This is a genomic window from Kushneria konosiri (assembly GCF_002155145.1).
Classification (GTDB): domain Bacteria; phylum Pseudomonadota; class Gammaproteobacteria; order Pseudomonadales; family Halomonadaceae; genus Kushneria; species Kushneria konosiri.
On the sequence record NZ_CP021323.1, the window covers coordinates 2,300,319 to 2,415,661 of the forward strand.

92 protein-coding genes, 3 tRNA genes and 1 pseudogene (2 of these 96 cut by a window edge) are annotated in these 115,343 nt (G+C 59.4%); 60 read left to right on the forward strand and 36 right to left on the reverse strand.

Annotation, left to right across the window (positions count from 1 at the left end; genetic code table 11):
* The 5 genes from B9G99_RS10710 to dcd all read left to right on the forward strand — a co-directional run.
* On the forward strand, positions 1–594 hold the 3' portion of the coding sequence (locus B9G99_RS10710; RefSeq protein ID WP_086623431.1) for a spermine/spermidine synthase domain-containing protein. The gene continues 81 nt to the left of window position 1, outside the view; only the last 594 of its 675 coding nucleotides appear in the window; its start codon lies off the left edge, out of view; it ends in the stop codon at positions 592–594.
* Positions 595–954: 360 nt separating this feature from the next.
* Positions 955–1,416: a tellurite resistance TerB family protein gene (locus B9G99_RS10715; RefSeq protein ID WP_086622147.1), complete on the forward strand. Its 462-nt coding sequence runs from the start codon at positions 955–957 to the stop codon at positions 1,414–1,416.
* Positions 1,417–1,568: 152 nt separating this feature from the next.
* Entirely contained in the window at positions 1,569–1,979 is a 411-nt protein-coding gene (arfB, locus tag B9G99_RS10720) for an alternative ribosome rescue aminoacyl-tRNA hydrolase ArfB (protein ID WP_086622148.1), read from the forward strand.
* Positions 1,980–2,146: 167 nt separating this feature from the next.
* The gene (gene apbC, locus B9G99_RS10725; RefSeq protein WP_086622149.1) at positions 2,147–2,953 is read left to right on the forward strand and encodes an iron-sulfur cluster carrier protein ApbC; all 807 of its coding nucleotides are present in this window, start codon (positions 2,147–2,149) and stop codon (positions 2,951–2,953) included.
* Positions 2,954–3,137: 184 nt separating this feature from the next.
* Positions 3,138–3,704: a dCTP deaminase gene (gene dcd / locus B9G99_RS10730; RefSeq protein WP_086622150.1), complete on the forward strand. Its 567-nt coding sequence runs from the start codon at positions 3,138–3,140 to the stop codon at positions 3,702–3,704.
* A 19-nt stretch (positions 3,705–3,723) separates the two neighbouring features.
* Here dcd and cadR read toward each other — a convergent pair whose 3' ends face one another.
* Positions 3,724–4,155 carry a Cd(II)/Pb(II)-responsive transcriptional regulator gene (gene cadR / locus B9G99_RS10735; RefSeq protein WP_086622151.1) on the reverse strand — a complete coding sequence of 144 codons (432 nt, stop codon included), beginning with the start codon at positions 4,153–4,155 and terminating at the stop codon, positions 3,724–3,726.
* Positions 4,156–4,313: 158 nt separating this feature from the next.
* Here cadR and B9G99_RS10740 point away from each other — a divergent pair, with 158 nt between their 5' ends.
* Positions 4,314–6,701, forward strand: coding sequence for a heavy metal translocating P-type ATPase (locus tag B9G99_RS10740; protein WP_086622152.1), 2,388 nt, complete (start codon positions 4,314–4,316; stop codon positions 6,699–6,701).
* Positions 6,702–6,788: 87 nt separating this feature from the next.
* Entirely contained in the window at positions 6,789–8,123 is a 1,335-nt protein-coding gene (gene glpT, locus B9G99_RS10745; protein ID WP_086623432.1) for a glycerol-3-phosphate transporter, read from the forward strand.
* A 45-nt stretch (positions 8,124–8,168) separates the two neighbouring features.
* Here the strand turns inward: glpT and B9G99_RS10750 are convergent, their stop codons facing one another.
* Both B9G99_RS10750 and B9G99_RS10755 read right to left on the reverse strand, forming a co-directional pair.
* Positions 8,169–9,146: an alpha/beta hydrolase gene (locus B9G99_RS10750; protein WP_086622153.1), complete on the reverse strand. Its 978-nt coding sequence runs from the start codon at positions 9,144–9,146 to the stop codon at positions 8,169–8,171.
* A 95-nt stretch (positions 9,147–9,241) separates the two neighbouring features.
* Positions 9,242–11,533, reverse strand: a complete 2,292-nt coding sequence (locus B9G99_RS10755; RefSeq protein ID WP_269466778.1) for a FepA family TonB-dependent siderophore receptor — start codon at positions 11,531–11,533, stop codon at positions 9,242–9,244.
* Positions 11,534–11,963: 430 nt separating this feature from the next.
* Here B9G99_RS10755 and B9G99_RS10760 point away from each other — a divergent pair, with 430 nt between their 5' ends.
* Positions 11,964–13,097 (forward strand): YncE family protein, encoded by a 1,134-nt coding sequence (locus tag B9G99_RS10760; RefSeq protein WP_086622154.1) that lies wholly within the window; start codon positions 11,964–11,966, stop codon positions 13,095–13,097.
* 92 nt (positions 13,098–13,189) lie between these two features.
* Here B9G99_RS10760 and B9G99_RS10765 read toward each other — a convergent pair whose 3' ends face one another.
* Entirely contained in the window at positions 13,190–13,507 is a 318-nt protein-coding gene (locus tag B9G99_RS10765; RefSeq protein WP_086622155.1) for a hypothetical protein, read from the reverse strand.
* A 195-nt stretch (positions 13,508–13,702) separates the two neighbouring features.
* On the reverse strand, positions 13,703–13,990 hold the full coding sequence (locus B9G99_RS10770; protein ID WP_086622156.1) for a hypothetical protein: 288 nt from the start codon (positions 13,988–13,990) through the stop codon (positions 13,703–13,705).
* 247 nt (positions 13,991–14,237) lie between these two features.
* Between B9G99_RS10770 and B9G99_RS10775 the strand changes: the two genes are divergently transcribed.
* The 5 genes from B9G99_RS10775 (at position 14,238) to speB (ending at position 18,429) form a co-directional block, all read left to right on the forward strand.
* On the forward strand, positions 14,238–14,612 hold the full coding sequence (locus B9G99_RS10775; protein WP_086622157.1) for a winged helix-turn-helix domain-containing protein: 375 nt from the start codon (positions 14,238–14,240) through the stop codon (positions 14,610–14,612).
* A gap of 163 nt (positions 14,613–14,775) precedes the next feature.
* A complete protein-coding gene (gene modA, locus B9G99_RS10780; RefSeq protein ID WP_086623434.1) occupies positions 14,776–15,555 on the forward strand; it encodes a molybdate ABC transporter substrate-binding protein in 780 nt (259 codons plus the stop codon).
* A 36-nt stretch (positions 15,556–15,591) separates the two neighbouring features.
* Complete coding sequence (modB, locus tag B9G99_RS10785) at positions 15,592–16,296, forward strand: molybdate ABC transporter permease subunit (RefSeq protein WP_086622158.1); 705 nt, start codon at positions 15,592–15,594, stop codon at positions 16,294–16,296.
* 24 nt (positions 16,297–16,320) lie between these two features.
* On the forward strand, positions 16,321–17,385 hold the full coding sequence (modC, locus tag B9G99_RS10790) for a molybdenum ABC transporter ATP-binding protein (RefSeq protein ID WP_086623435.1): 1,065 nt from the start codon (positions 16,321–16,323) through the stop codon (positions 17,383–17,385).
* Positions 17,386–17,532: 147 nt separating this feature from the next.
* Positions 17,533–18,429 carry an agmatinase gene (gene speB, locus B9G99_RS10795; protein ID WP_086622159.1) on the forward strand — a complete coding sequence of 299 codons (897 nt, stop codon included), beginning with the start codon at positions 17,533–17,535 and terminating at the stop codon, positions 18,427–18,429.
* 1 nt (position 18,430) lies between these two features.
* Here speB and B9G99_RS10800 read toward each other — a convergent pair whose 3' ends face one another.
* Positions 18,431–20,005, reverse strand: a complete 1,575-nt coding sequence (locus B9G99_RS10800; protein ID WP_086622160.1) for a sensor domain-containing diguanylate cyclase — start codon at positions 20,003–20,005, stop codon at positions 18,431–18,433.
* A gap of 326 nt (positions 20,006–20,331) precedes the next feature.
* On the opposite strand from B9G99_RS10800, the gene B9G99_RS10805 reads away from it, so the two are divergent.
* Positions 20,332–21,648, forward strand: a complete 1,317-nt coding sequence (locus tag B9G99_RS10805; protein WP_227875787.1) for a purine-nucleoside phosphorylase — start codon at positions 20,332–20,334, stop codon at positions 21,646–21,648.
* A gap of 86 nt (positions 21,649–21,734) precedes the next feature.
* Here B9G99_RS10805 and B9G99_RS10810 read toward each other — a convergent pair whose 3' ends face one another.
* Complete coding sequence (locus B9G99_RS10810) at positions 21,735–23,666, reverse strand: alkaline phosphatase D family protein (RefSeq protein ID WP_086622161.1); 1,932 nt, start codon at positions 23,664–23,666, stop codon at positions 21,735–21,737.
* Between the two features lie 173 nt (positions 23,667–23,839).
* On the opposite strand from B9G99_RS10810, the gene B9G99_RS10815 reads away from it, so the two are divergent.
* Entirely contained in the window at positions 23,840–24,418 is a 579-nt protein-coding gene (locus tag B9G99_RS10815) for a histidine phosphatase family protein (protein WP_086622162.1), read from the forward strand.
* A 41-nt stretch (positions 24,419–24,459) separates the two neighbouring features.
* Here B9G99_RS10815 and cra read toward each other — a convergent pair whose 3' ends face one another.
* Positions 24,460–25,461 (reverse strand): catabolite repressor/activator, encoded by a 1,002-nt coding sequence (gene cra / locus B9G99_RS10820; protein ID WP_086622163.1) that lies wholly within the window; start codon positions 25,459–25,461, stop codon positions 24,460–24,462.
* Positions 25,462–25,683: 222 nt separating this feature from the next.
* Between cra and ptsP the strand changes: the two genes are divergently transcribed.
* The 4 genes from ptsP to B9G99_RS10840 all read left to right on the forward strand — a co-directional run bounded on the left by ptsP (position 25,684) and on the right by B9G99_RS10840 (position 32,960).
* Positions 25,684–28,536, forward strand: a complete 2,853-nt coding sequence (gene ptsP, locus B9G99_RS10825) for a phosphoenolpyruvate--protein phosphotransferase (RefSeq protein ID WP_086622164.1) — start codon at positions 25,684–25,686, stop codon at positions 28,534–28,536.
* A complete protein-coding gene (gene pfkB, locus B9G99_RS10830; RefSeq protein WP_086622165.1) occupies positions 28,533–29,471 on the forward strand; it encodes a 1-phosphofructokinase in 939 nt (312 codons plus the stop codon). The genes ptsP and pfkB overlap by 4 nt, the downstream gene beginning before the upstream one ends.
* 91 nt (positions 29,472–29,562) lie before the next feature.
* Positions 29,563–31,329 carry a PTS fructose-like transporter subunit IIB gene (locus B9G99_RS10835; protein WP_086622166.1) on the forward strand — a complete coding sequence of 589 codons (1,767 nt, stop codon included), beginning with the start codon at positions 29,563–29,565 and terminating at the stop codon, positions 31,327–31,329.
* 167 nt (positions 31,330–31,496) lie between these two features.
* Positions 31,497–32,960, forward strand: a complete 1,464-nt coding sequence (locus B9G99_RS10840; RefSeq protein ID WP_086622167.1) for a sodium-dependent transporter — start codon at positions 31,497–31,499, stop codon at positions 32,958–32,960.
* Between the two features lie 79 nt (positions 32,961–33,039).
* On the opposite strand, the gene B9G99_RS10845 is transcribed toward B9G99_RS10840, so the two are convergent.
* Both B9G99_RS10845 and B9G99_RS10850 read right to left on the reverse strand, forming a co-directional pair.
* A complete protein-coding gene (locus B9G99_RS10845) occupies positions 33,040–34,899 on the reverse strand; it encodes a methyl-accepting chemotaxis protein (RefSeq protein ID WP_086622168.1) in 1,860 nt (619 codons plus the stop codon).
* Positions 34,900–35,167: 268 nt separating this feature from the next.
* Positions 35,168–37,237 carry a choline transporter gene (locus B9G99_RS10850; RefSeq protein ID WP_086622169.1) on the reverse strand — a complete coding sequence of 690 codons (2,070 nt, stop codon included), beginning with the start codon at positions 37,235–37,237 and terminating at the stop codon, positions 35,168–35,170.
* A 268-nt stretch (positions 37,238–37,505) separates the two neighbouring features.
* Between B9G99_RS10850 and B9G99_RS10855 the strand changes: the two genes are divergently transcribed.
* Positions 37,506–38,066 (forward strand): O-acetyl-ADP-ribose deacetylase, encoded by a 561-nt coding sequence (locus B9G99_RS10855; protein WP_174678765.1) that lies wholly within the window; start codon positions 37,506–37,508, stop codon positions 38,064–38,066.
* Positions 38,067–38,325: 259 nt separating this feature from the next.
* Positions 38,326–38,856, forward strand: a complete 531-nt coding sequence (locus B9G99_RS10860) for a gluconokinase (protein WP_086622170.1) — start codon at positions 38,326–38,328, stop codon at positions 38,854–38,856.
* Between the two features lie 98 nt (positions 38,857–38,954).
* On the opposite strand, the gene B9G99_RS10865 is transcribed toward B9G99_RS10860, so the two are convergent.
* From B9G99_RS10865 to B9G99_RS10905, 9 genes are all read right to left on the reverse strand, one after another.
* Positions 38,955–39,875: a Gfo/Idh/MocA family protein gene (locus B9G99_RS10865; RefSeq protein WP_086622171.1), complete on the reverse strand. Its 921-nt coding sequence runs from the start codon at positions 39,873–39,875 to the stop codon at positions 38,955–38,957.
* Between the two features lie 55 nt (positions 39,876–39,930).
* A complete protein-coding gene (locus B9G99_RS10870; protein ID WP_086622172.1) occupies positions 39,931–40,986 on the reverse strand; it encodes an aldose epimerase family protein in 1,056 nt (351 codons plus the stop codon).
* Positions 40,987–41,348: 362 nt separating this feature from the next.
* Complete coding sequence (locus B9G99_RS10875) at positions 41,349–42,104, reverse strand: FadR/GntR family transcriptional regulator (protein ID WP_086623438.1); 756 nt, start codon at positions 42,102–42,104, stop codon at positions 41,349–41,351.
* Between the two features lie 92 nt (positions 42,105–42,196).
* Positions 42,197–43,069 carry an SMP-30/gluconolactonase/LRE family protein gene (locus B9G99_RS10880; protein WP_086622173.1) on the reverse strand — a complete coding sequence of 291 codons (873 nt, stop codon included), beginning with the start codon at positions 43,067–43,069 and terminating at the stop codon, positions 42,197–42,199.
* Between the two features lie 56 nt (positions 43,070–43,125).
* Positions 43,126–43,782 carry a hypothetical protein gene (locus B9G99_RS10885; RefSeq protein ID WP_086622174.1) on the reverse strand — a complete coding sequence of 219 codons (657 nt, stop codon included), beginning with the start codon at positions 43,780–43,782 and terminating at the stop codon, positions 43,126–43,128.
* Between the two features lie 49 nt (positions 43,783–43,831).
* Positions 43,832–44,761, reverse strand: a complete 930-nt coding sequence (locus B9G99_RS10890; RefSeq protein ID WP_086622175.1) for a 2-hydroxyacid dehydrogenase — start codon at positions 44,759–44,761, stop codon at positions 43,832–43,834.
* Positions 44,762–44,809: 48 nt separating this feature from the next.
* A complete protein-coding gene (corA, locus tag B9G99_RS10895; RefSeq protein ID WP_086622176.1) occupies positions 44,810–45,757 on the reverse strand; it encodes a magnesium/cobalt transporter CorA in 948 nt (315 codons plus the stop codon).
* 113 nt (positions 45,758–45,870) lie between these two features.
* Positions 45,871–47,394 (reverse strand): chemotaxis protein CheW, encoded by a 1,524-nt coding sequence (locus B9G99_RS10900; RefSeq protein WP_158521489.1) that lies wholly within the window; start codon positions 47,392–47,394, stop codon positions 45,871–45,873.
* Between the two features lies 1 nt (position 47,395).
* Complete coding sequence (locus tag B9G99_RS10905) at positions 47,396–49,495, reverse strand: methyl-accepting chemotaxis protein (RefSeq protein WP_148663947.1); 2,100 nt, start codon at positions 49,493–49,495, stop codon at positions 47,396–47,398.
* Positions 49,496–49,850: 355 nt separating this feature from the next.
* Between B9G99_RS10905 and doeA the strand changes: the two genes are divergently transcribed.
* From doeA to eno, 6 genes are all read left to right on the forward strand, one after another.
* Complete coding sequence (gene doeA, locus B9G99_RS10910; RefSeq protein WP_086622179.1) at positions 49,851–51,038, forward strand: ectoine hydrolase DoeA; 1,188 nt, start codon at positions 49,851–49,853, stop codon at positions 51,036–51,038.
* 71 nt (positions 51,039–51,109) lie between these two features.
* On the forward strand, positions 51,110–52,117 hold the full coding sequence (gene doeB / locus B9G99_RS10915) for a N(2)-acetyl-L-2,4-diaminobutanoate deacetylase DoeB (RefSeq protein WP_086622180.1): 1,008 nt from the start codon (positions 51,110–51,112) through the stop codon (positions 52,115–52,117).
* 69 nt (positions 52,118–52,186) lie between these two features.
* On the forward strand, positions 52,187–52,669 hold the full coding sequence (locus B9G99_RS10920; protein ID WP_086622181.1) for an Lrp/AsnC family transcriptional regulator: 483 nt from the start codon (positions 52,187–52,189) through the stop codon (positions 52,667–52,669).
* A gap of 84 nt (positions 52,670–52,753) precedes the next feature.
* A complete protein-coding gene (locus B9G99_RS10925; protein WP_086622182.1) occupies positions 52,754–54,436 on the forward strand; it encodes a CTP synthase in 1,683 nt (560 codons plus the stop codon).
* Positions 54,423–55,283: a 3-deoxy-8-phosphooctulonate synthase gene (kdsA, locus tag B9G99_RS10930; protein WP_086622183.1), complete on the forward strand. Its 861-nt coding sequence runs from the start codon at positions 54,423–54,425 to the stop codon at positions 55,281–55,283. Before B9G99_RS10925 ends, kdsA begins: the two co-directional genes overlap by 14 nt.
* A gap of 203 nt (positions 55,284–55,486) precedes the next feature.
* On the forward strand, positions 55,487–56,782 hold the full coding sequence (gene eno, locus B9G99_RS10935) for a phosphopyruvate hydratase (protein WP_086622184.1): 1,296 nt from the start codon (positions 55,487–55,489) through the stop codon (positions 56,780–56,782).
* Between the two features lie 588 nt (positions 56,783–57,370).
* Here eno and fdxA read toward each other — a convergent pair.
* Both fdxA and mutS read right to left on the reverse strand, forming a co-directional pair.
* A complete protein-coding gene (gene fdxA / locus B9G99_RS10940; RefSeq protein WP_086622185.1) occupies positions 57,371–57,694 on the reverse strand; it encodes a ferredoxin FdxA in 324 nt (107 codons plus the stop codon).
* A 152-nt stretch (positions 57,695–57,846) separates the two neighbouring features.
* Positions 57,847–60,393, reverse strand: coding sequence for a DNA mismatch repair protein MutS (gene mutS / locus B9G99_RS10945; protein WP_086622186.1), 2,547 nt, complete (start codon positions 60,391–60,393; stop codon positions 57,847–57,849).
* Between the two features lie 234 nt (positions 60,394–60,627).
* Between mutS and B9G99_RS10950 the strand changes: the two genes are divergently transcribed.
* The 9 genes from B9G99_RS10950 (at position 60,628) to B9G99_RS10990 (ending at position 67,911) form a co-directional block, all read left to right on the forward strand.
* A complete protein-coding gene (locus B9G99_RS10950; protein ID WP_086622187.1) occupies positions 60,628–61,131 on the forward strand; it encodes a CinA family protein in 504 nt (167 codons plus the stop codon).
* A 144-nt stretch (positions 61,132–61,275) separates the two neighbouring features.
* Positions 61,276–62,346 (forward strand): recombinase RecA, encoded by a 1,071-nt coding sequence (recA, locus tag B9G99_RS10955; protein ID WP_086622188.1) that lies wholly within the window; start codon positions 61,276–61,278, stop codon positions 62,344–62,346.
* Positions 62,347–62,435: 89 nt separating this feature from the next.
* Positions 62,436–62,882, forward strand: coding sequence for a regulatory protein RecX (locus B9G99_RS10960; protein WP_086622189.1), 447 nt, complete (start codon positions 62,436–62,438; stop codon positions 62,880–62,882).
* A 276-nt stretch (positions 62,883–63,158) separates the two neighbouring features.
* Positions 63,159–65,765 (forward strand): alanine--tRNA ligase, encoded by a 2,607-nt coding sequence (gene alaS, locus B9G99_RS10965; protein ID WP_086622190.1) that lies wholly within the window; start codon positions 63,159–63,161, stop codon positions 65,763–65,765.
* A gap of 31 nt (positions 65,766–65,796) precedes the next feature.
* Positions 65,797–67,056, forward strand: coding sequence for an aspartate kinase (locus tag B9G99_RS10970; protein WP_086622191.1), 1,260 nt, complete (start codon positions 65,797–65,799; stop codon positions 67,054–67,056).
* 196 nt (positions 67,057–67,252) lie between these two features.
* A complete protein-coding gene (gene csrA / locus B9G99_RS10975) occupies positions 67,253–67,450 on the forward strand; it encodes a carbon storage regulator CsrA (RefSeq protein ID WP_086622192.1) in 198 nt (65 codons plus the stop codon).
* Between the two features lie 112 nt (positions 67,451–67,562).
* Positions 67,563–67,655: transfer RNA gene (locus tag B9G99_RS10980), tRNA-Ser, on the forward strand.
* Positions 67,656–67,726: 71 nt separating this feature from the next.
* A tRNA-Arg gene (locus tag B9G99_RS10985) sits at positions 67,727–67,803 on the forward strand.
* 31 nt (positions 67,804–67,834) lie between these two features.
* A tRNA-Arg gene (locus B9G99_RS10990) sits at positions 67,835–67,911 on the forward strand.
* Between the two features lie 157 nt (positions 67,912–68,068).
* On the opposite strand, the gene B9G99_RS10995 is transcribed toward B9G99_RS10990, so the two are convergent.
* The 3 genes from B9G99_RS10995 to B9G99_RS11005 form a co-directional block, all read right to left on the reverse strand.
* The gene (locus B9G99_RS10995) at positions 68,069–69,106 is read right to left on the reverse strand and encodes a tRNA dihydrouridine synthase (RefSeq protein WP_227875788.1); all 1,038 of its coding nucleotides are present in this window, start codon (positions 69,104–69,106) and stop codon (positions 68,069–68,071) included.
* 207 nt (positions 69,107–69,313) lie between these two features.
* A complete protein-coding gene (locus B9G99_RS11000) occupies positions 69,314–69,949 on the reverse strand; it encodes an IMPACT family protein (protein ID WP_086622194.1) in 636 nt (211 codons plus the stop codon).
* Between the two features lie 2 nt (positions 69,950–69,951).
* Positions 69,952–70,440, reverse strand: coding sequence for a LexA family protein (locus tag B9G99_RS11005; RefSeq protein ID WP_086622195.1), 489 nt, complete (start codon positions 70,438–70,440; stop codon positions 69,952–69,954).
* A 298-nt stretch (positions 70,441–70,738) separates the two neighbouring features.
* On the opposite strand from B9G99_RS11005, the gene smc reads away from it, so the two are divergent.
* From smc to B9G99_RS11025, 4 genes are all read left to right on the forward strand, one after another.
* Positions 70,739–74,239 carry a chromosome segregation protein SMC gene (smc, locus tag B9G99_RS11010; protein ID WP_086622196.1) on the forward strand — a complete coding sequence of 1,167 codons (3,501 nt, stop codon included), beginning with the start codon at positions 70,739–70,741 and terminating at the stop codon, positions 74,237–74,239.
* A 240-nt stretch (positions 74,240–74,479) separates the two neighbouring features.
* On the forward strand, positions 74,480–75,739 hold the full coding sequence (gene zipA / locus B9G99_RS11015; RefSeq protein ID WP_086622197.1) for a cell division protein ZipA: 1,260 nt from the start codon (positions 74,480–74,482) through the stop codon (positions 75,737–75,739).
* Positions 75,740–75,891: 152 nt separating this feature from the next.
* Positions 75,892–77,952, forward strand: a complete 2,061-nt coding sequence (gene ligA, locus B9G99_RS11020; RefSeq protein ID WP_086622198.1) for an NAD-dependent DNA ligase LigA — start codon at positions 75,892–75,894, stop codon at positions 77,950–77,952.
* Positions 77,949–78,227 carry a YheU family protein gene (locus B9G99_RS11025; protein WP_086622199.1) on the forward strand — a complete coding sequence of 93 codons (279 nt, stop codon included), beginning with the start codon at positions 77,949–77,951 and terminating at the stop codon, positions 78,225–78,227. The genes ligA and B9G99_RS11025 overlap by 4 nt, the downstream gene beginning before the upstream one ends.
* 106 nt (positions 78,228–78,333) lie before the next feature.
* Here B9G99_RS11025 and B9G99_RS11030 read toward each other — a convergent pair whose 3' ends face one another.
* Positions 78,334–79,647 (reverse strand): 2-hydroxycarboxylate transporter family protein, encoded by a 1,314-nt coding sequence (locus tag B9G99_RS11030; RefSeq protein ID WP_086622200.1) that lies wholly within the window; start codon positions 79,645–79,647, stop codon positions 78,334–78,336.
* A 337-nt stretch (positions 79,648–79,984) separates the two neighbouring features.
* On the opposite strand from B9G99_RS11030, the gene B9G99_RS11035 reads away from it, so the two are divergent.
* Together B9G99_RS11035 and B9G99_RS11040 are read left to right on the forward strand one after the other, a co-directional pair.
* Entirely contained in the window at positions 79,985–81,652 is a 1,668-nt protein-coding gene (locus tag B9G99_RS11035) for an ATP-binding protein (RefSeq protein ID WP_086622201.1), read from the forward strand.
* A 52-nt stretch (positions 81,653–81,704) separates the two neighbouring features.
* On the forward strand, positions 81,705–82,412 hold the full coding sequence (locus B9G99_RS11040) for a response regulator (RefSeq protein ID WP_086622202.1): 708 nt from the start codon (positions 81,705–81,707) through the stop codon (positions 82,410–82,412).
* 42 nt (positions 82,413–82,454) lie between these two features.
* Here the strand turns inward: B9G99_RS11040 and mnmC are convergent, their stop codons facing one another.
* The 3 genes from mnmC to B9G99_RS11055 form a co-directional block, all read right to left on the reverse strand.
* Positions 82,455–84,479, reverse strand: coding sequence for a bifunctional tRNA (5-methylaminomethyl-2-thiouridine)(34)-methyltransferase MnmC2/FAD-dependent 5-carboxymethylaminomethyl-2-thiouridine(34) oxidoreductase MnmC1 (gene mnmC, locus B9G99_RS11045; protein ID WP_086622203.1), 2,025 nt, complete (start codon positions 84,477–84,479; stop codon positions 82,455–82,457).
* Positions 84,480–84,673: 194 nt separating this feature from the next.
* The gene (locus B9G99_RS11050) at positions 84,674–84,973 is read right to left on the reverse strand and encodes a YciI family protein (RefSeq protein ID WP_086622204.1); all 300 of its coding nucleotides are present in this window, start codon (positions 84,971–84,973) and stop codon (positions 84,674–84,676) included.
* 2 nt (positions 84,974–84,975) lie between these two features.
* A complete protein-coding gene (locus tag B9G99_RS11055; protein WP_086622205.1) occupies positions 84,976–85,551 on the reverse strand; it encodes a septation protein A in 576 nt (191 codons plus the stop codon).
* 183 nt (positions 85,552–85,734) lie between these two features.
* On the opposite strand from B9G99_RS11055, the gene B9G99_RS11060 reads away from it, so the two are divergent.
* Both B9G99_RS11060 and B9G99_RS11065 read left to right on the forward strand, forming a co-directional pair.
* Positions 85,735–86,670 (forward strand): PHP domain-containing protein, encoded by a 936-nt coding sequence (locus B9G99_RS11060; protein ID WP_335617604.1) that lies wholly within the window; start codon positions 85,735–85,737, stop codon positions 86,668–86,670.
* Positions 86,671–86,703: 33 nt separating this feature from the next.
* Positions 86,704–87,324 (forward strand): L-threonylcarbamoyladenylate synthase, encoded by a 621-nt coding sequence (locus B9G99_RS11065; RefSeq protein WP_086622207.1) that lies wholly within the window; start codon positions 86,704–86,706, stop codon positions 87,322–87,324.
* Positions 87,325–87,407: 83 nt separating this feature from the next.
* Here the strand turns inward: B9G99_RS11065 and B9G99_RS11070 are convergent, their stop codons facing one another.
* Positions 87,408–88,415 carry an ion transporter gene (locus B9G99_RS11070; protein WP_227875789.1) on the reverse strand — a complete coding sequence of 336 codons (1,008 nt, stop codon included), beginning with the start codon at positions 88,413–88,415 and terminating at the stop codon, positions 87,408–87,410.
* A gap of 221 nt (positions 88,416–88,636) precedes the next feature.
* Here B9G99_RS11070 and B9G99_RS11075 point away from each other — a divergent pair, with 221 nt between their 5' ends.
* On the forward strand, positions 88,637–90,484 hold the full coding sequence (locus B9G99_RS11075; RefSeq protein ID WP_086622209.1) for an EAL domain-containing protein: 1,848 nt from the start codon (positions 88,637–88,639) through the stop codon (positions 90,482–90,484).
* Positions 90,485–90,499: 15 nt separating this feature from the next.
* Here the strand turns inward: B9G99_RS11075 and B9G99_RS11080 are convergent, their stop codons facing one another.
* Entirely contained in the window at positions 90,500–91,411 is a 912-nt protein-coding gene (locus B9G99_RS11080; RefSeq protein WP_086622210.1) for a CYTH domain-containing protein, read from the reverse strand.
* A gap of 103 nt (positions 91,412–91,514) precedes the next feature.
* Between B9G99_RS11080 and B9G99_RS11085 the strand changes: the two genes are divergently transcribed.
* The 6 genes from B9G99_RS11085 (at position 91,515) to glrR (ending at position 99,235) form a co-directional block, all read left to right on the forward strand.
* Positions 91,515–92,195 carry a TIGR00153 family protein gene (locus tag B9G99_RS11085; RefSeq protein WP_086622211.1) on the forward strand — a complete coding sequence of 227 codons (681 nt, stop codon included), beginning with the start codon at positions 91,515–91,517 and terminating at the stop codon, positions 92,193–92,195.
* Positions 92,196–92,242: 47 nt separating this feature from the next.
* On the forward strand, positions 92,243–93,508 hold the full coding sequence (locus B9G99_RS11090; protein ID WP_086622212.1) for an inorganic phosphate transporter: 1,266 nt from the start codon (positions 92,243–92,245) through the stop codon (positions 93,506–93,508).
* Between the two features lie 179 nt (positions 93,509–93,687).
* The gene (gene argA / locus B9G99_RS11095; RefSeq protein ID WP_086622213.1) at positions 93,688–95,025 is read left to right on the forward strand and encodes an amino-acid N-acetyltransferase; all 1,338 of its coding nucleotides are present in this window, start codon (positions 93,688–93,690) and stop codon (positions 95,023–95,025) included.
* A gap of 743 nt (positions 95,026–95,768) precedes the next feature.
* The gene (locus B9G99_RS11100) at positions 95,769–97,271 is read left to right on the forward strand and encodes a sensor histidine kinase (protein ID WP_086622214.1); all 1,503 of its coding nucleotides are present in this window, start codon (positions 95,769–95,771) and stop codon (positions 97,269–97,271) included.
* A gap of 2 nt (positions 97,272–97,273) precedes the next feature.
* The gene (locus B9G99_RS11105; RefSeq protein WP_086622215.1) at positions 97,274–97,840 is read left to right on the forward strand and encodes a hypothetical protein; all 567 of its coding nucleotides are present in this window, start codon (positions 97,274–97,276) and stop codon (positions 97,838–97,840) included.
* A gap of 36 nt (positions 97,841–97,876) precedes the next feature.
* The gene (gene glrR / locus B9G99_RS11110) at positions 97,877–99,235 is read left to right on the forward strand and encodes a two-component system response regulator GlrR (RefSeq protein ID WP_115504166.1); all 1,359 of its coding nucleotides are present in this window, start codon (positions 97,877–97,879) and stop codon (positions 99,233–99,235) included.
* On the opposite strand, the gene xseA is transcribed toward glrR, so the two are convergent.
* Positions 99,236–100,567, reverse strand: a complete 1,332-nt coding sequence (xseA, locus tag B9G99_RS11115; RefSeq protein ID WP_086622216.1) for an exodeoxyribonuclease VII large subunit — start codon at positions 100,565–100,567, stop codon at positions 99,236–99,238.
* 240 nt (positions 100,568–100,807) lie between these two features.
* Between xseA and guaB the strand changes: the two genes are divergently transcribed.
* The 6 genes from guaB to B9G99_RS17040 all read left to right on the forward strand — a co-directional run bounded on the left by guaB (position 100,808) and on the right by B9G99_RS17040 (position 107,181).
* On the forward strand, positions 100,808–102,274 hold the full coding sequence (gene guaB, locus B9G99_RS11120) for an IMP dehydrogenase (RefSeq protein WP_086622217.1): 1,467 nt from the start codon (positions 100,808–100,810) through the stop codon (positions 102,272–102,274).
* 159 nt (positions 102,275–102,433) lie between these two features.
* Positions 102,434–104,008, forward strand: a complete 1,575-nt coding sequence (guaA, locus tag B9G99_RS11125) for a glutamine-hydrolyzing GMP synthase (protein WP_086622218.1) — start codon at positions 102,434–102,436, stop codon at positions 104,006–104,008.
* A 273-nt stretch (positions 104,009–104,281) separates the two neighbouring features.
* The gene (locus B9G99_RS16755; RefSeq protein WP_148663948.1) at positions 104,282–104,932 is read left to right on the forward strand and encodes a helix-turn-helix domain-containing protein; all 651 of its coding nucleotides are present in this window, start codon (positions 104,282–104,284) and stop codon (positions 104,930–104,932) included.
* A gap of 4 nt (positions 104,933–104,936) precedes the next feature.
* Positions 104,937–105,614 (forward strand): dTMP kinase, encoded by a 678-nt coding sequence (gene tmk / locus B9G99_RS11130; RefSeq protein WP_086622219.1) that lies wholly within the window; start codon positions 104,937–104,939, stop codon positions 105,612–105,614.
* Positions 105,615–105,617: 3 nt separating this feature from the next.
* Complete coding sequence (locus B9G99_RS16760) at positions 105,618–106,547, forward strand: hypothetical protein (protein ID WP_148663949.1); 930 nt, start codon at positions 105,618–105,620, stop codon at positions 106,545–106,547.
* Positions 106,531–107,181, forward strand: coding sequence for a hypothetical protein (locus B9G99_RS17040; RefSeq protein WP_227876019.1), 651 nt, complete (start codon positions 106,531–106,533; stop codon positions 107,179–107,181). The genes B9G99_RS16760 and B9G99_RS17040 overlap by 17 nt, the downstream gene beginning before the upstream one ends.
* 174 nt (positions 107,182–107,355) lie before the next feature.
* Here B9G99_RS17040 and B9G99_RS17310 read toward each other — a convergent pair.
* A pseudogene (locus B9G99_RS17310) lies at positions 107,356–107,577 on the reverse strand (GNAT family N-acetyltransferase); the annotation flags it as partial.
* Positions 107,540–108,418, reverse strand: coding sequence for a LysR family transcriptional regulator (locus tag B9G99_RS11140; protein ID WP_086622221.1), 879 nt, complete (start codon positions 108,416–108,418; stop codon positions 107,540–107,542). The pseudogene B9G99_RS17310 and the gene B9G99_RS11140, both read right to left, overlap by 38 nt.
* Positions 108,419–108,545: 127 nt before the next feature.
* Here B9G99_RS11140 and gstA point away from each other — a divergent pair, with 127 nt between their 5' ends.
* Positions 108,546–109,154, forward strand: a complete 609-nt coding sequence (gene gstA, locus B9G99_RS11145) for a glutathione transferase GstA (protein ID WP_086622222.1) — start codon at positions 108,546–108,548, stop codon at positions 109,152–109,154.
* 154 nt (positions 109,155–109,308) lie between these two features.
* Here the strand turns inward: gstA and B9G99_RS11150 are convergent, their stop codons facing one another.
* Both B9G99_RS11150 and B9G99_RS11155 read right to left on the reverse strand, forming a co-directional pair.
* Positions 109,309–110,040 carry a TrmH family RNA methyltransferase gene (locus tag B9G99_RS11150; protein ID WP_086622223.1) on the reverse strand — a complete coding sequence of 244 codons (732 nt, stop codon included), beginning with the start codon at positions 110,038–110,040 and terminating at the stop codon, positions 109,309–109,311.
* The gene (locus B9G99_RS11155) at positions 110,040–111,686 is read right to left on the reverse strand and encodes an NAD(P)/FAD-dependent oxidoreductase (protein ID WP_086622224.1); all 1,647 of its coding nucleotides are present in this window, start codon (positions 111,684–111,686) and stop codon (positions 110,040–110,042) included. The genes B9G99_RS11150 and B9G99_RS11155 overlap by 1 nt, the downstream gene beginning before the upstream one ends.
* Before the next feature lie 233 nt (positions 111,687–111,919).
* Here B9G99_RS11155 and rlmE point away from each other — a divergent pair, with 233 nt between their 5' ends.
* Positions 111,920–112,540, forward strand: a complete 621-nt coding sequence (gene rlmE / locus B9G99_RS11160) for a 23S rRNA (uridine(2552)-2'-O)-methyltransferase RlmE (RefSeq protein WP_086622225.1) — start codon at positions 111,920–111,922, stop codon at positions 112,538–112,540.
* A gap of 274 nt (positions 112,541–112,814) precedes the next feature.
* On the opposite strand, the gene B9G99_RS11165 is transcribed toward rlmE, so the two are convergent.
* Positions 112,815–114,002 (reverse strand): MFS transporter, encoded by a 1,188-nt coding sequence (locus tag B9G99_RS11165; protein WP_086622226.1) that lies wholly within the window; start codon positions 114,000–114,002, stop codon positions 112,815–112,817.
* A 440-nt stretch (positions 114,003–114,442) separates the two neighbouring features.
* Between B9G99_RS11165 and B9G99_RS11170 the strand changes: the two genes are divergently transcribed.
* A protein-coding gene (locus B9G99_RS11170) for a hypothetical protein (protein WP_086622227.1) crosses the window boundary here: on the forward strand, positions 114,443–115,343 show its 5' portion. It continues 155 nt past the right edge of the window; only the first 901 of its 1,056 coding nucleotides appear in the window; it begins with the start codon at positions 114,443–114,445; the stop codon falls past the right edge of the window.

The following is a 115,343-nucleotide window of genomic DNA, read 5'->3' on the forward strand; positions in this document are numbered from 1 at the left end:
TTCTCGATTCGTATCGCCGGCAAGCCCGGTGAGTTGATGAATACCCGGTTGCACGGCTCCGAGGACGCCCTGGCAGAGCTTGCCTGTGAGCGGGTGCGCGAAAACCCGAATGTGCGGGTGCTGGTCGGCGGGCTGGGCATGGGCTTTACCCTGGCAGCAGCACTGGCGACGCTCGGCGCTGAGGCGGAGGTCGTGGTGGCAGAGCTGGTGCCCGGCGTGGTCGAGTGGAATCGTGGTCCGCTGGGCGCAGCGGCCGGCTATCCGATTCGTGATTCACGCTGTCAGATTCTCGTTGAGGACGTCGCGGATGTGCTGGCGCGCAGCGAGGGCGGCTTTGACGCCATCATGCTCGATGTCGATAACGGCCCCGAGGGGCTGACCCAGCGTGACAATGACCGACTATATAGCGCCAGAGGGCTTGAAAGCATTCAGCGGGCACTGCGTCCTGACGGTGTGCTGGCGGTCTGGTCGGCAGGGATGGACCCCGGTTTCAGCGAGCGGTTAAAGCGCGCCGGGCTATGTGTCGAGGAACACATGGTGCGCGCCCATCGCCCCGGCAAGGGCGCGCGCCATACCATCTGGCTGGCCTGGTAGGGATCGATAAGGTGTCGTGGCTCGAGTTGGGTATGACGTTATTCATGCCTGAGCGCCTGGCTCACTGTCACGCGGTGAACTAATCTGATGCCAACGCAGGAACGCGTTACCCATCGGCCTTCAGGGCGGCCGCCTTCATGACAACGCAAGGGGCAAGACATGCGCAATATCATCTATCTCATCGGTCTGGTGGTCGTGGTGCTTTTCATCCTGTCCTTTCTGGGGCTGCGTTAAACGTCGATCGCTTTCGTCAATAACGCTGCACAAAAATGCCCCGGGGAGTGACTCCCCGGGGCATTTGTTTGTCTATTGGACTGTGGCATAACGAAAATACGCGGATTCCCGACAGGAGAGAGCAGCATGCTGAGCACCATCAATGAGTTTTTCGAGCGCATGAGCGGACGCTCGCCGAGTGACCAGGATCATGAAATGACGCTGGAGCTGGCGGTGGCAGCGCTGATGTGTGAGGTCATGCGTGCAGATGGCGAGATGAAGGATGTTGAGCAGCAGACACTGCGCGACATGCTCAAGCGTCGATTTGATCTTGAGGAAAGCGCGGTGGAAACCCTGGTCGACATGGCTCGTCAGCAGGTCAGGGCGTCGGTGGATCACTACCAGTTTGTGCGCCTGATCCGGGATGAATATGACTATCCACAGAGGGTGGCGCTGATTGGCCGGCTCTGGCGCATGGCCTATGCCGATGGTGAGCTGGATCCGCAGGAGGAGGGACGGGTGCGCAAGCTGGCCGAGCTCCTTTACGTCGATCATGCCGATTTCATCATGCAAAAGCTTGAAGTACAGCAGGCGCTGGGCCTTGAGTAGTATTCTCTCGCTTTGCAGTCCTTTCATCCGGCTGCACTGGTGGTGATGTCCGATAGCGTCACTGATGCGAGAGCAAAAGCGTAAATCCGGCAGCGCTACGGTTTTTACAGGCATGCCTGCCGGTCGCCAACACCATTCGAGACACACAACGCATGCAGATATCCCGTCACATTGCCATCGACGACAGCGAGTTCGAGATGCACGCCATCCGTTCTCAGGGCGCCGGCGGCCAGAACGTCAATAAGGTGGCCTCGGCCATTCATCTGCGCATGGACATACAAAACAGCAGTCTGGCGCAGGAGTACAAGGATCGGCTGCTGGCGCTCAATGATCATCGCATTACGGCCAGCGGGCTGATCATCATCAAGGCACAGTCCCAGCGCACCCAGGAACTCAATCGTCAGGAAGCTCAGGCGCGCCTTCGCGCGTTGATCAAGTCGGTGATCTACACCGCCAGACCGCGCAAGGCGACAAGGCCGACGCTGGGGTCCAAAAAGCGCCGTCTGGAAGGCAAGAAGCAGCGCGGTCAGAAAAAGGCCCTGCGCGGGCGAGTGGATCATTGAGTGACTGTCTCACTGAGACGAAAGATGAAGACCTGAAGGGGCAGGTAGCGCCCATATCCGAGTGTTTCACCTGGGATTGTCGGTGGGTGAGGGTTTATACTGTCGCTCAATCATGACATCACAGGTATGACCCGGGGTGTCGGCAGGAAACGGACAGGAGACAGGTAGTGCTCGAAACAGTTAAACATGTGGTGGCCGTCGCCTCCGGCAAGGGCGGTGTGGGCAAGTCCACCGTCACCGTCAATCTGGCGCTGGCGATGGCCGCACAGGGCCATCGTGTGGGCCTTCTGGACGCTGATATCTACGGCCCCAGCCAGGCGCAGATGCTGGGTATCAAGCCCGGTACTCGCCCGACCATGGTCGATGACAAGACCATGAAGCCGATCGAGGCGCATGGTCTGAAAATGATGTCGATGGCGGTGCTGGTCGATACCGAAACCGCCATGGTATGGCGCGGGCCAATGGTCGCCGGTGCCTTCCAGCAGCTTTTGACCCAGACCGGCTGGGGAGAGCTCGACTATCTCTTCATCGACATGCCACCGGGCACCGGTGACATTCAGCTGACCCTGTCCCAGCAGGTACCGGTGTCGGGTTCGGTGATCGTGACCACGCCGCAGGACATTGCGCTGCTGGATGCACGCAAGGGCATCGAGATGTTCCGCAAGGTCAACGTGCCGGTACTGGGCGTGGTGGAAAACATGAGTACGCACGTGTGCTCGAACTGTGGTCATGAAGAGGCGGTCTTCGGCGAGGGCGGTGGCGCGCGCATCGCGGCGCAATACGACACCGAAGTGCTGGGCCGTCTGCCCCTGACCATGAGTATCCGCGAGCAGGTCGATGGCGGTCGCCCGACCGTGGTCGCCGACCCGGAAAGCGACGCTACACGCGCCTTCATGGCGATCAGCGCGCGTATTGACGAGCAGCTGGGCGGCAAGACCCGCGAAAGCGGCCCGTCGATCAGCTTCGGCGAATAACGCCGTAGCCGCCTCGTTTCTCGCGGGGCGGTGCATCCCGGGCTTTGGTTCGGCGGGGTGCGCCGGTATCATGGCCGATATCACTCGTCAGGGCGGTGTTCAATGTGATGACCACACACATTGGCGCCGCGCTGACGCTTCAGCGTTATCCCCCTCTTTCAGGCATTGCGACAGGACATCCCTCGTGAGCATCAAGGCAGACAAATGGATTCGCCGCATGGCGCAGGAACACGGCATGATCGAGCCGTTCGAGTACGATCAGGTCCGCCATGCCGGTGATCAACGTGTCATCTCCTACGGTACGTCAAGCTATGGCTATGACGTGCGCTGCTCCGACGAATTCAAGGTTTTCACCAACATTCACTCGGCCACCGTCGATCCCAAGCACTTCGACGAGAAAAGCTTTGTGGACGTCAAGGGCGATGCCTGCGTCATTCCGCCCAACTCCTTTGCACTGGCGCGCACGGTGGAGTACTTCCGTATTCCGCGTAACGTGCTGACCATCTGTCTTGGCAAGTCGACCTATGCGCGCTGTGGCATCATCGTCAACGTCACGCCGCTGGAACCGGAGTGGGAAGGGCATGTGACGCTCGAGTTCTCCAATACCACCAATCTGCCGGCGCGCATTTACGCCAACGAAGGTGTGGCTCAGATGCTCTTTTTCGAGTCCGATGAGGTGTGTGATACCTCCTACAAGGACCGTGGTGGTAAGTACATGGGCCAGCGCGGCGTGACCCTGCCGCGCACCTGAATTGCATGATTGTGCCCGGCTAGCCCAGATGGGTAGTGCTGCCGGGCTCTTCTTCCCGCGCCATCTCCTCCAGACCGTGCACGATGCCACAGTCATTCACGGGGCTGGTGTGTCCGCATTTCTCCCGCAGGTTTCTAAGCTGACCGTGTAGCTGGGAGAGCTCTTCCAGACGTACCTCGACGTGATGAATGTGTTCATCAAGCAGGCCATTGATGGCCTGACAATCTCCCCCCGGATTGTCCATCAGCGCCAGCAGTGCGTGAATCTCGGCATGACTCATGGCCAGTGCCCGACAGTTGCGAATAAAGCTCAGCCGCTTGAGATGCTGCTGTCCGTAATGACGATAGTTGCTCTCGCTGCGATGCGGGGCCGGCAGTAACCCTTCACGCTCGTAAAAGCGGATGGTCTGGCTGCTGCAGCCGGTTTCTCTGGCCAGTTCTCCAATCTTCATGCGGCGCTCCTGTGTGGCAAGGGCTGACGATGCGATGACATTGATGTGAATACTCAAGGGCCGTCGAGCGTCTGTCGGACTTGACCTTATAGTCACTATAGGGTTTCGAATGTGTGCATTCCAGAGTGATCGGCATTTACGTTTTCAAGGGAGCGCGCATGACACATCACCGTGAAACGTCACCGAGTAGTGCCCCTGTCTTTACCCCTGTTTCAAACCGCGAATCGACGTCAGAGCCCTCGTCCTGCTGCACACCTCAATCGCCGTCCTGCTGCGGCGGCTCAAGCGATCATGTCGAGGCTGCGACCGGTTGTTGCGGCAGTGATCAGGGTAAGGTGCCGCATGATGCGGTGCTGGCGGACAGCGTGCTAGAGGGAGATCAACTGCGCACCAGCATGCGTATTGCGCAGATGTGCTGTCCGGTCGAGGAACAGATGATCCGCAAGCAGCTGTCCGCCAGAGACGATGTCGAGCGGCTGGAGTTCAACCTGTTGCAGCGTGTGCTGACTGTGGTGCATGCCCCCGAGGCGCTGGACAATATTCTCGACGCCATCCGCGAGCTGGGGTTCGTACCGGAGCTTGCCGACAATCAGGGCAGGTCTGGTCAGGAGGATGAAACGCCAGCGCCCTGGGGGCCGTTGATCTTCAGCGCTGTCGCTGCCTGTGCCTCCGAAGCAGTCGCGTGGATGTCCGGGCCGATATGGCTGGTGGCCGTGCTGGCGCTGGCGGCCATCGCCGGCTGCGGACTGGAGACCTGGCGCAAGGGCTGGATCGCGGTGCGTCATGGCAACCTCAACATCAACGCGCTGATGAGCATCGCCGTGACCGGGGCGCTTTTGATCGGGCACTGGCCCGAAGCCGCCATGGTCATGGTGCTGTTCAATCTGGCCGAGCGGATCGAGGCCCGCTCGCTGTCCCGGGCGCGACATGCCATCGAGGATCTGATGAAGCTGGCCCCCGAGGTGGCGACCGTACGCCAGGGGGATGGCCGCTGGGCGGAAAAACCGGTAGCGGAGATCGAGGTGGGGTCGCTGATACGCGTGCGTCCCGGGGCGCGCATCGGTCTGGATAGCGACGTGGTGGCGGGGACATCCAGTGTCAACCAGGCGCCGATTACGGGGGAAGGCCTGCCGGTCGATAAATCGCCGGGCGACAGCGTCTTCGCCGGTACCATTGTGGAGGCCGGTGAGCTTGAATGCCGGGTCACCCGCCCGGCCAGCGATTCGACGCTTTCGCGCATTATCAGCGCTGTCGAGCAGGCGCAGAGTGAGCGGGCGCCGACACAGCGCTTCATCGATCGCTTTGCACGCGTCTATACCCCGGCGGTTGTGGCAATGGCAGCACTGCTGGCGGTGGTGCCGCCATTGCTGGCCGGGGGCGGCTGGCTCGACTGGATCTATCGATCACTGGTGCTGCTGGTGATTGCCTGCCCCTGCGCGCTGGTGATCTCCACGCCGGTCACCGTGGTGACCGGACTTGCCAATGCGGCCCGGCGCGGCATTCTGATCAAGGGCGGGGTCTATCTGGAAGAGGGGCGACGGCTTGGCTGGGTGGCGCTCGACAAGACCGGCACGCTGACCCACGGTCGGCCGCAGCAGACGCATGCCGAGGTGCTTGACGCGCAATGCCCTGAACAAGTGGCTTCGCTGGCGCTTGGGCTGGCCCAGCGCTCTGATCATCCGGTGTCCATGGCGCTGGCCCGTGCCGGCGAGTCCGCAGGCGTAACGCCGTCGTCCTTTGAGGCGATCGAGGCGCTGCCGGGACGCGGGATCACCGGCCTCAGTGAGGGCGTACGCTACTGGCTGGGTCATCAGGGACTGGTTCATGAACGGGGCCATCTGGATCAGACGCTCAAGGCGCGCATCGAAACGCTTGAGCGTGAAGGGCGCACGGTGGTGGTACTGATGGATGAGGCGCGGGCGCTCGCCCTGTATGCCGTGGCCGATACGCTCAGGGAGACCAGCCGCGAGGCGGTCGCCGAGCTTCATCGGCTGGGGGTGCGTACCCTGATGCTGACCGGTGACAACCCGCACGCCGCTCAAGCCATCGGGCGCAGCGTCGGGATCGATCGCATCGAAAGTGGCCTGATGCCGCAGGACAAGCTTTCGCATCTCGAAGCGCTCGCCGGTGACGGGCGTGTGGCCATGATCGGTGATGGCATCAATGATGCCCCGGCGCTGGCGCGTGCTGACATCGGTTTTGCCATGGGCGCCATGGGCACCGACAGTGCCATTGAAACGGCCGATGTTGCCCTGATGGACGACGATCTGCGCAAGGTCGGGGCCTTTATTCGCCTGTCGCGGGCCACGCACCGTATCCTGATGCAAAATATTGCGCTGGCGCTGGGCATCAAGGCGGTCTTTCTCGCGCTTACCGTGGCGGGGCTTGGCACGTTGTGGATGGCTGTATTTGCCGATGTGGGGGCCAGTGTTCTGGTCGTTCTCAATGGGTTGCGGTTGCTGCGCCATGAGACAAAAGACGACGTGAAAACCTCTGACAGGACCACCCCGACCAAGGTCGCTGTAGGAGCAGGTGCCTGGATGTGACATTTTTATGACAGCGCCATGACACGGGTCTGCCCCTTTTGGGCAGGACGCCCGGTGGCGCGTCATGTCACAGACATCGAGGCATTCATGTACGGAATCTTCAAGGCCGGGCGACCCGGCAAGCCGCTTCCCGAGGCGGAGATCGACAGCACCTACAAGCGCCTGCGCTGGCAGATCTTTGCCGGTATCTTCATCGGCTATGCCGGTTACTATCTGGTTCGAAAGAACTTTACCCTCGCCATTCCCAGTCTTGTGGAGCAGGGATACTCCCGCGGGGATCTGGGACTGGCGCTGGCCGGTGTCTCGATCGCCTACGGCATTTCCAAGTTTTTGATGGGGGCGGTGTCGGACCGCTCCAATCCGCGCTATTTCCTGCCCGCCGGGCTTTTGTGCTCGGCGCTGATCATGTTTTTGTTCGGCTTTTCCGAGTGGGCGACCTCCAGTATCGCCATCATGTTCGTACTGCTGTTTCTCAATGGCTGGGTACAGGGCATGGGGTGGCCACCGTGCGGGCGGACCATGGTGCACTGGTGGTCAAAGCACGAACGCGGCGGGGTAGTGTCGGTCTGGAATGTTGCGCACAACGTGGGCGGCGGTCTGATCGGACCGTTGTTCATTCTGGGCATGGCCTGGTTCAATGACTGGCGCTCGGCCTTTTATGTGCCGGCGGCCGTCGCCGTGGGTGTGGCCGTCTTTGCGCTGTTGACCATGCGCGATACGCCGCAGACCTGCGGGCTGCCGCCGATCGAAAAGTACAAAAATGACTATCCGGAAGGCTATGACGACAGCCACGAGCGAGAGTTTTCCGCGCGGGAAATCTTTGTCGAGCACATACTGAAAAACCGTCTGCTGTGGTGCATTGCCCTTGCCAACGTCTTTGTCTATCTGCTGCGTTACGGCGTGCTCGACTGGGCGCCGACCTATCTGCAGGAGGTGAAGCACTTTACGGTCGACAAGTCTTCCTGGGCCTACTTTCTCTACGAGTGGGCCGGCATTCCCGGCACGCTTTTGTGCGGCTGGCTCTCCGATAAGCTGTTTCGCGGCAATCGTGGCGCGACCGGTATCTGCTTCATGGCGCTGGTCACGGTCTTCACCGTGCTTTACTGGTTCAATCCGCCGGGTAACCCGACCATCGACATGCTGTGTCTGATTGCCATCGGCTTTTTGATCTATGGACCGGTCATGCTGATCGGGCTGCACGCGCTGGAGCTGGTGCCCAAAAAGGCCGCCGGCACCGCTGCCGGCTTTACCGGGCTTTTCGGCTATCTGGGCGGCTCGGTCGCAGCCAGTGCGATGGTGGGCTATACCGTTGACCATTACGGCTGGGACGGCGGGTTTGCGCTGCTGGTGGGGGCCTGCATTCTGGCCATCCTGCTGCTGGCGCTGACGCTTCGTCAGGCCCCGGCCAGTCGCGCTGGCTGAGGCGAGCATGAGGCCTCCGACTGACCGGCGTGCCAGGCGGGCCGGTCAGTCGGACCCGGTAATCAGCGTCGCGCCACTGATGTCCGAGAGTGCCAGCTTGAGCGAGCGCACCAGCGCGGCGCCGTGGCCCATGCCTTCCAGCACTTCAAAGCGTGCATCAAGGCCTGGCATGTCATCCATTCGCTGTGCCAGCGCTCGTAGCTGGTTGTTGATCTGGCTGTCGCTGCCGCCGTTGGAGTAGGGGCCGCGGCGTTCGAGCTCGGCATCGCCACGCATCAACAGGGCGCTGCCATGGCGATCCTCCGGCCAGCGAAAGCGATCCGCTTCCTGCAGCACCTGATAGCCGTTCCAGTGAAGTGTCGGGCTGGCGGCATACCAGTGATCGAACAGTGAAGGGTGAGTGAAAAGCGCATGTAGAACAAACAGCCCACCAAAGGAGTGCCCCCAGATGGCACGCTCGGAGGTGTTGATGGGCAGGTCGCGTTCGGCCTCCGCCATAATGGTGTCATCGAGCAGCTTGATAAAGTCGTCGGCGCCGCCCCCGCGACGCTCGGGATGACGATCGTCAACGATCGGGTCCTGCTTTGGATGTCTCGGGGTGTAGTCCCACTGACGTGCTTCGACATCAAAGCGGCGGTCCGTGTCGTAACCCAGCGCAATCAGAACCGGCGGTGTGGCAGCATCCATCGCTTTTAGATGCTGCTCATTAAGCGCGGCCAGTGCGGCATTGCCGTCAAGTAGATAGATCGGCGCGTAGCCGGCCTCAGGAGGCGCCTTTTTGGGAATGGCCACGGTAATACGGTAGTGGCGCGCTCCATCGGGACTCGCCAGACGGTGTATTCGAAAATCGTAGACGCTGGAGCCTGTCTCGGCGATGCCCGGCGGCAGTGGCTGGTTGAAGTCATCGCTGGCGCTGGCCGGCAGGGACCAGAACGCACCGGGCAAAAGCGCCAGCAGGGCAGTGGCGCTGGCACCCTTGAGCAGCCGGCGTCTGGTGTCATCAAGGTCAGGGGGCAGTGTCATATGGCCTCTTGTCGAATCATGGTCATCCTTGTGACCGCGCCGTCGCGCGTTTGCTCCGATGGCACGGTAATTGTCTGGCGGTTGAAATGAGGCTATCAGAATGAAGCGGTCAGTGATGAATAAATTGCTCGGCCCGGTTCATTGTAGGTGGCGGCTCCGGCGCTGCTGCTGTTGCCCTCGCGGTAGAGGCGCTTGTCGAACAGATTTCTGACGCCAAAGCTGCCGCGCAGATGGTCGTTGAAGGTGTAGCCCACATTGGCGCCCACGATGCTGTAGGGCGAGACGCTATCATCATTGACCCCGGTACGCTCCTGAACGCGGGAGTTGGGCTGCGAGGGTGCTTCCTGTTTGCCATAGGCCGTCCAGTAGAGCTGGGTGTTGAGCCGCTCGCTGAGGGTCCAGTCCAGCGTCGAGTTGAGCGTAAATTCCGGAATGATGGAGAGCGGGTCACCGGTCGCCTTGTCTTTGGACTCGATCATCCAGGTGACGTTATTGCTCCACAACAGGCTATCGGTCAACGGCACCTGAAGGTTGCCTTCAAGCCCCTGCACGACGGCACGCTCGGCATTGCGCCACTGAAGTACGTTGGTGCCGTTACCGGTCACGGCGACGGGGTCGAGCCCGGAGACGATCTTGTCCCTGTAGTCGTTGCGAAAATAGGTCAGTCCCGCTACCAGCTCATCCTTGCGATACTCGATGCCGATTTCTTTGTTGATGCTGGTCTCGGCGTCGAGATCCTCATTGCCGACCAGATAACAGGCGTTTTGAGAACCGACCGGACAGCCGTTACCGCGGGAATAGAGCAGATAGTTCGGATTGGTCTGATAGAGATTGGGGGCCTTGAAGGCCCGTGCAACGCCGGCCTTGAGGGTGATGTGATGGCCGAGTTCCTGTGACGCATTCAGGCTCGGGCTCCAGTGTCTGCCGGCCTCGCTGTGATGGTCAAACCGCAGCCCGGGCGTAACGATGGTGCCCGGGCGCAGCTCGATGTTGTCCTCGATATAGACGCCGCCAAGTTCGACGCTTGCCCTGTCATCTCCGTTGGGAGCAAACCCGGCCAGATTACCGGCTTCACCGAAGCTCTGGTTGGTATTGCCGGGGTCTTCCAGCGTATCCCGGTTCCACTCGCCGCCGAAGGTGATGACCTGTTCGAACACGCGGCTGGTGAAGTAATCGGCTTCGGCGCCGAGACGATAGGCGTTGAACTCACTGCTGGCATAATTGGCGTCGTCACTGCCACCACCGATGGTGCCTTCAAAGCGTCCGGCCGTTCCCTCGTTGAGGCGGGTATTTCGGGTGCGCTCATACTGTGCTGTCACTCGGGTGTCCATGTCCTCCCATTGACCGGTATGGGTCAACGCCACATTTTGTCGATAGAGGCGATTGGTCTCGGCGCCACCATTGGCAAGAGTTTCGGTCAAATCGTTGCGCTGGTTGTTTTGCGAGTCACCGGTATAGATATTGCCCTGGCGGGAATAGCCCATCTCGAGATCCAGCAGCTGATCGTCGGTTGCCTGCCAGGAAAGCACGGCATTGATGTCCCGGTTGCGAACGCCCTCGCGGCCGGCCGATGTGTTCAACGTGCTGTCACCGGGGGCGTCTGCGTTGATGTCGGGGTCGTCAGCGTCGGTCCTGTTGGCGCTGCCATAAAGCCGGAGGCTCAGGTCGTCTGTCAGTGGACCTGCCAGGTTGAAGTTGGCGCGTTTGGTGGCACCTTCTTCACTGTTGGTGGGCGTGCTGGTAAAGGTGGTCACCGAGCCCATCCACTGTTCGGTCGGGCGTCTGGTGATGATGTTGACCACGCCACCTGCCGCACCGGAGCCATAGCGTGCAGCGGCCGGGCCACGCAATACCTCTATGCGCTCGACCATCTCCGGCGGCACCCAGTTGGTGTCGCCTCTGGAGTCTCGCTCACCGCGCCAGCCGTAGCGGACCGAGTTGCGCGAGCTGACCGGTTTGCCATCGATCAGGATCAGGGTGTTTTCCGGACCCATGCCACGAATGTCGATCTGACGGTTGTTGCCACGCTGCCCCGAGGCACTGTTGCCGGTGAGATTGACCCCCGGCATGCGGCGGATAATGTCGGAGAGGTCATTGGCCGGCGGGCGCTTTTCAATATCTTCACGAGTGATGATTGAAACGCCCGGGGCCTGCTTGAGCGTCTGTTCGGCGGTGCCCAGTACCACCATGTCTTCCAGATCGTCGGCATGGTCGACGGTGATCACCGGCGCAGGCGCATCAGCCGCGGTGGCCCTGCTCTCAAGCTGCTGACGCAGGTCGTCTGTAGATTGAGCCGTAGCCAGTGCCGAGCCTGCATAAAACATGGGCGCTGAAACCGCCAGCGCAATGGCAACTGTCGTCGTATGACCTGACGTTGAACGTGGCATCTCTTGAAGGGTTCCCTGTTATGTCGTGTCGATCGTGAAGGTTCGCTGGGCCGGTCGCGTTTATGGCGCCCTGGGAATTGTTGTTATCAGTGCATCTTTAGGAATCGCAATGTTAATTATTATCATTTGCAAGTAAAGGCTTTTCAGCTTTTCTTGAAAATCATTGGGTTAAGTTTGATAACAGTCGAAGCCGGGTAATTTTTGACAGGGCTGGCTGACGCCAGTGCCCTGGAAGAGAAACAGCATCAGTCGCTAAAAGTCGGTATCGCGCTTTGGATAACATCCATGGTGTTTCCATGACCGGCGGCGTTTCAGGAGGGCGCACCGCTCTGAAAGTCAGGGACATGACGATGATGGTTGAGAATCATTTTCATTCGTGTGCTAGTCTTCCGGGCACATTCAATACTGCATTTCATTGTGAGAGTCGTTCATGCCAAAGACATCTTTTCGTCGCACTCGAATACTGCAGGGTGCGCTGATCGCGCTGGGGGTTGTGACCCTGTCGGCGCCCTGGGCGGTGGCGGGTGAGCCAGGTCAGCAGCAGGCCGGAACGCAGCAGCAAACGGCCGATCGTGTCGTGGCTCAAAAGGACATCGACGTGGGGCTGTATGAGCTGGTCTTCAGCCCCTCGCAGCAGTCGATCTATGTGGCAGCCACCGGCGGCTTCGGCCAGGGCGCCAGCGACAATTATGGTGAAGGTGAGGGGGGTAACATCTATCGCCTCGACCCGCAGACGCTTGAGATCAAGGACACCATCAGGCTGGATCAAAAACCCTTTGGTCTGGCGCTCAACGAGAAAACACATACGCTGTTTGTTGGCCATACGCTCGATAAGAGCGTGAGTGCCATCAATCTGGATGACAACACCACCCGCCATCTGGCGCTTGCTACCGACGCGGAAAAGGCCGAGGCGAAAAAGAACGACGTCTTTGGTCCCAATCCGCGTCAGCTCAGCGTTGATGAGCAGAGCAATACGCTTTATGTGACCGGCGTGGGCGACAAGAGCGTCTTGTGGGTCATCGACGGTGAAGACCTGACCCTTGACGATACCATCGAAGGATTCGGGACCTGGGCGACCGGTCTTGCCGTGGATCATGACGCCGGTCGGATCTATGTTTCCACCATGAAGGACAACGCGGTGCGCGCAGTCGACATGGACAGTCACAGGATCCTTTCAAAGTGGTCCACCGGTGGCGAAGGCCCGCTGAATCTGGCCCTTGATAGCGACAGGCACCAGCTGTATGTCACCAATGCCAACAGCGGCAATGTGACGATTCTGGACACGCAAAACGGCAAGGTTGTCGATACGCTGAAAAGCGGCGAAGGAACACTGGCGTTGATGCTGACAGGTGATCGTCTCTATGTGACCAATCGCAAGGCGCAGACGGTGACGCTCTTTGATCGGGAGAGCCACAAACTGCTCGACACGATCACAACGCCGCTGATGCCCAACAGTCTGACGGCCATCTCGGATGTCTCCGGAGCCTATGTTTCCCTCAAGCAGAAGCTCGATGAGAATCATCAGACCGACAAGCCCGACAGCGTCATCCATATCAAGCCCTGATACTGACGACGTTTAATGTCCGAAGCTTTTGTGAAACGGCCTCCCTGTGGGAGGCCGTTTTTAATGTTCTGACAAAAGCGCAGCCCTGTGGCTCAGCCCTTGCTGCCGGCACTGGCGCTGCTGTCGGTGCCCGATTTGCCATCTTCGCTGGCATCATCAGCGTCTGATGCGTTATCGGAGTCGCTTTCCGGGCTGGAAACGCTGGAAGAGCCGAAATCATCCGTATGCTGCTGATTATCGCCGCCCTGGGTATGGCCGTCAGGCTGTTTGCCCTGGCCGGGATTGATGGCGTTGGGCGATACGCTGCCCTGTGTCTGGGTGGTTTGTTGATCATTGTTGCCGGTATCTGCTGCCAGCGCCGGAGTGGCGGCCAGTGCCAGAAGGAAGGGGGCAATCCATGCTGCTTTCATGCGGGTTCTCCTGTATCAGGATTGTGCTGCCAAGCCTTTAACAGTGGCTGCGACAGAGCCTGAGGGTATCGGTCAAACACACTATAGATCAGGGCCGTGAAAGCAGCCTGATGCCCGAGCGCCTCTTCAGCCCCGGGAAGGGGAGCAGACAGTGGGCGCTAGATGTCCTGTTGCGTCCAATGTCGGCCCATCACATCAGGGGGTCTTGTCATCCTCCAGGCTCATGTCACCGTGACTGGACTCGGCACGCTCCTTTTGATCGATATCCAGACTCATGTCATCGCTCTGTCGTGTCGTTCGCCCATCCTGATCCTTTTTGTCTGTCGTGGGTTCGGCTTCCGTGTTACTGGAAGGGGCACTTTGCTGGTGCTGTTCGTGTGCCTGGTTGCTCTGCATTTGCCCGTCATCGGCATCCATGTCACTGGCAAGTGCTGGAGTGGCCGCCAGTGTCAGTGCCACGGCGGCAAGCCATATCGCTTTCATCGTGTTTTCCTTCCCCGGGTTGAGAGCTGGCAGGTCATTGACCTGCTGATAAAAGCCTGGTCCGTCTGATGGGGTAACACAACTCTCGGAAGACCCCGCGTTCAGGCCCCGGTGATCCTATCGAGATCCATGACAGAAAAGTGAGCCTGTAGCGTGCCTTCTCAGGGGGCATGTCGGCATTGTCTGCAGCCCTTGAGGACGCGTGTTATAACAACTGCCCTGTTATTCCAGAGGAGATGGGATCGTCATGACCATCAAGGTGTCCTGTCCCGAGACCAAGCTGCGTCTTGTATTCGACAACGGTCTGATTCTTGGTCCTGGCAAGGTTGCCCTGCTGGAGGCCGTTCAGGAGACCGGTTCCGTCGCCGCCGCCGCCAGACAAACCAGCATCAGTTATCGCAAGACGCGACACCTGATTGATGCCCTCAACGGCGCCTTCGATCAGCCGCTGGTGCGCTCGAGCAAGGGAGGTGCGGCCCATGGCGGCGCCTGTCTGACACCGCTGGGTCTGGACATCATCGCGCGCTATCGCCGTGTCGAGCGGCAGACCCGCAGTGCGGTGGATGTTCATTTCGCCGATTTGCAGCACACGTCGATGCCTCCTGATGATGACGACATTTGACGCCTTGTGCCCTGTGGCGCCCCGCTGATGCCATTGCTTGCCCGGAGGCGGTACGAAGGAAGAACATTTGAGCTACGCTGTTTCGATGTGCAAGTATAAGCACATCGGGAATCTTGCGGTGTCGCACGGATTTTCATTCCCCACCAAGGAAGATTTACATTTCATGATCAGGCCTTTTATTACCCTCACGATGGTGACGATAGTCTGCTGTCAAACGGCAGGGGCTGCAGAGCGTATCGATGTTCAGGCGGCAGCTTCCCTGACCGATGTCTTGAACACCCTGATCGAGCGCTACGAGCAGCATCATGACGTGGACATCGTGCCGGTCTATGCCTCCTCGTCGACGCTGGCACGACAGATTTCCCAGGGGGCGCCGGCGGATGTCTATCTTTCGGCCAACGAGAAATGGATGGACTGGCTCGAAGCGCAGGGGGAGCCGATTCAGGCACGTCTTGATCTGCTCAACAATCGCCTGGCGCTGATCACCGCTGAAAAGAGTGATATCAAGGACTTTACGCCGGATGCCGAACACCCTCTGGTCGGGTATCTCAAGGACAATGACCGTATCGCGGTGGGGGACCCGGATCATGTGCCGGCCGGCATCTACGCCAGACAGGCCTTCGAGCACCTGGGGCAGTGGCAGGCACTCGAGCCCCGTCTGGCGCGCGCCAGCGACGTTCGTGGTGCACTGGCGCTGGTCGAGCGCGGCGAGACGCCACTGGGCGTGGTCTATGCCACCGATGCCATGGCCGGCGAGCACGTCCATCAGCTGGGCCTGTTCCCGGGCAACAGCCACGACCCCATTACCTATCCGGCCGCTCTGGTGGGCAAACACCCGAGCCCACAGGCTCGCGCCTTTCTGAAATGGCTGGGCAGTGAGGAAGCGGGGAGTACCTTCAGGCAGTACGGCTTTGAGGTGAATGACTCAAATGAGGCGCCCTGATCGCTGCCCGTCAGGTCACAGCGCCGGGATGACACTGTGCTGACACCGCTTGAAATCGAAGCCCTTCGCATCAGCCTGCAGGTCGCCGGCACGGCCCTTTTGATCATCCTGGTGCCGGGGATTGCCATGGCCTGGCTGCTGGCGCGCCACGAGTTTATCGGCAAGTCATTGCTTGATGGCATTGTCCATCTGCCCCTGGTGCTGCCACCAGTGGTGGTGGGGTATCTGCTGCTGGTCATCATGGGTCGTCGGGGCCTCGTGGGGAGCTGGCTCAATGAGCATCTGGGGATTTCGCTACCCTTTACCTGGCAGGGCGCGGCGCTTGCAGGCGGTGTCATGGCCTTTCCGCTGCTGGTGCGCGCCGTCAGGCTCTCGCTGGAAGCAGTAGACCCTCGGCTTGAGGCGGCCGCCCGAACCCTGGGGGCCTCAAGGCTGCGGGTCTTTTTCACCATCACCCTGCCCCTGGCGGTGCCCGGGCTGGTGACCGGCGCTGTACTGGCCTTTGCCCGGGCACTGTCGGAATTTGGCGCCACCATTACCTTTGCCTCCAATATTCCCGGTGAGACTCGAACGCTGCCGCTGGCGCTCTATTCCCTGATCCAGACGCCCGGCATGGAAGATGCCGCAGCGCGTCTGTGTGTCATCTCGATCGTGGTGGCCATGATCTCGCTGGTGGCCTCAGAGTGGCTGGCGCGTCGGACCCGTCGCCGCATGGCCGGGCGGGACCAACGGGCCACATGATCATGACGTCAAAAGGTGATCGGCATGCTTGAACTGTGCATCCAGCACCGGCAGGGCAATTTTGAGGTCGATGTCGACATCACCACGCCCGGGTCGGGCGTGACGGCCCTGTTTGGCCATTCAGGCAGTGGCAAGACCACCCTGTTACGCATGCTGGCGGGCCTTGATCGTCCCGACCAGGGACGCGTCGTGCTCAATGAGCGCACCTTCGTCGATACCGAGCGTGGTGTCTTCGTTTCACCCCATCAGCGCCGCCTGGGCGTGGTCTTTCAGGAGGCGCGACTGTTTCCGCATTATCGCGTGCGCAGCAACCTGATCTACGCACGCCGGATCACTCGTGGCGAGGCGTTTGATCGAGTCGTGTCGCTGCTGGGTATCGAGGCACTGCTGGATCGCATGCCCGGGGCGCTGTCGGGAGGGGAGGCACGGCGGGTCGCGATTGGCCGGGCGCTGCTGGCCGAGCCGGACATGCTACTGATGGATGAGCCCCTGACGGGCCTGGACGGCGCACGCAAGCAGGAGCTTCTGGACTATATCCTGCGCCTGACCCGCGAAATCGACCTGCCCATTTTGTTTGTCAGTCACGACCCGGAAGAGCTGATGGCTGTGGCCGAGCAGCTCGTGGTGATGGATCAGGGCCGTGTCATTGCCAGTGGCCCACTGGAGCGTCTGCTGTCGCGCGGTGATTTGACGCCCTGGCTGGGCGGGTTCGAGGCCAGCTCGCTGTTACAGGCGCAGGTGAACTCGCACGATCAGCACTACCACGCCACACGGCTGACCCTCAGTGACGGTCAGCGCCTGACGCTTCCCCTGCTGACACAGCCCAAAGGCAGCATGCTGAGGGTTCGCGTACGCCGTCGGGATGTGGCCATTGCGTTGTCACCCCAGCACGACAGCAGTTTTCGCAACCAGCTTGATGTGGTGATTTCCTCATTGGCACCGGGCGCCCCGGGCACGCTTGAGGTGACTCTTGAGCTCGCGGGGCAGCAGCTCTGTTCACGCGTGACGCTCGAGGCCGCCGAGGCGCTCGGGCTACAGCCGGGCATGGCCGTGGTCGCGCTGATTCGAAGCGTTAGTCTGGCCGGCTAGCGTGGCCATTTTTGATCATTCCTGACTACCCTGAAAACAGTGCGATAACGTGCCCTTTTAAATCGTTGACCCGGTGCTGGGTCAGCCTCAGGATGCGCTCTTTCGTCATCACCTTTTGTGCGTTGTACGCCGGAACAGGGGAATGTCATGTTTGGTCTGCCGTATCAGGGTATCGCCACCTTCTTGAAAGCGCCGCAGGACAGCTCGCGGCCCTTTGCCTTTCTGGGGCTGCCCTATGACTGCTCGGTCACCTTTCGTCCGGGTGCCCGTATGGCGCCCAATGCGCTGCGCCGGGCCAGCATGATGCTGACTGACGGGCGTCATCCCGAGTTCGAAACCGATCCCTGTGCGCTGGTCAGTGATCTGGGCGATCTCGATATCATGCAGGTGGGCCAGCATGACGCGCTAAAGCGCATCGAGGCCGGCGTCATGGCTGCCTGCGAGCAGGCGCCCGGACAGACGCTTTTGTGCGCCGGGGGCGATCACATGACCACGCTGGGCGTGCTGCGCGCGCAGCGCCGCCTTCAGGGTCAGCCGCTGTCGCTGATCCATTTCGATGCCCACTGTGATACCTGGCCCAGCCATTTCGGCGACGACATTGGCCACGGTACCTTTTTGCGCAACGCCATCGACGAGGGGCTGGTCGCCCCTGAGCGTGTCCTGAGCCTGGGGCTTCGTTCACCGGTCGAGCCGAGTACACGGGACTGGCTGTCCGAGCAGGGCGGGGAGTGGTTGAGCTCACGCGCGCTGATGCGACTCGATGGTGAGACGCTGGCACAAAAGGTACGCGAGCGGATGGGGGGGTCCCCCATCTACATCACCTTTGATATCGATGTGCTGGACCCGGCTCATGCGCCAGGCACCGGCACGCCCGAGATCGGTGGCATTACCACCATGAAGGCGCTGGAGCTTCTGGAAGCCCTGCGAGAATTTAATCTGATCGGCATGGATGTGGTGGAAGTGTCGCCGCCCTACGATCCTCAGGAGATCACCTCGCTGGCGGCGGCTACGCTGTTGTGGACGTTTATCGCCATGCGCGGCTGACTCAGCCGGGGCTGGCACATCCCACCGCGTTACGACTGCTTTTCTTGACCTGATAGAGCGCTTCATCGGCCCGCTTGATCAAGGCCTCGCCCGCCAGCGGATGCTCGGGCGAGGAGATGGCCACGCCGGCGCTGATGGTGACGTACTTGTGGGTGGGTGAGGGCTCATGGGGCAGGCACTGGGCCTCCATGGCGGTACAGACCCCTCGAGCGATATCCATGGCGCGGTCGAGATCGAAATCGGGCAGCACGATCACGAATTCCTCTCCGCCGATGCGGGCCACAAGATCCGATTCACGCTGAAAGATGTCACTGAGCGTTTCGGCAATGGTCTTGAGACACTGATCGCCTTCCGGATGACCGTAAAAGTCGTTGTAGAGCTTGAAGTGATCGACATCGATCATGATCAGCGCCACGGGGCGATCAAGCCGATGGGTCAGGGAGAGAATGCGTGGCAGCTGACGATCCAGCAGACGTCGGTTGCCAAGCCCTGTCAGCGCATCACGATTGGTCAGCGCCTTGAGATGTGCATTGCGGTCGTTGAGCTCTCTGATGAGTGTTTGAAACTCGCGTGCCATGATCCCCAGCTCATCGCCACGCGCCTGTAGCCAGGGGGGTGGTGACTCCAGATGCTCGCCCGGAGATTGGCGCAGGGCCACGGCATAGCGGGAAAGCTCGGCGATCGGGCGCAGTACGATAGCGCGAAAGATCCACAGCATGAGCATCATGAGTCCGAGTAAAAGTCCCATGGCCCCCAGCATGGTCAGGTTGAAGCGTTCGATGCCGTTACGCAGGCCCTGACGGTCCAGACGTGTGGTCATCAGCACCTGATAGCCGGGCGTGGCACTGTCTCTGGCCAGCGTCAGGCGCAGACTGTCGTCGCTGGTAGAGTCAATGTCTACCCTTGTCTCACCATTGACGATGTCCGTGCTTTGGCGAGTGGCGGAAAGTGTCAGGGTCGAGGCGCTATTCTCGGCGTCAAGCTGCCATTGTCCGGGTAGAAAACGTACCAGGGTCAGCTTGCCGGACTGTACCGGGGTGTCCTGACGTGCGATGGGCCAGGTGCTGAGCAGGGCAAACCCCGGAGTGATGCCAATGCGTGGAATGGTGTCGGCCATGGGCAGTTGCCGCTGGATCTGACGCACCTGTTCGATGGTCCACTGGCAGGGGCCCTCCGGTGTGGCACAGGAGGTAAACCGGCCGTTGCTCGGGTTGCGTCCAGCCACCCAGACGACGCCGTCGTTGATGTTGGTGATCACCATCATGTCGGCGTCGTGATCGGAGAATACGGCGGGGGTAATGTGGGTCTGAGGAAAATCCGGCAACCTGCCTTCCATGAACTCCCGGGTACTGATCCAGCTTGCCCATTGATAGGCCATATCACCAAGTGCGCGGGCATTTTGATCGATGCCTTTTTGCAACGCGTTGGCGTACACGTGAGCGCTCTGGCGTTCCTCGCTGATCAGATTGGGAATCATCAACTGATGCAGAATGAAGACCAGAATGCCCATGACCAGCACCAGCATGATGGATAGCGTGATGATGAATCGGCTACGCAACGAGTTCGGATAGGGCATCGACAGTTCCGGCGGATGCAGGCAAAGAGCGCTTTATAAAAAGCCAGGCCTTGAAGTCTTCATTTTTAACGGCGCAGTTATCGCAAACTTTATGCCCCGTCTCGACGGGAGCGGCCGGTTTCGATACTGCGAGATCGCCGAAATGGCAGGGTAGGCCACCTGTCTGGAGAAATGAGAAGGTGCTTAATTATTAATTTTAATTAAATTGAATGGCGTTGTCACTGCGAGGATTCTGGTGGGCATCCGCCTATCCATCAAAGGGCATATTGCCCGGCGAGAGGATGTGAGATGATCCCTGCCATCTCGATGAAACAGCAGGTTATGTCATGATTGATCTCCGTTTGCTGGCAGCCACACTTCTGACCCTGCCGCTGTCCCTTCCTGCCCAGGCCGATGCACAAAAGGCCGATCAGGACAGCAAGGGTGCCGATGTGACGCAGGAGGCCGCGGCGAAGGGTGGAAAGGCGCCGTCGTCTCATCCCGAGCGTGCCGAGGACGCGGCGTCTTCGAACGATAGCGATAACGACAGCGCCGATGAGAAGGCCGAGGATTCAAAGCCTCGCCATGTTCGGGCGATGGTCATTACGACCTTTGGTCCCGAGCGCAAGGTCTGGGCCGAGAAGCTGGCGCCCACACAGGATATCGAAGTGCCCGGTCTGCACGGCTCGTTTGGCAGCGTCAGCTGCAACGATGACGACGTGTGTCTGATGACAACCGGCAAAGGCTATGCCAATGCCGCAACTTCCATTTCCACGCTGGCGTTTTCGCCGAAGTTCGACCTCTCGGACAGCTGGTTTCTGGTGTCGGGGGTCGCCAGCATTGATCCGCACCAGGGGACGCTGGGCACGCCTACCTGGCCGCGCTATCTGGTGGATTTCGGCATTCAGTGGGAGCTGGATGCTCGTGATATCCCCGATGACTGGACGACCGGCTATCTGAGCATCAATACCCATACCCCCACCCAGAACCCGCATCAGGAGTACGGCACCGAGTTCTATCATCTCGATGATGCGCTTGTGGATCGGGCCGTTGAGCTTTCAAAGGGCGTCGAGCTCGCCGACAGCGATGATGCCGCAGCCTACCGCAGGCATTATGACTACGCGCCTGCCAATGAGGCGCCCACCGTTGTGCAGTGCGACAGCGTCTCCAGTGATACCTGGTGGTATGGCAACCGGCTCGCTGATCGCGCCGCCCAGCTGGGCAAGCAGGTGGCCGGTGACAAGGCCAGTATCTGCACCGGTCAGCAGGAGGACAACGCCATTCTGACAGCGCTCAAGCGTGCCGACGAGGCTGGCCGCCTTCAGCGCGAACGCACCGTGGTGGTCCGCGCCGGTGCCAGCTTTAACCGGCCTTATGAAGGGCTTTCCGATGCCGATGGCCTGACCGGCTATGCCAAGCAGGGCGGCTATCCGCCGGCCCTGGCCAACATGGTGCGTGCAGGCTATCCGTTGATTGAAGCCATCGTGAATGACTGGGATGACTGGCAAAAGGGTGTGCCGAAAAAAACCTCAGAGGAGGCCGGGGATCAATCCTCGTCCAGCGATGAGACAGTCTCTTCCGAACAGGGCACGGCGTCTGAAGGTGGCGACAGCCAGGGGAGTGATACGCCGGCTGGTGATGACGCAGGCAGCGCTGCGAGCTGAACCTGCTTTAATGTCAGGTTCTTCGATAACGCCCGGTACTCGCCGGGCGTTATGCTGTCAGGGACATGGGCTGTGGGTGAGAATGTTCAATCATCGCGCTCGAAGCGCACGTCCTGATCATCACCACCCAGCTGAAGAATCTCCCGAGGCCGTCCCTGGTCATCCAGTCGCAAAAGGCCGATACCGGCCTTGTTGACCAGCCGCTCACCAGGCGAGCGATTATCGGGCTGGCGAGGTTTGATCCGCATGTGGCGGCGCTTGGTCAGCCAGTTCACAGGAGAGCGAGCGGCGAACAGCCAGCGGTTGATCCGGTCCAGGGTATCAAGCAGGGTGTCCGGAAACTCGTTGCGGATGCCGCTGCTGGTCACCTGCCAGATGCTGGGACGTTGATGCTGTCCTCGCAGCTGTACGTCATAGGCAAAGCTGTAGTGCACATCCCCTGACAACACGATGAAGTTCTGTGGGGTGTGGCGATGTTGAAAGATATTGAGCATGACGTAGGCCGCGCCGCGGTGGGACATCCAGTTTTCGGCGTCCACCAGCAGCGGGCGATTGAACCAGACAAAAACGCGCTGCACGGTCTCGATCAGCTTGACGCCAAATACCGGCGCGGCCGAGACCATGATGACCGCGTCATGCCCCATGAGCTCCTGCTGCAGTTCGGTCAGTGACTCCCAGTCCATCAGGCCCGAGGGCTTGTGCGGGGATCGCTCGTTCGGCCAGCGTCGGGTTCGTGTATCCAGCACCACCATGGCCGGCCGGGTCGGCAGGGTATAGTGCCAGCGATCAAACGCCAGTAGCGTATCGATCAGGGCGTTGTGTATTTCTTCTTCACGGTGCAGGGCATGGGCCTGAAGCTGTGCCATGAGCTCATCGTCAAAGCGCTCGGGCGCGTTGCCCCAGCCCTGACAGATCAGATAACCGATCATGGCATTGCCCATGATGCGGCGTGAAAAGGGGTGACCCAGCGCCGTCTCCTCCCACTGGGCGGTCAGGTTCCAGTCGTCGGTTACATCGTGATCGTCAAAGATCATCCAGGTGGGCAGATGGGCCAGCACGCGGCGCACCGCAGGCAGCTCCTCGATAAAATGATCCAGTGCCTTGCGCTCCCTTTCAAAGCGCTCGGCCGCCTTGTCATCCAGTTCGGGAGGCTCGATCTCGATGAGCTGCCAGGCGACAGGCGACCAGACCAGTAGATACATCGCCAGAATTTCACTCAGGCTGATCAGGTGATTATCAGCGCCCACCGCGGTAAAGATCGGTTTTTTCTTGCCGCGAAAGAAATAGCGCTGCAGCAGAGTGTTCTCCGGGGTGGCCGGCAGTAGCTGGTTACGCTGATAAAGCCACGGCTCCTGTAACAGGGCGCGACTGTCGCTGATTTCGGCCGACTCAAAGTGCTCGTGATAAAGCCCCAGTCGACTGACCAGCGCGGTAATGGCCAAAAGCATGGGGCCTGCGACATCATCGGCGTAGATCTGGTCACCGCTCATCATCAAAAGCGAGGGCCACTGCTCGGGCGTGGTGCGCTGAGCCTGAAGTTCCCGGTCCAGCCGGGCCAGGCCATCGGGGGCATCGTGATGTGGCCGCCGACATGAGCCGTGTGCAATGGAGGCCAGCGTCATGGCATGGCGCACGGTCGGGCAGGATTCCCCCTCATGACACAGCTGCGGCGCCCAGTCGGCAATGCCGTGATGCTGACCCTCGCTTTCAATGAGCAGGTCGTAGTGAAAGATCTCTCCTTCATCGAGCGCCGGTGAAAGGGCGACATCGATCATGTGAACCACGGCATGGGTGCCGATGGGCAGGCGACGGCAACGCTTCTCATCAAGCGGCAGGCGCGCGGAGCGCCCGTCCTGACGTTCAAGCACCAGTGTCAGTGACAAGGGTTTCGAGGCCACCAGCCAAAGCGTCATCCGCTCGGGCAGCAGGCGGCGCAGCATGGGCCCTGCAATCACAGCGGGCAGGTCGTGAAGGACCGTTTCTTCCGGTGCCACTCTTTCAAGTGCAGCTTTTGACATGCTCACCACGATAACGTTGGAAATTGAAGCGATTGGAATATGACAACGACAGGGGCCGTGGCGGTTCGCAACAAAAGACAACGATTTTGCGCGAGCCTGAATGGGAGTGGTAGCGCCTATACTCTGCCAATTAGAATTAATTTCAATCAAGTTTTGGTGTGGAGCAGCGGGGAATGAAGATCATCCTGATGCGGCACGGGGCGCCGCGGGTGCGTTTTGACGAAAAGATGGCCGCTGCTGATTTCAGACACTGGGTGGCCCGCTATCAACTGGCGGGCCTGGATGAAGTCACGCGCTGCGACCGTGCGCTGTCGGTGGCCCGCGAGTGTGCCGCCGTGGCCTGTAGTGATCTGCCGCGCTCGCTGGAGTCGGCGCTGCGTCTGGAAGCCGGCAATATCGTCTACAGCGATCCCTTGATGCGAGAGATTGAACTGCCCCACGGCAGCGGCCGCTGGCCGACCCCGTCACTGCCGACCACTTTCTGGCTGATCGCCTTTCGTGCGTTGTGGCTCGTGGGTTATCACGGCAATGCAGAAGGGCGTCGAGCCGTCTTTCATCGCGCCGATGCAGCGGCCAGTAAACTGATCGAGCTGGCCCGTGAGCACTGTTCGGTACTGTTTGTCGGCCATGGCATGATCAATCATCTGCTGGCGCGGGAGCTGATCTCCCGGGGCTGGCAGGGACCCAGAAGGCCTGGGCGTGCCCACTGGCAGTACGGTGTATATGAATATCAGGGTCAGGCCATCGCCTGACCCAGCTCCTGTCCACAGGCTCGCTGGCTGTCCTGAGGTGCTCAGTGTCGGCGGATCAGGGTGCGTTCGACCTCAACCGTGCCGGGACAAAGCCGACCGTTGATCCCCTCCAGTACGCTGGACAGTGCCAGTGTGGCGATGCGCTCAAGATTTTGCTGCATTGAATTGACCTTCAGGGGCAGGAAGTCCAGCAGCCGGTCATTGCCGAAGGTCGCCATGCGCAGATCGCGCGCCTGCAGCGTCTCCATCGAATACTTCGTCAGCAGCACATCGAGGGCGCCTTCAAGCAGCGTGTAGGAGGCGGTCACCAGCGACTGGGGCATGTCGTGATGCTCAAGATGTTCACGCATGAGCGCCATGCCGGTTTCCCTGTCATAGCGTGCGCCGCAGCGATGGTAGGCGCGCGGTGTCTGCCCGTCACAGGCGTTGATCGCGGCCATGAAGCCCTCGCGCCGCTCAAGGGTATTGGCAAGCCCGGGCAGGGCATCGAGCCACAACACCTCCTGCACCCGTGACGACAGCACCGATGCCGTCAGCGTCATGGCGGTCTGGCGGTTTTCACTGATGATGCAGGGCATCAACGTGTCGTCGAGCGCCCGGTCCACCGCAACCACCGGCATGCCGGTGTCGATAAGACGCTGATAGCGGCTGTCACCCGGCGGCAGGCTTGATGCCACGATCAGGGCATCACAGCGTCTGGCCTGCAGGGCACTGAGCAGCTCACGTTCCGTGTCAGGGTCATCGTTGGAGCTGACCATCAAAAGCTGGTAGCCCGCGCTGCGCGAGCCCTGCTCCAAAAGCTTGGCCAGTCGGGCGTAGCTGGTGTTTTCCAGGTCAGGCAGAACAAAGCCCAGTGTACGGCTGACCCCACGGCGCAGGGCGGCGGCTTGAGCATCGACTCGGTAGCCGTGCTCCTCGATCACTGCCATGACACGCTTGACCGTTGCCTCGCTGATACGGTGCTGGCGCGATTTACCGTTGATGACGTAGCTTGCCGTGGTTCTTGATACGCCTGCCAGGCGCGCAATCTCTGCAAGCGTCATGATGTGACTTCCCGATATGAAAGGTGGTGCCCTGTCAATACGACGTGGGTCCATGCCATTGGTGCTTGATTCACCGCTTAATCTCTTTCAGCATTACGGCAAGGAAAAGGTGACACGATTCAGCCATGCTGTCATGCCTGTTTCATGCCGTTTTGCGTGTTGGCCTTCACTTGCTGATGTCGCCACCGGCGCAAATTTGCCACTTACAAGGATCAATACGCCATGCTCACGCTGAAAAGTGATGCCGTTTTGCTCAATCAGCACGCCAGCGACTGGCGTGATGCGCTCAATCAGGCCGGTCAGGCGCTCATGGAAGGCGGGCTTGCCCGCGAAGGTTATCGCGATGCCCTGTTCGAACGTGAACAGCAGAGTTCGACCTGGCTTGGCAACGGCATCGCCATTCCGCATGGCACCCAGAAAAGTCGGGAGCACGTGCTGGCCACCGGCGTGCGACTTCTGCAGTTTCCAAAAGGCGTCGAATGGCACGATGGCAACCGTGTTCACCTGATCATTACCATTGCTGCGCAAAGCGATGAGCACCTCGACATCCTGCGCCAGCTCACCCATGTGCTCGACCGGGAAGGCGTGTCGGAAAAGCTGGCCCGCGCGGAAGATGCCGAGGAAGTGGTCAGTCTACTGTCAAAGGCTCCCGTCACGGCACGCATGGATGGCGACACGATCGTTCAGGGGGTGCCGGCCCGCTCGACGCTGGAACTTGCGGCGGCGGCCGCGGCGCGTCTTGAGCAGCTCGGCTGCGTTGAGCGTCGCTTTGTGGCCGATATTCTGGCTCAGCAGGCTGTCTCGCTGGGCCAGCAGCTGTGGCTGGTGCGCAGTGCTACCGGAGTGAAACAGCCAGCGCTGGGACTGGCGCTGCCGCAGGCGCATATCGATGGCGTCGCGGGCATCTTCTGTCTGGCCGAAAGCGGCAACGCCCATGATGTGCTGCTGGATCGACTGGTCAGCGTGCTGGAAGAAGGCAAGGGTGAGGAGCTGGCGAGGCTGGGGCGCGATGCGCTGCTCTCGCGTCTGTCCGGAGAATCCGCCAGTGCCGAAACGGTTCGCGTCCGGGTGCGTAACGCGCATGGCCTGCATGCCCGTCCGGCCAAGCAACTGGTTCAGGTCGCGCGTGCCCAGAGTGTGCCTGTCAGGGTAAGGCTTGCCGAGGGCGGCAATGAGGCCGTCTCGGCCGCCAGTCTGACCAAGGTAATCGGTCTGGGCGCCAGACGCGGCCAGATGCTGATCTTTTCTGCCGAAGGCGAGGGCGCCCGCGAGGCCGTCGAGGCCATGGCCGAGGCGCTGCGTGGCGGACTGGGTGAAGAGGTGACGCCGCTTGGGGATACCAGCGATGCGCGTCCGTCACGTAACCGCCAGACCCCGCGTGAACCGGTCGTTGCGCCGGCCGCCGATACGCCCCTGACCGCCGTGCCCGCCTCGCCCGGCATGGCGATTGCACCGGTGTTCGTGATGCGTCCTCCCGAGTTTCACTATGAGGAGACAGCGTCTGACCGTGAGGCACAAAAGGCGCGACTGAGCGAGGCGATTCGTGAAGCCGAGCAGCAGCTTGAGGAGATGATTCGTGCCGCGGGTGGAGAAGTGGCCGAGATTCTTTCCATGCATGAAGAGATGCTGGGCGACCCGGAGCTTCGCGAAGCCGCCTATGAGGCCATCAACGAAGGCAAGAGCGCCGAGGGCGGCTGGTGGCGCGCCATCGATGTGGCCGCTCGCGCTCAGGAAGCGCTGGCCGACCGGCTGCTGGCCGAGCGTGCTGCGGACCTGCGCGACGTTGGTCGTCGCGTGCTGGGCAATCTCTGCGGTGTGAAGATGCCCGATCCGCCGACCCATCCCTATATTCTGGTCACCGATGATGTTGGACCTTCCGATGTTGCACGACTGGATACCTCGCGGGTGCGTGGCATTCTGACGGCACGTGGCGGTGCGACCTCTCACAGCGCAATTCTGGCACGAGCACTGGGCATTCCGGCGGTCGTGGGCGCTGGCGAGACCATCATGGCGCTCGAGAACGGCATCGACATGATTCTCGATGGCGAGCGCGGCCGCGTGATTCCAGCACCGGACCCGGAGCGTCGTGCGCGCACCGAACTGTCCATCCGCGAGCGTGAGATTCGCGAACGTGAGGCCTTCGAGGTTCGTTTTGACCCGGCCGTTACCCGCGACGGGCATCGGATCGAGGTGGCCGCCAACCTGGGCAACACCGCTCACGCGGCAGACGCCGTGGAACGCGGCGCCGAGGCGGTGGGTCTCCTGCGCACCGAGTTTGTCTTCATGGCTCACCCGCAGGCGCCGGACATGGATACCCAGATCGTCGAGTACCGCCAGGCCTTTGACGCCCTGGGTCAGGAGCGTGCGCTGGTGGCCAGGACACTGGACGTCGGCGGTGACAAGCCGCTGGACTACTGGCCGGTACCGGCAGAGGACAACCCCTTTCTGGGCCTGCGCGGTATCCGTCTGGCGCTGACTCGCCCGGACGTGCTGGAAACCCAGATCCGGGCGCTTCTGACCGCGGCCGGCGATCGACCGCTGCGCATCATGTTCCCGATGGTCAAGGATGTAGAAGAGTTTCACGCCGGCAAGGCGATCTTCGATCGTGTCCAGGCCGAGGTGCAGGCACCTGATGTACAGCTGGGCGTCATGATCGAGGTGCCCTCCTGTGCGCTGCTGGCGCCGAGTCTGGCCGAACACGTCGATTTCTTCTCGATCGGTACCAACGATCTGACCCAGTACACCCTGGCGATCGATCGTGGCCACTCCCGTCTGTCGGCGCAGGCCGATGGCCTGCATCCGGCAGTACTGCGCCTGATCCAGATGACGGTCGACGCGGCCCATGCCAAGGGGCGTTGGGTGGGCGTCTGTGGCGAACTGGGCAGTGATCCGCAGGCCATCGGTGTGCTGGTCGGACTGGGCGTTGATGAACTGTCGGTGTCCAGTCGCCAGATCCCGCTGGTCAAGCAGCGCGTTCGCAGCCTGAATCTGGAAGAGAGCCGGGCGCTGGCACTGCGGGCGCTGGCCTGTCCGACGGCTGCCGAGGTGCGCGCCATGCTGGAGTCACTCACATGAGCCGGGTGCTGACACTGACGCTCAACCCGGCACTGGATCTCTCCATCCGCCTGACGACGCTGTCACCGGGCAGCGTCAATCGCTCCGAGGAGAGCTCGCTGACCGCGGCGGGCAAGGGCAACAATGTGGCCTGTGTGCTGGCACGCCATGACCATCAGGTGCTGGCAAGCGGTTTTCTGGGGCGTGACAACCAGGGGCCATTTGAACGGGCTTTCGTGGAGTGGGGCGTGGAGGATCGTTTCATTCGGGTCGCGGGAGAAACCCGCGTCAACGCCAAGCTCTCCGAAGCAGATGGTCGGGTTACCGACATCAACGGGCCGGGTGCCCGGGTCGATGACGCAGCCATGACGCGTCTTCTGGACGATATCGAAGCCGGTGCGGGCGGCATCGATGCTGTCGTGATCTCCGGCAGCCTGCCGCCGGGTGTGACGCCCGAGTGGCTGGCCGCATTGATCGGCCGGCTGCGTACACAGGGGGTGCCGGTCTGGCTGGACAGCAGTGGTGAGGCACTGGTTCAGGGCGCGCGGGCATATCCCTCGCTGATCAAGCCCAACGAGCATGAGCTTGCCGAATGTGTCGGCCGTCCCCTGCCGGATGAGGCAGCACTGCTGGCCGCGGCTCGCGAGCTTCAGCAGGGAGGGATCGATAATGTCCTGCTGTCGCTGGGCGCCGACGGCGCGGTGTGGCTGTTCGAGGGTGGCGCGCTGCGCGCTCGTCCGCCTCGGGTCGAGATTGTCAGTACCGTGTGCGCGGGCGACACGCTGTTGGCCGGGGCAATGCACGGGGTACTGGAAGGGTGGTCGCAGGACAGGGCGCTGCGCTTTGCCACGGCCCTGTCAGCGGATGCCGTACGCCGGGTCGGCGTGGGGCGCTCGGATGTCGAAGACTTTGCCGCCTTGTGCGATGCAGTCTGCGTGGAGACGTTAACGATATGACAACGTCCCGAATTTCTTTTGACCTGCCTGCTGATGACAGGCGCGGTCAGCACGGCGACCAGTGGTTGGCACTGGCACAGGAGTGGTTTTCATGAATATTGTTATCGTCACGGCCTGCCCCAGCGGTACGGCGACGACCTATCTGGCAGCGCGCCGGCTCGAGCAGGCCGCCCAGCGACTGGGCTGGCAGTCATCGATCGAAATGCAGGGCCAGTTTGACGCGTCAACGCTTGATGAGGCGCAGATTGCCGACGCCGACCTGGTGGTGGTAGCGGCCAGCCGACCGATCGCCCTGTCCCGATTTACCGGCAAGCCGCTGTATCGCGAACGGCTCGAGGCGGCGCTGCCGGACCCGGATGGCTTTTTGAAGCGTGCCCGCGAGCAGGCCAGTCCCTGGCAGGGCGAGGATGATCGCCAGGAAGAAACCGATGCCGCGCCGAAGGCCGCCGAGGCCTCTTCGGCCAAACGCATTGTCGCCGTGACGGCCTGTCCGACCGGTGTGGCGCATACCTTCATGGCCGCCGAGGCGCTGGCCGAAGCCGGACGTGCGCTGGGTCACCAGATCAAGGTTGAAACACAGGGGTCGGTGGGTGCGCAGAATCAGCTCACCGATGATGAGATTGCCAGTGCTGACATCGTGCTGCTGGCCTGTGACATCGAGGTTGATGACGAGCGCTTTGCCGGCAAGCCGGTTTATCGCACCTCGACCGGGACGGCACTGAAGAAATCGCAGCAGACCATCAAGGACGCCCTGGCCAACGCCACGGTCGAGAGTGCGGGCAGTGCGCCGGCCGGTGGGGGCGAGCGCAAGAAGAGCATCAAGGAGCGGGGTGTCTACAAGCATCTGCTGACCGGGGTCTCCTTCATGCTGCCGATGGTGGTGGCCGGTGGCCTGTGTATTGCGCTGTCGTTTGTATTCGGCATCGAGGCGTTCAAGGAAGAAGGGACGCTGGCTGCGGCGCTGATGCAGATCGGCGGTGGTACGGCCTTTGCCCTGATGGTGCCGGTACTGGCGGGCTATATTGCCTACTCGATTGCCGACCGGCCGGGGATTGCACCGGGGATGATCGGCGGGATGCTGGCAAGCACTCTGGGAGCGGGCTTTATCGGCGGCATCATCGCCGGTTTCCTGGCCGGCTATACCGCGAAGCTGATCGCCAAAAAGCTGAAGCTGCCGGCCAGTGTTGAATCGCTCAAGCCGATTCTGGTCATTCCGCTGCTGGCGAGTCTGGTCACCGGTCTGGTCATGATCTATCTGGTGGGAACGCCGGTCGCCGGCATGCTCTCGGCGCTGACCGATTTTCTCAACAACATGGGCTCGACCAACGCCATTTTGCTCGGACTGCTGCTGGGCGCGATGATGTGCGTGGACCTGGGCGGACCGATCAACAAGGCGGCCTATACCTTTGGCGTTGGCCTGTTATCGACCCAGACCTACGCGCCGATGGCGGCGATCATGGCCGCCGGCATGGTACCGGCGATCGGCATGGGGATTGCCAGCTTTCTGGCGCGTTCAAAGTTTGCCGACACCGAGCGTGACGGTGGCAAGGCGGCGTTCGTGCTGGGACTTTGCTTTATCAGTGAAGGCGCCATTCCCTTTGCCGCCAAGGATCCGCTGCGCGTCATCCCGATCTCCATCGTGGGCGGCGCGATCACCGGGGCGCTGTCGATGTATTTCCAGATCAAGCTGATGGCGCCGCACGGTGGGCTGTTCGTGCTGCTGATTCCGGGGGCGGTCAACCAGGCGCTGCTGTATCTGCTCTCGATTGCGGTGGGCTCGCTTTTCATCGGCGTGGCCTATGCACTGCTCAAGCCGTCTCAGCAAAAGCTTGAAGTGCCGGAGGGCGCTTCTGCCTGAGCCGGTGAATCCTGGCATGCATCCTTCAGGGGCCCGACAGGGCCCCTTTTTGATGATTTCTGGTGGAAAATCGAGCCGGATTCGGGCCAAAAGAGGGGCGAGCCCATTACAATGCGCCTCTGATCGACAAGAGGGCCGAGCAAGGCCGACAACCGATAGGGACGCACATGACAACAAATAATGGCACCGGTGGTGTGCTCTGGGCCGGGCGCTGGGGATTCGTGCTGGCCGCAACAGGCTCCGCCGTAGGGCTTGGCAACATCTGGAAATTCCCCTACATGACCGGTGAGTATGGCGGCGGCGCCTTTGTGCTTGTCTATCTGCTGTGCATTGCCGCCATCGGGGTGCCCCTGATGATGACCGAAATCGCCTTTGGTCGACGCGGCCGCGGCAGCCCGGTCGAGGCCGTCAAGCGCGTGGTGGCAGAGTCCGGGGGTGGCGCCGGATGGTCCATCCTGGGCTGGATGTCGATGATCTGCGGTTTCATGATCCTGAGTTTTTACGTGGTAGTGGCCGGCTGGTCGCTCTCCTATCTCTGGAAGGCGCTTACCGGTGGACTGGTCGCCGACAGCGTCGAGGGCATGGCGGCGATCTTTGAAGCCAACAACGCCAATCCGCTCAATCTCGGCTTCTGGAGTACGCTGGTCACGCTGCTCACCATGCTGATCGTGGGCAAGGGCGTGCAGGAAGGGATCGAGCGCAGCGTGCGCTGGATGATGCCAGGCATGGTGGTCATGCTGGCCATCCTGATCGGGTTTGGCGTGTTCTCTGGCGGCTTCGGCCAGGCCGTGCATTTCATGTTTGCCTTCGAGGTCGGTCAGCTCTCCGGTGAAGGACTGCTGGCCGCGATGGGGCATGCCTTTTTCACCCTGTCACTGGCGGCCGGTGCGATCATGGCGTATGGCGCCTATCTACCGGCCGGCAAGTCCATTGCCCGCACGACCTTCATGGTGGCGATCTGTGACACTCTGGTGGCGCTGATGGCGGGGCTTGCCATCTTCCCGGTCATTTTCGCCAACGGCATGGATCCGGCCAGCGGTCCGGGGCTGATCTTCATGAGTCTGCCACTGGCCTTTGCCCAGATGCCCATGGGCACGCTTTTGGAGGTCATCTTTTTCGTGATGCTGACGATGGCCGCACTGACCTCGGCCATTTCAATGATCGAGGCTACCATTGCCTGGCTGGTAGAGAGCCACGGTATGGTGCGCAATCGTGCGGCCTGGGGCACGGGCATCGTGCTGTGGCTGGTCAGCACGCTGGCAATGCTGTCCTTTAATCTTGGCGCGGGCTGGACGCTTGGCGGGCGGACCGTCTTTGACTGGCTGGACTATCTGACATCGCGATTTTTGATGCCACTGGGCGGGCTCGGACTGGCGCTGCTGGCGGGCTTTGTGCTCAAGGACCGTCTACTGCGCGATGAGCTTGGACTTCCCGACATTGGACATGCCCTGTGGCTGTTCATGATTCGCTATGTGTGTCCGCTGGCGATCGTGGTGATCTTTATCGATGCGCTGGGAATCATGAATCTTGACGTGTCCACGCAGTGGCCCTGGGGAGCAGGAGCACTGGTGCTGTTTGTGGTCATTGGTGAGTGGGCAAGCCCGCGACTGCGTCGCCAGCCCGCGCGCTGAAACGCCGGGTGCAGGATCGCTCAATGCATGACCGACAAGGGCCGCCCGGTGGGGCGGCCCTTTTCAGGTCAGGAGTCGGTCAGGCGTGCTGGCCTTCGGCGTACTGACTCAACCGAATGATCTCTTCAAGATGTCGGGCATCTTCCTGCATGCGTTCATGCATCTTCGCAGTGCTGGTCAGCATGCGTGCCAGATCGCTGCTTGAATGCGCTGCCTGTGATCTTGAGGCGTCAATGGTGGTCTGTAGTTGAAGGCCCTGGCTTGAAAAGGCCGAGACCATCTGTGTCATGGCTTCGAGACGCGCGTTGACAGACTCTACCGAGTCCTGAACGCTGGCGATGACCTTGCTGATCTGGTCGAGACTTTCCTGCGTGCGTCCGGCCAGTGAACGAACCTCTGCGGCCACGACCGCAAAGCCGCGTCCCTGGTCACCGGCGCGTGCGGCCTCCACGGCGGCATTAAGCGCCAGCAGATTGGTTTGCTGGGCGATGGCGCCAATGGTGCTCAGAAGGGTTCTGGCCTGAAGGGCGCTATTGTTGAGCTCACCGATTCTTGCACCCAGATCGCTGGTGGTTCGGCTGCTTTCTCCCATGTCGCTGGAAAACTGTGTTACCAGCCCCGTGACGTCCTCGATCATGGTCGTGAAGGTGCCCATGGAGGACTGCAGGCGAGGGAAGTCCGTCATGACCGTTTCGGTAAACCGCCGATAATCATCGAGACTGTCGATCAGCTGCGATTTCATGGTGTTCATCATCTGCAGCCGCTTGATCTCTGCTTCCCTGAAATAGGTCACGAAGCTGGCATAGCGAATCGGGAAGAGGTCGACGTAGTCATCGCGAAACCCTGATGCAGGCCGATAGATCAAAAGCATCGACAGGGTCTGATTGACGTTGACGCCCAAAAGCTCGCCAAAGGTTGAAAAGCCGCCGACCGGCAGTCCCTTAAAGGCATCGACCCGGCCAAGCTCATCGGCATTGTTGAGTCGGCGCAAAATGCAGTCATTGAGAAGACCGGCGACCAGACGCCCCTTGCCCTGATGATGGCGGCTGAAATCTTCGGCCGTACGTGTGCTGAAATGCTGGGATTCCACCAGTTCCAGCACGTCACCGCAGGAAATGTCACAGGCAAAATGCGCCTGACGCTTGCTGAAATCGAATTTGAGAATCGAGCGCACGAAATGCTCGCCATTGATGCGAATGGCAAAGGTATAGCGCTTGAGCTGTTCTTCCAGATGAGATTCATCACAGTCGAAATGACGACACAGCGCGCCGATGAAATCGACAAGCCGGTCACTTTGACCGTCGATGACGCTGTGCAGGGTGCGAAGTTCAGGTCGACATTCGCCGGCAATGAACGAGGTGCCGGTCGCCTTGAAGTTCTGTGTCTTGAAAATGGAGTAGCGATAGGGTTTGCGGATTTTGACAAAGGCAATCAGTGCATGGCTGTCAAAGGTGCCGCTTCTGTCGCCCAGAAGCGTGTGTGAAAAATCCAGCGGGCCACCGGAGGAGCCACCAATGAAGACCAGCGGAAAGCGAGCACTTTCATAGATGGCGCGCATCAGAAAGTTTTCGCTGTTGGAAAGGCCATCTACCAGCGTAATGGCCACCGTATCGCGATGATCCAGTACGAAGGGCAGTGTCATCCGGTCAAGCGACTGACGAATCCTTCGCACGCGCTCTTCCATGTCGATCAGTGGCTGACCGGCGCGCAAGTCTTCGCAATAAAGAGGCACCCGCACCACGTGTACGGCCTCGACCAGCACCCTGCTCCAGCCCTGCAGTACGATGGTATCTCCGCCTGTTGGCAGATACAGCGGCTCTCCGCCAAGGCTGCAAAGCTCGCCGGCGGTCAGGCTCAGGGCCAGCTCTGCCTGTGGCGCGAGGCTTGAGAGCGTGCGTTGTACACGGCCCATGTCGACGGCTGCAGAGACAAATCCCACGATGAAGGCAGCGTTTCGAAGCTGAGCAGCGTCCTGCGCCAGCCTTTCGCTGCTGGTACGTACCAGCCAGGCTTCCTTGCTCGAGCGAATCTTTTAAACATGTTTGCGTACCATAAAATCTGCTTGATGAGAGGCGATAAACACCTGCATTACGGCCGCGTCAGGGGTTACTTGATGCTATGGAAACCATAGGGGTGGGCTATTTCTGAAGGTGCCATCAAAAACGCCGCCCGGAAGGGCGGCGTTTTCAGGCAGGAACAATCAATGTTCAGGGCGCCGGTGGCATGGTCGGATCATCCGGAATGTTGGCGCCATGACCGGGCGCTTCGCGCGTCATGTGCAGAAACTGCAGATGGTGCTCATATTGATCGAGGATGTCATTGATCACCTGCTCACGACTGAAACCGATCAGGTTGTAGCCCTGACTGCCTTCCAGCAGATAAACCTCAAGACGGTAGTAGCGCGAGCGGGGCTCACTGGCTCTTCTGGCAAATGAAGGCATTGAAAAGGCGCGTGGCCAGATCTGATAGGTAAAGTTCTGCTCGTTGCCCAGCGCGACGTTGAGTTCAAGGTGCAGCTCATTACCCTCGGCCTTGATGACCTCTGCCTCAAGCCCCTGCTCGGCAAGCTCCTGTGCCACGGCTTCCATGGCAGGTCTGGCGGTTTCATTGATGAAGGCGCTGGCCTGGCGCTGGCTGGGGAAATGCATGGCGCGATTGAGGCGCTGGCGCCAGTGTCGGGTGCCGCGCTCACCGCCTGCTCCGGTGCGACTCGACAGCCGCCCGGCCAGACTGGCGCGATGGCTGTCTTCCTTGAAGGCCTCGCTTTTAAAGGAGCGGTAAAGCCCGGCCATGACAAAAAAGATCACGAACGAAAAAGGTAGACCCATGATGACGACCATGCCCTGAAGCGCCGAGACGCCACCGGCCATCAACAATGCCAGAGTGAGCAGCCCGATCGTCACCGACCAGAAAACGCGCAGCCAGGCCGGAGCATCGTGGTGCACGCTGGAAAGGCGCGAGGTGAAGTTACCCAGTACCAGCGCGCCGGAGTCGGCCGAAGTGACGTAGAACAGCATGCCCAGAAGCGTTGCCAGCGATGCGGTCCACAGTACGCCCGGATATTGCTCGAGCAGCCCATAGATGGATTGCTCGGGGCTTTGCATCGCAATCTGACCGAACTCGGTGGCGCCATTGAGAATGCTCTCGATCGCACTGTTGCCGAAAATCGAGATCCACATCAGGGTAAAGATAAAGGGAATGGTCAGGGTGCCGACCACAAATTCACGAATGGTGCGCCCTCGGGAAATACGCGCCAGAAAAAGACCCACGAAGGGCGCCCAGGCCACCCACCAGGCCCAGAAAAAGAGCGTCCAGGTATTGAGCCAGTCGGTCGGACGATCAAAGGCGAAGGTGTTGAGCGTCATGCCCATGAAGCGGTTGACGTAGTCACCGACGTTAAGCACCAGAGCATTGAGCAAAAAGACCGTGTCGCCGGCCAGCAGTACATAAAGCAGCAGCACCACGGCCAGAATCACATTGAATTCAGAGATTCGTCGAATGCCCTTGTCGACGCCTGAAACCACCGAAATGGTGGCCAGAATGACCGACAGTGCAATTAGCGCGCCCTGAACAAGCAGGTTCTGAGGCAGGTCAAAAAGATAGGTCAGGCCGTAATTGAGCTGCACCACACCAATGCCAAGACTGGTGGCGATGCCGAACACCGTACCGATGACAGCGGCAATATCGACCGTATGCCCTATCGGGCCTTCCACGCGCCGGCCAAACAGCGGGTAGAGGGCACTGCGAATGGTCAGTGGCAGATTGTAGCGGTAGCTGAAGTAGGCCAGTGCCATGCCCATCAGGGCATACATGCCCCAACCGGTAATGCCGTAATGGAACATGCCCCAGACCGTGGCCTGGCGAGCGGCTTCCAGCGTGCCCCCTTCACCGACCGGTGGTGCCAAAAACTGGGTCACCGGCTCGGCCACACAGAAAAACAGTAGATCGATACCGATACCGGCTGCAAAGAGCATGGCCGCCCAGGAACCCAGGCTGAATTCCGGGCGCGAATGCTCGGGGCCAAGCCGGATGCTGCCAAATCGTGAGGCGGCCACAAAGATCACGAATCCCAGATAAAGGGTCGCGGCCAGAAAGTAGTACCAGCCGAAGGTATTACTGATCCACTCAAGGGCGGCAAAAATAACGGTGTTGGCGGTGTCAGTGAAAAACATTCCCCACAGGGAAAACATCACGATGCCAAATGCGGAGCCGTAAAAGACGATCGGGTTTAGACCATCTCGGGTCTGTTCGGGCGTATCAATGGAACTGACGCTCATCGAAGGATTCTCCCTGGTGGCGATGCGATCATTAATGATTCATGAACGTCGCCCTCGTCACCCGGAGATGACCGGATGACGAGGGCGCTGATCCAATTTTTATTAATTGGTTGTTCAATTAAAATACATGCTTTACGGGAGGGCTTCAACCGAAGGTCCCGGAACCGGTTGCGGCCCTGGACCATGGCTGGGGGCGCAAGGCGCCCGAAAAGGGTGGGCATCGACCATACTGAAGATCGGTTTCATTGAAGACTTCTGGAGAGACGCCATGACCACGGCCATGACCTGGATGAGCGGCAAGTTACGGGTGATTCAGGGTGACATCACCACTCTGGAAATGGACGCCATCGTCAATGCGGCCAATCACTCCCTGATGGGAGGGGGCGGGGTAGATGGCGCCATTCATCGTGCGGCGGGTGCCGAACTCAAGACGGCCTGTCAGGCTCTGCGGCGCGAACAGTGGCCGGACGGACTGCCGGATGGAGAAGTGGCTTTAACGCCCGGGTTCAACCTGCCGGCACGCCATGTTATTCACACCGTGGGGCCGGTGTATGCCAAAACGATCGACAAATCAGAGCTGTTGGCGAACTGCTATCGCAAGTCATTGGCACTGGCCGAACAACAGGGGTTGCATACGATTGCCTTTCCAGCCATTTCCACCGGGGTCTATGGCTATCCCTTTGATCAGGCCTGCGACATTGTGATCAGGGTCATGGCGGAGAAGCTGCCCCATAGTGCGCTGACCGTGACGCTTTGTTTTTTCAGTCAGAAGGATATGGAAGCGTTTCGACACGTGGCCAGCCGGCTCGGATATCAGCGTGATCGTTGATAAAACGCGCCCTTGAATCAATGCCTTGCAGGCATCAGCCGTAAGCGGAAAAGAAAGGGTGGCAGGGCCAGACCATGCCGTTTCTTCGAGGGCCTGCCGAGAAGGCGCCGACTCGATCGAGAAAATAACTTGGACGAAGGTCTCATGTGCGGAAGTCGCCCCGTGACCATGGTTTGGTTGTAACCCCATGATGCCTTTGCAAGAATGCTGCTTCGGTACGCACAATGACGGCCTTACTCCGCAACAAGAGAGCCCCAGCATGGTAAAACAGTTCGATCAGCGTCATCGGCAATCACGACGCATCCTGATCATGGGGGTCTCCGGATCCGGCAAATCGACCATTGGGGAAGCCGTGGCCGAAAGAACGGGGTGTGAGTACATCGACGGCGATCAGTACCACCCGCCGGAAAATATTGAAAAGATGACCAACGGTGAAGCACTGACCGATGAGGATCGTCAGGGCTGGCTGGAAGCGCTCGCCGAGCTTTTTGCGCAACATCGCCGGGCCGATGAAAGCGTCATGATCGGTTGTTCCGGGCTCAAGAGGTCCTACCGCGATATCCTGCGCCAGGGCGATCCTGAACTGGTCATTCTCTTCCTGGACGGGGATTACGACACCATCCTGCAACGCATGGAAGAGCGTCAGCACTTCTTCTCGCCGCAAATGCTGCGCACCCAGTTTGATACGTTGCAGACGCCGGGCCCGGATGAAGCCATCAGCATCGATATTTCCAAATCCTTTGATAACGTGATCGACCAGTGCGTCAGCGAGCTCGAAGCGCTCGACTGATCATTATGCACTGAAAGCCAAAACAGGGGCCCCGGCTGCATCTCTGCAGTCGGGGCCCCTGTCATTTTCAACCGGTCAGGATGATGCGGTGACCGTAATTACTCGATAAAGGCCTCAACGCTCTGACGCCGCCCCAGCAGGAAGGCGTCTGCCACGTGACGAAAGGGCGCCACGTCAACATCACTGCGACCCTCACGGATCAGTTCGGCAAAGCGCTGGTAGAGGCCTGCATACTCGATATCCTCGCCGTCGATGATGCACTCGCCATTGATGCTCAGCTGGCTGCCGCCGCTGTCGAGTATCAGCGTGCCATCGTCGGTTTCGACCGTGATCTGCCAGGTCTGCGGTCCGGTCTGGCGCCAGTCGAAATCGGCATGAATGGGCGTGTCGTGAACGTCGGTGAACTCGAGCGTTGCGCCAATCGGTGACTGACAGTTTTCCGGCACCTCAAGTGTGGCCTTACGCAGGAAAAAGGCCTCGGGCAGAATTCGAGTGACAATCGAAAGGGCATTGATGCCGGGGTCGAACACGCCCAGACCGCCCGGTTCCCACACCCATTGCTGGCCGGGGTGCCACTGACGCACGTCTTCACGCCACTGGATGTCGACACCGGTGACACGGCGCGTTGACAGCCACTCGCGTGCCTTCTCGACGCCGGCGGCCTCACGGGCATGCCAGGTGGCGTAGAGTGTGACGCCCTTTTGTTCGGCGCGCCGTGCCAGATCCTCGACTTCGCTGAGGCTGACGCCCGGCGGCTTTTCCAGCAGCACATGCTTGCCGGCCTCAATGGCTGCCACGGCCTGGCCGTAGCGAACCTGAGGCGGCGTGCACAGTGCCACGGCGTCCAACGCCGGTACGGCTGCCAGCAGCGATTCAAGATCCTGATGATTGTCGACGCCTTCAAGCGTGGCATTGCGACTGGCGATGGCGGTCAGCTCAAACTCGCGGTTATCCCTCAGGGCCGGCAGGTGCTGGTCTTTGGCGATCTTGCCGAAACCGGCAATGGCAATGGTGGTCATGCGGTGTCTCTTTCCAAAAGAGGCCGGGCCGCCTTGATGGCCGCCCGAACCAGGATTAAAACGTCAGGCGATAGCAGGTGTGCTGTCGATAACGCTCGCCCGGATCGAGCCGGGTCGAGGGGAAATGCCCATGGTGCGGCGCATCGGGGAACTGCTGTGCCTCCAGCGCCAGACCACCAAAGGCTTCGATTGGGCGCCCCTCGTGATCGTTCAGGGTGCCATCCAGGCCGATGCCGGTATAGATCTGCAGTGAGGGCTGATCGGTAAAGACCTCCAGGCATCGGCCGCTGTGCGTTTCGGTCACGGTCGCCTGAGGGCTTGCGGAGGGCGTTCGGTCCAGCACCAGCGCAACATCGTGTCCACCGGCACGTTTTAGCTGCTCACCGGGTATCTGCTCGCGCGAGCGCAGGGTCGCAGGTGCTTGAAAGTCGTAAGGGGTATTATCTACCGAGGCGATCGTGCCGGTCGGGATCGACGCTTCATCGAGCACCAGATAGTGGCCTGCGGCACACTCGAGCTGATGGTCTCGCACGTCACCGCTGCCGCGCAGGTTGAAATAGGCATGGTTGGTCAGGCTGATCACGGTCGGTTTTGAACTCTGTGCTTCATAATCGATGGTAAGCCGATCGTCTTCATCCAGGCTGTAATGCACGGTGACTTCCAGATCGCCCGGAAAGCCCATGTCGCCATCGGGTGAGAGGTGGGTCAGACTGACACCGACCCGGTCCGCCTCTTCAAACAAGCTGCCCTTGAAGCGCTGAAAGCTCAAGCCTTTCGGTCCGCCATGCAGGGCGTTTTGGCCCTCGTTGGGCGGAATCTGAAACGTCTGGCCATCGAGCTCAAAGTTCGCCCCTCCGATGCGATTGGCATAGCGACCGACCAGCGCTCCGAAGTAGGGGTGCGGCCCGAGATACTGCGTTGGATCGGCAAACCCGAGAATCAGATTGATCGAGGTTCCGGTCTCCCGATCCGGGATACGCATGGCCTGAAGGGTGGCGCCGTAATCGAGAATATCCACCTGCATGCCAGCGCTGTTGCGCAGCCTGAACTGTTCGAAGGGGGTGCCATCATCGTGCTGACCGATCCGGTTGCTTTCACAGTGCAAGGGCATGAATCACTCCACGGTTTCTGGGCGACAAACGCGGTTTGTCGTCATGGTTGCAGGGCAGTATAGGACCTGGCGCTATTGCAGGTCGGGCCTGGCTGTCTCACTCGGCAGCATGAGTGTGGCATATAGCCTGACACTCCAAGGGATGGCCCTGCGAGCATGCACATGAGAAATTCACTGCCGGGCTTATATGTTGAACATTTATCGAAAATGATCAACATGAACTTTGGACGGGTAAACATTGTTGGCGTCATTCGGTCAACAGGGAAAGCGGCAAATGGCCTCTCATGACGTCATTTCGGAGAACCGCTGGCCGGGATGATGTCCATACGCCGCAGCAAGAACCGCCATGGCGCCGGGAGAGGCTAGCGGTCAGTGGCGATATTGATGGGCATGTGAGCCGGCACTGATGCGGTGTGAATATCGACATTCAGTGCCCTGGCGGTATTTTCCAATACAGAGACGGCGGCGTGATAGGCCTCATCAGACTGGCGCATGCGAATGGCGTCCATGAGTCGACGATGGCTCTGAAGGCTGTGGGCCGGGTCGAGCGTGCGGGTATTGCTGTGGGAGACCAGTAGATGAATCGAGGGGCGCAGTACGTGGGAGAGCTGCGACCAGACAATGTTGTGGGTGGCGTAATAGATGGCGACGTGAAAGGAGACATCGCAATGGTCGTGCTGGGTAGTGTCTTCGTCAAGATGGTGATGGCGCATGCCCTCAAACGCCTCCTCCATGGCCACCAGGTCCCGGGCCGTAGCGCTGCTGGCGGCCATCATGGCCACCCAGGGTTCGACCGTCAGGCGAAAGCTCAGGATTTCACGCTGAATTTCCAGATGCGGGCCGGCAAAGCGGGTGATCCAGTCCGTAACGGCAGGATCGAGAATGTGCCACTGCGAAAATTCGCGCACCCGTGAGCCATAGCCGGAAATACGCTCGATGATGCCGCCATTGACCAGCGCCCCCAGATGACGCCGGACCACGTTGCGGCTCAGGCCGAAATGCCGGCAGATTTCCAGCTCCTTGGGAATGAAATCGCCTGGCTGATAGCGCCCGTCAAGAATGTCCTTGATCAGCTGATCGGCCACATGGTGTGCGTCTGGGGCGGCGGTATCGTTCATGTGATCCTCGGTGACAGCGGCATCATGATGCAACCTGTCACATTGCATGTTCGGGCTCCGAGACGCCGATGGTGTCCCGGAGCCGGTGGGGGTCAGGCCGTGTGACGATAGCGATGGCCGGGCAGGCCGGGAGTATCCACTCGCGTGGAAAAGAGCGAGCCGGCATCAGGATATTGATCCAGTGTGGCCTGCTCCAGTCCCTGGCGTGCGCAGGTAACGTAAAGCGTGCGCAGGTCGCTGTCGCCGAAGGTGACCTTGGTGGGATTGGGGGCCAGCAGCGGCAGGGTTTCTACCACGTTGCCGCGATCGTCAAAGTGCACCACGACTCCGCCGCCATACATGGCAATCCAGTAATGGCCGGCCTCATCAATGGCAGCACCATCCGGTGACCCCGGCAGGGCCAGAGCTCTCGTATCAGCAAAAAGCTCGGGCTCGCCCAGCGTGCCCTGCTCGATGTCCAGCGGGTAGCGATAAATCCTGTGGGTTGGCGTGTCGCTGAAATAGAGCCAGCGATGATCGGGGCTGATGGCGATGCCATTGGCGATGGTCACGCCCTCGAAATGCGTGGTGAGTGCTTCCTGGTAGCTGAACAGGGCACCGGTAGGATGGGTTTCTTCGGCATTTTTGGTGCCAAACCACAGCCGGCCATGAGCATCGCAGTGGCTGTCGTTGCACCAGCTGATCTCCGGATTCTGGGGACCTTCGACCAGGTGATGCTGTTTTTGCCCCTGATGATCCAGCTGCCACAGGCCGGAACGAAAGGCGGCCAGGTACCCGCCCTGATCGTCGGGAACGACGTAGGCCAGCGGCTCATCATAACGCTGAACCTGGTGCTGATTGCTTTCGGGGTCGAGCTGATGACATTCGCCGCTCAGGATATCGACCCAGTAAAGACGCTGCTGGTCGACGTCCCAGTGCGGACCTTCTCCCAGCGCCATGGTCAGTGTCAGGTGCGGTTCCAGCATGTTCCCTCCTGGATCATTCGTGTTGTATGGACATGACCGACAAGCCTGCCCCGGGGCTATGGTGTGTCGAATCCTGTGAGCTGAAGACGTGCGCTCAGTTTGCCATCGCGGAAATAGTCCGTCTGCACGAGAAGCCCCGGATCGCGTGAGGTGAAATAAAAATGCAGCTGCCGATCAGGCTTGTCTTCATCCCAGACCTCCACATGGCGTGTCTTCCAGTGGCCCTGGGGCACGGTCATTTCGGGATCATCAATGACCCGCCAGACCATGTCATGCTCGCGTGCCTTGTGATCGACATAGGCGAAGGTACAGGGCGTTGACTGACGGCCGCGACACGATGGGGCGTCGAACGCCTGACGACTGAGCGCAAACAACGCTGCCTGGCGGTCGGGCAGGTTCGAGAGCTGCTTTTCGTCAAGCCGATAGGTATCACCAAACCCGAATAGGCGATAGCGGCTGTAAAAGCTCCAGGGCGATACCTCGGTGTCATGGCTGACATGAAAGCGGCTGTATTCATAGCCGGTGGCGATCTTGATCGAGGCGTGCATGGTGGCGCGCCAGCCATCACCATCATGTTCGAGCTGATGGGTCATGTCGGCACTGGGCCAGCCATCCATGGTGAGATGGTACTGGGCCGTGAAGGGATGAATCTCCTCGGCCTGCGGCGAGGTGGAGACTATCAGGGCGGTCAGCGCCAGAAAAAGGCGAAGCATGGCGTCTCCTGTTTATGAAGTACAAGGCGCATGACGCCGGGCGGGCGTCTCAATAGCCTGTGGCTCGATCAACAGTATCGATGGGCTCGCCCTGCGTCAGCGCCAGAAGGTCGGCGGCGAATTGTCGGGCGCCCGCGTTCACATCGGTAGGTGCAGCAATATGCGGCGTTATGATGACTCCGGGGGCCTGCCAGAGCGGATGCTGGGGCGACAAAGGCTCTTCCGGGAAAACATCCAGCATCGCACCGCGAAGATGGCCGCTATCGACAAGCGCGAGCAGGGCGTCCGGGTCCAGCGTGGTTCCCCGTCCGACATTGATGACCACGGCGCCTTCGGGCAGCTGGGCCAGGCGCTGTGCGTTGAGCAGCCCGCGCGTCTCGGGCGTGTCCGGCAGCAGGCTGACCATGATCCGGGAAGTGTTCAGGAAAGTGGTCAGGCCATCGTCACCATGATGTGTATCGATCCCTTCAAGATGCTTGGGGGAGCGGCTCCAGCCCTGAACCTCAAACCCCTGGGCACTGATGCGCTGGGCACAGACCTGGCCGAGGGTGCCCAGCCCCAGGATGCCCACGCGCCAGTTGCTGCGATCGGCCAGCGGCTGCTCCTGCCAGTGCTGATCGGTCTGCTGTCGGTGATAGCGATCCATGTCCCGATAAAAGTGCAGCACGCCATAAAGCGCATAGTCGGCCATCAGCATGCCCATGCCGGCGTCACGCAGGCGAACGATGGGGACGTCCGGCAGATCCGGCAGGTTCAGCAGTGCGTCCACGCCGGCGCCGGCGTTGAAGATCGCCTTCAGAGAGTCATCCTGACACGCCAGCAATGAGGCCGTCGGTTTCCAGACGATCAGCAGATCGGCAGGCCCTTCACCGACGTCCTGCGTGGTCACGATGTCGGCCTCGGGCAATATCGGGTGCAGCTCTCGCGTCAGCGCTGCCTGCCAGCGTTTTGCCTCGGGGGCGTGAATCAAAATGCGCATCTCATTTCCCCTTCATTGAACCCGACGAAATTGACCGGCGTGGCACGATCAGAGCCAGCCGCGATGTTTAAAGTACAAAAAGGGCGTCAGGCCTGACAGGAACATGACAAAAATGGCAAAGGGATAGCCCAGCGGCCAGTGCAGTTCGGGCATGACATCAAAGTTCATGCCATAAATGCTGGCGATCATGGTCGGGGGGAGAAACACGACCGAGGCGATCGAGAAGATCTTGATGATCTGGTTTTGCTGGATATTGATAAAGCCCTGGGTCGTATCCATGAGGAAGTTGACCTTGTCGGACAAAAACGTGTTGTGCGACATCAGGGCGTCCACGTCCTGAAGCACCTCACGGGCCTGTTCCTGAAGTTCCGGGTGGCGGCGCAGGTGGCGCAGCAGGAAATGGAGCGAGCGCTGGGTATCCATCAGGCACAGCCGGATCTTGCCGACGCTGTCCTCGACCTTGGCCAGTCGATCAATGGCGTCCTCGAGATCCGAGTCTTCGACCTCGAGAACCTGATGGCTGACCTGCTCGAGATCGCGGTGCATGTCCTCGACGCTGTCAGCAAGGTTTTCCACCTTCTGCTCGAAGATGGTCACCATCAGCTCCTGGGGCGAGCCGGCCTCAATCTGACCGCGCCGTGCCCGCAGACGCAGCAGCCTGAAATCTGCCAGATCCTCTTCGCGCAGGCTCAGGAGCCGCTGTGGCTGAAGGATGAAGGCCACCGTGGTGTTCTGGTGCTTGCCTTCGTTGCGGGTCAGAAACAGCGAGTGAACGTGAAGGCCGTCGGCATCCGAGAAATAGCGTGCCGAGGATTCGATCTCTTCGACATCGGTGCTTCCGGGCAGTTCTTCGGCAAGAAAGGGGGCCAGTGCCTCTCGCTCACTGTCACTGGGTTCCTGCGCATCGATCCAGGTCGCCTGCGACAGGCGCGCTTCAAGCGCGTCGTCTGCCAGTTCGTGAATGGTCTGCTGCTCAAGGCTGTAGGTCCTGATCATGATGGCATTCCGGCACGGTATAAATGGTCCTCATGATCCCAGAGCAGGGGGGGATTGCCAAAGACTTTAGTACCAACCGTGCCATGGCGGGTCTGACGCAGCCTTCTCCGATCTCAGGCGGACGCTACCTGAGAGGCTGCATCGATCATGGTGCAGTGATGTTCAGCATTGATATCCACCAGCAGTGTGGCCAGCGTTTCCAGACACAGCACCGACATGACTTTCTTGTTGGCCCCGGTGCCGACCACGATCAGACGCTTGCACTGTTCGATGGGCGGCGTGTCGGGTTCCTGCTCCCCTCGCCAGCGAATGATTAGGCTGTTGGCCGGGGCGTCGAGATACTCGATATGACGGGCGTTATCGATCATGAAGCCGACCCGGTAGTCGCCGCAGGCCACGATGAGAACATCGGTGGCCGGCGTGTTGTGGGGCGTGTTCAAAAGCCTGCGCAGATCAATCAGCGATACGGCGTGATCACGATGGGGCAGGGTGCCAGCCCAGCCTTCCTGTGCATTGGTGCTGGGCGTGAAACCTTCGGGCATGGCGATGACTTCATCGAGCTGCTCCAGCGGGGTCACATACTGGCCAAAGGCGTCATAGTGCACAAAGGCGAAGCGGCGATAGACCTCGCCTTGCGTATGGCCTTTCTCCTGCTGGCCGGCATACATGGCCGCAATGGTGAGAAAGTCCTGGTCGGTGGCAAAGCGGCTTTCATCGAGCAGCAGCGAATCGCCCAGTTCGGGATGCGTCATTATGCCGGCGACGGTCGCATTGGCATTGTCGTGATTGTCGGCCAGCGGCATGACGCCTGCCGGGTCGTAATCAATCATGCGCAGCACTCGAGTGGCCGCCAGCCCCATCAACTGGCCGCGAACGGTCACCACGACCATCAACCCGGCACTGGCTTTGCACCTTTTCTCGAGGCGGGCCAATATCAGCGGACAGAACACCGCCATCTGGCTTTTACGCAGTGGCGCAGTGCCCATGTACCCATCGATCTCGATCACCGGTGGGGCGAGCTTTTCCAGCGGCTGAATTTCACGCACCATCGCGGCCGGAAGACTGAGATGAACCCCCAGACATTCAATCACGAGGGCTCTGTGGCGTTGACGGGGCGTGCGCGAGTGCTCCAGGTCGTTCACGCCGATATCATTAACGGTGCCGGCCGAGAGTGAGCGCATCACGCCATCAAGAGCAAAGAGCGCCTCGAGCTCCAGCACATAGACCAGTCGATCCTCGCCGTCATTAGAGAAGTTAAAGGCGGCCGGAATCAGGGCGGTGGTGCGCGCATCATGGTGCTCCAGCGTCTGAAGGCGCTCTCTCGCGACAGGCATGATGCCGTGAATGGCATCCACACGCAGGCCGACAACGCCTGACTGCCAGTGCACGATGGCCACCCGATCACCGGCATTTCGCGTGCCGGTGCCGTCATCAAGCTGCAGTAGCCGTGCCAGATCGATCACCGGAATCATTTCATCGCGCAGCATGAAGGCGCCGAGCGACCAGACCGGTGCCAGCGGCGCCGGCGTTAGCGCCTCAGGCAGATCGGCCACTTCCCGCAGTGTGCTGATGGGCAGGGCGACATTGCTGCCGCCGATGCCTAAAACGCCATAGGTGCTGGTGTCGTGATGGCTCATGTCAGACGCTCTTGCGAGAAGCGCTGCGGGTACCGCCGTCGGCGTGAGTCGTGCCGGTGGCGGCATTCAGGGCCAGAATCGAGCGTTCGACATGCTCGGCCGTTTCAAGTTGCGCGCGCGTGGCGTGAGTGATTTCATCAACTGACGTGCTGGTTTTTTCAATGCCCTCCATGATCTTGTCAAAGGAGGCTCTGGCATCGTGTGAGACGATGTTGCCTTCTTCAATGCGTCGGCTGGATTCTCCCAGCAATCTGTTGATCTGGCGTGTGGCGTCGGAGGATTTTTCGGCCAGTTTCCTGACCTCATCGGCGACAACCGAAAAGCCCAGTCCATGTTCGCCGGCACGGGCCGCTTCGATGGCGGCGTTGAAGGCCAGCAGATTGGTCTGATTGGCAATTTCGCCAATGACCTTGACGATGGCATCCACGTCCTCGGAAGCCTTGCGAATGGCGGCCATGACCTCGACCGAATGCTTTAGCGTATCGCTGCCGCGCTGCGCCTCTTCCCGGGTAAAATGGGCCAGTTGTTGCGTGAGCTGCGCATTTTCGGCAATGGCGTTGATTGACGCATTCAGTCCCGTAACGCTTGAGCTCATTGAGGCGGCCTGATCCCTGATGCTCTCCTCGAGCTTCACCTGATCGGTAATGTCGGTAGCAAATTTGATGATCTTGTAGGGGACGCCCATGGCATCAAGAATCGGGTTATAGGTGCCCTGAATCCAGACGCGACGCCCAAACTTGCCCAAACGGCTGAAACGGCCGCTGAACAGTTCGCCCTGACCGAGTTTTTGCCAGAAATCGCGATATTCGGTGCTGACGACGTGGTCATCTTCACAGAAAATTCGATGATGCTGACCCAGCACTTCATCCAGGGTGTAGCCCATGGTGTGAAGAAAGTTCTGGTTGGCCGCAAGAATGTTGCCCTTGAGATCAAACTCGATCACGGCCTGGGCGCGATCGATCGCCTTGAGACGGCCTTCGAGTTCGGCGCTCTCGCGTTTTCTGGTCGTGATGTCGGTGGCAAACTTGACCACCTTGAAAGGGCGACCATCCATGTCGAGGATCGGATTGTAGGTCGCCTGCAGCCAGACTTCGCGACCATTGCGTCCAATACGCCGGAACTCGCCGCTCATGGTCTTGCCACGATTGAGTTCATCCCAGAAGTGGTGATAGTCATCGCTGCTGACGTCGGCCGGGTCACAAAACATTCGGTGGTGCTGGCCGCGAATATCGTCGATCCGGTAACCGATGGCGCTCAGGAAGTTGGCATTGGCATCGAGGATATGGCCTTCAAGATCGAACTCGATCACCGCCTGAGCATGGCTGATGGCGTTGACCTTGCCTTCAAACTCGGCGTTGGTCAGCTTGCGGGTGGTAATGTCGGTGGCGAACTTGACCACTTTATAGGGCCGGCCAACGGCATCCAGAATCGGGTTATAGGTGGCCTGTAGCCAGACTTCGCTACCGTCCTTGCGAAAACGCTTGTATTCGCCCTGGGCAAATTCACCCTGCGCCAGTTCCTTCCAGAAATTGCGATATTCCGCCGTCCTGATGTAGGTCTCGTTACAGAACATGCGGTGGTGTTCACCGATAACTTCGCTGGCCCGGTAGCCCATGGTGGCCAGAAAGTTGTCGTTGGCGGCCAGGATATTGCCCTTCAGGTCGAACTCGATGACGGCCTGAGCGCGGTTGATGGCCTCCACCTTGCCTTCAAACTCGGCGTCGTGCTGCTTTTGAGCGGTGATGTCGGAGGCAAACTTCACAACTCGTACGGGCTTGCCGGTGTCATCGAAAATGGGGTTATAGGTGGCCTGCAGCCAGATTTCGCGACCGTTGTTACCGATACGTCGATATTCGCCGGCATCAAATTCGCCACGCCCCAGCTTTTGCCAGAAAGAACGATATTCGGCAGAGGCCGCTTCTTCCGGGTCGCAGAACATGCGGTGATGCTTGCCCTTGATATCTTCGAGGGTATAGCCCACTGCCTTCAGAAAGTTTTCATTGGCATCGACAATGATGCCTTCGGTGGTGAACTCGATGACGGCCTGAGCGCGATCAATGGCGGCTCGGAAATAATCTTCTCTGCTAGTAATGTCGGTCATGTGACGGCAATCTCTCATGGAGGCGACCTGATCATTCGCAGCTCAGGGCGTCATGACAACGAGCGCAACGATGGTGCGCATTCTGAAGCTCATATCGACCTTTCCCCGAGCGGCCTTTAGCTCAAATCAATAATCGCCCGGGGCCTGTTACGATGATTCATGGCCAGGCGTGTCAGGAAATACTGTCCAAAAAGACATGCGGAAAGCTTTTGACCCCGGCGATCGGACAAGGGCAGACTGACACGGGGCATGGCGGCGGCATGGCAGCCATTGATGCCCATGTCTTATGCTTGTTTTCGGGACGTCGTTGAATACAACAAGTGCCCGGTTTGTGGACCGGGAAAAGCGAGCGCCAATGACCGACATTGCACTTCCCTTTACGCGCGAGGAATATGCTCAGCGCCTGGCCCGGGTAAGAGCGGCGATGGCGCGTGCCGAGCTGGATCTTCTGATCGTTTATGACCCTTCCAACATGGCATGGCTGACCGGCTATGACGGCTGGTCCTTCTATGTTCACCAGTGTGTGCTGATCAGTCTTGATCAGGATCCGGTCTGGTATGGTCGACGCCAGGACAGCAATGGCGCGATACGCACCTGCTACATGAATCCCGAAACGCATGTGACCTGGTATCCGGACTATTACGTCCAGAACCCCGACATGCATCCGATGGAGTATCTGTCCCAGTCAATTCTGCCCCAGTGGCAGTGGCATCGCGGGCGCATCGGCGTCGAGATGGACAACTACTACTTCTCGGCAAAGGCCTATACCAGCCTGCTGGCAAACCTGCCCGAGGCGACGCTGGTTGATGCCAATGGACTGGTCAACTGGTGCCGGGCGATCAAGTCGCCGACCGAGATCGAGTACATGCGGGTGGCCGGTCGCATCGTGGATGAAATGCATGCCCGCATTCTGGACATGGTCGAGCCGGGCCTGCCCAAGAGCCGGCTGGTGGCGGAAATTTACCGGGCCGGTGTTGAAGGCGTGGAAGGCCATGGCGGTGACTACCCGGCCATCGTGCCGCTGTTGCCCACTGGCAAGGACGCGGCCGCGCCGCATTTGACCTGGGATGATGCGCCGTTCAAACAGGACGAAGGCACCTTTTTTGAGATTGCCGGTGTCTACAAGCGCTATCACGCGCCGCTGTCGCGAACGGTATTTCTCGGGCGCCCGACACGAGACTTCCTGCGTGGGGAATCTGCCCTGCTGGAGGGCATCGAAAACGGGCTTGAGGTCGCCAAACCCGGCAACCGCTGCTGCGATCTGGCCATGGCGCTGGGGGCTGCGATGGACAAGTGGGGCTTCGACCGGGGCGGTGCTCGCTGTGGCTATCCCATCGGTCTGAGCTATCCGCCCGACTGGGGCGAGCGCACCATGAGCCTGCGTCCCAGTGACACCACCGTACTCGAACCCGGCATGACCTTTCACTTCATGCCAGGCATGTGGATGGATGACTGGGGGCTCGAGATCACCGAGTCGATCCTGATCACCGAAACCGGGGTGGAAACCCTCAGCAACTTTCCTCGTCAGCTTTTCGTTAAATAGTGCACCTGTCCCTGGTGGCCCGAGTGAATTCGGGCCGTCGGTCGCACTCACCATAGGGAGCAGTACTGCCCATGCGTCCAAGTCCGATCTCTGCCACTGTCGATTTTGATGCCGATGGCGTCCAGCACGGCTTTCTCAAACTACCGGTCTCTCATGATGAATCCGCCTGGGGGGCGGTGATGATTCCGATTACCGTGGTCAAGAACGGAGAGGGGCCCACCGCGCTTCTGACCGGCGGCAATCACGGTGATGAATATGAGGGCATCACGGCGCTTTTGAAACTCGCCAGACGCCTGACGGCGGAAGAGGTTCAGGGGCGTGTGATCATCGTGCCGATGATGAATCAGCCGGCAGCGCAGGCCGGCAGACGCACCTCGCCGATGGATCGCGGTAATCTCAATCGCAGCTTTCCGGGGGACCCGGATGGTGGCCCGACAAGACAGATTGCCGACTACTTTACCCGCTACCTGGTGCCGATGTGCGACTACGCACTGGATCTACATTCAGGCGGGCGCACGCTGGATATCCTGCCGTTTGCTGCCGCTCACCGACTTGATGATCTCGAGCTTGAACGCAAAAGCCTCAAGGGCGCCATCGACTTTGGCGCCTCGACCGCCATCATGATGTATGAGCTTGATGCGGCAGCGCTCTACGACACGGTGGTGGAAAATCAGGGCAAGGTGCTGGTGACCACCGAGCTGGGCGGTGGCGGTACTTCGACGCCGGCCAGTATCGAGATCAGCGAGCGCGGCGTGCGCAATTTCCTGATCTTTGCCGGTATTACCCAGGGGGAAATTCAGCGCCCGGCGCGCCAGCAGCATGTCGAGATGCCGGACGCCTCCTGCTACGTGCAAAGCGAGCACACGGGGCTTCTGGAAATGACCTGCGCACTCGGCGGGCTGGTCAGGGAAGGCGAAGTAGTCGCACGTATCTGGGATATCACGCGTACCGGTGCCGACCCGGTGGAATATCGCGCCAGCCGTGACGGCCTGGTGCTGGCCCGGCGCTTTCCGGCACGCGTTGAAATGGGCGATACCCTGATCGTCATTGGCGAGGTGGTCGAAACGCTTGAGCGCTAAAGTCGTCACGACAAGTGGCAGCGAACGTCTGCCGGTCGGCATTCGGTATCCATGCGACGGGAGATCATGATGAAGCTCGATCAGTACGATTTTCGTATTCTCGAGATCCTGTCGCGTGACGGGCGCATCACCAAGTCGCGACTGGCCGAGGCCATCAACCTGTCGGTGAGCCCCTGCTGGGAGCGGGTCAGACGCCTTGAGCGTGAGGGCATCATCGAGGGCTACAGTGCCCGAATCAGCGACCGGGCTCGGGTAGCGTTGACGTCGGTATGGATTCAGATCGAGCTTGAGAACCACAGCGTCAGCGTCTTCGAGCGCTTTGAGCGAGTCATGCGCGACACGCCGCAGGTCAGTGAATGTGTGGCCGTGGGGGGCGGTGTGGATTATCTGGTACTGATCGAGGCCGAAAGCATCGATCAGTACCAGCGCCTGATCGATCGCTGGCTGATGGAGGATCTCGCCATTCGGCGCTACTTCACCTATATCGTGACCAAGTCCATCAAAAAGGCATCATCGCCGTTGATCCGGCTCAGGGCGGACAATGCAAATTGAGCGCGACGACGCTTTCGCGTAAACTGATCTCCCATCCTGGTCTGCCTTTCTGGCTGACCTTCGCTCAGCATTAACAGGTTCCCCATGACGACGCGATATATTTTCGTGACCGGTGGCGTTGTGTCTTCTCTTGGTAAAGGCATCGCTGCAGCTTCTCTGGCCGCTATTCTGGAAGCCCGTGGCCTGAAGGTCACGATTCTCAAGCTCGACCCCTATATCAACGTCGATCCGGGCACCATGAGCCCCTTTCAGCACGGTGAAGTCTTTGTCACCGAGGATGGCGCCGAGACCGATCTTGACCTCGGACACTACGAGCGTTTCATTCGCTCGCGCATGACCCAGGCCAATAACTTCACCACCGGCCGCGTCTATGAGCACGTGCTGCGCAAGGAGCGTCGTGGTGATTACCTGGGCGGCACCGTTCAGGTCATTCCGCATATTACCGACGAGATCAAGCGGCGTGTGAAGGCCGGCGCTGAAGGCTACGATGTGGCGCTCGTCGAGATTGGCGGCACCGTGGGTGACATCGAATCCCTGCCGTTTCTGGAAGCCATTCGCCAGCTGCGCAGTGAAGTCGGCTCCAGTCACGCACTGTTCATGCACCTGACGCTGGTGCCCTATATCAAGACGGCCGGCGAGACCAAAACCAAGCCGACCCAGCACAGCGTCAAGGAACTGCGCTCCATCGGCATCCAGCCCGATATTCTGCTGTGTCGCAGCGAAGTCGAGCTTGAAGCCAGTGAGCGTCGCAAGATTGCCCTGTTCACCAACGTGGATGAGCGCGCCGTCATTCCGATGCAGGATGCCGATACCATCTATCGCATTCCGCTGATGCTGCACGATCATGAGCTTGACGACATCGTCTGCGACAAGCTGCGTCTTGATCCGCCAGCGGCGGATCTGAGCGAATGGGTTCGAGTGCTTGATGCCAAGCTCAACCCGCTCAAGACCATCAATATTGCGATGGTCGGCAAATATATGGAGCTGCTTGACGCTTACAAGTCGCTCAACGAATCGCTGATGCATGCCGGCATTCAGACCCGCGTGAAGGTCAATATTGACTATATCGACTCCGAAACCATCGAGCGTGAAGGCGTTGAGCGTCTTGAGGGCAAGGATGCGATTCTGGTGCCGGGTGGTTTCGGCTCGCGCGGTGTGGAAGGCAAGATTGCCACTGCGCGCTACGCTCGTGAAAACGGTATTCCCTATCTGGGCATCTGTCTGGGCATGCAGGTAGCGGTCATCGAGTTTGCTCGTCACAAGGCCGGCTGGCGCGATGCCAACTCCACCGAGTTTACTCACGACACCCGCCATCCCGTGGTCGGTCTGATCACCGAGTGGATCACGCCGGAAGGGCGGATCGAGACCCGCGACGAGTCTTCCGATCTGGGCGGCACCATGCGACTGGGCGGGCAGAGCTGTGTGCTGGCGGAAGGGTCAAAGGCGCGCGAGATCTATGGCAGCGACACGATCGTCGAGCGTCATCGCCATCGCTATGAGATCAACGATCAGTTCGTGGCCGATCTGGAAGCCGCCGGCATGGTCTTCTCCGGCCGCAGCGTGGATCAGTCGCTGGTGGAAATGGTCGAGCTGCCGGATCATCCCTGGTATGTCGCCTGCCAGTTCCATCCCGAATTCACCTCGACCCCGCGCGATGGGCATCCGCTCTTCACCGGTTTTGTCAACGCCGCGCTGGCGCATCGCGCCGCACGAGCACACAAGGCCGGCAATCGCGATCAGCAGGAGCGTGACGATGACAGGCACTGATACCTTGCAGAAAACCGTTGCCATCGGTGATATTTCGACCGGCAATCAGCAGCCGCTGACGCTTTTTGGCGGCATGAATGTGCTTGAGTCACGGGACATGGCCATCGAGGTGGCCCATGCCTGGGTCGAGGCGACGAAGGCGCTGGGCATTCCCTATGTGTTCAAGGCCAGTTTCGACAAGGCCAACCGCAGCTCGATCCACTCCTATCGTGGGCCGGGCCTCGATGAAGGGCTGAAAATTCTCGATGAGATCAAAAGCCGCTTCAACGTGCCGGTATTGACGGATGTGCATGAGCCGAACCAGGCGCGCGCCGTGGCCGATGTTTGTGACGTCATTCAGCTGCCGGCCTTTCTGGCCCGCCAGACCGATCTGGTGGTGGCGATGGCGAAAACCGGCGCGGTGGTCAACATCAAGAAGCCGCAGTTCATTGCCCCGCACGAGATGCGCCACATCATCACCAAATTCGAGGAGGCCGGTAACGATCGGCTGATCCTGTGTGAGCGCGGCTCGAGCTTTGGCTATAACAACCTGGTGGTCGACATGCTTGGCTTTGGCGAGATGAAAAAAACCGGCTACCCGGTCTTTTTCGATGTCACCCATTCGCTGCAGCAGCCCGGCGGGCGTGCCGACAGCGCTGGCGGGCGTCGCCAGCAGGTGGTCGAGCTGGCCCGCTCCGGGGTGGCCACCGGCATCGCCGGCCTGTTCGTCGAGGCGCATCCAGACCCCGACAACGCCCGCTGCGATGGCCCCTGTGCGCTGCCGCTGGATCGACTGACGCCTTTTCTTGAGCAGATCAAAATGCTCGATGGGGTGGTCAAGCATTTCGATCCCATCGATATTCGCTAGTCTCAAAACGCCGATCATCATGATCGGCGTTTTTATTGGTGGAGGCGTCGATGATGTCGGCAGGGTTTTGACTTTAGTCTAACAATGGCGGCGAGTGCGCCGGCATGGCAGGCAAATGAGTCGCTTTCTATGCTTTCATGGTGCGTTCATTCGAGTCCGGTCCGAAGAAGGGACCGGAAGTTTAATCAGTGAGGATGCTTTAGATGGCCGAGATTGTTGATATTCATGGACTCGAAGTGCTCGATTCACGCGGTAACCCCACCGTCATGGCGACAGTGACGCTGGCTGGCGGTATCCGCGAGCAGGCCTATGCGCCGTCGGGTGCGTCTACCGGTTCGCGTGAAGCACTGGAGCTGCGCGACGGCGACAAGTCACGCTATCTGGGCAAGGGTGTCAAAAAGGCCGTGGAAGCCGTCAATACGGTAATCCGTGAGCGCCTCAAGGGCATGGACGCCAGCGATCAGCGCGCGCTGGATCAGGCCATGCTGGAGCTTGACGGCACCGACAACAAGGGCAATCTGGGCGCCAATGCCATTCTCGCCGTTTCATTGGCTGCAGCGCGCGCGGCAGCAACCGAGAAGGGCATGCCGCTTTATGAGCACATTGCCGAACTCTATGGCACGCCGGGTCAGTTCAGCATGCCGCTGCCGATGATGAATATCATGAATGGCGGTGAGCACGCCGATAACAATATCGATATTCAGGAGTTCATGGTCCAGCCGGTCGGCGCCAAGAGCTTTGCCGAAGGCCTGCGCATGGGCGCTGAAATTTTCCACGCCCTGAAAAAGGTGCTCTCCGGTCGCGGACAGTCTACCGCGGTAGGTGATGAAGGTGGCTTCGCACCGAATCTGGAATCCAACGCAGACGCTTTGAGTGCCATTAAGCAGGCGGTCAGCGATGCCGGCTATCAGCTGGGCAGCGACGTCACGCTGGCACTCGACTGCGCGGCTTCCGAGTTCTACAAGGATGGTCAGTACACGCTTTCCGGTGAAAACAAGAGCTTCACCAGCGAAAGCTTTGCCGATTATCTGGCCGAGCTGGTCGATCAGTACCCCATTGTTTCCATTGAGGATGGACTGGACGAGTCGGACTGGGACGGCTGGAAAGCGCTGACCGACAAGCTGGGTGATCGTGTACAGCTGGTCGGCGATGATCTGTTCGTGACCAATACGCGTATCTTCCGTGAAGGCATCGAAAAGGGCATTGGTAATTCGATTCTGATCAAGTTCAACCAGATTGGTTCGCTGACCGAGACGCTTGATGCGATCAAGATGGCACGCGATGCCGGCTACACCGCTGTGATCTCTCATCGTAGTGGCGAGACGGAAGACACCACCATCGCGGATCTGGCCGTAGGCACCTGTGCCGGGCAGATCAAGACCGGCTCCCTGTCACGCAGCGACCGTGTTGCCAAATACAACCGTCTGCTGGTGATCGAAGATCAGCTGGCCGGCAAGGCACCCTACAAGGGGCTGTCAGAAGTGAAGGGTCAATCCTGATTCCTGACCCGAATCACTAAAATTAATCCGGCTACCCATGGTAGTCGGATTTTTTATGCCCGCCCTATATATTTGACGAATCCTGGACGATTACCTTGACCCGATGGGGGGGCAGAACCCACCATATGGATATTCGAAGCGGCCCGATAACGGGCCTGAAGTTACCTTCCCTCTTAAAATATTGATTCGCCTGGTTTTTTTGCCAAAAGAAAACAAGGCGGTCGCTACTTCTCTCGATTAGCGCTTTTTTCAAAATCTTTTAATCGATCAGATATTCTGATCGAGACTCAACTGACGGCGGCAAATGGATGGCCCCGCTCAGAACACCAACGACAAACTTGATTGATGGCGCGCTGGGTATCGGATGGATTCGATTTCTCCGCATGGATGCCGCCGATGGATAGAGAGCCAACGAAATGGCTCAAGGACGCAGGATGCAAGGGCGGCCCCTATGGGCCGCCTTTTTTTATGCGTAAAAGACAGCAATGCTGGCGCCAGGATGCCACAAAAGCACGTGCGGCAGCCGCAGCAGGTGACATGAAAATCAGAGGGGGGAGCGGTCGGGGCAGCTTGGCCCCGATCCGAATATCAGCGCACCAGCTTGTCGATCTTGCCGGGAACACCGTTCCACTCGTCGGCATCGGCCGGCGGATCGCTGCGCTCGTTGATGTTGGGCCACTGCTCGGCGAGATCGGCGTTGATCTCGATAAACTTTTCCTGCCCTTCGGGCAGTTCGTCTTCCGAAAAAATGGCCTCGGCCGGACATTCCGGTTCGCACAGGGCACAGTCAATGCATTCGTCTGGATGAATGACCAGAAAATTGGGACCTTCATAGAAGCAGTCAACCGGGCAGACTTCCACGCAGTCCGTGTATTTACATTGAATGCAGTTCTCGGTGACGACAAAGGTCATGTCACGAACTCCAGGGTAGCAGGCGATCACTGCCCATGCAGGGACAGGCAGTGCTGAAAAGGGGTGTGGGGCGGCCCACAAAGGGGCCTTATTCTAGAAGGCCGGCCCGCCCGGCGACAAGCCGCTTCTGATGAAAGGACGGGCCGACCGACTTACGAGTCCTGTTTTATCTTCTCGCGCCACTGATAGAGCCACTCCTGGGCCTGGCGCGGTGACAGGGCGTCCAGATCCAGCTGCGAGAGTGCCTCAACCACCGGGTGCGGCGTGCTGGCAAAAAGATCATTCTGCCTTGGTGCCGGCGCCTGATGCGGGGCGACCGGGTGCTCGCTGTCCTGAGCCTCCAGCATGAGAAGCTTTTCGCGGGCGCGGGCAATCACGGCGCGGGGCACCCCTGCCAGTTGCGCCACCTGCAGGCCGTAGCTCTGACTGGCCGGGCCTGGCTCGACCCGATGCATGAAGACGATGCCGTCGTTATGCTCGGTGGCATTGAGATGCACATTGGCGACACCTTCTGCCTGCTCGGGTAGACCGGTCATCTCGAAGTAGTGCGTGGCAAACAGTGTGAAGGCGCGCGTACCGGTCAGATGCTCGGCGGCCGCCCAGGCCAGCGATAGCCCGTCAAAGGTGCTGGTGCCGCGGCCGATCTCGTCCATCAGCACCAGACTCTGGTCGGTAGCGTTATGCAGGATGCTGGCCGTTTCGGTCATTTCGACCATGAAGGTCGAACGGCCGCCAGCCAGATCGTCCGAGGAGCCGATACGCGTAAAGATACGATCAATCGGGCCGATTTCGGCATGGCTTGCCGGCACGAAACATCCGGTATGCGCCAGCAGGGCGATCAGCGCGTTCTGACGCATGAAGGTCGATTTACCGCCCATGTTGGGTCCGGTAATCACGAGCATGCGGGTAACATCGTCAAAATGCAGATCGTTGGGCACAAAGGGGTGGCTCGAGACATGCTCGACCACTGGATGCCGGCCGTCACGAATGGTCATGCCGGGCGCCTCACGCAGCGTCGGGCAGACCAGCGACAGCGTCTGCGCGCGTTCGGCAAAAGCGTGTAGTACATCCAGCGTGGCCAGTGCCTGGGCAGTCCGGGTCAGCGCAGTCAGCTCGGCATTGAGGGCCTCGAGCAGGCCGTCGTACAGCAGCTTTTCGCGCGCCAGTGCTCGGGTGCGGGCCGAGAGCGCCTTGTCCTCAAAGGTCTTGAGTTCGGGAATGATGAAACGCTCGGCGTTTTTGAGTGTCTGGCGCCGGATGTAGTCTGCAGGGACTTCACGTGCCTGAGCGCGCGGAATCTCGATGTAGTAGCCGTGGACGCGGTTGTAGCCCACCTTGAGTCCTGAAAGGCCGGTGCGCTCACGTTCGCGTGTTTCCAGCTGGACCAGATAGTCGCCGGCGTTCTCCTGCAGTGCCCTGAATTCGTCGAGTTCCTCATCAAAGCCTTCACGAATGACACCGCCGTCGCGAATCACGACCGGTGGGCTGTCGATCAATGCCCGGGTCAGCGTGTCGGCAAGCTCGGGATAGGGAACGATGTGGCGGGAAAGATCATCCAGCGCACTGCCCCGGGCAATGCCTTCCAGCCGCTCTGCCAGCGCCGGCAAGGCATTGAGGGCATCACGCAGTCGGGCAAGATCACGCGGGCGAGCGCTGAGCAGGGCCACGCGTGCCAGAATGCGTTCCACGTCGCCGATACCGCGGAGGATAGCGTTGAAAGCTTCGACATGGTCCTCTTCGCCCAGAAGCCGCACACCCTGCTGTCGGGCGTTGATCTGATCCCGGTCGCGCAGGGGGCGGTTGAGCCACCGCCTTAAAAGGCGCGCGCCCATCGCCGTGGCTGTGGTATCCAGCACCGAGGCCAGAGTGTTGTCCTGACCGCCCGCCATGTTCTGGTCAATTTCCAGATTGCGTCGGCTGGCGGCGTCGATCACCACCGATTCATCGCGGTTTTCAACGCCGATGGCGGTGATGTGGGGCAGGGCGGTGCGCTGAGTATCGCGTACATAATCGATCAGTACACCGCCGGCCGTCAGTGCCCGGGTCAGGTGGTCGCAGCCAAAGCCGGAAAGGTTTTGTACCTGCAGCTGATCGCACAGAAGACGCCGGGAGGTTTCCAGATCAAAGTGCCAGTCGCTCTGGCGCCGCAGACCGGGGCGTTCTTCCAGACGTGCGGGCAGGCGCAGGCTTTCCATGACCAGAAGCTCGGCAGGATCAAGCCGGTGCAGTTCGGCGAGCATGTCGCCTTCGCCTTCGACTTCCAACACACTGAAGCGCCCGCTGGAGAGCTCGAGCCAAGCCAGTCCCCAGTGGTCATTATCGCCATGAAGTGCTGCAACCAGGTTGTCACGGCGCTCGTCAAGCAGCGCTTCATCGTGCAGCGTGCCGGGGGTAACAATCCGTACGACCCGACGCTCGACCGGCCCCTTGGCGGTCGCCGGGTCGCCGATCTGCTCACAGATGGCGACAGATTCGCCCATGCGCACCAGCCGGGCCAGATAGCCTTCTGCGCTGTGATAGGGCACGCCCGCCATGGGAATGGGCGCGCCGTTGGAGGTGCCGCGTGCGGTCAGTGTAATGTCGAGCAGTGAGGCCGCGCGTCTGGCATCGTCATGAAAGAGTTCGTAGAAGTCTCCCATGCGGTAGAACAGCAATACATCGGGATGCTCGCGCTTGATACGAAAATACTGCGCCATCATCGGCGTCGGTTGGGACTCGGTCTTGCCTGCCACGTGAAATTGACCCTGTCCAAGGACATGTGAGGTGAAAGGGCATCAGATTATCATGATCCGCTGCCTCCCCTGTATTGCTATAGTGCAGACAGCAAGCGTTCAACGCGTGTACAGCATGCGATGGTGAGGGCGTACCCATTGTCTGTGGTGATCAAGTACCATGGATGGCCTTGAATTCGATGTGATCGGCGGGGAGTTATCATGGCAACAGCATCAGGCATACAGGAGCTGGCCAGCCGGCTGTGTCTGCTCTGTCAGCAGCAGCGTGTGGTGCTGACTACCGCCGAATCCTGTACCGGTGGCGGGGTGGCGCGCGCCATTACCGACATTGCTGGCAGCTCGTCATGTTTCGAAACCGGCTACGTGACCTATTCCAACGCCGCCAAGCAGCGCCTGCTGGGTGTGTCGTCGGTGTCTCTTGAGCTTTTCGGTGCGGTCAGTGAAACCGTGGTCCATGAGATGGTGCGCGGTGCCTGTCGCGACAGCGGCGCAGATCTTGGCGTGGCCATCAGTGGCGTGGCAGGACCTGGCGGCGGATCACCCGAAAAGCCGGTAGGCACCGTCTGGCTGGCGTGGGGCAACGCCACCCAGAGTCAGGCTCAGTGCTATCGCCTTGACGGAGAGCGCCTCGAGGTGCGTCGTGATGCCGTAGCACTGGCACTCAGGGGACTGATCGAACGTCTGCAGGAAAACCCCTTTGACTAACGTGCGTCTGCACCGCCTTTTTAGCCTTTTGATGAAATAAGTCATCAAAAGGATGTGACAGACCGTATTTTTGGTTTAAAATACTGGATAAGCATACAGCTTAATGGCGTATCAGCGTCAGGCTGACCCGACAGGAGGGCCAACATGGCACAGGATGACAACCGCTCCAAGGCACTTAATGCAGCGCTATCCCAGATCGAGCGACAGTTCGGCAAGGGTGCCGTCATGCGCATGGGCGATACGCCCCGCGTGGCAATTCCCGCCGTGTCTACCGGCTCGCTGGGACTCGATATCGCGCTTGGCGTAGGCGGTCTGCCCTATGGGCGTATTGTTGAGATTTTCGGTCCCGAGGCTTCGGGTAAAACCACCATTACCCTGTCCGTCATTGCTCAGGCGCAAAAGCAGGGCAAGACCTGCGCCTTTATCGATGCCGAACACGCACTCGATCCCAGCTACGCCGAAAAACTGGGCGTCAATCTTGATGACATGCTGGTCTCCCAGCCCGATACCGGTGAGCAGGCCCTCGAGATCTGCGACATGCTGGTGCGCTCCGGCGGCGTAGACGTCATCGTGGTCGACTCTGTTGCCGCTTTGACACCGCGTGCCGAGATTGAAGGCGAGATGGGCGATTCCCACGTTGGCCTTCAGGCGCGTCTGATGTCACAGGCGCTGCGCAAGGTGACCGGACACATCAAGAATGCCAATTGCATGGTGATGTTCGTCAACCAGATCCGCATGAAAATCGGTGTCATGTTTGGTAATCCCGAAACGACTACCGGTGGTAACGCACTCAAGTTCTACTCGAGCGTGCGTCTGGACATTCGCCGGACCGGCTCGGTCAAGCAGGGCGATGAGGCCGTGGGCAATGAAACCCGCGTCAAGGTCGTCAAGAACAAGGTGGCACCGCCGTTTCGTCAGGCCGAGTTCCAGATCCTCTATGGCAAGGGAATCTACCATGCTGGCGAAGTGGTTGATCTCGGTGTCCAGTGCAACCTGGTCAACAAGGCCGGTGCCTGGTACAGCTACAAGGGCAACAAGATCGGGCAGGGCAAGGCCAACGCCGCCCAGTATCTTGAAGATAACCCCGAAGTCATGCAGGAGATCGAAGACGCCATCCGCGGCCAGCTTCTGACGACTCCGAAAACGAAGGAAGAAGAGAAGGCGGCAGAAGAAGCCGAAGCACCGGCTGATGCCGGTGGTGACGAACTTCTGTAATCGTTATCTCGCCATGGTGGTATTGAAAGGGGCACGCTCAATGGAGCGTGCCCCTTTTGCGTTGACGTATAAAAATGGAGAGAACGTTGATGTCACAGAGAACGCCTTATGAAGAGGCCATCACACTGCTGGCCCGGCGTGAATATACTCGTAGCGAACTCGAGGAGCGGTTATTGCGTCACGAGCATGCGCCCGAGGAGGTCAATGCGCTGCTGGATCGTCTTGCCGAGGAAAATCTGCAGTCCGATGCTCGGTTTGTGGAACATTTCGTCCGCTCGCGCATCGCGCGTTTGCAGGGGCCGCGCAAGATCAGCGCAGAACTGTCCGGACGGGGGATCGAACGCGACATGATTGCTCAGGCGCTGGAAGAGAGCAGCGCAGACTGGACATCGCTTGCCGCCGAGGCGCTTCAGCGCCGTTTTGACGGGCCCGGCGACGACATGAAAGCCCGTGCCAAGCGCCAGCGCTTTCTGGCATCACGTGGGTTTGACGGCCAGCAGTGCAGCAGTGCCCTGCGGCTTGCCTGGCCGTCGTGACATCCTGGCTTGGCATGTCACGTCCGGCATGAGGCAAAATGGAGCGCATGCGGACTGTCGCACCCGGATGCGACATACTGATACATTAAGCCGCCAAAATTCGTCTCGTCGTGATCCTGTATTTCATGATGTGCTCACGGGCGAGACATGGAAGACCATGAGGGTCACTCCTCGAGGCGCATGTTGACGACAGGCGACGGTTGCCATGCACCCATCGTTTGATGCATCGCTCGTTGCCTCATTCAAATGACCTGACCCATTGTTTACGGGAAGCCCATGAAAAGCGCCGACATACGACAAGCATTTCTGAATTTTTTTGAACAGCATGGCCATACCCAGGTGCCTTCCAGTTCACTGGTACCTGATAACGACCCCACGCTGCTTTTCACCAATGCCGGTATGGTGCCTTTCAAGGATGTCTTTTTGGGGCGCGATCCCAGGCCCTATGTTCGGGCAACTTCGGCGCAGCGCTGTGTCAGGGCCGGCGGCAAGCACAATGACCTGGACAACGTCGGCTATACCGCGCGCCACCACACCCTGTTTGAAATGCTGGGCAACTTCAGCTTCGGCGACTATTTCAAGCGTGAGGCCATTCAATACGCCTGGCAGTTTCTGACGGTCAACCTGGGGCTGCCTGCCGATAAGCTCTGGGTCACGGTGCATGTCAGCGATGACGAAGCGGCCGATATCTGGTTAAACGAAATCGGGGTCAGCGCCGAGCGCTTCTCGCGTCTGGAAGAAGACAACTTCTGGCAGATGGGCGAAACCGGACCGTGCGGCCCTTCTTCGGAAATCTTTTTCGATCATGGCCCGGACGTGTTTGGTGGTCCTCCGGGAAGCCCGGATGAAGACGGCGATCGCTACATCGAGGTCTGGAATCTGGTTTTCATGCAGTATGACCGCGACGCTCAGGGCAACATGACGCCGCTGCCCAGTCCTTCCATCGATACCGGCATGGGCCTTGAGCGGATTGCCGCCGTCATGCAGGGCGTGCACTCCAACTATGAGATTGATCTTTTCAAGCGTCTGCTGGCTTCTGCTGCCGAGATTACCGGCCAGGACGACATCCATCAGCCCTCATTGCGCGTGATTGCCGATCACATTCGTTCATGCGCCTTTTTGATTGTTGATGGCGTGATGCCCTCCAACGAAGGGCGCGGCTATGTGCTGCGTCGTATCATTCGTCGCGCAGTCCGCCACGGTCACAAGCTGGGCGCGCGTCAGCCTTTCTTCCATCGTCTGGTCGCAGCACTGGATGAGGAAATGGGGGAGGCCTATCCCGAGTTGCGCGCGCGTCGCGAGCAGATCGAAAGAGTGCTGTTGCGTGAAGAGGAGCAGTTCGCCCGCACGCTGGACCACGGCATGCGCCTGCTCGATGAAGCACTGGCCGGGCTCGAGTCCAGTGAGCTGAATGGCGAGACCATCTTCAAGCTGTACGACACCTACGGTTTTCCCTATGACCTGACCGCCGACATTGCCCGCGAACGCAATATCACCCTCGATGAAGCCGGCTTCCTGCGCGAGCTCGAGGCACAGCGCGAGCGCGCTCGTGCAGCCAGTCAGTTCGGGGCTCGTCTGGAGACGAACATCGACCTTGACGGGGCCACCGAGTTTGTCGGGCGTGATCGTCTGGTCGCACAGGCGCAGGTGCTGACGCTGCTCAATGACGACGGGCAGCAGGTCGATCAGCTCGAAGCCGGCCAGAGCGGCGCCGTGGTGCTGGACGAAACGCCGTTTTACGCCGAGTCCGGCGGTCAGATTGGCGATCGCGGTACCCTGACGCTGCCGGGCGTCGTATTCAACGTCCGCGATACCCAGAAACGCGGGCAGCACTTCGTACATCTGGGCGAGGTCAGCGAAGGCGTCCTGAGCGCGCAGGCAAAAGTGGAGGCCAGCGTCGAGGTGCCGGCTCGTCACGCCATCATGCGTAACCATTCGGCTACCCACCTGCTGCATGAATCGCTGCGTCGCGTGCTCGGCACGCACGTACAGCAAAAGGGCTCACAGGTGGGTGATGAACGGCTACGCTTTGACTTCAGCCACAACGAAGCCATGACATCCGAAGAGCTCGAGCGCGTTGAAGCCATGATCAATGAGCAGGTCATGGCGAACACGCCCGTGACCACGCAGCTGATGACCCTGGATGAGGCGCGCAGGCTGGGGGCTCAGGCGCTGTTTGAAGCCAAATATGGCGAAAGCGTGCGCGTATTGACCATGGGCAGCGATGACTTCTCCATCGAGCTGTGTGGCGGCACTCATGTCCTGCGCACCGGTGACATCGGTCCGGTAAGATTGCTTGCCGAGACGGGTGTGGCGGCCGGCGTGCGTCGTATCGAGGCCATCTCCGGTCATGCGACCCTGCGCTGGTTCCGCGATCAGCAGTCGCTGGTGACGCGTCTGGCCGATCAGGTGCGCGCACGCCCCGATCAGCTCGAAACACGGGTAGGCAGTCTTCTGGAGCGTAATCGTGAACTCGAGCGCGAGCTTGAGCGCAATCGCGCCAGGCTGGCCAGTCAGGCCGGCAGTGACCTGCTGGACGCGGCTGAAGAGATTGGCGGTGTCCGTGTCCTTGCCCGTCAGCTGGAGGGTGTGGGCGCGAAGGAACTTCGCGGTGTCATGGATCAGATGAAAAACAAACTGGGTTCCGGGGTAATTGTTCTGGCCGTGGCAGGGGATGACAAGGTCAATCTGATTGCCGGTGTCACGCAGGATCTGGTGGATCGGCTCAGTGCCGGCAGTCTCGTCAGTGCCATTGCCCCCATGGTGGGTGGACGTGGCGGCGGTCGTGCCGACATGGCTCAGGCCGGTGGCAGCGACGTCAGTGGCGTGGACAACGCCCTGCAGGCCGCACGCCGGTGGGTTGCCGAAACACTCGAGGGATGATGGTCCAATACATCAACGAAAGGGAGCATCCATGGCGCTTTACGTACAAAAATTCGGTGGTACTTCGGTAGGCAGCGTTGAGCGAATCAAGGCGGTAGCCGAGAAGGTCAAGGGGTTTCGGGATCAGGGGCATCAGATCGTGGTGGTGGTATCGGCCATGAGTGGTGAAACCAATCGTCTGATTGAAATGGCCTCACAGATCAACGAAGAGCCCACGCCGCGTGAAATGGACATGCTGGTGTCGACCGGCGAACAGGTCACGATTTCACTGCTGGCCATGGCCCTGCATCAGCTGGGCGTCAAGGCGACCTCCTATACCGGTGCCCAGATTGGTATTCGCACCGACAGCGCCCACACCCGTGCCCGCATTCAGCGCATCGAAACCGATGAGCTGCGCGACGACCTTGAAGAAGGGCAGGTTGTGGTTGTGGCCGGTTTTCAGGGCGTCGACAGCGAAGGCAATATCACAACGCTGGGTCGCGGCGGCTCCGATACCACCGGCGTGGCGCTGGCGGCTGCTCTCAAGGCCGACGAGTGCCAGATTTACACCGATGTCGATGGCGTCTATACCACCGACCCGCGTGTCTGCGCCAAGGCGCGTCGTCTGGAAAGCATCACGGTCGAGGAAATGCTGGAGATGGCCAGCCTCGGCTCCAAGGTACTTCAGATTCGTGCCGTTGAATTTGCCGGCAAATACAACGTCCCGCTGCGTGTACTGTCCTCCTTTGAGGATGGCCCGGGAACCCTGATTACTGCTGATGAAGAGATTTCGAATATGGAAGAGCCGCTGATTTCGGGTATCGCCTTCAATAACAACGAAGCCAAGCTGACCGTTTTGAATACGCCCGATGTACCGGGGGTCGCCTCGCGCATTCTGGGGCCGATTTCGGATGCCAATATTGAAGTCGACATGATCGTTCAGAATGTGGCCCCTTCTGGCGGTTATACCGACTTTACCTTCACGGTCGCCAAAAACGACTTTCGCCAGACCCAGCGCATTCTGCAGGAACAGGTCATTCCGTCGCTGGGCGGTGGTGAAGTGCGCGGTGACGACAAGATCGCCAAGGTTTCGCTGGTGGGCGTGGGTATGCGCTCGCACGCAGGCGTTGCCAGCCGGATGTTCCGGGTGCTGGCCGATGAGGGCATCAATATTCGTATGGTCTCGACTTCAGAGATCAAGATTTCCGTCGTTATTGACGAAAAGTTCCTTGAACTTGCCGTACGATCGCTGCATACCGCATTTGGTCTTGATAAGGCCGATGTGAGCGAAGAAGACGAAAAAACACGGTAATACCGGGTAACGGACTGGTGCTTGTGGGGCTTTCTGCCACACTGAATCAGTTCTCGTGCACCGGAAAGAGACGCTGGCAGAATAACACAGGTTGGATCATGGTTCGGCTTGCCGCATAATGCCCCGCTTTATTCCGTCCGGTGCACGATCTATATGACTATATGTATAGGGAAGCAGCAATGAAAAGGAGGTCGCAATGCTCATCCTGACTCGCCGCGTGGGTGAGACACTCATGGTTGGCGATGAAATTACCGTGACCGTGCTCGGCGTCAAGGGCAATCAGGTCCGTCTGGGTGTTAATGCACCCAAAAATGTTTCCGTGCATCGTGAAGAGATTTATCAGCGCATCCAGCAGGAAAAGGATGGCAGTGACAGCGAGAACGATCCCATCTGAAGGTTACCCGTCAGCGCAGACGTCCAGCCAAATATATTGAATCATAAGATTTTTTGACTTTGGGCTGGACAGGGAATGGTAAACCAGGTAATATGCGCGCCGTACCGATCGAGGAGAGATGGCCGAGTGGCTGAAGGCGCTCCCCTGCTAAGGGAGTATAGGGTTTATAGCCCTATCGAGGGTTCGAATCCCTCTCTCTCCGCCATTATCGGTGCTGAATGTCGAAAAGCCTGCCTGAAAAGGCAAACATGACATTCAAACTGCTGTACTTTTGTTGCGCCCGTAGCTCAGCTGGATAGAGTACCTGACTACGAATCAGGTGGTCGGAGGTTCGAATCCTCCCGGGCGCGCCATCAGCATGTAGATGTAAAAACTGTTTTATTTGCGCCCGTAGCTCAGCTGGATAGAGTACCTGACTACGAATCAGGTGGTCGGAGGTTCGAATCCTCCCGGGCGCGCCAGATTTCAAAGCCCCGTCCAAAAGGACGGGGCTTTTCTGTTTTTCACACCTTTATCCTGTATCAGCCGGTTGCCGTAAGCCTGTCATGACGATGTCCTGTCCTGACAACGCGTGGCAATAAGGTGTGAGGAAAAAAATGGTCTTTGGCCGATGGCTCGTCAGGACAGTGTCGGCATATTGTTGTTCGAAGGTATCGTCTCTTCCTGCAGGGCGGCCATGAAATCATCCAGCACCGTAATGCGGCGCAGCCTTTGAAAGTGTTCGCCGGCTTCGCCGTCGTGCTGGCGCATGATGTTGAGCCACTGTTTCAAAAGTGACACCACAACCTTTGAGGGCAGGGCAGGATCGATGCGCCGGACGTAGGCGGCCAGCAGGGCGCTGCGATCCTGCCAGCGGGTGGCCGGCAGTCGCTCTCCGGTCAACTGCCAGTGTCGAATGCGTCTGGCCAGCCACGGGTCGGCAAGCGCCGCTCGGCCCAGCATGACGTCCTGACAGCCACTCGCCTCCCGGGCGCGCCAGTAGTCCTCCAGCGTCCAGATGTCGCCATTGACCACCACCGGCACATTGGCCTGCTCGCGAATTCGGCCCACCCACTCCCAATGCGCTGGCGGGCGATAGCCCTCGCGGCGGGTGCGAGCGTGCACTACCAGGCGCTGGGCGCCGCCGGTTTCGGCGGCATGGGCGCATTCCAGCGCCAGCGTCTTGTCCTCAAAGCCCAGGCGCAGTTTGGCCGTTACCGGCACACCGGTCCCCTTGAGTGCCTCGTGTACGCCCTGGGCGGCCCGATATACGCGCTCCGGCGTGCGCAGCAGTGCGGCGCCCCCGTCGTGACGATTGACCGTTTTGGCCGGGCAGCCAAAGTTCATGTCAATGACCGGTGCACCAAGATTTGCGGCCACCAGGGCATTTTCGCCGAGCTTGTCGGGCTGGGCGCCCAGCAGCTGCAGATAGACCGGTGTACCGCTGGGTGTACGGCTATCGCCTGAAAGCTCGGGACAGATGCGCTGGAAAACGCGCGGGGGGAGTCGGGCGTCGGTCACGCGCACGAATTCGGTCACGCTCCAGTCAAACCCGCCCAACTCGGTCAGCAGCTCGCGCGTAAGCGCATCAATCACGCCTTCCATGGGCGCAAGGCCGATCAGGCCTGCCTGGGGCGTATGATCAACTGTGGAAACAGGGAGGGTCGTGGCTGGCATGTCTGGAGATCCGCAATGGTCGTGACTGGCGCCGCCATCATAGGCATGTTGCCTGCAATGACAAGTGATCCCGCTTTTTTGAAGGTCAGCGCACGGCGATCACTGTAAAAATGTCCTGTCAGATTTCTTCAGTGTCAGCATCAGATCATGTCGGGTGCTGAGGAAATGATGACAAGGACAATAGAGAGTTAATACGCAAGGACGCGATCAGACTGATGGTGCTGGCGTGTCATCATGACAGCTCAGGCGCCCCTTGAGGCGTGAATTGAGTGCTTCAAGGTCGGGTGTCTGATCCATCGGCCAAGCCACGGCGAGGGTGACGCCCGAGGCGTCATGCAGTGTCTGATCGACAGGGGCGTCGTTGAGCTCTGCCCAGCGGCGCAGCTCGTGCTCCAGGGCAAAATCGGTGGTCAGCCATAGTATGCGGCGTGTGACGTAGTCCTGCGTGGGGAGCGTTTCAAGTGCCTGAAGCAGGGATTTTGAGTAGGCACGCACCAGCCCGCCGGTGCCGAGTTTGGTGCCGCCAAAATAGCGAATGATCACGGCACCGACCTGACCAAGCCCGCTGCCTTCAAGCACCTGGTACATGGGGCGACCGGCCGTGCCGCCAGGCTCCCCGTCATCGGAAAAGCCGATGGCGTTCTGCTCGTTCGGGGCGCCGGCAATAAAGGCCGAGCAATGGTGAGAGGCATCCGGATGATCAAATCGGGCCTGGTCAATCAATTGCTGGGCCTGCTCGGGGGTGGTGACATGGCCCACGCGTGCAATAAAACGACTTTTTTGTACTTCGAGGCTTTCTTCATGCCAGCGCCCCTGGTCAACGGCGGGAATCGAGTAACGCATGATCAGGCCGCTGTGACCGGGGTGCTGGCCGGGCGCCGTGCCACACCCATGACCAGCCCCAGCACCTGGATGTCGTCGTTTTTCAGATAGATGGGCGGCATGGTGGTGTTGGCGGGCTGCAGGCGTACGCCCGACTTGTCGATGTAGACCTTTTTGAGCGTGACCTCCTGATTGTTGATCAGCACCACGGCCGTTTCACCGTTTTCAGCGGATTCGAGCTTTTCGATAATGATGATGTCGCCATCATGGATGTTGCAGTCGATCATCGAGTCACCGCGCACCCGCAGGGCGTAGGTGTTGCGTCGCACCATGCGCGAGGGGATGCGCACGGTCTCATTGTCAGCGCAGGCTTCCATCGGCATGCCGGCCGAGACGGTACCGAGCAGGGGAACCTCCACCAGCTCGCTGGCGTCGATCTCCTCCCAGGCATCCTCGACCAGCGGGATGTTGGGCGTGCGGTGCAAAAAGCGTGGCTCGGTATGGGCTGACATAAGGCAACTCCCTGAAGGGGCATCCGATGGGCTGACACATGACCGGCGACACATGATGCGTCGTCGCAAGGGGCGCGTGACACGACCATCACCCGGGTGGGCGCAGGTGCGAAAGTGTCACGGGCAACCGTTCAAAGGTAACCGAAACCATACGGTGGCGGTAGTCATTGACATGGAGAAAGCGTGCCAATCGTAGTAGAGTGGCGCGCTTTGCCGCGGCGCTGTCCGGTGCCTGCGACGCCATTCTGTCGCCGCCCGGCGCCCGCCGATTGACCTGTTCCCGGAGCCCGCCACTGGAATGCGCCTGACATCGATCAAACTGGTCGGCTTCAAATCCTTTGTCGACCCGGTGACAGTCCCCTTTGATACCGACATGACCGCCATCGTCGGACCCAACGGCTGTGGCAAGTCCAACGTTATCGATGCCGTACGCTGGGTGATGGGCGAATCCTCGGCCAAATACCTGCGCGGCGAATCGATGGCCGATGTCATCTTCAACGGCTCGACCGGACGCAAGCCGGTCGGACAGGCCTCGATCGAGCTGACCTTTGACAATCGCGAAGGCAAGCTGGGCGGGGCCTGGGCGCAGTACGCCGAGATCGCCGTGCGCCGACTTGTCACCCGTGATGGTCAGTCCCAGTACTTCTTCAACGGTCAGAAATGCCGCCGTCGCGATATCGCCGATCTCTTTCTGGGTACCGGGCTCGGTCCGCGCTCCTACGCCATCATCGGTCAGGGCATGATCTCCCGGCTGGTCGAGGCGCGCCCGGAAGAGCTGCGCGCCACGCTGGAAGAGGCGGCTGGCATCTCGCGCTACAAGGAGCGTCGTCGCGAAACCGAAAATCGCATGCGGCGTACCACCGAAAATCTCGAACGTCTGGATGATCTGCGCGAAGAGCTCGACAAGCAGCTTGAGCGCCTCAAGCGTCAGGCCGAGGCCGCCAAACGCTACCGCGAGCTGAAAGGCCGTGAGCATCGCCTCAAGGGCGAGCTGGCCCTCATCCGAGCTCGCACGCTTCGTGAAAAGCAGCGCACCCGTGATACCCGGGTGCGCGAGCTTGAAAACAGCGTCGAGCGTAACGTGCTTGGCATGCGCGAAAGCGAAAACCGTCTCGAGCAGTCTCGCAGTCAGCACGACGCCCTGGCCGAAACCCTTGATACGCGTCAGCGTGCCTTTTACGACACCGGTGCGGCCATTGCACGTCTGGAGCAGCAGCTTGAAAGCGCCCGAGCGCGCGAGCAGCAAAGCGAGGCCGATATTGCCGCCATCGATCGGGACCTGACCGATCTGGCGCGTCTGGCCGGTGAAGATGACGTGCGCTATCAGAACATCACCGCGCGCCTTGACGCCCTGTCACCCGAGCTTGAAGCCGCGCGTGAGGCCTTTGAGATGGTTGAGGCCGGGCTTGAGGAAGCCGCCGAGCGCGAGCAGGCCGCGCTGGAAGCCTGGGAGGCTTTCAGCGAACAGCATCAGCAGGCCACCCGTAGCGCCGAGCGTGCTCAGAGCGACGTGCAGCGCCTTGATGGCGTGATCAATGATCTCAATACACGCATCGCTCAGCGTCAGAAACAGCGTGATGAACTGCCCGAGCAGGCCGCGCTTGTCGAAGAGCGCGAGATGGCGGCCGAGCGTCTGGCCGAACTGGACCTTGAGCTTGAGGCAGATGAAACGCGCCGGCTTGAACTCAAGCAAGGGCTGGATGACATCGAGACCCGCCTTCAAACACTTGGCGCCTCGCGCGATGAGCATCATGCCCGACGCAGTGCACTGCAGGGGGAGCGTGCCTCGCTCGACGCCCTGATTCGGGCCGCGCTCGAAAGCGGTGACGAGGCGCTGGATGCCCATCTGGACGCGTTTGATCTGGCTGGCGCGCCGCAACTGGCCGAGCGTCTTCAGGTCGAATCCGGCTGGGAGGCGGCGGTCGATGTGGTGCTCGGCCCCTGGCTGGCGGCTCGCATGACGGATGACGCGCGCGCTCGTACCGCCCTGCAGGCGCTGTCGACAGGCAGGCTGACCCTGTTCGAAGAAGGCCGTTCGTCCCCGGCACCCAAAGCCAACACGCTGGCGGCCAGAGTCACCGGGGCCGAGGCCCTGAGTGAGCTCCTGAGGCGGGTGAACACGGCCGACAGCGATGCCGATGCCTGGCAGGCGCGCGAACATCTGGAGGCCGGCCACAGCGTGATAGCGCCCTCCGGGCTCTGGCTGGGCCGGCACTGGGCGCATCGTCAGGTCAGCGATGAGCAGACCGGCAGCATCGTGGTCAATCGCCAGCGCCGTGACCGCATTGATCTGGAGCTTGGCGAGCTTGATGAACGTGTTGCCGAGGACGAGACCCGGATCGCCGCCCTTCGCGAGCAGCGCCACCGCGATGGCGAGGCGCTTGAGGCGCTTTACGCGCATCAGCGCCAGCAACAGCAGGGCCGACAGACGCTGGCGCTGGAGGTGTCTCAGCTCGCCACGCGTCTGGAGCACCTGCGCAGTCGTGACAGCGAGCTGGAAGAGGAGCTTGCGGGCCTGCGCGAGCAGCTCGAGGAACAGCGGCTTAATCTTGAGCAGGCACGCGAGCAGTGGGGTCAGGCGCTGGCGACCGTTGAGGACAACGATGCCCAGCGTCAGCAGCTCGAGCGCGCGCGCCGCGAAACCCGCGAAGCACGCGAAGCCGTCAACGCCCGTCTGGCGCCGGCGCGCGAGGCCATCAATTCGCTGGAGCTTGAGCGTCAGCGATTGAGCACGGAACGGCAGGGCATTGAAGGGCAGCGTAGTCGTGCCGGTGATCAACGCGCGCGTCTGGAAGAAAAGCGCGAGATGCTGCGAGCGCAGCGCGAAGAAGCGCTCGAGCCGCTTGAAATGCTGCGCGAGTCCCTCGATGAGTCACTGCATCAGCGCACGCGCGAGGAGCAGTTGCTCAACGAATGTCGCGATGAGGCGAGCGCCATTGGCAACACCATGCGGGAACTGGAGCAAAAGCGTCAGGGCCACGAGCGTGAACTGGAGACCCTGCGTGAACAGCTCGAGGCCGAACGCATGGATGTTCAGGCGCTGCGGCTCAAGGCTGAAGCCCAGGAGCAGCAGATCGTTGAGCTCGGGCATGACAGTGCGGCGCTCGAGGAAGGACTGGCCGCAGGCGCCAACGAGCAGGACTGGCAGGAAGCGCTTGAATCGGTCAGCGACAAGATTCGCCGGCTGGGTGCGATCAACCTGGCCGCCATCGAGGAATACGAGCAGCAGCTCGAGCGTCGTGACTATCTTCAGGGACAGCATGCCGAACTGACCGAGGCGCTGGATACCCTGAATCAGGCCATCAGAAAGATCGATCAGGAAACGCGGACACGTTTCAAGCAGGTCTTTGAAGAGGTCAACGAGCGCCTGGGTGAGCTGTTCCCGCGTGTCTTCGGCGGCGGCGCGGCCTGGCTGACGCTGACCGGTGATGATCTGCTGGAAACCGGGGTGGCCATCATGGCAACGCCGCCAGGCAAGAAAAACAGCACCATCCATCTGCTCTCCGGGGGAGAAAAGACGCTGACGGCGCTGTCTCTGGTATTTGCGATCTTCCAGCTCAATCCGGCGCCCTTTTGCATGCTGGACGAAGTGGATGCGCCGCTGGATGACGCCAACGTGGGGCGTTACGCGAAACTGGTTCGCGAGATGTCACAAAACGTGCAATTTATCTACATTACACATAACAAGATTGCCATGGAGGCAGCAGACCGCCTGATGGGCGTCACCATGCAGGAGCCGGGGGTATCCCGTCTGGTCTCGGTGGGCGTTGAAGAGGCCGCCGAACTTGTAGAAGTGTGACGTCATGGGGGAGTGCTGATGGGGCCCTGAATGCCGGGCCCTGGCAGCGGGAAGTTTCGCAGGGATATAATCGAAGGGCGATTGCGCAATGTGTGTCATTGACGTCATATTGCTGTCATCGGACGACAACCTTCATGCGTGAAAGACTTTTTTCACATCGTGAAGGACATTCGTCCATTTATTCGAAGGCGATCGCGCCATGTCCGGGGCTGACATGGTGCCAACAACAGGCATGATTACATGGAATTGAGAGAGTGGCTCATTATCCTGGGGCTGGTTCTCGTCGCCATCATTCTGGTTGACGGTGTACGGCGCCTGCAGCGGCAAAGACGCGGCCTGCGCATGGACCTTTCACGCGATATCGACAGCAGCGCGCCTGCACGCGATCCACAGGATATCGAGCGCGAGGAGCGAATGAACTGGGAGCTGCCCAATGGCGGTGCCCGGGTCGTCTCCCGGGATGAGCACGAGTTTGATGATCGCTTCGATGAGCCCGACGACGCATGGGAGCAGGAGAGCGATCGCGCTCGGCAGCGTGACATCGACCCTGCGCTTGACGAGGACATCGATGATGAGCGTGACATGCCCGCCTATCAGACCCGCGAGCGACATGGCTCGCGCGAACATGATGATCTGCAGGAGCATGAATACGACGACGAAGACATGGAGGTGCCGCCGCGCCGTCGTGACGAATTTGCTCGTCGTCTGAAATCGGCGTTTCCCTTTGGTGAAGGCAAGCGGGCATCGCGCCAGCGCCCGCCAGAGCCGCCTCAAGAAAAAACGCCTGTGATGCCCGAGCGCCCGGACGCCCGTGAGGAAGCGTTTGAGGACGACGATCCATTGTTTGCTCGCAATGATCGCCGCGACCCGCCCCCCGAAGCGTTCGACTTCGAACGTGACGAGGACATGGCATCGCGTTACGAGCCCGAGCCCGAAGAAGAAATGCCCGCTTCTCATTCACGGTTTGACAGCGCGCGCTGGGCATCGCGTCATCCGGTGCTTGAGCGCGCCGCGCGCAGCATGATTGAGGGCGAATCGGCACGCACGGCATTGAAAGACGCCGAAGAGATTGTGGTGATCAGCGTCATGTCTCGTGATGAGGACGGTTTTCACGGCCCGGACCTGCTTCAGCTGGTGCTGGCCTGTGGTCTTCGTCTTGATGACCGCGGGGTCTTTCACCGTTTTGAAACCGAATCCAGCCAGAGCCCGCTGCAGTTTTCGATGGTGAACGTCGTCAAGCCGGGTACCTTCGATCTGGAAGATATGGAGGAAGAGGCCACGCCCGGGGTGACCTTTTTGATGCCGATGCCCAGCGCCGAATCCTCGCGGGAAGCGTTCGAAGCCATGTTTGAAACCGCCATGGTGCTGGTGCGCAACCTGGGGGGCGAGCTCAAGGATGAAAATCACAGCGTCATGACCGGGCAGACCGTCGAGTTTGCCCGTCAACGCGTGCACGAGTTCGAGCGTCGCTGGCGGTTGCATCATCACCAGGCGCACTAGACGTCAATTTGTGCCGTGTGCGTGATGGGGGCCTTCGGGCCCCCTGATCATTTCAGGGCCGCCTGTCGCGTTGGTGTGGTTTTTGAAACAGGTATGACCCATGTTGCGGCCGTCGTCTTCGGCGGTCATGTCAAACGGAATAAATCACTGCCATGTGTGCAAAAAAAAGCGCTGACCCGATTGCCGAGGAGATCAGGACACTTCGTGCGCAGCTCGAAGAGGCCAACTATCGCTATTACGTCGAGGATGCGCCGGCCATTCCCGACGCCGAGTATGATCGCCTGCTGCGCCGCCTTCAGGAGATCGAGGCCGAACATCCGGAGCGGGTCACGGCGGATTCGCCCACCCAGCGCGTGGGCGCACCGCCGGCCGAGGGGTTTCCCGAAGTGCGTCACGCCGTGGCCATGCTGTCACTGGACAACGCCTTCGATGAGCAGGAGGTCCGCGCCTTTGCACGGCGAGTGGCCGAACGGCTTGAAACCGACGAGCCGTCGATTCGTTTTTGCTGCGAGCCCAAGCTGGACGGGCTGGCCGTCTCGCTGGTGTATGAAAATGGCCTGCTGGTGCAGGGGGCGACCCGAGGTGATGGGCGTACCGGTGAAGGCATTACGGCCAACCTGCGCACGCTGAAATCCATCCCGCTTCGGTTGCGGGGTGATGATCTGCCGGCATTGCTGGAAGTGCGTGGCGAGGTCTACATGAGCCACTCGGGGTTTGAGAAGCTCAATGACGATGCGCGTGCCCGGGACAGCAAGGTGTTTGCCAATCCTCGTAACGCTGCCGCCGGCAGCCTGCGACAGCTCGACCCCAATATCGCTGCGGCCCGACCGCTGGAGTTCTGCGCTTATCAGGTCGCCCGCATTGATGATGCGTGGCTAAAGCCCTGCCACTCGGCGCTGATGGCCCTGCTGCGCGATCTGGGATTTCGCACCAGCCCCGAGATTGATGTGGTTACCGGCGCTGATGGGCTGGTCGACTTCTGCGACAGAATGGGCCAGCGGCGCGAGCAGCTGGACTACGACATCGACGGTGCCGTACTCAAGGTCGATGATCTGCGTGCCCAGCGCGAACTCGGTTTTGTTTCGCGTGCGCCGCGCTGGGCAATGGCGTTCAAGTTTCCGGCCCAGGAGCAGACTACGGTCATTCGAGATGTCACCTTTCAGGTCGGACGCACCGGGCGGCTGACGCCGGTGGCCAGGCTTGAGCCCGTACAGGTAGCCGGTGTGACGGTGTCGAACGCCACACTGCACAACATGGATGAGATCGAACGCCTTGATGCTCGCATCAATGACACCGTGATCGTTCGTCGTGCCGGTGATGTCATCCCGCAGATTGTCAGCGTGGTGATGGATGCCCGCCCGGACAACGCGCAGATCATCGAGATGCCCGAGCAGTGTCCGGTATGTGATTCACGGGTGGAGCGTCTTGGTGACGAGGTGGATGCTCGCTGCTCGGGCGGGCTTTTCTGCCCGGCCCAGCGCAAGGAGGCGCTCAAGCACTTCGCCAGCCGCCGAGCGCTGGATATCGACGGGCTGGGCACCAAACTGATTGATGCGCTGGTCGAGCGGGAGTGGGTGAAAAGCCCGGCCGATCTGTTTCGCCTTGAAGCGGTGCAGCTTGCCGAGCTGCCCCGCATGGCGCAAAAGTCAGCCGATAATCTCGTGGCCTCGCTTGAGCGTTCAAGACATACCACGCTGGCCCGCTTTATCTATGCACTCGGCATTACTGAAGTCGGCGAGGCGACTGCCAATGCGCTGGTGCTGCATTTTGGCGAGCTGCAGCGGATCATGGATGCCTCAATGGAAGCGCTGGAGGCAGTGGCCGATATTGGCCCGGTGGTGGCCGGTCATATCCATACCTTCTTTGCCGAGGCGCACAATCGCGACACCATCGAGGACCTCATCCGGGTCGGCATCGACTGGGAAGAGGTCGAGGTGGGAGAACGCGAGCAGCCCCTGACCGGCCAGACCTGGGTGCTGACCGGCACGCTGGAAACGCTGACCCGTGATGAGGCGAAAGCGCGACTGGTGGCGCTGGGGGCGAAGGTCAGCGGCAGCGTCTCGAAGAAAACACACGCAGTGGTCGCCGGTGAGGCAGCCGGCAGCAAGCTGGAAAAGGCCCGTCAGCTGGGCGTTGATGTCATGGACGAGCAGGCCTTGCTGGTGTTTTTGGACCGGCATGAAAATACGTCCTCATCGGAGAGTGACTCATGAGCAGTGGAAGATTCGTGGAAGTTCCCTCGCGCATGCTGCCGGCGGATACCCTCAACCGGCTGCTTGCGGAGTTCGTCACCCGTCAGGGCTATGACACGACCGACACCGGCGAGGGCGAGCGCGGCTGGGTTGGGGAGGTCAGCGGTCAGCTCGAGCGCGGTGAGCTTTTGATCGTGCATGATCTGCAGACCGAGCTGACCGAGGTCATGACCCAGGAGCAGTGGCGCGCCTTTGGCCGCCAGGTCGCCGATGACGAAGAAGAGGGGGACTGGTAGCCGCCCGGTCACGCGCCCTTGAGAATCATGACCATCAAAAAACGCCGCTCTCATGAGAGCGGCGTTTTGTTTTCAAAACCTGACACGGTGGGGTGGCTGTCGCCGGTCAGGCAAACAGCAGCGGCACCAGCAGGCTTGAAAGCAGCAGAATCAGGGCGCCTCCCAGACGAGAAGATATCTGGGCAAAGGGCATCAACTGCATGCGGTTGGCTGCTGACAGCACCGCCACGTCACCGGTGCCGCCCATATTGGCCATGCACAGTCCGGCCGTGATGGCGGCTTCGATCGGGTAAAAGCCCACCAGACGACCCACCAGACCGGCACCGAAGGCCGCACCTGCAACGACGGCGAAGACAATCAGGACATAGGTGATGGAGATGGCATCAATGACCTGACCCAGGTCGGTGTAGGCAATGCCGATACCGAACAGCAGCGCAAAGGTCCAGTTTTTGGCCACGAAGCGAAACCACTGGGCGGCGGCGTCAGTGATGTTTTCCGGCAGCAGGCCGCTGATCTTGACCAGAGCTACCAGAATGATCATCAGGGCGTAGGGGTGCAGCGGAATCACGGTGCCCAGAATCTCACCGCTGATGTAAAAGCTCAGGGCGACAATGACGCCGATGCCCAGCTTGCCCAGATCGGGGGCTGTCTCGTGATCGTTGATTTCGACACCCGGCATCATCTGTCCGTTACCGGTCAGCGATGGGACGCGCTTGCCAAGGCCGTTGAGCAGGCCGGCAATGATGATGGCAAAAACGTTACCCAGTGCCAGCGCGGGTACCAGAATCGAAATGTAGTAGCTGGCCGGCTGACCCAGCAGCTGCTCATAGATCTGGCTCAGCGGAACGGCACCGGCGCCCATGCCGCCACCCATGATGGGCAGGGTGATCACGACTACGGCGTCCTGAGGGGAAAAGCCCAGCAGCAGACCCGCGCCCATGGCAAACAGTGCGGCAAAGAGAACCGAGCACAACAGCGGCAGGGCAAAGCGGGTGCCGACCTTGACCAGCACCTTCGAGTCCATGCCCAGAATGCTGCCGGTGATCAGCGCTGCGATATAGAAGTTAAGAAAGCCGCCGCCCTTCATGAAGTCAGTGACATTGTCGCTGACGCTTTCAGGCAGCCATTGCAGATAGACCAGCGCCGCGGCGCCGAAAATGGCCAGGATCGCGCCCCCGCCCAGGTAGCTTTTCACGATGGGCATCCGGTCGCCGATAAAGCCCAGCAGTTCCCCCAGAATCATCATGGCGGCGAGGGCGCCGATCATGCCGGTGGGAAGGGCGTCCAGCATCATGGCCGCGATCAAAACCACCAGAGCGATGCCAAACAGCGGCAGAGGCAGTCCGAAAATACGCCAGGAGGCAACGGACGTTGTGAAAGAGGGGGTGCTGTCTGCCCTCGCAGTATCTGACTGTGACATGGCAATGACCTGTTATGTGTCAATCAAAAGCGGATGGGAGAATGGACATGCGGTGTCAGGACAGCATCGCGACGAAATCGACAGGGCCCTGACAGGCTGATGCGAGGATTACGGACACGCCGTTTGTGACCAAGTTTTATGAATTAAAAAAAGGCTTTTGAAACTAATGAAAACGTGACGCCACGCTGGGTCACAAATGGATACTCTGCGAAATAGCACCAAGGTTTATTCATCCTTGGTCGTATATGGCGTGGCGCGAAACGATGAGAGATCACTAGGTTCTGGCACAATGGGCGAAACGCCATCCATTGGCCTCTGCCATGATCCAGGACAGGACATGCCGCAAAATGTGAATGAATATCCCTGGCCGCGCAAGTCGCCGGTCCGTCTGAATACTCTGGCGGCGCTGCTGGCCTTTATGACCATCCTGGCGTCACTGGTCGTGGCCTACGGTGTGTTCAGCGACCAGCTCTGGCGCGGTATTACGCGTGTTCAGCAGGATCGCGTGGTCAACGTGGCCACGACGCTGTCACGTAGTCGTGAGGTCATCGAGGCGCTGAGCCGTGACGTACCCCCTTCACCGGATTCCGATATCGAACAGCGCATGGAAACCCTGCGTGAGCTGCTCAATGTCAATTTCATCGTTATCGTGAATCCACAAAGCATTCGACTGACCCACCCCAACCGGGAATGGATCGGCCATCATTTCCGGGGCGGTGATGAGGGGCCGGCGCTTGAAGGCAAGCGTTATGCGTCGCTGGCGATCGGCACGCTGGGCACCAGCATTCGCGGCTTCTCCCCCGTGCGCAATGATGAGGGCGATATCATTGGTGCGGTCTCCGTCGGCGTGACGCTTTCACATCTGGCGCCCTTGCGGGCGGCCTCACACAAGCGGCTGCTGTTTCTCTTTCTGGCCATTCTTGCCATTGGTGGGCTGGGCTCGGCGTGGCTTGCGCGTACCATTCGTCGTCGCCTGATGGGCATGGAGCCTGACGATATCGCGCGCCTGGTAGCCGAGCGACGCGTCACGCTGGATGCCATTCATGAAGGCGTTATTGCCGTGGATGCCAGGGCTCGGGTGACGTTGATCAACCCGGCCGCACGCTCGCTTCTGGGGGATCTCAATGCGTCCAGGATTCGACTGGGCGAGAAGCTTGACGTGCTGCTGCCCCCCAGCGGCAGCGAGCATCAGGCCCTCAGTGATCGCCCCATGATCAATCGTCGCATGGCACTGGGAGGACAGTCCTTTCTGGGCAACTATCAGCCGATGCAGGCCGATGGTCGGCTGGTCGGGGCGGTCATGACCTTTCGTGACAGCCATGAAATGCAGGCGCTGGCTGAGGAGCTGACCGGCGTGCGGCGTTACGCCGAAGCGCTGCGGGCGACCACACACGAGTTCAAGAACAAGCTGCATGTCATTTTGGGGCTGGCTCAGTTGGAGGATCTGCCGGCGCTTCGAAACTATCTGCAGGAGCTGGTGGACTACCGCCATGCGGTGTCCGAGTCGATCGTTGAGCGTATCCGCGAGCCGGTGCTGGCGGGCTTTCTGATCGGCAAGCAGAGCGAGGCACGGGAGAAGGGCATCACGTTGAGCGTCGAGGCGGAAACCCCCATCCCTCAGGCCAGTGACGGCGCCACGGTGCACGCGCTGGTCAGTATCATCGGCAATCTGCTGGAAAATGCCTTTGAGGCGCTCGACACTTGCGACGACCCCTGTGTAGCCATTCACATGGCGCTGGAGTCACGCACGCTGTCACTGCAGATTCAGGACAACGGTGACGGTATTGCGCTCGAGCGCCAGACGCAGATTTTCGAACATGGGGTTTCCAGCAAGGGTGAGCGCCGCGGGCTGGGGCTCTTTCTGGTGCGCGAACAGGTCGATGCCGTCGAAGGCAGTCTGTCACTTTACTCATCGCCCGGGCAGGGCACGCTGATCGAGGTCAGCTATCCCTATGATCCTGCCAATGGTACTGCTGAGGCAGCAAACGGGCGAACACGTCAATGACCGAACACGCAGGCCGGGCCTGCATGTTCATCGGATGCAAGAGCAACCACGCATGAGAGTATTGATCGTAGAAGATGACCCGATGGTCATGAAGCTCAATGTCGACTATCTCACCCGGGTCGGTGACATGTCGCTGGTGGGACGCTGCAGCGACGTGACCACGGCGCTGGTGGTACTGGAGCGCGAAACCGTCGATGTGGTGCTGCTCGACGTCTATCTGGGCAAAAGAAGCGGTCTGGAAGTGGCGGGCTGGCTGCGTGAGCGTGATATCGATACCGACATCATTCTGATCACGGCCGCCTCGGAAACCGAAACGGTACGCGAGGCAAGACGTCTGGGCGTCAACGATTTTCTGGTCAAGCCCTTCGAGTTCAGGCGCTTTCGCGAGGCGCTCGAAACCTGCCGACAGCGCCGTGATACGCTCGACATCCTGAGCGACCAGGTCGACCAGCAGACGCTGGATACCCTGTTTCGTGCCGACAGTAACGCGCCACGGCGTCTCAACGGCCTGCCCAAGGGATTGACCGCCCACAGTCTGGCCCAGGTCTGTGAGGCCATTCTGGCGCTGTCTCAGGACGAATTTTCCACCGAAGGACTGGCCGAGGTCGCCGGCATGTCGCGCGTGTCGATTCGAAAGTATCTCAAGTACCTGGCCAACCTGGGGCTTTTGACCGAGTCCTTCGCCTACGGCCAGGTCGGGCGGCCCTCGTTTTCCTACCGCTGTCTGGATCGTGAGGCGCTGGAGCGCATCGTCAACTAGACCAGGGCGCACCAGAAGTTCTCTCTGGCGCGCCCTGCGAGCTTATCGCGCTTCGCGGCGAATGATGGCACGAATCAGCCGGCGTCCGGGGTTGAGATGATCCACCAGCGTGTCGGGCAGCGGCAGAGGCTCTTCGCAGATGCGTGAGGCCAGAAGCTCGGCAATGAGCGGAGCACTCACCAATCCGCGCGAGCCGTGGGCCAGCGTCACCCACAGACCCGAGTGATAGCGTCCGAGCGTTTCCGGCACGCATGTGGCATCAAATCCCATGCGCGCATAGGCTGTCTCCCATTCCTGGCTGCGTGGTAGTCCACCGGCGTAGGGTGACTTGTCAGGACTGGCGCAGCGCAGGCCGCTGCGCGAGGGCAGCGGCCTTGAGGTCTGCAGGGCGTTGGCAAGGTTGGGCAGCGTGCGCGTCAGCTCCCCGAGATTGAAAGCGTCATCCTCGTCACGCAGCGACAGATCGCGGTCATTGGGCGAAAACGACGCCCCGAGACTCTGTACACCCTCCCATGCTGGCGGGGCATAGCCGCCGGCGCAGACGACGCAGCGTGGCGACAGGGCCTGCGTCTTCTCATCGAGCTGGTAATGGCTGACCTGGCCACGCACGGCCTGTAGCGGCAGAAACCCGGATGGCGAAAGTCGGCTGGCGCCGTCGGCGCAGGCCAGCACCACGTGATCGGCGTGAAGGCGTGTGCCATCGCTGAGGGTCAGGTCATGACCCGTGTCCGTTGAAGTCAGCGCCTCGAGTTCTGCCTGGTGCCAGGTGATGCCGTCTTTCTCGGCCAGATGGGCACAGAGACGGTCCGGGCGCACCCAGCCTGCCCCTGCGTAGTAAAGGCCATGGCGCACGTCCTCGGCCAGTGTTTGCCCGGCAAGCCTTTCTGCCTCCTTGCGATCGACACCGCGCACCACGCTCTCGGGCAGCTGCCAGTGGTTCAGGCAGCGCTGCTGGCGGCTGGCTTCACGATCGCTGGTGGCCAGCTGCAGCACCCCGGTCGGATGCCACAGCGCCTGCGCCGGGTCGACCTGGCTTAAAAAGCGCTGCGCGTATTGAAGGGCGGCGAGATAGAACCGGCTCTGCTCGTTGACCTCGACGGCCGGGCGAATATAGAGCGCGCCCTGACGGTTGCCCGAGGCGCCACTGCCCGGCGGGGTCGGGTCGATCAGCGTGACGCGACGCCCGCGCCGTGCCAGCGCATGAGCCACGCTGGTGCCGGCAATACCGGCCCCGATCACGGCAATGTGGTCGTTCTGACTTGTCTGGCGCGGTGCGGCATCAATGACCCAGGGCGTCTGGCGTCGTCGCCTCGAATGACGTTCATGCTCCGGTGGCAGGTCTGACATATGGCCACTGAGCATCTCGCGCTTGCGCCCGAATCCCGGCACCTTTTTGATCTCGAAGCCGGCCTGGCGCAGCCCACGTTTGACCACGCCGGCGCAGGTGAAGGTTGAAAACGTCGTGCCTTCCCGGCTGGCGCCTGCCAGCGCAGCAAAGAGTGGCTGCGACCACATGGCCGGGTTTTTGGATGGCGCAAACCCGTCCAGAAACCAGGCGTCCACCCGGCCTTCCAGCTGCTCAAGGCTTTCAGCGGCGTCCCCGAAATGCAGGTCCAGCGTGATGCGCTCGTGCAGGGCGAGGCGATGAAGGCCACGCATGGCCGGCGGCCACTGATCGATCAGGGCGGCTACCAGACCGGCAAAATCCTCATGGTGGCCCAGCGCCCTGGCCAGGTCCTCAGCCGTGAACGGATGCTGCTCGGTCGAGACCACGTGCAACCGGGCCGTGGCGGGGGCGTGTGCCAGAAAGGCGTGGGCGGCACACAGCACGTTGAGGCCACTGCCAAAACCGGTCTCGCCAATGACAAAGGGGCGGGCGTGAGGCCAGTCGTGCCAGCGCGTGATGAGATGATTGCCCGCGATAAAGACGTGTTCGGTTTCGCGGCGGCCATCTTCTCGCGAGAAGTAGACATCGCCGTAATCAATGGCTTCAGGCGCGTTATCGTCGCGCCAGTGAAGCTGTGCCGGCTGAAGGGCGAAAGATACCCGGGAATGATTGGAAGACAAGGGGCAATACCGCGGAGAGGTCAGGGGTGATCAAATTTTGAACGATTTCTGTCAGGCCTGTCCCCATCACGCTTTGCGCAATGTGTTCGCGGGGATCGCACAATGTTGTCACAGGCTTATCCACCCAGAGTGTGCATAACAGAAATCCTGTGGATAAGCGCGTACAAGCCCCGCGAATTCGGGCCTTCTATCGATCAGGGCAATACTTTTTTGAATGGACGAACGCTGACCTGTGCATAAACACCGGCACCGACGTAGGGATCGTCATCGGCCCAGGCACGGGCCTGTTCCAGAGAATCAAACTCGGCCACGATCAGGCTGCCGGTAAAGCCGGCCTCGCCCGGATCAAGGCCATCCACGGCAGGAAACGGGCCGGCCAGTACCAGACGCCCCTCATCGCGCAGGACTTCAATACGGGCCAGATGTTCCGGACGCACGCTCTGTCGCGCCGCAAGGCTTTCATCCACATCTTCTCCGATGATGGCGTACAGCATGCTTACTTCTCCTTTGAGTCGGTGCCGGTGGAATGGATCGTCTTTTTCTCATCAGGCAGGTGGCGGGCCAGATAGACCCCCTGAACGAGGATAAACAGGATCGTCAGGCCCATCATGCCAAAGAGCTTGAAGTTGACCCACACTTCTTCGCTGAAATGCATGAATACGGCGATGTTGATGGCGCCCATGGCCAGAAAGAAGACCACCCAGGCCAGGTTCAGACGCATCCAGACCGGTGAGGGCAGGGTCAGGTTCTTTTCCATCATTCGCTGGATCAGTGACTTGCCACCAAACAGGGGCGAGAGCAGAAAGGCCACGGCAAAGAGCCAGTTGACCACGGTCGGCTTCCATTTGATGAAGTCACCATCGCCCAGAATGACCGTGGCACCGCCCAGCAGCACGACCAGCGCCAGCGTCACCAGATGCATCTTTTCAACCTTGCGCCAGCGCCACCAGGTAAAGAGCACCTGTACGATGGTGGCGGGGATCAGCACGGCGGTGGCCAGCACGATATCCTTGGTCATCTGATAGACCAGAACGAAGATGGCGATCGGCAGAAAGTCGATCAGCATTTTCATACACAACACTCCTGATAAGCGCCCGCGAGCAGGGCTTCTGGCGGAAATACGGGCATTCATTGATTCTTCGGGGCACCCGGCGCAACATGCCCGCATTCACCGTCGTTACGTTTTACATGGACGCCGACGCCGTTATATCACGCAGACTTCGCTGCCACTGATTTTGCTGCTATCGAGAGGCCAATGAACGCGCAGGATACTACATCGTCATCCCCTGGCCCCGGGTCGTCTGTCTTTGATCCCGGCATGACGCTCGAGCAGGCCGCTCATATCGATCTGCACATGCACTCCACGGCCTCCGACGGCAGACTCTCGCCGCAGGACGTGATGACACTGTGTCATCAGCGCGGCCTGTCCTGCGCGGCGCTGACCGACCACGATACCATCGATGGCATCGAGGCAGCAGCACACAGGGCCCGGGCGCTGGGGATGACGCTGGTCCCCGGCGTTGAGCTGTCCACTCGCTGGCAGGGGGTGGGCATTCATGTGGTCGCGCTGTGGCATGGGCAGGCCCAGGCGCCGATGACCGCGCTGCTTGGGCGTCTCGCCCACGCACGTCATGAGCGGGCGCTCGAAATCGCCCGACGGCTTGAGAAGGTCGGCCTTGATCATGCGCTCGAACGGGCGCGTGAACAGAACCCTGATGCCCGACTGCTGGGACGTCCCGACTTTGCCCGGGCGCTGGTGGATGCAGGACTGGTGCCGGATATGGCACGGGCCTTCAAGCGCTATCTGGGGGCCGGAAAGACTGGCGATGTGAAGGTGCACTGGCCCACACTGGAAGAGACGCTCGAGAGCATTCACAAGGCCGGTGGCGTGGCGATCGTGGCGCATCCTTTGCGTTACGGTCTGACCCGTCGGCGGCTGGGGCTTTTGCTTGATGAGTTCAGCGAACTCGGGGGCGAGGGCGCCGAGCTGATCAGCGGTTATCAAAACGATGACCGCAGTCGTGACCTGGCCTCGCTTCTGGCCAAACGACGGCTTTATGCCTCGCTGGGCAGTGACTTTCACTATCAGGGCGGGGCGCTGGCCCCGGGCACCCTGAGTGCCGTGCCACGCAGTCAGCTGGTGCCCATCTGGCAGCATCCGCGGCTGGTACCCGCCTTCGCAAGGCCCTGAGCGCCATTTTTGTCAGACCCAGGAGAGATATCCATGAGCCAGTTCTTTTCCCTGCACCCGGAAACCCCGCAAAAGCGCCTTCTGACCCAGACGCGCGAGATCCTTGAAAAGGGAGGCGTCATTGCCTACCCGACCGACTCCGGCTACGCGCTGGGCTGTCTGCCGGGCAACAAGAAGGGCGTGGAGCGGATCAAGCGTCTGCGTAACCTTGATGAAAAGCACAACTTCACCCTGATGTTTCCCGATCTCAACGAGATCGGCACCTATGCACGCATGGACAGCCCGATCTTTCGAGTGCTCAAGGCGCACACGCCGGGTGCCTATACCTTCATTCTGGATGCCACCAACGAAGTGCCGCGACTGCTGCTGCACCCCAAGCGTCGTACCATCGGCATTCGCGTGCCGGATCACCGGATCACCCGCGACATTCTGGAAACCGTTGGAGCACCGTTGATGAGCGTGACCTTCATCGCGCCGGACGAGACCCTGCCCATGACGGACGCCGAAGACATTCGTGACCGCTTCGGATCGCAGCTTGATGCCATCATCGATGGTGGTGCCTGTCCCATGGAGCCGACCACGGTGCTGGACATGCGAACCCTGCCGCCTGAAGTGCTCCGGCAGGGCCGGGGGGATGTCAGCGCCTTTGGCTGATGCAGACGCCGAGGCATGGGTGTTGGCCTAAAAAAACCTGCAGGCATGCCTGCAGGTTTTTTGATCACGACATCGATGGCCCGTTAGCGCGGCTTCGGTGAGTCATCAGTGGGTTCCGAGTCATCGCAGCCATCGTGGGAGGGCGGGTTGCCATCTCGCTCCTGCTCCAGTCGTTTGGCCTCCTCATCGAGGGCTTCGCGTTCCTTTTGCAGTTCCTCGATTTCATCGTCAATTTCCTTGCGCCTGGGGTCATCGGCCTCCTCATCAAGCCAGGAGCCGCAAAGCCGACAGTACCTGGCGTCGCGCTCATGACCCTCATGGCCGCAGCCGGGGCAGGCTTCATCGGAGTAATGATTTCGTTGAATCGAGCGCATGACCTCGGCGGAGAAAACGCCGGTCGGGACGGCCAGAATCGAATAACCCAGAATCATCATCATCGCCGAGATGAACTGTCCCAGCGGCGTGATGGGGGAAATGTCGCCGTAGCCGACCGTGGTCAGCGTCACCACCGCCCAGTAGATGGACTTGGGAATGCTGGTAAAACCGGCCTCGACCGGCTCGATCAGATAGACCAGCGCCCCGAAGACGATCACCAGTGAGATGACCGTCATCAAAAACATCAATATCTTTTGTCTGCTGCGCTCCAGCGCCTCAAGCAGAAGATGGCCCTCGCCGACAAACTCCATCAGGCGCAGCACCCTGAAAAGACGCATGACACGCAGTACCCGGATGACCAGCATGGCCTGAGAGCCGGGGATCAAAAGGCTCAGCCAGGACGGCAGGATACTCAGCAGGTCGATGATGCCATAGGTGCTGCGGGCGTAGCGCCAGGGGCGGTCCAGACAGTAAAGGCGCAGCAGGTACTCGACCGTGAAAATGCCTGTAAAGCACCATTCGGCGATCAGAAAAGCCTCGCCATAGCGGGCCTTAAGACTGACGACACTGTCGAGCATGATGATCACAACGCTCATCACGATCATGATGATCAGCGCAATATCGAAGGCCTTGGCGGAGGGCGTATCCGATTCAAAAATGATCTGAAAGATACGCTCGCGAAGCGTTAGTTTGTGTTTTTGGGGTTGGCTGCTCACCAGCGCTCCGAAATCCTTATGAGAGAAAGTAGCGTCTGAATTCAACGTGGACGCCAAAAAATCATGCCATGGCGCTTCAGCAAACGCAGCCCTCGCCGTTAAACACAGCAATACGCTTGACGGCCATCGCATGCCTGTCTCGGGTTACCCATCGAACGGGGTAACGAGCAGAGCACGATTTGGTCCGTTGTCAGTCAGTAACAACTTTTACGGGGTGCGCCATGCGTCGTACGGTGCAGGCATTATGTCATGACATTCGCTATCTGGCCGATGAGCTTGCGGCAGAGGTGACAACGCCCGATGACAAACGGCTTGCCCATCTGTCGAGCTGCTGCGATAACCTGGTCGAATTGCTCAAGCCTCCCGTGACGCTCGAGACTGTCCACTCGATACCGGATGATATTCGGCTGTCTCGTTATGAACGCATGCTGCTGTGTGAGCATGACGTGATCTGGCACTGGCAGGCAGAAAGCGATGCGTTGACGCTGTCCTCGCGCTGGAAAACGCTCTATCACGATGATGCAGACCCTTCCTCGCTGACGCAGTGGTGTCAAATGCTGCACCCGGAAGACCGCGAAAGAGTGCGCCAGCACTGTCAGCAGGCGGTCACTACGAGCGCTCTTTCACGCATCGAATGTCGTCTGCTTGATGGCCGGGGGCAGTGGCGTTTTGTACGCCTGCGTACGGTGGGTCACGAGGAGAAGGCAGCGCCCGGGCTGACCGGCGTGCTCAGTGACATTACCCACGAGCGCTATCGTGATTCGGTCACCGGTCTTGGCAACTCTGATCTGCTCGACCAGATTCTTCAGGATGCGCTTGGGAAATCTCCGGGCGCCTGTCATGCGCTGGTCAAGATCACCATGGTCAATGCCACGCTTTTGAGCGAGTCCGAGCATTTCCACAATACCCGTGAGCTCGAAGTTCGTATCGCCACATTGCTCGGTGAGCTGCTGCCGGCAAGCCAGTTGATTGCACTGCCCGGTTTCAGCTATGCGCTGGTCACCGACTTTCAGAGTCAGCAGGCCCTGGCGCGTTTTCTCGAACCGCTTCAGCAGATGCTGGGCATGCCACTGGAAACGCCGACAGGTCGTGTCTGGCTGTCGTATGTGGTGGGCGTGGTGCCCTTTGAATCCGGCCATCATGACAGTATCGAATCATTGAGAAAGCAGGCACGCCTGACCATCAATAATGCCTCGAGCGCAGGCGTCGGTGGCATTCATTACTACAACGACGAGCTTCAGGCCCGGGCCACAAGGGCCAGCCGCGGTGAGCAGCTGATCCGCGCGGCGCTGGCCTGTGATGGCGTGCTCTGTTTTCTGCAACCCATTGTCAGCGTCAGGGAAGGAGGGCGAGTGATCGCCTTTGAAGCCCTGATGCGTCTGCGTGACGGTGACGACATTGCCATGCCGGGTGCCTTCATCGAGGCGGCCGAGTCCACCGGGTTGATCCATCAGCTCAGTCAGCATCTGGTCGACAAGGCACTGCGTATTCTGGTGGACCCGGCCTTTACCAAACGTTTTGGCCGTGACTTTGTCATCAACATCAATCTGTCCCGTCACCAGCTCAAGGATGCGATGCTGGTCGATGACATGATGCGCCTGATCGAGAAACACGGCGCCGACCCGCGGCGGGTCAATCTGGAAATTACCGAATCGGCTGTACTGGCAGAACCTGCGATTGCGCTGCGCAATCTGATTCGACTGCGTGAGCACGGCATTTCGATTGCTCTGGATGATTTTGGCAGCGGCTACTCTTCGCTGTCGCAGCTTTGCGAGCTGCCGCTGGACTGCATCAAGATCGATCGTCGCTTTGTCATGGATCTGGAGCGCGAGCCGCGCAAGCGTCACGTCATGACCTCGGTCATCGACCTGTGTCGTCGTCTCGATTTCCGTGTGGTCGTAGAGGGGGTCGAGGAGAGTGCCACGCTTAAAACGGTCTGCGACATGGGGGCCGAGCAGATTCAGGGGTTTATCTATGCCCGGCCCATGCCATCCCAGGATGTGCTGGGACAGCTTGATGCCACGCTGCTGCCGGTATCGCTACACCCGACATCGGTCAAGGCCATGTGAGCGCCCTGCGATGACCTACTGACGGTACAGTCGCTGCATCAACAACAGCCACTGCTGGCCGAAGCGACAGTCGAGCCACTCGGTGCGGGACAGCGACTCGGCCAGTCGCCCAGCGAGGGTAGCCACGTTGGGATCGTCATGACGGACCAGATTAAGCAGGGCCTGGCGTGCAGCGTATAAATATGTCTGCTGTCGGCTGTCCTGAAAGGCATCCAGCCCCAGAATGGCGCGCTCAAGGCACTGTTCCGGCATGTCCTGTGCACAGGGCGGCAGCTGCCAGTGCTGTTCGCGCAGCGCAACGGCCCTTGCGGCCTTGCTGGCGTTCGCCGGACGCAGGGCGCAATGTTCGGCCAGCTTCTCGGCCAGCGACCAGAGTGCGTCTTCCCGGCCGCCCTTGAGCTCCAGTTCGACTTCATGGATTTCAACCCGACGCTCGCCGACAACAATCTCACCGATGTCCAGCGCCAGCTCGATATGGCTGCCGTCATGTTCGAGTAGCCATTGTGTGCGTTGAAAGTCCGTGCGGTAGACCGGCGCCAGATGCTCTCGAACAGCGTCCTGTTCAAACGGGGTGACCCCCAGTCCAGCCAGCCAGTTCGTATCCAGACTTTCCTGATCACGCGGGGTCTCCCACTCGCCACGGGTATGCAATCCGCCGTGGCCGTGACCGGCTGTCTTGACCGTTTGCACAAAGCGCGCGCCGTCGCCGCGCAGGCGCAGGGCCACGCGATACTGCTCGAGCGCGCGCTCGGGGGTGTCGTAATAGACATTGGCCAGACGGTGCGTTTCGCAGGCCGCCTGCGTTAGAAGATGATGTGACTTGAGTGCTTCGACGCTTTTCTGGCTCAGGGCCAGCTTGAGCTCTACCTCCTGCGGGGTCTCAAGGGATTTTGTGTCCGTATCGTCGCCTTGCGTGCTCGGATTCATGTGTTGATTCGCTCTATCCGGGGGCCAAACGTTAAATTTTCATGACGCAGGGTAGTCAGATAAATATACTGGTAACGCCATTTTTCATTGCAGTGAAATCACCATGGTGTCATCCAATCCCTTTTCAGCACTGTTCGGCCGATCGCCGTTCCAGCCGCTGCTTGAACATATCGACAAGACGGTCGAGTGTGCCGACCTGTTGCCGGTCTTCTTTCAGGCAACCCTTGAGCAGGACTGGGAGCGTGCCGGCGAGATTCGCAACAGCATCAGTAACGGCGAGCATCAGGCCGATGAACTGAAAACCCATATTCGCATGAATCTGCCCAACAGCATTTTCCTGCCGGTATCGCGTTCCGACCTGCTCGAGTTGATCAGTGTACAGGACAAGATCGCCAACAAGATCAAGGATATCGCCGGAATCATGCTGGGCCGGCGCATGCGTATTCCTGAAGCCATGGAAGATATCTTTCAGGAATACGTGCGTACGGCTGTCGCGACCGTCCATCAGGCCCGTCAGGCACTGGCCGAGCTGGATGACCTTCTCGAGTCAGGGTTCGGGCGCAATGTCTCCGACCTTCTGAGCGATCAAATCCGCAAATTGCATGAACTCGAACACCAGGCCGACGATCAGCAGGTCATGATCCGGCGCCGCCTTTTTGAGCTGGAAAAAAATCTGCCACCCGTCGATGTCATGTTTCTTTATCAGATCATCGACTGGATCGGTGAGGTTTCCGACCGCTCTGAACGCGTAGGCAGCCGCCTGCAAATCCTTTTGGCCCGATAGGTGCACGCCATCCTCGGGTGCCGAAGTTCGGATAACGACATTTTCCTATGACCATCATTGCACAGCATGGCGAGCTCTTTATTCTTCTCGCCTGCGTTTTCGGTTTTTTCATGGCCTGGGGGGTTGGCGCCAACGACGTTGCCAATGCCATGGGTACCTCGGTTGGCTCAAAGGCCATCACCATCCGTCAGGCGATTGCCATCGCCATTGTTTTCGAATTTTTGGGCGCGTGGCTTGCTGGTGGTGAAGTCACCTCCACCATCCGCAACGGCATCATCGACCCGACCCTGCTCAATGAAACGCCTCAGTATCTGGTCTATGGCATGCTCTCGTCACTGCTGTCGGCGGCCATCTGGCTGATGATTGCCTCGAAAAAGGGCTGGCCGGTTTCAACCACGCACTCCATTGTCGGTGCCATTGTCGGCTTTGCCGTCGCAGGGCTCGGGCCAGGTTCCGTGCAGTGGGGTGAGGTTGGCCAGATTGTCTCGAGCTGGGTCACTTCGCCGTTCATTGCCGGAGTGCTCGCCTTTTTGCTGTTTCGCTCGATTCAGAGCCTGATCTTTGAAAATCGTGATCCGCTGGCGGCAGCGCGTCGCTATGTGCCGGGTTACATGTTTCTGGTCGGGTTTATCGTGGCCATGGTGACGCTACTCAAGGGTCTGAGCCATGTGGGGCTGAACCTCAGCTTTATCGATGCGCTGCTCTGGGCCATGGGTGTGGGCGCGATTATTACGCTGCTGGGCATTTTGCTTGAACGGCGTATCACGCATGAGCCGCGCGGAGGAAATCGCTCCAGTTTTACGGGCGTTGAGCGCATCTTCGGGGTTCTGATGATGTTTACCGCCTGTGCCATGGCCTTTGCTCACGGTTCCAACGATGTGGCCAACGCCGTGGGTCCGCTGGCGGCTGTGGTCAGCGTCGTACAGAGCCAGGGGCATATCGGCGGGGACGCGGCGCTGCCCTGGTGGATTCTGATTCTTGGCGGCGGCGGCATCGTCGTGGGTCTTTTGACCTACGGCCACCGCGTGATTGCCACGGTCGGCACCGGAATTACCGAGCTGACGCCGTCGCGCGGCTTTGCAGCGACGCTTGCTGCGGCCACGACCGTGGTGATTGCCTCCGGCACGGGACTGCCGATTTCCACCACGCATACGCTGGTCGGTGCGGTACTGGGTGTAGGCCTTGCGCGCGGGATGCAGGCACTGAACCTGCGGGTGCTGGGTACCATCGTGATTTCCTGGCTGGTCACTCTGCCGGCCGGTGCAGCCCTGTCGATCATCTTCTTTTTCATGCTCAAGGGCATGTTTGGCTAGATTCTCGACCATGCCGGCATAACGTATCAGAAAAGACCGCCGTCTCTTACGGCGGTCTTTTTTATGGTCGATGCTCTCAGATCATGTCCGGGCCTGCGTCTCGGCGCCGGCTGTTTTAAGATAAGGGGGCCTTCACATTCGTAAGGCCCCATTGATGCCTGTTTGACCCTGGAGCCGCCTTGGACACCTCATTTCCCTTTGCCGACTGGTTTCGAAATTCATCGACCTATATCGATGCCCACCGGGGGCGTACCTTTGTGGTGTTGATTGAAGGCGAGGGGCTGACGCCCGAGCGCCGGGCGCCGCTGATTCAGGATCTGGCGCTATTACATGTTCTGGGGGTCCGGCTCGTGCTGGTCTTTGGCGTACGCGCTCAGGTACGTCAGGCCCTGGAGGCAGCATCATTGACGCCGAGGCGTCATCAGGGGCGTTTTGTGGTAGATGAGGCCTGCATGACGCTGATTGAACGGGAAGCCTCGACCCTGCGGCTGGCCATCGAGGCCCGGCTCTCGCCCGGGCTTTCCAACACACCGCTGCATGGTGTCGAAATCAACGCCATCAGCGGCAATCTGGTCATGGCCAAGCCGCTGGGCATTCGAGAGGGCATCGACTTCCTGCGCGCCGGCGAGGTGCGTCGGGTGCGCAGTGACGCCATTCGTACCCTGCTGGATCAACGCTCGCTGGTAGTGCTGCCGCCGCTGGGGTATTCCAGCACCGGGGAAGTCTTTGATCTGGATGCCGCCGATATCGCCCGCCATACCGCCATTGCACTGGGGGCCGACAAGCTGATCATCGTCGGACGTGCCGGCGGGTTATATAGCCCCCAGGGCCGGCTGATGCGTCAGCCGAATCTGCAGGAGGCCCAGGCTCTGGTCTGTCAGCACGAGAATGCAGAGCTTGCCGAGCATGTGCATATTGCCTGTGATGCTGCGCGTCAGGGCGTTGGGCGAACCCATCTGGTGTCCTGGCAGGACCGGGATGCACTGCTGGCGGAGCTCTTTACCCGTGATGGGGTCGGCACCATGATCACTCGCGAGCGCTACGAGCAGCTTCGCGGTGCCCGCATCGACGACATCGGCGGACTGCTCGAACTGCTGCGGCCGCTGGAAGAGCGGGGCATGCTGGTGGCGCGTTCGCGTGAGCGCCTTGAGCAGGAAATCGATGACTATGTGGTCATCGAGCGTGACGGCATGGTGATCGGATGCGCGGCACTGTATCCCTATCCGGAAGCCGGTAGTGGTGAGCTGGCCTGTGTGGCGGTACATACCAGCTACCGTGGTGGTGAGCGTGGCGATCTGTTGCTTGATGGCGTCGAACAGCGTGCTCGAGAAAAGGGGTTATCCTCACTGTTCGCCCTGACCACCCATACCCTGCACTGGTTTTTGGAGCGGGGCTTTGAGACGGCCGATGTCGAATCGCTGCCTGAAAGACGACGCCAGAATTACAATCCGCAGCGCAATTCGCGTGTGTTGCTCAAGATATTGGCCCCCTCCGGGGCGTCCGGCGCGAAGCGCTGAGGCATGAAATGGGTGCTGTCGTATTTTTGAGACAACAAAACATCATGTTTGTCGGCCTATGGAGACAACATAAAGTCTTTATAAATCAATGGCTTGATGTTTTTATGGCCTAGGTTGTCGCCATATGGCAACGATTATGTGACCTGCGACGGCTCGTGAGCCTTTTGATCTCCATGATGCTTGATGTGAATTTTTACAAGTTATTGTTTTTTATGTTTTTTAAGGTTTTTGGCACGACTTTGGCTTATGTTCTTTTATGGCGGCGCGATATGTCATCAGGACGTTCTCAGGATGAGATCCTTCTCAGGAAGAGCACCTTTTGCAATCGGGCTGTCGGAGGACCCATGAAAGGAGGCATCAGGCCATTATGGCCATGGCATGGATGCCATCCTGATTCGATTTTCAGAGACGGCGCCTGGCGGTGTCTTTGATCATGAAGAAGCCGCAGACGCTATCGAAAACCTGACTGCCAATCTCGATAGCGTGGCTTCGGGCCTTTACAGGCCCCCGGTGCCAGTTTCTGCACGGTCAGGCGGTCAGAATCTGTCACTACATTACCCTTCAGTTCCCTGCGTATGTTGAGAGCCGGCCCTGCCGGCTTTTTTTTTATTTTTTCAAGATCAATGAAACTGAATGAGTTAAAAATGTATACGGACGTTATCGAACGGTGAGAATATCGGTTATTCTCTCCCGCATTCCAGATGATTCTATTTAACGGCTCGCCTGTCGGAGACTGTCAACTCATGGCTTCTCGAATAAAGCGTCGGTGGCGCCCTCGATCCCTTCTTCAGCAGGTATTGACCGCCTTTTTGCTGGTCATGCTGCCGATCGGCGTTTTGATCCATCTCGCCGGTCAGAGTTTTTCACAGCTTTCAGAGCTTGCAGACGTCAGTGCCCGCGAGGCGGTTGATGAAACACGCCGTGCCCGTCAGCTGACCAATCTTTCCACGGATATGGAGCGAAGCGCCCGTCAGTACGCCGTGCTCGATGATCAAAGTCTGCTGGAAATCTATGGTGAGCGCCGCGCGCGCTATAGCGATCTGCTCAACGAACATGCCGCCTTCATGGGTGACAGCCCGCTGATACAGTCATTGCGCCAGCAGCTCACCGTGCTGGAGACCCTGCCCACGCCCGGTGAAAACAGCCTCAGCGCTCAGCTTTCCGAGTTCAGCCGCTTTACGTCCAGTACGGAGGCGCTGGCCGAGGCAACCCGCCGTCAGGTCGATGCCCGCATTGATGAGATTCGCACTCAGGCAAGCCAGGTGACGACCCATCTCTGGCAGGCCACGCTGGCGCTGGTCTCGTTCAGTCTGGTGCTGATCCTCTTTTTCACCTGGCGTATCATTCGCCCAATTCGCCAGCTCGAACAGCGCATTCTCGGCATCGGGGGCAGTGGGGAAACCGAAGAAACCCGCCCGATTCAGGGCCCGCTGGAGCTGGTCAATTTGGAAGAGCGTCTTGAATGGCTCTCGGCCCGCTTGAAGGAGCTCGAGGAACAAAAGCAGCAGTTTTTGCGTCACATGTCCCATGAGCTCAAGACACCGCTGGCCAGCATTCGTGAAGGGTCGGGACTTTTGGCCGATGGTGTGGTCGGTGAAATGTCACAGCGCCAGCGCGAAATCGTGTTGCTGATTGATGAAAGCGGTCAGGAACTGCAAACGCTGATCGAACAGCTGCTGGACTACAACCTGCTGCAGCAAAATCGTCGGCTCAACGTGACGCGCTTTGACGTTGCCAACGTCATTCATGAGGTGCTGTCCAAGCATCGCCTGGCCCTGCAGCAAAAGGGCATGGTAGTGGAAGAGCGTCGTGCACCGCTGTACTGGCAGGCCGATCGTGCACGTACGGCGCGCATTCTGGACAACCTAGTGTCCAACGCTATCGCGTATGGTGACGATGAAGGGCGGCTCTACATCTCGGCGAGCGCCGATCAGAATCATCTGACGCTGGATGTGGCCAACAGTGGCCAGCCGATCAACGAACGTGACCGTGACCATCTGTTTGAGCCGTTCTATCAGGGCAGCTCGCAGCGCAAGGGGCCGCTCAAGGGGTCCGGTATCGGGCTGTCGGTGGCAGCCGAAAGCGCGCGGGCGCAACATGGCACGCTGAGTCTGGTTGAGGATTCAATCAACGGCTGTGAAGTCTGCTTTGAGCTGATACTTCCCTGGATCGTGGAAGAGCCTTCACAGGACACCCCCTCTGTACCCCGGGCCGCAAGGGAAAAGGCGGCACTGGCAAGGATATGACAATGAAGCACAATCTGATCGCGGGCAGTCTTTTGATGGCCACCATGCTGCTGGGCGGCTGCGCCATGATGGATGATCGCGTCTCCGGCGCCTCCGAGGAGTGCATCACCCGTGGCATTCCCACCATGGTGGACGATGAATGCCTGTTGCCGACGTGGGTAGCCTTTGGTCGCTCTGCGCAGACCGGCACACAGCAGTGGCGCGATGAAGTGCTTCAATACATGGGTAGCGACACGCCTCGTGGAGGTCTGGCCCGTGCGGTGGTCTTCTCTCAGGATGACGCTGAACACTGGCCCAAGGGGCTTGCGCTGTTCAAGCGCTATACCTCCGAGGCACCTGAAAGCATTCGGCCATTGCTCCAGCAGTGGCAGCGCGATCTGGAACGTCGCATCGAGATTCAATCCAGACTTCAAACCAGGCTGGATGCACAGCATAATCGCAGCAATCAGGGTAGCAGCCGGCAGCGCCAGCAGATTCAGTCGCTGGAACAGGAAAATGCCGAGCTCAAAAAGAAACTGGACGCCCTGACCGCGATAGAGGAGAGCATGAACGCCAGGCAGAGTCCCTGAGCACTCCTCGCGCGCCGGGTGTGCAAGGAGAACCACGTGAAAACTGCCCATCTGCTATTGGTCGACGATGATCCAAGCCTTTTGAGGCTTCTGGGTATGCGTCTTGAAAGCCGTGGCTATCGGGTCAGTACCGTTGAAAGCGGTGCCCAGGCACTGTCACTGGTAGAACAGCAGCGCCCCGATCTGATCCTGTCGGATCTGCGTATGGATGGCATGGATGGCATGGCGCTGTTTGGCGAAATTCAGTCCCGCCACCCGGGCCTGCCGGTCATTATCCTGACCGCGCACGGCTCCATTCCCGAAGCCGTCAGTGCCACTCGTCAGGGGGTGTTCGGCTTTCTGACCAAGCCCATCGATCGCACCGAACTCTTTGCACTGGTCGATGAGGCCCTGATGCAGACCTCACCGGCCAGCGGCGAAGCAGATCCGGCCTGGCGGCGCGATATCATTACCCGCAGCACCGTCATGGAGCAGGTGCTTGAACAGGCAGGCAGGGTGGCCGGCAGCGATGTCAGCGTGCTGCTTTCCGGCCCCTCCGGCTCCGGCAAGGAACTGCTGGCACGTGCCCTGCATCGTGCCAGCGCGCGCGCCGATGCTCCCTTCATTGCCATCAACTGCGGCGCACTACCCGAGCAGCTGCTGGAAAGCGAGCTGTTCGGCCATGCCCGCGGTGCTTTTACGGGCGCCGTCAACGCCCATGAGGGGCTTTTTCAGGCCGCGCACGGGGGCACGCTCTTTCTTGATGAAATCGGTGACATGCCCATGTCACTGCAGGTCAAGCTGCTCAGGGTGCTTCAGGAGCGTCAGGTCAGGCCGCTGGGCAGTACCCAGAGCGTTGACGTGGATGTCCGCGTGATTTCGGCCACCCATCGCGACCTCAATGCTGCGATGAGCGAAGGGACCTTCCGCGAGGATCTTTTTTACCGTCTCAACGTGGTCAACCTGCGTCTGCCGGCCCTGCGTGAACGGCCGGAAGACATTCCGATTCTGGCGCGTTATCACCTGGAGCTGGCGGCCGATCGTCACAAGCCCTCGGTCAAGGGCTTCTCGAAGGAGGCGATCAATCTGCTGGCGTCTCATGCCTGGCCGGGCAACGTGCGCCAGCTCGTCAACGTGGTGGAACAGTGCGTGGCGCTTTCCAGCGCACCGATCATCGCGCATGCGCTGGTGGCACAGGCGCTGGCCTCTGAAGATAACGCGCTGCCATCGTTCAATGCCGCGCGGGCCGGTTTCGAGCACGGCTATCTGGTCAAGGTGCTCAAGATCACCGAAGGCAACGTCACCCAGGCCGCGCGTATTGCCGGGCGCAACCGCACCGATTTCTACAAGCTGCTCGCCCGCCATGAGCTCGACCCCAACAGCTTCAAGCCGTTATACACCGCAGAACAGACGTGATCAGCGCTTCAATCGGCGTTTCACCTCTACCTTCAGTCGGCCCTCGCCCAGACGGGCCGTGAGCACCTCACCGGGGGTGGTGTCGCTTGAGCGGCGCACCACGCCTGAGGACGATTCCAGAATCGCGTAGCCCCGCCCCAGTACGGCCAGCGGACTGACGGCGTTGAGTTCCCGCATCACGCCCTCCAGTCGCTGACGCTGCGTGTTGATCTGTCGTTCGGGGGCTGCCAGCAGGCGCTCGGCCAGCGCCTCCAGACGCTCGCGGCGATCTTTCAGTGCTCGCTCGGGGGAGACCTGCTGTAATCGTGACTGGTCGCTGGTCAATCGCTGGCGTGCCTGTTCAAGACGATAGTGCATTGCCCGAGTCAGGCGCGTCTCGAGATCCTCGAGACGCTGGCGCTGAGCCCCGAGGCGTTCGCTGGGGTGGCGAAGGCGAGAGGAGGTGTAATCCAGCTGCTGATGATATTGCTGAAGCTGGCGCAGCTGGGCGCTTTCCAGCCGTCGTGTCAGCGTCGTCAGACGCTCCAGAATGTCGCGTCGATCCGGCACCAGCCGCTCGGCCGCGGCGGAGGGTGTCGGAGCGCGCACGTCGGCGGCCAGATCGGAAAGTGTGGTGTCGATCTCATGGCCCACGGCACTCATCACTGGAATCGGACTGGCCTGAATGGCACGCGCCAGACGCTCATCGTTGAAGCACCACAGATCTTCCAGACTGCCGCCGCCGCGCGTGATCAACAGCGCATCAAAGCGACCGTCGCTGCCGGCCGCGGCCAGCGCGCCAATTATCAAGGGTGCCGCCTGATCGCCCTGAACCGGCACCGGTAGCACACTGACCTTCAAAAGCGGCCAGCGCGCCTGCAGTACGGCCAGCACATCCTGAAGGGCCGCGCCGCTGGCCGAAGTGATGATGGCCAGATGCTGCGGCGGGCAGGGCAGTTCGCGGGCGTTGGCAAATACGCCTTCCCCCTCGAGCCTGGTCTTCAACCGCTCCAGCGCCGCCAGCAGGGCGCCGCGGCCGGCTTCCTGCACCGCTTCAACGATCAGCTGATAGTCGCCACGCGGCTCGAAGATCGAAACCTTCGCCCGAATACGCACGCTGTCGCCCTCGCGCATGGGGGCGGCCACAAAGCGGGCCCGGTTGCGAAAGAGCGCACAGCTGACCTGGGCGCGGTCATCCTTGAGCGTGAAATAGAGATGACCCGACGCCGGGCGCGATACCCGCGAAAGCTCCCCTTCGACCCACACCTCGCCCAGGGTGTTTTCAAGCGAGGTGCGCGCACGCCGATTGAGTTCAAACACGCTCAGGGCGTCATGAGAGGAAGAGGGGGCCATGGCAGCTCCAGGCAGGGTGACGGATTCGAGGGTCACAGTCTGGCATGCGCTCACCCTGGTGTCTGCCGGTGCCGCAGTCCCTGGGGCAGGAAGAAGGCTCCGGCCCTGAAAAAGACAGCCCATATGGCAGCGATAGTGTGCCTGAGGCAGGATGTTCGTTGTATGGGCGGGCCGCAGGCGTTAAAATGCTCGATTAATCTTCTCCCGCCGCCTGTACAACCCGCTCAGTGGACGCCAGTTATGCTGCGTATAGCTCAAGAAGCGCTTACGTTTGACGACGTATTACTCGTTCCCGGTTATTCCGATGTACTGCCGAAGAACGTCTCTCTGAAATCCCGCCTGACCCGCAACCTCGTCCTCAACATTCCGCTTGTCTCCTCCGCCATGGATACCGTCACCGAAGCTCGCCTGGCCATTGCCATGGCGCAGGAAGGGGGCATCGGTATCGTGCACAAGAGCATGTCGATCGCCGCTCAGGCCGCTGAAGTGCGCAAGGTCAAAAAGCACGAAAGCGTGATCGTGAAGGACCCGGTCACGGTCAGCCCCGACGCCAAGCTCACCGACCTTCTGGCCATGGCCGAAGAGTACGGCTATTCCGGCTTCCCGGTCGTCAAGGGCGATGAGCTCGTTGGCATCGTGACCGGTCGCGACATGCGTTTTCAGCCCAACTACAGCGACAGCGTCGAAGCCATCATGACGCCGCGCGAAAAGCTGATTACCGCGAAGGAAGGCACGCCGCTGGAAGAGATCAAGCGCCAGCTTCAGGAACATCGCATCGAGAAGATCCTGATCGTCAGCGATGACTTCCATCTGCGTGGTCTGGTCACCGTGCGTGACATCGAAAAGGCCCGCACCTATCCGAACGCCGCCAAGGACGAGGATGGTCGTCTGCTGGTTGGCGCCGCCGTCGGCACCGGTGAAGATACCGGCGATCGCGTGCAGGCACTGTATGAGGCCGGCGTTGACGTCATCGTGGTCGATACCGCTCACGGCCACAGCGCCGGCGTGATCGACCGCGTGCGCTGGGTGAAGGAGCATTTCCCCGGCCTTCAGGTCATCGGCGGCAACATCGCTACTGCTGCGGCAGCGAAAGCGCTGGCGGATGCCGGTGCGGACGCGGTCAAGGTCGGCATCGGCCCGGGCTCGATCTGCACCACGCGCATTGTTGCCGGTGTTGGCGTGCCGCAGATCACTGCCGTTGCTGATGTCGCCGAAGCGCTCAAGCCCTATGACATTCCGCTGATCGCCGACGGTGGCATCCGCTTCTCCGGGGATATCGCCAAGGCAATCGTGGCCGGCGCGCACTGCGTCATGGTCGGCAGCCTGCTGGCCGGTACCGAAGAGTCCCCGGGCGAGATCGAGCTCTACCAGGGCCGGACCTACAAGGCCTACCGCGGCATGGGTTCGATGGGCGCCATGTCCCAGACCCAGGGCTCCTCGGATCGCTACTTCCAGGACAAGAACGAAGGCGTCGAGAAGCTCGTGCCGGAAGGCATCGAAGGTCGCGTGCCCTACAAGGGCCTGATGAGCGCCATCGTCCATCAGATGATGGGCGGCCTGCGGGCCTCGATGGGCTACACCGGCTCGCATGATATCGACACCATGCGCACCGTGCCGGAATTTGTCCGCATCACCAGCGCAGGCTTTGCCGAGTCGCACGTCCACGACGTGCAGATCACGAAAGAAGCGCCGAACTACCGGAGCTGATGCCGTGCCCTGTCTACCCCGTACCTTTGGCCATGACGTGCCCTCGGGCAGCGGGGCGGGCAGGGCATGCGTCCGGTATCAGGACTGCCCAGTTTGAAGAGCGGGAGGCGAAAGCTTCCCGCTTGTTTATTTATATCCTCGCTGCACCAGAGAGATACCATGACCGACATCCACGCCCACAAGATCCTGATTCTTGATTTTGGCTCCCAGTACACTCAGCTGATCGCTCGCCGCGTGCGCGAGATCGGGGTTTACTCGGAAGTGCGCGCCTTCGACATCACCGAAGACGAGATTCGCGAGTACAACCCCAACGGCATCATCCTCTCCGGCGGGCCGGAATCGGTCGCCGAGCTGGATTCTCCGCGTGCGCCCCAGTGCGTGTTCGAGATGGGCCTGCCGGTCTTTGGTATCTGCTACGGCATGCAGACCATGGCCGCCCAGCTGGGCGGTGCCACCGAAGGCTCCGAGAAACGCGAGTTCGGCTACGCCCAGATCAGCGTCTCCGCAGAAGACGATCTGCTCGGTGGCATCAAGGATCACATCAATGATCACGGCGATGCTCTGCTGGATGTCTGGATGAGCCACGGCGACAAGGTCGCCACCGTTCCCGAGCAGTTCGAAATCACCGCCTCCACGCCAAGCTGCCCGATCGCCGCCATGAGCTGGGCCGAAAAGCGTCTCTATGCGGTGCAGTTCCATCCGGAAGTGACCCACACCACTCAGGGCCAGCGCATTCTCGAGCGCTTCGTGCTTGAAATCTGTGGCTGTGAGCGGCTCTGGACCCCGGCCAAGATCATCGAAGACCTCTCCGAGCGTGTTCGTGAACAGGTCGGTGACCGTCACGTGCTGCTCGGCCTCTCCGGCGGCGTTGATTCCTCCGTGGTCGCCGCGCTGCTGCACAAGGCGATCGGCGATCAGCTTACCTGCGTGTTCGTCGACAACGGCCTGCTGCGCAAGAACGAAGGCGCCCAGGTCATGGACACCTTCGCCCAGCACATGGGCGTGCGCGTCATCCGTGTGGATGCCGAAGACGAATTCCTCGGCCGGCTCGAGGGCGTCAACGACCCCGAGCAGAAGCGCAAGCTGATCGGCAATACCTTTATTGACGTGTTTGACCGCGAAGCCGCGAAGATCGAAGGCGTGGATTTTCTCGCCCAGGGCACCATCTACCCGGACGTGATCGAATCTGCCGCCTCCAAGACCGGCAAGGCGCACGTTATCAAGTCGCACCACAACGTCGGCGGCCTGCCGGAGACCATGAAGCTCAAGCTGGTCGAACCGCTGCGTGAGCTGTTCAAGGACGAGGTGCGCAAGCTCGGCCTCGAACTCGGCCTGCCGTACGACATGGTCTACCGTCACCCGTTCCCCGGGCCGGGCCTGGGCGTGCGCATTCTTGGTGAAGTCAAAAAGGAATACGCCGACATCCTGCGCGAAGCGGACGCCATCTTCATCGAGGAACTGCACAACGCCGACTGGTACCACAAGACCAGCCAGGCCTTTGCCGTGTTCCTGCCGGTCAAGTCCGTGGGTGTAGTAGGGGATGGCCGCCGCTACGAATGGGTCATCGCGCTGCGCGCGGTCGAAACCATCGACTTCATGACCGCCCGCTGGGCGCACCTGCCGTATGAGCTGCTGGAGAAGGTCTCCGGTCGCATCATCAACGAGATCAGCGGCGTGTCGCGCGTGACCTATGATGTGAGCAGCAAGCCGCCCGCGACGATCGAATGGGAGTAAATAAAAGGTTGATTTGAACGTTAGCGCTTGTTTTAAATAAAGCCTGCCGCTATAGGCAGGCTTTTGTTTCAAAATTGATAAAGGGCAATAATGCCCAAGAGCTTAGGTTTGCTCAGTATAGGTCGTGGTAAGTCTATTTAAAATAAAGAGTTTTTTAAGTTAAGGTAAGTCTGTTCAAGCTTTGTTAGTGTTTCGGCTTTTATTCATAATATTTTAATGCGTGGATATGTGTATATCTAATGTATATTTAAAATATATATATCGGAGCTTAGTATGAAAAAAAAATGTGATTTTTTGCCAGAAGATATAAAAAGAATTAGAAATAAAACAGGAATGACGCAGGAGTCATTTAGCAACGCTTTTAGTATTGAATTGGACGTTTTGTGTGGCTGGGAAAGAGGAGATTGTGTGCCATCTGAAGCTGCCACGGTTCTTCTGGATTTAATTGACAGGTCGCCATCAAGGATTTATTCAATATTAGATCCCAGTAAGGAAGAAAATATAAGGTCCTCAAATGGAAAAAGTTTTTTAAAGAATGTGATTTTTGATGGTTGTTATACTTCTTTACAGAAACTAGTCGAATCAGACTTTAGGTATAAAATTGAAGTCATTGATGATTTGATATTAATCAATGGTTTTTCATATACAAAAATAGATAAAAAAGAAAATGATTTAGAGTTTTATGCTGGCCATAGTTCTAAGAGCCTTGATAAGGTTGTAAGTTACAATTGCAAGGATAAACAGTTAGTCGGAGATCTTAAAGATGTTTTGGAAAAAACTTACTTAGTGCTTTTTGCTATAGAACATGAATTAAGTGCAGCTATGGGTTTTCCTCATGAGATGAGAATGGAAGAGATAAAAAGAGTAAAAGAAAGAATTAATGTTAGTAATGAGTTTTATTCTAAAATTTTAAAAAGTTGGTAATTTTATGAAAGGCATTTTAATTGCAATTGAAGGGATCGATGGTAGCGGCAAGGGGACGCAAGCTAATCTGCTTTTTCAAAAGCTGCAAGAAAAATCTATACCTGCCAAGCTATATAGCTTCCCCGGGTATGAAAAAACTTTTTTTGGGGAAGAGATAGGAGCGTTTTTACGAGGTGAGTTTGGAACGCTTGAGCAGGTACATCCAAAATTGGCTTCTATACTTTTCGCTGGAGATCGTTTCGAACAAAAAAACGAAATAGAAGAAGACTTAAAAGAAGGTGTCGTTGTCATATGCGACAGATATGTGGATTCAAATATAGCGCACCAGTGTGCAAAGCGTCCAGCTGAAGAGCGTCAGGGTTTTGCTAAATGGCTTGAAACATTAGAATATTCTGTATTTAGTGCTGCTAAGCCAGATATTACTTTTTTCTTGGATGTTCCTCTGGATATATCTAAAGAGTTGGTTCTCAAAAAAGGGAAAAGAAGCTATACGGATACAAAGGAAGATATTCACGAATCTTCATATGAGTATTTGGATAAAGTTTATGAAACTTATATGGAGTTGTGGTTAGAAAGACAGTGGGTCAAAATTCGTTGTACTGATGAGGATGGTATTAAAGGTATAAATGAAATTGGTGAAGACCTCTCTAAACATGTCTTAAACAGATTAGGGATGGCGTGATAAGTGCAAGAGATATTCAAGAAGAAATATTCTAGGAAAGCTTTTTTTATGGTATTGGTGCCTGCTTTAGTTCTAGTGGGTGTGTTTAGATATTTAATTTTGCCTTGTTTTGATCCCTCATTAAAAATTGGCTGGTATCCTTTTTTTTCAAGTTTATTGGATGGGTTGCTGTTTTCTACTATAGTAACCGTCTTTATAGGGATTTTTATATATTCTTTAACTCCTGAAGTTGTCAAAAGTTCCAAAATTGATGTTACAGATCCTCGAGAACTGCCGGACTTGTTCGAAACTGCTTTTTCTAAGACTGAAATTTGGTGGTATAAGGGTGGGTGCGGGCGATACTTTAGAACTAAAACTCTGCCTGAAATGGCCTCGCGAGCTAGAAGCTCTAGTCTTTCACGTGAGATAAAGGCAGTAATCCTAGATCCTATGAATACTTCACTATGTGAAGCTCACGCAATTTATCGAAAAAGTACTGCTTCTGCTAAAAAAGAAAAACGTGAATGGGATTTGGCTAAGGTTAGAAACGAGCTTTGTGCGACTATAGTATCTGTGCTGATTGCTCAGCGGAATGAGCAAATGCTGCGTATCAGTTTGTCTTTGGTTTCACATTACTCGGCATTTCGTATAGATCTTTCTAACGATTATGTGATAATCACTAAAGAAGATAGGAAAGCTCCAGCAATAATTTGTAGCTCAGGAAGTTATTTTTATAAGTCCTATAAAGACGAGATGGTATTAAGCGAGAACCAAGGTAAAAGAGTGGCTGCTCTTTCCTGTGGTGATTACGATGAAGAAAATCTGTCAGGCGCAAATGTTCAAGCTATATTAAAAGATGTAGACTTGATCCACTCTGATATGATGGACAAAGACTTTGAAGATATAGCAAGAATATGTAAAGAGCGAGATAATCCTTATGGAAAAAGTTCTTGAGAATCTATACTGGGATTTGGTTAACTCCAGAGAAGTGTCGGGTTACATAAATAACGTTCTCGAAAATATTCAAAACGAGGCAGAAAATTTTTCTCCAACATGGCATGCGTTAGGGTTTGTTCATTGTAAGTTGTATGAAAATGAAAGCGGGACTTTAAGAATACATATTTGGCCAGAATGGGAAAGAGATAAATCAGAACAGGTGCATAAAATACATGATCATATTTTTTCTATAAGTAGTTATGTCGTTTGCGGGAGCGTGACAAATAAAAATTACAGCTTGTTCGAGAGTGATGCCTCTTGTGAGTCTTCCTTTCAGCTTTATAGGGTGAAATATGAATCAAATGGTTCTTCATTAGCGCCATGTGAGGAGTTTTTCCAACCCGTTGTTGATCAAGAAAAGTTGGTTCAAAAAGGTAATATTTATTGCATTGATCGAGGGGTTTTTCACGAGCTGTCAGTAAATGAGTTCGAGCTGACGGCTACTTTTGTAGCTACTCATAATCATGATGTCAAAGATCCGAAAATGCTTGGTAATCGTGACAACGCTCTCAATATAACTAGGAAAAAAGTCAATTTTCCTACACATGAGTGGAAAGCTCTGCTTAAACAGATTCAAACCGGAGAGTGTTAATCGTTGTATTAAAATGTTTTGTGGCGTTTTAGAAAAGGTACAATGTATATGCAAAGTGTCGGGTTCAGTTCTAACTGAACATTGAGGGCGACGGGCCACTCTAATTCGTAAACAACTCTCCATCTGGGAATTATCCAGCGTCTGACTGCGCCGTTCATGACCAAAACCTCTTGCCTTGAAAAAGCGCAGAGCGGTCAGGCTGGCATCGATGGTCAGGCGGATCATTCTGCGTTGCCAAGCGGCCTGTTCCGCCATGGTTAGCAGCGTAGTCGCCACGCCACAGCGTCGATAGCCTGAGCGAACAAACAGCCTGTTGAGATGCTCTTTATCCGTGAGATCGGTAAAGCCCATCAGTATGTCATTCAGCAGCGCGTCCCACATGCTGCCAGAAAGCATCAGCGGCTCTGGTCATCGGCGTGGCAGGTGACCGAACCAGTCCAAAGGTGCGATCAATGGATGGGGCCAGTGGAAGCGCGCGAAGTCCCTTCATCTGCTCTGGCAGGATGGATTCAGGCACCAGCGCAACGCCCATGCCTTCCCGTACAAGTGCACAGGCACTGTCCCAGCTTTGTACCCTGACGCGAATATCCGTCAGTTCCAGCGAGTGTGAACGGGCCAGACTTTGAGCATGCGTTGTGCAGCCACCGGTTGCGAGGATGAACGGTTGATGCACAAGTTCTGAAAGGCCTATCCCCTGGCGAGTAGAGCGACGTGCCAGTGGATGAGCGGTAGGTAACAGGGCAACCCAGGCATCACGACCCAGCACAATGGCGCGGCGCTTCGGCTCGGGGTTAAGCACGACGCCAAAATCGATGTGCTTTTGATCAAGCCAGCTCTCGACCTCCTCATCGGTGCCTTCCAGTGCCACAACCTCAATATCCGGATATCGCTGGTGAAAACCACGAAGCAGGGCAGGTAATAGCGTCGAGATGATGGAAGGAAAGCTGCCTAGTTTGAGTCGAGCGCTTCCCGGCCCTCCAAGCCTGTTCGCCAGATCACGAATGGCACAATGGTGCATGAGCATGTTGCGGGCATGCTCAACGACCTGCTCGCCAAAGGCAGTGACCACCATCTGGCGATGCGAGCGCGAAAAGATTTTCATGCCCAGATGCTTTTCCAGCTGTGCAAGTGCCTGGCTGGCCCCTGATTGGGTCATTCCAGCGTCATTTGCTGCCTGAGAAATGGTGCCCGTATCGGCAATGAAAACCACCAGACGCCAGTGGGCAAGATTCAGCAAGGTAGTAGCTCGGCTAATGGGTTATCGATGAGGCATTAATTTTACAGTTGATTGAGGCGAGCAACATACTGAATCCGTTCAAACATGGCTTCGGTTCAAGCCGGTTTTTTAACTGTGGATGTCTTTTATGAAGCTTTATTACGCGCCTCACACCTGCTCGCTGTCTCCTCATATCGTGCTAAGAGAACTCTCTCTACCGTTCGAACTGATTCGGGTCGATAACCGCACAAGGCAAACGGAAAACGGGCAGGACTTTTTTGGCATCAATCCCAAGGGATATGTCGCAGCGCTTGAAGTCGAACAGGGGCGCGTCATTACGGAAGGGCCAGCCATTCTTCAATATCTTGCCGATCTAAAGCCCGAAGCCGGGTTGATACCGCTAGCAGACCAATGGGAAAGGGTTCGCATGCAGGAGTGGTTGGCCTTTATTAATAGCGAGATACATGCCGGTCTGGCGCCGCTGTTCAACAAGGAAATGCCGCATGAAGCCAGAGCGATGTTTTCTGAAAAAATCAGCAGGCGTTTCGATTTTCTGGAGAGTCGTTTACAGCACGACCGCTACCTGATGGGAGCATCCTTCAGCGTGGCAGATGCTTATCTGTTTACCGTACTGGGGTGGTGTCAGTTTTTTGATATCCGCCTGGAGAAGTGGTCAGCCCTGTCGGTTTATAAAACGGTTATCGAAGAGCGACCTTCAGTAAAAGCTGCCCTGGCCGTCGAGCAGGCAAGGGCGTAAAAGCATCTCTGGCTCGCTTTAAAAAAGAGCCCCATCGGCTCCGACGCCAAAGGCGCTACCCAGATACAGCGCTGATTCATTAAGTGCCATCGCCGCTGTTCTCGCACGCGGTCATGAGTGCGCTGACACAGCCATGACCGCATGTGTGTGCCACTCAACCCCGCGGACGACTCAGCTCATACGTACACATGTTGACCGTCGCGGCCAGATTCAACGACTCGATGGCGCCGCTCCCGGGGATCGTGAACGGCTGTGCGCCGAGCGCGCCCAGCTGGTCACGGGGTACGCCGCGGGCTTCGTTGCCAAACAGGTAACAGTCACAGGCGCCAAAATCCGGCGAGTGCAGTGGCTCGCCCTGCATATCGAGGCAGGCGATGCGCGTGAAGCGATCGGACAGCGAGGCCAGCGGGACCTCCAGCTCCAGCGGCGCATGGAAGATCGCGCCCATGCTCGCCCGCACGACCTTGGGGTTGTAGGGGTCAACGCTGCCCGGGCTCAACAGGCAGCGAAAACCGCCAAACCACGCAAGCGTGCGCAGGATGGTGCCCAGATTGCCCGGGTCCTGAATTTCATGCAGATACACCGCACGCCCGGTATCGGACGCCTCCGCCGGGGTGTCGGGTATCGGCACCAGTGCGACGATGCCCTGTGGAGTCTTGGTATCGGCGATCTGCGCCATCTGGCGATCACTGATGACGTGGGTCCTGAACGGGCTTTCCCACCGGGCATGCGTTTCGGTGACATACAGCGTTGCGCGCTGAAGCTGCGGGTTCTGCGCGGCCGCCTTTTGCAGCTCCAGTACCAGATGCTCGCCTTCCACCAGAAAATGGCCGAACTCGGCGCGGTACTTCTTCTGGTGGAGTTTCTTGATGTCGTCGAACTTCATCAGCCGGCGGCCCTGGCCGGTGCAGCGACGGCGTCGGTGTCAGACAGCAGCGCCTTTGCCAGCGCCTCCGCGACCTTGATGCCATCCACGCCCGCCGACAGGATGCCGCCGGCGTAGCCCGCACCTTCGCCGGCCGGGTAGAGGCCACGGGTATTGAGGCTCTGGAACGTGTCGTGATGACGGGTGATCCGCACGGGGGAGGAGGTGCGTGTTTCGATCCCTGTCAGGATCGCATTGTCGCGATCAAAGCCGCGAATCTTCCTGCCGAAGGCCGGCAGTGCTTCGCGAATCGCGTCAATGGCGAACGCCGGCAGGGAAGGGGAAAGATCGCCCAGGCGCACGCCCGGCGTATAGGAAGGCTCCACTTCGCCGAACTCGTTGGACGGCACACCGCGGATAAAGTCGCCCACCAGCTGCGCGGGCGCACAATAGTCGCTGCCCCCCAGTTCATAGGCCCGTTCTTCCAGGCGCTCCTGCAGCTCGACTCCGGCCAGCGCATCGCCCGGGAAGTCCTGCTCGGGATTGATACCCACCACGATGCCGGAATTGGCGTTGCGCTCGTTGCGCGAGTACTGGCTCATGCCGTTGGTCACGACGCGGCCCGGTTCGGAGGTGGCCGCGACCACCGTGCCGCCTGGGCACATGCAGAAGCTGTAGACTGCGCGGCCGTTTTTGGCGTGGTGGACCAGTTTGTAGTCTGCCGCGCCCAGTGCCGGGTGGCCTGCGTACTTGCCCAGGCGGGCCTTGTCGATCATGCCCTGCGGATGCTCGATGCGAAACCCGATGGCGAAGGGCTTGGCCTCGATGTGAACGCCCTGGCGGTGCAGCATGCGAAAGGTATCGCGCGAGCTGTGGCCCAGCGCGAGGATCACATGGCGGCTATGCAGCGTGTCGCCGTTGGCCAGCACCACGCCTTCGACCTGACCGTTGTCGATCAAAAGATCCGTCACCCGGCTTTCAAAGCGCACCTCACCGCCAAGCGCGATGATCTCCTCACGCATCTTCGCCACGACCCCCGTGAGGCGGAACGTACCAATGTGGGGCTTGTTGACGTACATGATTTCTTCAGGCGCGCCGGCCCGCACGAACTCGTGCATCACCTTGCGCGCGTAGAACTTCGGGTCCTTGATCTGGCTGTAGAGCTTGCCGTCCGAAAAAAGGCCGGCACCGCCCTCGCCAAACTGCACGTTGGATTCAGGGCTCAGGATCTTCTTGCGCCACAGTGCCCAAGTGTCCTTCGTACGGCTGCGCACGTTCTTGCCACGCTCCAGCACGATGGGCCTGAACCCCATCTGGGCGAGCAACAGGGCGGCAAACAGGCCGCAGGGGCCAAAACCAATTATGAGCGGGCGCGCTTCAAGATCTGCCGGCGCCTCGGCCACGGGGTAATAGCGGGTATCCGGCGCAGGGCGCACATGCAGGTCATTGGCAAAGCGTGCCAGGACACTGGTCTCATCACGGACTTCCAGATCGATGATGTAGATGAACACGATGGCGCTGTTTTTCTTGCGGGCATCGTAGCTGCGCTTGAAGACCGTAAAGTCCAGCAGATCCGCATCACGAAGGTTCAAACGCTTGACGATGGCGCGGCGCAGCGCGTCGGCCGAATGATCCAGTGGCAGAGAGAGTTCGTTGATACGAATCATGAAGGCGTCCTGGCCGGTGACCCCGGCAGAGAAAGGGTAGGGAAGATAATCGATGGGAAAGACAGTCGATGGCGGATTGTACCCGGCGGCGGTGAGCCTGTCAGGAGATGGCGTCGGCGTCCTGTCGGGGCGGCGCGCGTTCACTGCCCGTATCCGCTATAATCGCGCCAGTTTTTACCCCGCAGCGCCGCGTCGCGCTCGGGCCTCACCCGATCCCTGTAGTTGGCGCCAACATGAAACACTCCAAAAGCAGCCGCCGTTGGCTGGATGAACACGTGAACGACCCCTTCGTCAAACGCGCCCAGAAGGATGGCCTGCGCTCGCGCTCCAGCTACAAGCTGATCGAGCTCAACGAGAAGGACAAGCTCATCCGCCCCGGCATGCTCGTCATGGACCTGGGGTCCGCGCCGGGCGGCTGGTCGCAGGTCGCGGGCCGAATCGTGGGCGACAAGGGCCGGGTGATCGCCACCGACATCCTGCCCATGGACGTGCTGGACCACGTTGATTTCATTCAGGGCGACTTCACGGAAGATGACGTCCTTGAGCAGCTGCTCGCGCAGATTGATGGCCGGCCGGTCGACCTGATCGTGTCCGATATCGCCCCTAATATTAGCGGTGTTGATGCCGCGGATCAGGCCGCGTCCATGTACCTGGTGGAACTGACGCTGGACATGGTCCGACGCGTGCTCAAGCCGGGCGGGGACTATGCGGTCAAGGTGTTCCAGGGCGAAGGCTCGGAGGAATTTCTCAAGGATGTGCGTACTTCCTTTGAGAAGGTGGTCATTCGCAAGCCCGAGGCGTCGCGGCCTCGGTCCAGAGAAGTGTACCTTGTGGGCAAGGGCTTCAAGGGCTAGTTCATGGCAACAGGCCAGAGGGATTGGCCATGACCTGAACATGACGCCAGGGTATTGAAAAACACGGTATTAAAAAAGGCGCCTCCCTGTGAGGCGCCTTTTTTGCAGGGCAACAGCGATCGCTTTCTGTTCCGCCGTTGTCCCGGGGGCTGTGTCCCGTTGACGTCGTGCCGGCCTTTTCAAGCCTGCCGCCCTTGCCGATTTTCAGGCGGTCGTCGTCATCGGTGATAAAGAAAAGAGTTTCTCCGTGACCGAGCCGGGGCTAATGAAGACCTCAAACATCTCCTCGACGTACTGGATGCGATACCCGGTCTCTTCCTCGACTTGTGGGCAAACAGATACCCAGCCCCATTAGCCCAATTGCCCCGGCCGCCACGGCCAGTCCCCATACCGGCCAGCCAAGCAAAAGCCACACACCACCGGCCCCGGCGGCCAGGGCGCTGCCGAGATACAGCGCGGATTCGTTGAGCGCGACCGCCAGGTGGCCATCGCCGCTGGCCTCTCGCGCTTTCATCAATGCGTTGTTCTGCGGGACCTGCAGTGCCCAGCCCACCGCGCCCCAGAGGAGGATGGGTAAAAGCCCGGCCCAGGGGTTCAACGAGAGCGCCAGCGGCAGGGCGATCAGTGACACCCCCAGTAGTGTCATGATGCCGGCGGTGATCCGGAGATTGCTGAACCGATCGACCAGAGAGCCAATTAGAAAACTGCCCAGCACGCCACCCACACCCCAGACCCATAAAAAGGGCGTGATGCTGTGCTCGGTGTACGCCCTGACCAGCGGTGCCATGAAGGTATAGAGCCCAAGGCTTGCCACGGCCGCGAGCAGGGAAATGCCCAAAAGCCTGATCACAAGCCCATCCTTCAGGATGCCGAGTTTCTGTTGGAGCGAACTTTGAGTCACCGGTGACAGCGCCGGCAGCCAGCGCATCAGGCCGACCAGGGCGACCGCCCCGATCAGGCTGATCAGCCACAGTGCTGCCTGCCAGCCCAGATGAGTAGCCAGCCAGAGCCCGGCGGGTACGCCCAAAACGGTGCCGCTGGCCATGCCGCCCATGATGATGGCGATGGTACGCCCGCGCTGGTGATCCGGGGAAAGTCTTGAAGCGGCGGCAATGCCCAGGGCGAGATAGGTACCGGCGGCCAGCCCGGCCGCGGCGCGAAGGCCCATGAGCGTCGCCATGTCGGGTGCCACGGCGCTGAGCGCATTGGCGGCCACGAACAGGGCGAGCATGCCGAGCAGTCCGGCGCGTTGTCGATGGGCCGGCATCATTGCCACTGTGATCGGCGAGCCGATGGCGTAGGCCAGCGTAAAGGCCGTGACCAGCTGTGCGGCGAGCGCGGTGGTCACGTCAAGATCCTTTTCGATCAGTGGGATGAGCCCCGCGGTCACATAGGAGGCCATGCCAAGCGCAAAGGCACCGGCGGCAATCAGGCAGGTCACGATTCGGGAGGCATCAGGCATGTGGACAGTCCTTTCAGGGTCGGCGGATGGCCGGTGGTGAAGGGCGCCAAGTCTGATGGCCGTTCAAGGGGGTTACAATTTAACCGTTTATGCCATTACTGAGAGTCACCCCATGAGAACGCGTGCCCAGGCGCACGGCTACCGATAGGGCCGTTCATTCGGTCAGCTCAGGAGATTTGTGAGAAAGGCGTCAGGGTGGAAAAGGCTTCTTAAAAGTGTTGTTTGTCGATCTTTCAGGGCGAGCCGCTGGCCATTATCACTCTTTCGTCCAGGGCCGGGCTTTTTGCGATGTCAGCACGTGCTGTTTTAGTTCCTTGAGCTACATTAAATAGCGTTAAATTTGACGTATGTCATGTTTTCTCCCGCCATGCTGTCCAGGCACGCCGCGGGTGGGGCATGTATTGGCGGTATTGGAAAGTAACACTCAAGGGAATGAATTCATGGCAACTACCAACAAGACCCAATCCATTACGTTTACCCACGGCGGGGACACGACGTTTGTTCTGCCCGATGACATCATGACGCTGTCGCTTGCGACTCAATTTGATGACAGCGGGGTTCGCTCCGGTGAAACGCTTGATCTGAATGTGCAGGGCAGTGCCTTCGACGCGCTTGATTTAAGCGGCAACGGCCGAGTCGAATGGGATAATGGAGCCGATAACACCACTGCCGTTCACACGGTTGACGCTTCAGGGCTTTCGGGCGGGCTTGAATACACCGCGTCCGGTGATGTGCAGGAAACCATCATGCTGGGTGGCGCAGACAACGGCGTCGATGTGATCTCTTTTACGGGAGAGTCTTCGCGTTACGGCAACAATGGTGACGCTATTGACACGCTGACCGGTTTCGACGTGCTAAAGGACACGCTGTTTATCGATGACCGCGTGGTGCAGTCCTTCGATAACCTTGATCTTGATAACGCCGTCTTTACGGATGAATACCTCTCGCTTGAAGACGCCCTTACGCTTGCAGGCGATCAGGACAGTGGCGATGCCATTTTGCCGGTCTTCCATGGCGATGATCTCTATCTCTACCGCGACAGCGGGCCGGAAGGTCTGGATGACAACGATTTTGCCCTGAAGCTTGAGGAGATTGCTGGCGGGCTGAACTCCTTCTTTGATCGTCAGGATTACATTTCCAAAATGGCGCCGGCGCCGACCGGTCCCTTTGAAGATGTCGAAGTATCAGGCATCACCAGCGGTACTGACGGCGTTGCCGACAGCTTCGTGTTTGGCAGCGATGGCGCCTGGCAGGACGCCACCATCACCAACTTCGAGCTGGGCGTTGATCGCATCGATCTGTCTCAGTTGACCGGCAGTGATGGCGAGCCGCTCGATTTCG

What these genes read in the sequence shown, in the direction of transcription:
- B9G99_RS10715 (WP_086622147.1), top strand. Translation starts at nt 955, where the DNA reads ATGCTGAGCACCATCAATGAGTTTTTCGAGCGCATGAGCGGACGCTCG.
- arfB (WP_086622148.1), top strand. Translation starts at nt 1,569, where the DNA reads ATGCAGATATCCCGTCACATTGCCATCGACGACAGCGAGTTCGAGATG.
- cadR (WP_086622151.1), bottom strand. Translation starts at nt 4,155, where the DNA reads ATGAAGATTGGAGAACTGGCCAGAGAAACCGGCTGCAGCAGCCAGACC.
- B9G99_RS10740 (WP_086622152.1), top strand. Translation starts at nt 4,314, where the DNA reads ATGACACATCACCGTGAAACGTCACCGAGTAGTGCCCCTGTCTTTACC.
- glpT (WP_086623432.1), top strand. Translation starts at nt 6,789, where the DNA reads ATGTACGGAATCTTCAAGGCCGGGCGACCCGGCAAGCCGCTTCCCGAG.
- B9G99_RS10750 (WP_086622153.1), bottom strand. Translation starts at nt 9,146, where the DNA reads ATGACACTGCCCCCTGACCTTGATGACACCAGACGCCGGCTGCTCAAG.
- B9G99_RS10755 (WP_269466778.1), bottom strand. Translation starts at nt 11,533, where the DNA reads ATGCCACGTTCAACGTCAGGTCATACGACGACAGTTGCCATTGCGCTG.
- B9G99_RS10760 (WP_086622154.1), top strand. Translation starts at nt 11,964, where the DNA reads ATGCCAAAGACATCTTTTCGTCGCACTCGAATACTGCAGGGTGCGCTG.
- B9G99_RS10765 (WP_086622155.1), bottom strand. Translation starts at nt 13,507, where the DNA reads ATGAAAGCAGCATGGATTGCCCCCTTCCTTCTGGCACTGGCCGCCACT.
- B9G99_RS10770 (WP_086622156.1), bottom strand. Translation starts at nt 13,990, where the DNA reads ATGAAAGCGATATGGCTTGCCGCCGTGGCACTGACACTGGCGGCCACT.
- B9G99_RS10775 (WP_086622157.1), top strand. Translation starts at nt 14,238, where the DNA reads ATGACCATCAAGGTGTCCTGTCCCGAGACCAAGCTGCGTCTTGTATTC.
- modA (WP_086623434.1), top strand. Translation starts at nt 14,776, where the DNA reads ATGATCAGGCCTTTTATTACCCTCACGATGGTGACGATAGTCTGCTGT.
- modC (WP_086623435.1), top strand. Translation starts at nt 16,321, where the DNA reads ATGCTTGAACTGTGCATCCAGCACCGGCAGGGCAATTTTGAGGTCGAT.
- speB (WP_086622159.1), top strand. Translation starts at nt 17,533, where the DNA reads ATGTTTGGTCTGCCGTATCAGGGTATCGCCACCTTCTTGAAAGCGCCG.
- B9G99_RS10800 (WP_086622160.1), bottom strand. Translation starts at nt 20,005, where the DNA reads ATGCCCTATCCGAACTCGTTGCGTAGCCGATTCATCATCACGCTATCC.
- B9G99_RS10805 (WP_227875787.1), top strand. Translation starts at nt 20,332, where the DNA reads ATGATTGATCTCCGTTTGCTGGCAGCCACACTTCTGACCCTGCCGCTG.
- B9G99_RS10810 (WP_086622161.1), bottom strand. Translation starts at nt 23,666, where the DNA reads ATGTCAAAAGCTGCACTTGAAAGAGTGGCACCGGAAGAAACGGTCCTT.
- B9G99_RS10815 (WP_086622162.1), top strand. Translation starts at nt 23,840, where the DNA reads ATGAAGATCATCCTGATGCGGCACGGGGCGCCGCGGGTGCGTTTTGAC.
- cra (WP_086622163.1), bottom strand. Translation starts at nt 25,461, where the DNA reads ATGACGCTTGCAGAGATTGCGCGCCTGGCAGGCGTATCAAGAACCACG.
- ptsP (WP_086622164.1), top strand. Translation starts at nt 25,684, where the DNA reads ATGCTCACGCTGAAAAGTGATGCCGTTTTGCTCAATCAGCACGCCAGC.
- pfkB (WP_086622165.1), top strand. Translation starts at nt 28,533, where the DNA reads ATGAGCCGGGTGCTGACACTGACGCTCAACCCGGCACTGGATCTCTCC.
- B9G99_RS10835 (WP_086622166.1), top strand. Translation starts at nt 29,563, where the DNA reads ATGAATATTGTTATCGTCACGGCCTGCCCCAGCGGTACGGCGACGACC.
- B9G99_RS10840 (WP_086622167.1), top strand. Translation starts at nt 31,497, where the DNA reads ATGACAACAAATAATGGCACCGGTGGTGTGCTCTGGGCCGGGCGCTGG.
- B9G99_RS10850 (WP_086622169.1), bottom strand. Translation starts at nt 37,237, where the DNA reads ATGAGCGTCAGTTCCATTGATACGCCCGAACAGACCCGAGATGGTCTA.
- B9G99_RS10855 (WP_174678765.1), top strand. Translation starts at nt 37,506, where the DNA reads ATGACCACGGCCATGACCTGGATGAGCGGCAAGTTACGGGTGATTCAG.
- B9G99_RS10860 (WP_086622170.1), top strand. Translation starts at nt 38,326, where the DNA reads ATGGTAAAACAGTTCGATCAGCGTCATCGGCAATCACGACGCATCCTG.
- B9G99_RS10865 (WP_086622171.1), bottom strand. Translation starts at nt 39,875, where the DNA reads ATGACCACCATTGCCATTGCCGGTTTCGGCAAGATCGCCAAAGACCAG.
- B9G99_RS10870 (WP_086622172.1), bottom strand. Translation starts at nt 40,986, where the DNA reads ATGCCCTTGCACTGTGAAAGCAACCGGATCGGTCAGCACGATGATGGC.
- B9G99_RS10875 (WP_086623438.1), bottom strand. Translation starts at nt 42,104, where the DNA reads ATGAACGATACCGCCGCCCCAGACGCACACCATGTGGCCGATCAGCTG.
- B9G99_RS10880 (WP_086622173.1), bottom strand. Translation starts at nt 43,069, where the DNA reads ATGCTGGAACCGCACCTGACACTGACCATGGCGCTGGGAGAAGGTCCG.
- B9G99_RS10885 (WP_086622174.1), bottom strand. Translation starts at nt 43,782, where the DNA reads ATGCTTCGCCTTTTTCTGGCGCTGACCGCCCTGATAGTCTCCACCTCG.
- B9G99_RS10890 (WP_086622175.1), bottom strand. Translation starts at nt 44,761, where the DNA reads ATGCGCATTTTGATTCACGCCCCCGAGGCAAAACGCTGGCAGGCAGCG.
- corA (WP_086622176.1), bottom strand. Translation starts at nt 45,757, where the DNA reads ATGATCAGGACCTACAGCCTTGAGCAGCAGACCATTCACGAACTGGCA.
- B9G99_RS10900 (WP_158521489.1), bottom strand. Translation starts at nt 47,394, where the DNA reads ATGAGCCATCACGACACCAGCACCTATGGCGTTTTAGGCATCGGCGGC.
- B9G99_RS10905 (WP_148663947.1), bottom strand. Translation starts at nt 49,495, where the DNA reads ATGACCGACATTACTAGCAGAGAAGATTATTTCCGAGCCGCCATTGAT.
- doeA (WP_086622179.1), top strand. Translation starts at nt 49,851, where the DNA reads ATGACCGACATTGCACTTCCCTTTACGCGCGAGGAATATGCTCAGCGC.
- doeB (WP_086622180.1), top strand. Translation starts at nt 51,110, where the DNA reads ATGCGTCCAAGTCCGATCTCTGCCACTGTCGATTTTGATGCCGATGGC.
- B9G99_RS10920 (WP_086622181.1), top strand. Translation starts at nt 52,187, where the DNA reads ATGAAGCTCGATCAGTACGATTTTCGTATTCTCGAGATCCTGTCGCGT.
- B9G99_RS10925 (WP_086622182.1), top strand. Translation starts at nt 52,754, where the DNA reads ATGACGACGCGATATATTTTCGTGACCGGTGGCGTTGTGTCTTCTCTT.
- kdsA (WP_086622183.1), top strand. Translation starts at nt 54,423, where the DNA reads ATGACAGGCACTGATACCTTGCAGAAAACCGTTGCCATCGGTGATATT.
- eno (WP_086622184.1), top strand. Translation starts at nt 55,487, where the DNA reads ATGGCCGAGATTGTTGATATTCATGGACTCGAAGTGCTCGATTCACGC.
- fdxA (WP_086622185.1), bottom strand. Translation starts at nt 57,694, where the DNA reads ATGACCTTTGTCGTCACCGAGAACTGCATTCAATGTAAATACACGGAC.
- mutS (WP_086622186.1), bottom strand. Translation starts at nt 60,393, where the DNA reads ATGATGGCGCAGTATTTTCGTATCAAGCGCGAGCATCCCGATGTATTG.
- B9G99_RS10950 (WP_086622187.1), top strand. Translation starts at nt 60,628, where the DNA reads ATGGCAACAGCATCAGGCATACAGGAGCTGGCCAGCCGGCTGTGTCTG.
- recA (WP_086622188.1), top strand. Translation starts at nt 61,276, where the DNA reads ATGGCACAGGATGACAACCGCTCCAAGGCACTTAATGCAGCGCTATCC.
- B9G99_RS10960 (WP_086622189.1), top strand. Translation starts at nt 62,436, where the DNA reads ATGTCACAGAGAACGCCTTATGAAGAGGCCATCACACTGCTGGCCCGG.
- alaS (WP_086622190.1), top strand. Translation starts at nt 63,159, where the DNA reads ATGAAAAGCGCCGACATACGACAAGCATTTCTGAATTTTTTTGAACAG.
- B9G99_RS10970 (WP_086622191.1), top strand. Translation starts at nt 65,797, where the DNA reads ATGGCGCTTTACGTACAAAAATTCGGTGGTACTTCGGTAGGCAGCGTT.
- csrA (WP_086622192.1), top strand. Translation starts at nt 67,253, where the DNA reads ATGCTCATCCTGACTCGCCGCGTGGGTGAGACACTCATGGTTGGCGAT.
- B9G99_RS10995 (WP_227875788.1), bottom strand. Translation starts at nt 69,106, where the DNA reads ATGCCAGCCACGACCCTCCCTGTTTCCACAGTTGATCATACGCCCCAG.
- B9G99_RS11000 (WP_086622194.1), bottom strand. Translation starts at nt 69,949, where the DNA reads ATGCGTTACTCGATTCCCGCCGTTGACCAGGGGCGCTGGCATGAAGAA.
- B9G99_RS11005 (WP_086622195.1), bottom strand. Translation starts at nt 70,440, where the DNA reads ATGTCAGCCCATACCGAGCCACGCTTTTTGCACCGCACGCCCAACATC.
- smc (WP_086622196.1), top strand. Translation starts at nt 70,739, where the DNA reads ATGCGCCTGACATCGATCAAACTGGTCGGCTTCAAATCCTTTGTCGAC.
- zipA (WP_086622197.1), top strand. Translation starts at nt 74,480, where the DNA reads ATGGAATTGAGAGAGTGGCTCATTATCCTGGGGCTGGTTCTCGTCGCC.
- ligA (WP_086622198.1), top strand. Translation starts at nt 75,892, where the DNA reads ATGTGTGCAAAAAAAAGCGCTGACCCGATTGCCGAGGAGATCAGGACA.
- B9G99_RS11025 (WP_086622199.1), top strand. Translation starts at nt 77,949, where the DNA reads ATGAGCAGTGGAAGATTCGTGGAAGTTCCCTCGCGCATGCTGCCGGCG.
- B9G99_RS11030 (WP_086622200.1), bottom strand. Translation starts at nt 79,647, where the DNA reads ATGTCACAGTCAGATACTGCGAGGGCAGACAGCACCCCCTCTTTCACA.
- B9G99_RS11035 (WP_086622201.1), top strand. Translation starts at nt 79,985, where the DNA reads ATGCCGCAAAATGTGAATGAATATCCCTGGCCGCGCAAGTCGCCGGTC.
- B9G99_RS11040 (WP_086622202.1), top strand. Translation starts at nt 81,705, where the DNA reads ATGAGAGTATTGATCGTAGAAGATGACCCGATGGTCATGAAGCTCAAT.
- B9G99_RS11050 (WP_086622204.1), bottom strand. Translation starts at nt 84,973, where the DNA reads ATGCTGTACGCCATCATCGGAGAAGATGTGGATGAAAGCCTTGCGGCG.
- B9G99_RS11055 (WP_086622205.1), bottom strand. Translation starts at nt 85,551, where the DNA reads ATGAAAATGCTGATCGACTTTCTGCCGATCGCCATCTTCGTTCTGGTC.
- B9G99_RS11060 (WP_335617604.1), top strand. Translation starts at nt 85,735, where the DNA reads ATGAACGCGCAGGATACTACATCGTCATCCCCTGGCCCCGGGTCGTCT.
- B9G99_RS11065 (WP_086622207.1), top strand. Translation starts at nt 86,704, where the DNA reads ATGAGCCAGTTCTTTTCCCTGCACCCGGAAACCCCGCAAAAGCGCCTT.
- B9G99_RS11075 (WP_086622209.1), top strand. Translation starts at nt 88,637, where the DNA reads ATGCGTCGTACGGTGCAGGCATTATGTCATGACATTCGCTATCTGGCC.
- B9G99_RS11080 (WP_086622210.1), bottom strand. Translation starts at nt 91,411, where the DNA reads ATGAATCCGAGCACGCAAGGCGACGATACGGACACAAAATCCCTTGAG.
- B9G99_RS11085 (WP_086622211.1), top strand. Translation starts at nt 91,515, where the DNA reads ATGGTGTCATCCAATCCCTTTTCAGCACTGTTCGGCCGATCGCCGTTC.
- B9G99_RS11090 (WP_086622212.1), top strand. Translation starts at nt 92,243, where the DNA reads ATGACCATCATTGCACAGCATGGCGAGCTCTTTATTCTTCTCGCCTGC.
- B9G99_RS11100 (WP_086622214.1), top strand. Translation starts at nt 95,769, where the DNA reads ATGGCTTCTCGAATAAAGCGTCGGTGGCGCCCTCGATCCCTTCTTCAG.
- B9G99_RS11105 (WP_086622215.1), top strand. Translation starts at nt 97,274, where the DNA reads ATGAAGCACAATCTGATCGCGGGCAGTCTTTTGATGGCCACCATGCTG.
- xseA (WP_086622216.1), bottom strand. Translation starts at nt 100,567, where the DNA reads ATGGCCCCCTCTTCCTCTCATGACGCCCTGAGCGTGTTTGAACTCAAT.
- guaB (WP_086622217.1), top strand. Translation starts at nt 100,808, where the DNA reads ATGCTGCGTATAGCTCAAGAAGCGCTTACGTTTGACGACGTATTACTC.
- guaA (WP_086622218.1), top strand. Translation starts at nt 102,434, where the DNA reads ATGACCGACATCCACGCCCACAAGATCCTGATTCTTGATTTTGGCTCC.
- B9G99_RS16755 (WP_148663948.1), top strand. Translation starts at nt 104,282, where the DNA reads ATGAAAAAAAAATGTGATTTTTTGCCAGAAGATATAAAAAGAATTAGA.
- tmk (WP_086622219.1), top strand. Translation starts at nt 104,937, where the DNA reads ATGAAAGGCATTTTAATTGCAATTGAAGGGATCGATGGTAGCGGCAAG.
- B9G99_RS17040 (WP_227876019.1), top strand. Translation starts at nt 106,531, where the DNA reads ATGGAAAAAGTTCTTGAGAATCTATACTGGGATTTGGTTAACTCCAGA.
- gstA (WP_086622222.1), top strand. Translation starts at nt 108,546, where the DNA reads ATGAAGCTTTATTACGCGCCTCACACCTGCTCGCTGTCTCCTCATATC.
- B9G99_RS11150 (WP_086622223.1), bottom strand. Translation starts at nt 110,040, where the DNA reads ATGAAGTTCGACGACATCAAGAAACTCCACCAGAAGAAGTACCGCGCC.
- B9G99_RS11155 (WP_086622224.1), bottom strand. Translation starts at nt 111,686, where the DNA reads ATGATTCGTATCAACGAACTCTCTCTGCCACTGGATCATTCGGCCGAC.
- rlmE (WP_086622225.1), top strand. Translation starts at nt 111,920, where the DNA reads ATGAAACACTCCAAAAGCAGCCGCCGTTGGCTGGATGAACACGTGAAC.
- B9G99_RS11165 (WP_086622226.1), bottom strand. Translation starts at nt 114,002, where the DNA reads ATGCCTGATGCCTCCCGAATCGTGACCTGCCTGATTGCCGCCGGTGCC.